Genomic DNA, 115,343 nt, shown 5'->3' on the forward strand with positions numbered 1-115,343 from the left:
TGGTCTCATACCTGCTCCAACTACTTCCAAAATTTGATGAACCTAAGGCACTATTGGGCGTGTTGTTTTGTACAATTTCTACTCGGGCATTACCCGTGCCATCATTACCATCTATGCCTATGAACAAATCATCCCCAGCACTTATGCCATGGTCGGCTAATACTATAGGTAAACGATAACGTGACCATGGTTGACCGGTGTCAGTGTTCGTTACCGCTACTCCACAATAACTACCATTGGTCTCTTCATTGGTACCCGCTACCACATCCATGCCTGCTACTAATTGGCCCTCTGGTAATACTATAATTGGGTCATCATTTTCTAAATAATCTGGACAAGAAATAGGGGTCCCTTGTTCTAGGATGGTAATTTGAACGGTGTTGCTTGAGGTATTTTCAGCACCTTCATTATCTATAACTTTTAAAGAAAAGTTATGAATACCCACATCCAATGACAATGTCAAATTAATTCCCGTTCCAACCAAATTATCATTTTGATACCATTCGTAGGTAGTTATGGTTCCATCACTATCAAAACTTGAACTACCACTTAGCGTAACTTCTTCATCTCCAGAACCATCATTGTCAACTAACGTTTGGTCCTGGCCTGGGTTTGCAACTGGATTCTGATTTCCAATAGGTTCATTAACAATCAAATTTAAATATGCAGTACATCCTTGATTGGTATTAAACGTATAGGTTCCTGAGTCACTAACCTCAACATTACCTAGATTATAATCATTACTAACTATTGAACCGTCTGGTAATTGAATCGTAAAATTAATATTGTTAGGTATAAAACTTAATAAAACTTCAGTCCCTGAGGCAACAGTTAATTCATTCTCTCCACTATCCCAAACACCATTTATTCTATATTCTGGAATTAAATCGATATTACAATCAGAAATCTCACCTACTTGAACGTCTATAACTGTTGAACAACCTTGTAAAGTGGTTAGTGCGTATTGACCCACATTATATTGGTCAAAAACCCCATTATTTCTAGAAGAATCGCCATAGTTATAAATGTAGGTATCTATTTGATATGCACCTTCATTAGTTAATCTATCTGTATTATTTGCAGAACTTATAGTTGGACCATCATAGGCCGGGGTGGTAATAATATATTCCCCATTATAATTTTTAGCCCGTATAAATATCTGACTACCATAAGGTGCAGTTACTAGATTACCTGTTGTCCAATTTCCATTAGGTCCAATTTTAAACTCTGGAACAATTTGTGAAACTGTACAGTCTGGAATACCAGGTGTACCTGTATTCAATCCTTCTTGATATAAACCAGAAATCTCGGAACTCGTTAAAGCTCTGCGGTATATTTTAAAATCGTCTAATCTTCCATCTAATTCATCTGTAATGGCACTACGATTTCCAGACGGAATTACAGGTAGATTTGTTCTGTGCTCATAAAACCCTGAAGCGGTAAATCTACTATTTGGTGTAGAATCGTTTCTTAAACTTATCGTTCCTGTTAGTGGTTTATTACAGATTTCAACACCGTTAGAATATAATCTAGCTGTTTGACCATCATATGTAACGGCAACATGGGTCCATTGGTTTAAAGGGGCATGACCAGCATAACAATCTACAAATCCGTTAGTTGTACCAAAAGACCATTTTATCAACCAATTATGAAAACCAGCAAACATTGCAGGATAATCATGTGCAAAAACAGCCACATTTGCAGGCAGTCCACCTCTATACTCAGGTACAATGCTTTCTGCATCTCTCCAAACCCATGCCGATACAGTTATTTCATTAGCAACATCATCAAGTATTCCGTTTAAGGGAACTTCTAAAATTGAATTACTATTATGGTACCTTCCGTCAAACTCAATCGCATTTCCAAATACACCTGAAGCATTCCAAGTATGGTCGTTTGCTGTTACAGCATTACCATTATCATCTCTCTCTACAATTGTAAAATCATTATTATAACCAGAATCATCACTTGCTTGATTTCCGTTCGATTCTTCAAAATTTAAGGAAACAATTAAATCTGGGTCTGAGGGGTCTGGTTCATCTACAACTACATTTTGGCCAATCTGAATAGTTTCCGCAATAGACGGTACTCCATTATCATCTAAAGCAAAAAGCATATAATAACCTGGTGGGAGTAAATTTTGATTGGGAATATTTACATTATAGCTACCTCCGTTATTAGAAAATTGTACGGGTATTCTTCTTTGCTCATTGTTTGTGCTGTGAGTAGCTGCAGAAAATCTAATTAATGAAAATTCTTGTATACCATTTGAGCCACTTACTTGTATTGTTGAATTGTAATTCGCAGCTTCTGGCGCTGTAATTGTTGGTCTTGTTGCTAAATTTCCTGAACCGTTAAACAAATAGGGTGGACTATAAATTTCTGCATCAAAATGATTTACGCAACCAGGAGTAGTGTTACATAAACCACCTCCTCCGACAAAAACTCTGCCATCTACCATCAAAATAGCTACGCTATGATATGTTCGAGGAACCTGCATACCTGCAACTGTTCTCCAAGAATTTGTGCTAGGATCATAAATTTCTGCGCTTAATCTCGCACCAGAATCAGTAAATAAAAGAGATTCACTTAAACCTCCTGTGACCAATACCTCTCCATTTGGAAGAACAGTACTGTTGTGCATTGTTCTTGGGTATTGTAAATCGTTATTGGTTTTGGTGACTGTTGGATTACTACCATAGCCTCCATTGATATCAATTACATAACTATTTTCATTTGCTACATCACCATCATCATAAGATTCTGCACCGCCAACTTTTAGTATTTTACCAACATCAAACATTACCGTGGTTCCTTTCATTGAAAATCCGTCAGAGTTTCTCGTACCGGCAGAAATCATTGTTCCATTTCCTGAGGTATTTATCCAGTGCATTAATTCACTGGGTCCTGCATGAAACAAGGAACCATCTGGGGCTGGCCATAACCAAATATGATTATCGGCTCGATAAAGCGTTGATTGCGAATCGCCTAGTAAATCATTTGAAGTATAAAAATCATCTCCTTTGATGTTATTCATCAACCTCCAACCAGCGGCTTCTGTCCATACTTCTGCATCCCTATTGGTCCAAGCTCCACCACTCCATGAACCCCCAACGGTAAAAACAGAACCATCAGCAAGGGTAACATTACCTTGATATCCTCTTGGAATATTCATAGTATCAGCAACTTCCCACAATCCAGTTCTCCAATCAAATATGCTTGTTTTTTCGCTACTTGTTCCACCAGCTGAAAGTATGCGGCCATCTGCTAGGTTATTTATGCCCGGGCAGAACATATCATGATTAGTATTGATTGTGAATTCTGGTCCGTCAATAGCTCCTGTTCCATTAATACCACCAAAGGGATCGAAATATTGAGAATAGGTAAATCCATTACCAGAAGTAGTAAACGTATTTCGAAACTGTGATGACCATGTTAATAATCGGCCATCTGGTAAATTAGCTACAGCTACAGGAACAATGCCAAAGGTGATAGGGTTACCCCAAGAGCCGTCTTGAGCTTGGTTTTGAGAATAGGATAGTGAACTAAACAATAGCATTACCCCTAAAGCAGCTACATGAAAAATATGTGCAATTTTCATAGCTTAATTGATTGATTGGTTAAAAATAGTTAAGGGGGAACTTACTTCTACAAAGAAAGGGTATTTACATCAACCAAAGTTGTCTTAATTTAGGGATATCGACAACCTATGCAATAAAATCGATAAAAGAAATTAATAAGGAGTAGTACCTATGATTTAGGAAATAATCTTTCTACAAGATTTGGTTTTTCACCATACCCATAACCATATTTACCACCATAGCCTAAATCAATTTTCTTAACGGAATTAACTACAAACGATAAATTAGGCAGTTTACCTTCTTCAAGTTGATTAATAGGATATTCTAATATTTTTTTGTCTGTAGAACCGGCACGTACCACATAAATAATTTGGTGAGCATATTGAGCTATAAGCATAGTATCAGTAACTGGCACTATCGGTGCTGTGTCAACGATAACATAATCGTATTTCTTAGAAGCTTCAGAGAATAAACTATTTAATCGCTCACTCATTAACAATTCAGTAGGATTTGGTGGAATATCACCAGAATGAATCGTGTCAATTGTAAAGCCGTTTATATTTTGAGGCGTTATTAAATCTGTAAACTTTAAAGTGTCATCGAACAAAAATTGAGACAATCCGTTTTTAACTTTTACCTCTTTATCATCTGTAACCAAATCATCAGAAATGTTGAAAAAAGAAGTCAACTTTGGGTTTCTAATATCTGCTCCAATCAACAAAACCCTTTTATTGCTACCAGATAGCACTAAAGCCAAGTTTGATGATAATAATGTTTTTCCTTCAGAAGCAACGCTAGAAGTAACGAAAATAACATTCTGCTTTTCAGAATTATCTTTTTGTTTGGTTTTAAGAATGTAGTCCAAATTAGTTCTGAGAATTCTGAGTGATTCTGCTAAAACAGACCTATCATTTTTAGTTAATATTTTATCTTCCTTTACTCCTAATCTTGGTAATTCAGCCAAAACTGGAACATTTTTGATTAGTTTTTCTAAATCAACCTTGCTATGTACTTTATTATCTAGCAAATTTTTACCGTAGATAAGACCAACTGGCACTAAAAATCCTAAGAGTATTGAACCCAGCAAAACAATTGGTGTTTTTGGAGTAACAGGTTCTTTTAAAATACTATAAGCACTATCTACAATTTTTGATTTTGGTTTTGCAGAAGCAAATGTAATTTGCGACTCTTCACGTTTTTGTAATAGGTATAAATAAAGTGATTCTTTGGTTTGTTGTTGCCTAGTAATTTCTCTTAACGCTCTTTCATTCTTAGGAGCGTTGTATATTTTTGAGTTTATTCTAGATACTTGGTTTTTCAAGTTCTTCTCCTGAATACTCAGATTATTAGACATACCTATTAAGCTAGAGGTTAAGGAGTTTTTTAAACCCTCTAATTGCTTATCTAAGTTTACAATAGTTGGGTTTTGTTCATTCGAGCTTTCTAACAACCGTTTTCTTTCTAGAGCTAATCTGTTATACTTTTCTGTAGTAGAAGCTATAGCATTATCTTGTAAGCCAATGTTTGCTGGTAAAACATCAAAACCTTTCTGAGTGGTTACAAAATCTTTCATACTATTTGCAATGTTTAATTGCGTTGAAACATTTTGTAAAATTCTTCTGTTTTCTTCTCCAGATGCTATATTAATATTGGCTTGAGATTGTAAATCTGTTAAACCACGAGAGGACTTAAAATCTTCCGCTGTCTCTTCAACATCGGATAGATTAGAATAAATCTCTGCAATACGTTCATCTATAAATTGTTCTGTTTTATCTGCAATGGCCTTTTTATCATTAACTGCATTTTGGTTGTACCTTTCTATAAGTCCGTTCAGAATATCACGACCTCTACTTGGAATTGCATCGTTCAATACAAGATTTAAAATTCCTGATTGTTCTGCAAGTTTGACAATAATGGTATACTTTTTATAATAATCTACCACATGCTCTAGAGGGGTAACTTCAATTCTAAATTCTTTATTAACCAAATCATGCAGTTTGGTGGTATTGGGTGTAATTATTAAACCACCTAGAGAAGTTTCAACCTCATTACCAAATGCATATTCACCAGAAAAATCTTCTTTTTTTTGTTTGAATTTAAATTCATTCTCAGAAATAACATCAACTAAAAATGTGGTTTTACTTCTATATATGATAGAATCTGGTGCTATGAAATTTAACCGAATCGGAAGATTACTATACAATTCGTTATCTCTAATCTTACCTTCAACAAATACTTTAATATTTAGGTTTAATTTTTTTGCTACTTCTTGAAAATTAGTCCTTGAATTTAGGATTTGTATTTCATCGTCTACTAAAGTATTATTGGCACCCATTAAAAAATCTAAATCTTGGAAAAGATTAAGTTCTGGGTTAGCTCTAGCTTCTTCTAATAGTTGAATTTTAGCAAAAGAGGCATATTTTGGAACTGTATATCGTAAATAAATTAATGCAATAATAAACGCGGCTATTGTAGATATTAAAATAGCTTTCCAATGTCTTGTATATGTGCTAATAATTTGACCAATATCAAAGGTGCTATCAGAAAGCCCTTGTATAATAGGTTTTTTATTCATTCCGCGTTAATTTTTTTTGAGATGTCTTATCTACTTAGTTCGTCTGAGTAATTAATAAAACGGTAGAGGTAATTAATACAGAAGCAATGGAAACTGCTATAGTTGCTCTATTATCTAAGGCTGAAGAAGTTATTGCAGATTTATTAGGCTCTACATAAACAACATCATTCTGGGTTAAATAATATACTGGAGATTTTGTTGCATTTTTGCTAGTTAAATCAATACGATAATAGACTTTAGTACCATCAAAATCTCTTATTACAAGTACATTTCGGCGCATACCTTTAATAGTCATATCACCTGCAAGCCCTAAAGCTTCCATTATTGTTATTTCTTCTCCGTTAATTAAATAAGTACCAGGTCTATTTACTTCTCCTAATACAGATACCGTGAAATTTACTAACCTAATATTGATTATTGGATTCTTAAGATATTCTGCTAACTCTTCTCTTAACATTACTCGTAACTCTTCTGGAGAAAGACCTACAATTTTGATTTTACCAATTACTGGAAAATCAATTTCACCACCTTGGTCAACTAAATAATTAACTTGTTCTAAACGATAACCAGATTCTTGACCACCAGTTTTATATAAATTAAAAGGAGCACTTGCCTCAGGATTTAAAGTAGAAATATGGATACTAACTAAATCATCTACTTTAAATTTTGGAACAAAAGAATCATCATCTACAATAGTTTCAAAACCACCAACATCTTGAAAATAAACAACATCCTTTTTAGATGCACAAGAAGAAATTACAACACTTAAAATTAAAATTGCAAAAAAAGCGTTGTTTTTAATGGTAGTAATAAGTCTGTTCATGGTAAAGGTTTTTAGTTAATCAGTGATTAGTTTTGCGAATGTAAAACTTTACCACCTGATTTAGATGATTTTGATTTCTCTTTTTTATCTAACGAACAGAATTTAGAATTATTTGAAATGAATTCTGGAACAATTTCCTTCATCATTTTTATAGTGTTTTCTTTTAAAAACATGTTAGAGATACAAAGTTCATCTATCTGAGAACGTGTATTAGAATAATTTAAATCTCGGACTTTACTAATCATAATTTTTTTATGATAAGTAGGTAACGTATTTTCACCGTTAGCCAAAAGTTCTTCATACAATTTCTCACCTGGCCTCAGACCAGTAATTTCTATATCTATTTCTTCTGGATATTTTAAACCTGAAAGTTTAATCATATTTTTTGCGAGGTCGAATATTTTTACAGATTCACCCATATCAAAAATAAAAATCTCACCACCTTGCCCCATGGCTCCCGCTTCCAATACTAATTGTGATGCTTCCGGAATAGTCATAAAGTACCTTGTAATATCCTTATGAGTTACTGTTAAAGGACCACCTTTATCAATTTGTTTTCTAAATAATGGAATTACAGAGCCGTTAGAACCTAATACATTACCAAATCTTGTAGTAATAAACTTAGTCTTATTTTCTTGTTGAAGACAACTAATATACATTTCAGCAATGCGTTTACTAGCTCCCATTATATTTGTTGGATTAACCGCCTTATCTGTAGAAACAAAAACAAACTTATCAACTTTATGCTGAATTGCTAAATCAGCTAAATTCTTTGTGCCTGCTACATTTATTTTGATAGCCTCGTAATGATTTTCCTCCATTAGAGGTACATGTTTATAAGCTGCTGCATGAAAAATCACATCAGGCTTAAATTCCTGAAAAAAGGTATGCATTCGATTTTTATCTCGAATGTCAGATACAATAGCCACAAAATTATGGTAACCTTCTTGCTTTAATTCTTGTTGCAAATCGTATAAAGCAGATTCGGCTTGGTCAATAATTATTAAAGAACGATAGTCATACTTAATAATTTGTCTTACCAATTCGCTTCCAATTGATCCAGCCCCGCCAGAAACTAGCACGGTTTTATTCTTTAACTCACTTTCAATTTTAGAATTCTTTATACTTATAGGAACTCTATTTAATAAGTCTTCAATTTGTACTTGTTTTATTTGAGAAGCGCTTAACTCTCCATTAATCCATTTTTCTACAGGTGGAATAAGTTTTACTTGTACAGGTAAATCCACTAAACTTTGAACTAGCTTTCTTAGTTTAATGTTATCAATCTTATGAATTGAAATTACTATCTCTGATATGTCATTAGAACGTAAAAACGGTTTAGAGACTTTTTTCCTACTTAAGACTGGAACACCATTAATATTCTTACCTATTTTCTTTTCATCATCATCTATATAGGCTATTACTTTAGTTGTACTACCTGCATGATTAGTTAGTGCGTTATAGGTTAAAATACCAGACTCACCAGCACCATAAATAAGTACGTTTTTTACCGATTGATAGTTCTTTATTATACCATAATATAGTGTCTTAAATAGATATCTTGTAGCAACGAGTATTACAAAACTCAAAAGGCTATTTATGATAATTATGGAAAGTGGTATGGTAAACTCTTCTAAAAAGAAAAATTGTCTATTTAGCAGAATAAAGAAAATAGTGATTATACTAGACAAGCAAATGGCATTAAAAATACTGTAAACATCTTTTACACCAGTATGTCTAACAACTCCCTTATATGAGCCAGTTATAAGAAATGCTATTACCGCGAAAAATAAAACTAAGGGTAATTGCAATAATAATTGTTCAACTTCAAAACCAAGTGTTAAGTTGAATCTAACAATGTAAGAAAGAACAAAAGATACCGAAATAGTGAGTAAGTCTATTCCAAGAACAAGCCACTGAGAAGCGTATCTATGAGCATTATTAACAACGTATTTTTTTAACATGGCTTAAATGGTTTTTTTAATAAGATTTACAATATTCACCAGTTGTTCTTCTTCTAAACTAGAACCACTAGGCAAACACAAACCTCTGTTAAACAAGTCTTCACTTACACCATTTACATATTTCTGATTTTTAGAAAAAACAGGCTGCATATGCATAGGTTTCCATAGTGGTCTAGATTCAATTCCTTTATTCAATAGATTGGTTCTAATCTTTTCACGAGTTTCAAAAGAATCTGTTAATAAACACGTTAACCATCTATTTGAAAAATAACCCTCAGGTTCATCAACGAATGAAATTGAAGAAATACTTTTTAAAGCATCTTTGTAGAACTCAAAATTTCTTCTTCTAGCATGAACACGTTTTTCTAAAACTTCCATTTGACCAGCTCCAATACCCGCAAGAACGTTACTCATACGATAATTATGTCCAATTTCTGAATGTTGATAATGGGGAGCTTGATCTCTTGCTTGTGTTGCTAAGTGTATAGCTTTCTGTACAAGATTTTTGTCTTTGGCCAATAAAGCACCACCGCCAGAAGTGGTGATGATTTTATTTCCATTAAAAGATAGTATACCAATTTCACCAAAGGAACCACACTTGGTATTTTTAAAGTGACTACCTAAAGCTTCTGCACTATCTTCAATTAAAGGTATGTTATATTTTTGAGAAATTGCGGTAATCTCTTCAACTTTAAAAGGCATACCATATAAATCAACTGCAACTATAGCTTTAGCCTTTTTACCTTTTTTAATACCGTCTTCTATAGCATCTTCTAATAACTCAGGGGAAATATTCCAAGTTTCTTCTTCACTATCAATAAAAATTGGATTGGCTCCTAAATATGTTATTGGATTGGCAGATGCTGCGAAAGTGAAACTTTGGCATAACACATCATCACCATGTGTAACGCCAAGCAATTTTAGAGCCAAATGTATTGCTGCAGTGCCTGAACTTAATACTGCACAATGCAATTTGTTATTGTAAAAATCACCAATTTTATCTTCAAATAAATTTACATTGGGACCAAGTGGAGCTATCCAGTTGGTTTCAAACGCTTGTAGAACATAACGTTCTTCATTTGAACCTAAATGGGGAGGAGACAAATAGATTTTGATAGGTATACTCAACGGTTAGTTTATTTAATCCGTACAAAAGTATACATAGAAAGGTTTGAAAATAAATAAGAAAGAATTAATTCGTTAGGTGTATTAAAAACATCGGTTATCTGTTAACCTTTATTTAAGAAAAAGAAGAACTCTTCTAAATCTGTATACCCATTTTCATCAAAATCAGTGGTTTCGTTTTGACTTAGATCACCAAATTTTTGAACCTCATAATTATCATCCATTCCATCTAAATCTGAATCAAGATAAGGCTCTCCTTGTGTTAAGGTTGGGTAGTTATAAGGTTCAGTATCATAATTACTATCTACTTTGTTCACAATATCTGAAAGTAAAGAAGCATCATAACTGTTTAAACCAGATGAAGAAAAATGTCGACTACCCACATTTTCAACAATATAAGCTCTTACCTGAGTTGATGGTATTGGATTAATATCTGAAGGTAAAATTCTATTTGTAGAAATACTTTTATTTAATTCGGTATCAATATCAACCTCTTTTTTACCATCATATAAATTATCAAAAATAAAGGCTGTTTCATCTTTTAATTCTCCACCTTCACTTAACATGTCAATTATAAATTTTTGTTTTGAATTGGTCTCATTTTCCCAAATGTTACCAATCATATCAAATTGACAACCATCACTTAATTGAGCTGGGGTTACAAAACCGTAAAACATGTTATTAATATATTCTACTTTGCCATATTGCTGTAATCTTGGGTTTCTTTCATCATTCCAAATTTGTAAATTTTGAACAAATGAAATATTGTATGTGGTATAATCAGCACCAACAATTGAACCACCATTTCCTTTATGATTTGATATGATAGTATTAGAAATTGTAACGTTTTTAGCTGCAGACACCCCCAAATTCTCATCAGTACCATGAGACAGACTACAATGGTCAACAATAACATTCTCTGCAAATTCAAATTCTCCACCAAATATTTGAAGTGCGTCAGCATTATTTGGTGCATTTTCACCAACCATAATAGCTAAATTTCTAATAATATGGTTTGAACTGTGAATACCAATTTGAGCTCCTCTAACAACAATACCATCGCCTGGAGCAGTATTACCTTCGAAAGTCATATTTGGATATCTAATACTTATAGGACTTTTTAGGTCTATAAACCCGGCCACTTTTACCACTACATTTCTGGTACCCATAGCTTCAAAAGCAGCACGTAGGCTACCTGGTCCAGAATCATTTAAGTTTTCAACGATTAGAACTTTACCCCCACGCCCACCTGTGGCATATCTACCGTGACCAATAGCATCAGGAAAAGCTTTTATTTCAGAAGAATCATATTCAGATGAATCTGAGGAATTAACCGAATCACTTTCTTGATTACGCAAATTCTCTTCAATATTTTCTTGAATGGTAGTATTAAATTCCTGACTATCCTTAGAACAGCCTTTAGAAGCTAAACTCAATAGCACTAAGATGCCAAAATAAAATGTAGTTTTTACAGACATTACAATAAGCAGGTTTAAACTATTAGTTATAAGCATTATTCGGGGACTATAAAATTAGTTTTTAATTTACAAAATATCGACAAATTGGTCGTTTAATTCGATGAACTACCGCAAAATATGAAAATTCTTACAGGACATAACTCTTAATATGTAAAATTACCATTTAGCCATTAAAATTTGGAAGTTTGCAGTTTAGACGGTTTTTTTGGTAAACACAACTAGAAAAACTTATAAATAGCTTCAGTTTCAATTGCCTTTTGAGATATTTGCATCAAACTCTAATCAATGAAAATTCTTGTAACTGGTGCTGCCGGTTTTATTGGATATCATCTCTGTAAAAAACTTGCCGAAAATAGTCACTCCGTTATTGGTATTGATAACATCAATGATTATTACAGTCCGCAATTAAAGGTCGATAGACTTAAGGACTTGGGTTTTATTTCAAAGGAAGTTATTTCAAGTGATTTTAAAGCTAAAAGCAGTAAATATAATGACCTATTTTTTAAAAAAATAGCACTTGAAAATGAGAATGCTTTAGAAGAACTTTTTAAGTCTGAGAAATTTGATGTTGTAGTCAATCTAGCTGCACAGGCTGGCGTTAGGTACAGCTTAGAAAATCCGAAAGCATATATCCAAAGTAATATTGTTGGATTTTGTAACATTCTAGAATGCTGCAGACATCATAATATAAAACATTTGGTATATGCTAGTAGCTCCAGTGTTTATGGCAATAATAAAGAAACTCCATTTAAAACAACAGATAGGGTTGACACTCCAATCAGTTTATACGCGGCAACTAAAAAGAGTAATGAATTAATGGCGCATACCTATAGCCATTTATATAATTTACCAACAACTGGATTACGTTTTTTTACCGTATATGGGCCATGGGGTAGACCAGACATGGCTATGTTTTTATTTGTGGATGCCATTCTTAATGGAAAGGAAATAAAAGTTTTTAACCATGGTAAGATGGAAAGAGATTTCACCTTTGTTGATGATATCGTAGAAGGAATTTTTAAGATTGTAGAAAATAAAAATAGTGCCCGAGATTTAAGCGTAAACCCATATAAAGTTTATAATATTGGTAATAATTCATCTGTGAAACTTTTAGATTTTATTGAAGCAATTGAAAGTGAATTGAATATTAAAGCTGAAAAAAATATGATGCCCATTCAACCTGGTGATGTAGAAAAAACCTGGGCAGATGTTAATGCATTAATTAACGATTATAACTACAAACCAAATACTTCAATTCATGATGGAGTAAAAAGATTCATTTCTTGGTACAGAAACTACTACAACAAATAATTCAACAAATCAAAACAAGATTTTTTAACATTTGACGTTTTACAGTCAGCAATAACTTAAACGTTTATCATCTCCTAAAAATTTTATGGATATCTCCTATTTAAAATTAGATAAAGAAAAAACAATTTTAGTTACCGGAGGTGCTGGATTCATTGGCTCAAACCTTTGCGAAGCTCTCTTAAATAATGGAAATAATGTTGTATGCTTGGATAACTTTGCAACAGGTAAAAAAGAAAATATTTCACCTTTTCTAGAATACAAAAATTTTAAGTTTATTGAAGGTGATATTAGAAATTTAAAGGATTGTATAAGAGCTTGTACAAATATTGATTTTGTGCTTCACCAAGCAGCACTTGGCTCAGTTCCACGTTCGCTGAACGATCCTATAACCAGTAATGAGGTAAATGTTTCAGGATTCTTGAATATGTTGGTAGCTGCCAGAGATAATAAGGTTGAAAGATTTATCTATGCTGCAAGTTCATCAACTTATGGCGACTCTAAGTCATTACCAAAAATTGAAGATGAAATAGGAAAACCATTATCACCATATGCTATTACTAAGTATGTAAATGAATTGTACGCTGAAATATTTGGTAATGCCTACGGGTTAAAAACTGTTGGATTACGGTACTTTAATGTTTTTGGTAGAAAACAAGACCCAAACGGGGCCTATGCGGCAGTTATACCTAAGTTTGTAATTCAATTGCTAAATCATGAAAGCCCAACAATAAACGGTGATGGAAGTTTCTCTAGAGATTTCACTTATATAGATAATGTTATTGAGGCAAATATTAGATGTTTAACTGCTCCTGAATCTGCAGTAAATACAGTTTACAACGTAGCTTATGGAGAAAGAACCTCGTTGCTTGAGTTAATTACGTTATTAAAGAACTATCTATCAGAATATGATCAAGATATTTCTAAGATTGAAATTTTACATGGGCCAGAGCGTAAAGGCGACGTGCCACACTCCTTGGCTTCCATTGAAAAAGCTAAACAAAATATAGGATATTCTCCAAAATTTGATATTAAAACTGGCCTAAAAGAGGCTGTAAAATGGTATTACAAAAATTTAAAATAAAATCATGAAAATAACTGTTGTAGGTACTGGATATGTAGGCTTAGTTTCTGGAACTTGTTTTGCAGAAATGGGTAACAAAGTTACTTGTATAGACATTGATGAAAAGAAAATTGAAAATCTTGAAAAGGGTATTATCCCTATATATGAACCCGGTTTAGAACCAATGGTACTTAGAAATGTAGAGAATAATACTTTATTTTTTAGTACTAAATTATCAGAAAATCTAGACCAGTGTGACATCGCTTTTATAGCGGTAGGAACTCCTATGGGTGAAGATGGTTCTGCTGATTTACAATATGTTTTAAAAGTTGCTGAACAAATCGGACAACACATGTCACATCCACTAGTAGTTGTAGATAAATCTACTGTTCCAGTAGGAACCGCAGATAAAGTTAAAGCTACTATCGATGCTGAGTTAAAAAAACGTGGTGTAGAAATTGAATTTAGTGTTGTTTCTAATCCAGAATTCTTAAAAGAAGGAGATGCCATTAACGATTTTATGAAACCTGATCGTGTTGTTGTTGGTACAGATGATGAGTTTGCAGCGCAAAAAATGAGAAAACTATATTCTCCTTTCTTTAGAAGCAGTATGGACCGTTTTATAGCCATGGATGTCAGAAGTGCCGAAATGACCAAATATGTTGCCAATGCTATGCTAGCAACAAAAATTTCATTTATGAATGAAATTGCAAACATTTGTGAACTTGTTGGGGCCGATGTTAATAAAGTTCGTATTGGTATTGGCTCAGATAGCCGAATAGGTTATAGTTTTATCTATCCTGGTAGTGGTTACGGGGGTTCATGTTTTCCAAAAGATGTTAAGGCCTTAAAGAAAATGGCACATCAAAACGGATACAACGCGCAACTAATAGAAGCTGTAGAAGACGTTAATGACAGGCAAAAGTTTGTTGTAGCTAATAAAGTTATCGAACGTTTTGGAGAAGATTTAAAAGGTAAGACTTTTGCAATATGGGGGCTAGCTTTTAAACCTGGAACAGATGATATGAGAGAAGCCCCAGCTATTTATATTATTAATGAGTTAACAAAAAGAGGAGCAAAAATTAAGGCCTACGATCCCAAAGCAGTTGAAGAAGCCAAACATTTTTACTTGAAAGACAATACTGATGTAGCCTATTTTGAATCTAAATATGAAACTTTAAAAGATTCAGATGCTATGTTGTTATTAACAGAATGGAAAGAATTTAGAGCTCCGGATTTTAATGAAATAAAAAAAGAGCTTAATACCCCTATAATATTTGATGGTAGAAATCAATATGATTTTGAAACGTTAAAAGATATGGGCTTTGAGTATTACCAAATTGGTAAGACCAATTAATTAAATAAACTTGATGAACACTAAAATTTCTATTATTGGTCTGGGCTATGTGGGCTTACCACTAGCCCGACTTTTTGCAACTAAATATCCTGTTGTTGGATTTGACATTAACAAAGAAAGAGTTACTGAAATTCAAAACGGACATGACAGTACTCTGGAAGTTGAAGATGAAATTCTTCAAGCAGTAATAAAACAAAATAATGATGATTCAAACGGCCTATTTTGTTCTTTTGAAAATTCAGATTTAAAAGACTGCAATATTCATATCGTAACTGTTCCTACTCCTGTTGATTCTACAAACAGACCAATTCTTACACCCTTATATAAGGCGAGTGAATCTGTAGGTAGCATTTTAAAAAAGGGAGACATTGTAATCTATGAATCTACTGTATATCCTGGGGTTACAGAGGATGAATGTATTCCAATATTAGAAAAAGTTAGTGGGTTAAAGTTCAATGTAGATTTTTACGCTGGTTATTCCCCTGAGCGAATAAATCCTGGTGATAAATTGCATACCGTTGAAAAAATATTGAAAGTTACTTCGGGTTCAACGCCTGAAATTGGTAAAAAAGTAGATGATTTATATTCATCTGTAATTACTGCCGGCACCCATCTTGCACCTACTATTAAGGTTGCTGAAGCTGCAAAGGTTATTGAAAACTCACAAAGAGATATCAATATTGCATTTGTTAATGAGCTTGCAAAAATTTTCAATTTGATGGAGATTGATACGCATGATGTACTTAAAGCTGCAGGAACTAAATGGAATTTCTTACCATTTAAACCTGGATTAGTTGGTGGACATTGTATTGGTGTAGACCCTTATTATTTAGCTCAAAAGGCCCAAGAATTTGGTTATCATCCAGAAATTATTTTGGCTGGTAGAAGATTAAATGACGGAATGGGTAAATATGTAGCTTCTGAAGTTGTAAAACTAATGGTACAACGAGATATTAAGGTTAAACAAAGTTCGATTTTGGTATTGGGAATTACGTTTAAAGAAAACTGTCCTGATGTTAGAAATACTAAAGCCGTTGATGTTATTAAAAATCTAAAAAGCTATGGTATTAATGTTGATGTTTATGACCCTTGGGCTTCAGCAACAGAGGTAAAACATGAATATGATTTAGAACTTGTTAGTGATTTACCAAATAAGCAATATGAAGCTATTGTACTATGTGTTGCTCATGAAGAATTTTTGACAATTGATTTAAATAAATTAAAAAGTGAAAATTCAATTATTTATGACGTAAAAGGGGTTTTACCCTTAGCAGACAGTCGTTTATAATTTAGTGTGACTTTTTATTTAAAAAGCCAATAGCGTGGAGGATTCCTCTGAATCAAATAAAACATCGACTTCAAAAAAAGGAATGCTTGGCGTACTGTGGACCAGTTCAGGTTCTATAGTTTACATGCTGCTTCAATTTGTTGTTTTAGGAATTTTGGCAAGAATACTCTCCCCTGAGGAGTTTGGTATTGTTGCTTTAGTTCTGGTACTTGTAAACTTTACTCAATTGTTTATAGATATGGGTATTGCAAGTGCTATTGTTCAGATGCAAAACATAACAAAAGAACATATTAGCCAAGGTTACGCTTTGTCTATTTTAATTGGAGTACTATTAGGTATCATATTTTATTTTTCTGGACCATGGCTAGGGCAGTTTTTTAATATCTCTGACTTAGATGAACCCATAAGGTTCTTTGCACTATTCCTGCCATTTAATTCAATTAACGCAATGTCTCATGCAATGCTTTATCGAAAATTGAATTATTCTGTTATTGTTAAATGTGATGTGTTATCATATTTATTTGGAATGGGACTAACATCAATCATTCTTGCTTATTTAGGTTTTGGGTACTGGTCACTAATCTATGGCCATTTCGCCACTACAATAATCCTCACTATTTCAATGCTTATCATTGAAAAACCCTATTTTTCATTTCGTTTTAGCAAAGTAGTAAGCAAAGACCTATTGTTTTTTGGTTCTGGTCATACATTGAGTACCACTTTCAATTATTTTGCAGAAAACATGGATAATCTAGTGGTGGGTAAATATTTATCGCAAACAGCACTTGGTATATATTCAAAAGCCTTTCAATTGTTTGCTACTCCTGCTAGTTTTTTTGGAGGGGTTTATGACAAAGTTTTATTTCCTATACTTTCTAAAAAAAATAACGACAAGGCCTTGCTAGGTAAATTTTATATTTTTAGCAATTCTGTTTGTTTTGGTGTTTTAATTCCCATGTCTTTCGCAATATATGTGAATGCTGAACTAATTATTAGAACAATTCTTGGTGACCAATGGGATGAAGCTATTTTAATATTACAAATTTTAGTTCTTGGTTTAGCATTCAGATTTGGAACACGAATAAACAAATCTTACCTAAAGTCAATGGGTTTAGTTTATACAGGTGCAAGCTTTCAATTTATTTTTGCAATTATGATGTTAATCTCAACTTACATTGGAAGTAAAATTAACGGTCTTATAGGGGTTGCAGTGGGTGTTTTTATAACTACCATCATAAATTATCTAATTGTAGTTTTTAAACTATATAGCGTTATAAAATTTGATATAAAACAATTTAGTGGAACCATTTTAAAAAGTTTATTGGTTTTTATTCCCTTATTTCTTTTAGCTTATTTTTCATTTGAATTTCTAGATTCAATGTACTTACAGCTTTTAATATCCGTTATTGTTTATGCACCTATTGCGTTGTATTTTCTTTTCAGTAAAAAAGGAGTGCTATTTAATTCGCATAATAATGAAATGCTATACATAGTTTTAAACGCTTTACCAACAGGTAGTATTCAAAAACTTACTGCAATAAAATCTGTTAAAAGTTACTTTGAAGAATTAAACTTAATTGAAAAATAGATGAGAGTTCTCTACTTTCTTATTGCTATTCTTTTAGGAGTAAACTATGTCTTCGTTAATTTTAGAATTGGCCCACTAACTTTTGACCGTTTATTAGAGTTTGCTATATTTTTCTTTCTTTTTAAAGATTTTTTAAAAGATTACAACACCAATAAATTTCTAAAAGGCTGGGTAAACTTTATACTGGCTTTTGCTTTTTTACAAGTTCTAGTAAATATTGGTCTCGTTATTAGGGGAACACTACCGCTAATGGATGTAATAGCTTATTTTATTAAAGCACTTTCATTTTTAGCATTCTCATATTTGTTTTATTATATCTTAAAACAAGGAAAAATTTATGTTGACACCCTGCTTGGTGTCCACTTTTTAATTGTAGTTTTTGCAATTCTTCTACATCCCCTATCCCCAATTGCACTAGACTTATTTGAGATAAAAGCAAAGTTATTTCCTGTTTTAGATAAAGAACTTGCATTAAGACTCGGCGGTGAAAAAGAATATATCACTGGTGGGTATGCACGTAGATTTAGAGTCTCAGGCCCGTTCCCAACCGCAATTCTTTTTAGCTATTTTGCTATTAGCAATTTTCTATTGAATTTTTATATGTATGTAAAACATAAAGGAAAATTCTATTTAATAAATCTAGTTATTATTATAATTGCTTCAATACTAACACAGACCCGTTCTTTGGTCTTAGGTGAATTTTTAGCAATAGGCGCTTATTTATTTTTCTTTCCTGGTTCTAAAAGAAAAATCATTCATTTTAAAGGGGCCATAGCGCTCTTTCTAGGTGTACTTTTAGTAATTGGATATAAGGCTTCAAAGTTTGATTATGACCCTACAGGTAATTCTAGTGGTTCTAGATTAACTTCGGTAAGCAGTGGAGGAGAAAGTGATAGTAGACCGTTACTGTGGTATACAGGTTTATACACGGCTGTTACACATCCGTTAGGAATATCATCTCAAGATTATTGGGATGTTAAATGGGATTTTTACTATGAATATGGTCATTATCACATTCTATTTTATCCTTCTCACAACGGTTTAATAAATATTGCTTTTCAATATTCGTTTTTTGGCTATATACTTTTTGCTTTTTTTGTCTGGTTTCTAATTAGATACATTAAACAGCTTGACCAGAAATACCAGATATTTTATCTAATTTCTTTTTTAGGATACGCTTTTCATATTTTCTTTCACAACGATTTTATTTTGGATGACGATTATTTGTTCCTTCTTGTATTAATTTCAATTGGTTATGAATGGGAAAGAAAACAAAAAGAAAATTTAGAAATCGAAGTAAATGATGAAAACTTGACTTTAGAAAATGCATAAAAAAAGAATCAAAGTTGGCTTTTTTGTACCTAGCTTAACATCGGGTGGAGCTGAGCGTATAATGGCATTTATTAGTCAAGCAATAGCTAAAGAAAAATTTGAGACTGTCTTGGTTTCTGTAGGCCATGAAAAAGATACTAAATATGATGTTTCTAATACAAAGGTCATTTATTTAAACCAAGATAGAGTTTTAACAGCACTACCTGCATTGTATAAGATTCTTAAAACAGAGAATTTTGATGTAACCATGAGTGCTATTAGACATATGAACGCTTTAATGGGGTTTCTCTCTTTGTTTTTTAAAAAGACAAAATTTATTGGGAGAGAAGCAAATGTAATGAGTGTCTTAGATAATTTTAAAGAACCTAATGATAGAGATTACCCTAATTGGGTATACAAATTTGCTTACAGGCAATTGGATGCAATCGTATGCCAATCTAATGATATGCTTAATGATTTGTCTAAAGAATTTCCGCAGTTTAAATCAAAATACGAGCTAATTAATAATCCTATTACTGATGGATTTAAACCTAAGGAAAAAACAACGTTAGCCTCTGAACCACTGCAATTTATCACTGTAGCAAGTCTCGAACCTCGTAAGGGGCATTTAAGGGTTTTAGAAGGGCTGGCTCGTTTAGATGTGGATTTCAAGTATTATATGATAGGAAAAGGCTCCTTAGAAGATGAAATTTTCACGAATGCCGAACGTCTTGGAATTAGAGAAAAAGTAAAACATATACCCTTCACCAAAGAAATAAAAAAACATTTAGCTGATAGTAATGTTTTTATTCAAGGTTCTTATGTGGAAGGTTTTCCCAATGCGCTTTTAGAAAGTTGCGCAGTAGGTACTCCGGTTATTGCGTTCAATGCTCCAGGAGGTATTAATGAAATAATTCAAAACGGAGAAAACGGATTTATTATAGAAACTCCTTCAGAACTTAAAGAATCCATTCATAAAATACTTAATACAGACAACTTTTCACCTGAGAAAGTGAGTAAATCTGTCTTTGAAAAATACCATTCAACAGTAATTATTAAGCGTTACGAGCAACTGTTTGAAAAATTAAACACAAACCTAACCATATAAACAATTCCTATGTGTGGAATTTATGGAACTACCATTAATTACAATCAGCAGCAATTAAAAGAAAAATTACTGCGAACCAGTTATCGTGGCCCTGACAGATTGGGGCTTAAAGTTTATAACCATAATAACAAAAAGGTAAGTTTTGGGCATAACCGTTTGTCTATAATTGATTTAGATTCACGTTCTGACCAACCTTTTAACTATCAAGATAAAATTGAAATTGTTTTTAACGGAGAAATTTTCAATTTTAAGGAAATCCGTAGTCGATTGCAAGCCGAGGGTTTTCAATTTAAAACTACGAGTGATACAGAGGTAGTCTGTGCCGCTTACCTAAAATATGGTGATAAATGTGTTGACTATTTCAACGGTATGTTTGCTTTTGTTATCTATGATATTAGCAATAATTCCTTTTTTGGAGCAAGAGACAGATTAGGTCAGAAACCTTTTTATTATTACCAAGAGAATGGAGAGTTTGAATTTTCTAGTCAAATTTCTTCCATTCAATTACATCATAAAAATTTATCTATTTCTTCTCATGCAATTCTAGAGTATTTACGCTGGGGAGCAATACCCGAACCCCACTCTATTTTTAATGAAATTAAAAAGTTAAAACCGGGGTATTGTTTTAGATACGCTTTAGATACACACACCTTTAAAGAATGGCAGTATTGGGATTTGCCCAAAGCCAATGAACAGTTTAATGGAAGTTATGATGAGGCAGTTGAAGAATTAGAAAATATGCTAAGCAATGCAGTTGATATTAGAATGTATGCAGATGTACCATTAGGTGTATTTTTATCTGGAGGTATAGATTCTTCACTCATTGCAGCAATGGCCGCAAAAGGCTCAGAAAATAAGGTAAACACCTTTTCTGTAAAATTCAACGAAAAAGGTTTTGATGAAAGTATTTATGCGCAAAAGGTAGCAGACCATCTAAAAACCAACCACCATGTAATTGAATGCAATTATGATGAAGGTCTAGACTTAATAACAAATTTTTATCAATTTTATGACGAGCCATTTGCAGATGCTTCTGCCATACCCTCAATGCTATTAGCTAAACATACCAAGAAACATGTTACGGTTGCGTTATCTGGTGATGCTGGTGATGAGAGCTTTTTGGGCTACCACAGGTATAAATGGATGAAGCAAGTTCAACCATTGTTTAACATGCCTTCTGTTTTTAGAAAAACGCTAGCTGCAAGCTGCGGAATTATTCCAAATTATAGAATAAAAACCATAGGAAAAGGCTTAAAAGCTTCTACAATTGAAGACCTCTACCCTACCACCATAACCTCCATGGATTTAGAATGGATAGCTAAAAAATGGAAGGATAAAGAATTTGAAGAAAAAGCTTATTTATTAAGTAATAAATCTTTTCTTGAACGTGTTTCAGACTTTGATTTAAAAGCCTATCTAAACTGGCATATTAATACAAAGGTAGACCGCGCAACTATGGCGTTTTCCCTTGAAGCTCGCAGCCCGTTAATGGATTATCGTATAGTTGAATTTGGTAGAAAACTACCCACTTCCTTCAAATATGATGGAGACAATCAGAAGCGAATTTTGAAAGATATTTTGTACAAACATGTTCCCCAAAATTTCTTCGACAGACCAAAAGCAGGATTTACCATGCCCTTTGAAAACTGGTTTAGAGGAGAATTAAAAGACTTAGTACTTTCTGAATTAAGTGAATCTGAACTAAAAACTATTCCAGGTATTAATCAGCCGTTAGTAAGTAAAATGATTAACCAACATATGGATGGCAGCTGGAACAGGTATCCAGTAATTTGGAAAATTTTGGTTTTAAAACAGTGGTTAAATCAAAACAAAACTGGTTTAAGTATTCGCTAATATGAAAAGTTCAAAACCCAACGTAAGTATTCTTATCACCAGTTTTACTAGTGGAGGAGCCGAAAAAGTTATTAGTTTACTATTAAAACCAATGTTGAATGATTTTAATGTAACATTGGTTTTATTTTATAATGAGAAACATTTTAATATTCCTAAAGGAGTTGATTTAGTATTACTTTCAGAGGAGGAGCCAAGTCAAGGAATAATTTCAAAATTTAAAGATTTAGCCAAATTTAAAAAGGCGTATCAAGAATTATTAATAGCTAAACAAATAGATTATTCTATTTCATTTTTAGCTTTTCCTAATTTAATTAACGGACTACTTTCTACAAAGAACAGAAAATTCAAAACTTTATTAAGTGAAAGAGGTTTTCCTAGTGATAATACAACTAGTAAAATATCTAAATTAATTTCAAAAATTGGGTACCCCATTTTATATAATAAATGCGACCGCTTATTTTCGAATTCTATATTCATTAATGAAGATTTAGCAGAAAATTTTGGTGTTAAAATTCCAATGGAAGTTATATACAACCCAATTGAAATACCTGAAAACACTATTGTACCCAGCAGTCTTAATAAAGAACTTATTCCATTAAAATTAATAACCGTAGGTTCTGTTGACAAGCGAAAAAATCAAATAATGGTCATAAGAGCATTAAAAGAATTAGATGATAAAGCTATAGAGTTTTCAATATTTGGAGCGGGCCCTTTAGAGAATTATGTAGCTGAAGAGATTAATCAATTAGAATTAGCAACACATGTTTTCTTAAAAGGTAGAACTAAAGAAGTTAATACAGAACTAAGCAAATCACATCTATTCATATTGAGTTCCTTTACAGAAGGTTTTCCTAATGCGCTGATGGAAGGTATGGCGGCTGGTTTACCGTGTATCTCAACCAACTGCTTATCTGGACCCTTAGAAATGTTGAACCAGAACCAAGAGGTAAATATTAAAAATGGTGAATTTGTGCTGGCTAAATATGGGATTTTAGTGAATACTGATGACCATGTGGGACTTGCTAAAGCAATTAAATTCTTTAAAGAAAATCCTGACGAACGTCAAAAATATAGTAAGCTTAGTTTAGAACGTGCCAAAGACTACGACTTAAATAGCATCTATTCAGAGTTTAAAAATTTTATTGAAAAGAATTAATCTATGTGCGGAATCAATGGTTTAATAAGTAGTGCTGCTATAAGCAAAGAAACTATAAGTAACCACTTAGAAAAAATGAATAATGCTATTATTCATCGTGGACCTGATGATGATGGTGTATATGTAGATAGTTTTAAAGGCAACACTTTTGCTATGGGTATGAGGCGACTTTCGATAATCGACCTCTCAACAGGAAAACAACCCATTTCAAATGATGACGGTAGTATTACCATAGTTTTTAATGGTGAAATATATAACTATAAAAGTCTAAAAAAAGAACTTCAAGACTTAGGTGTCACATTTAAAACCAACAGTGACACTGAGGTTATTCTACGACAATATGAGGCATTTGGAACAGCATCTTTTTCCAAATTAGATGGTATGTTTGGTTTTAGCATTTTTGATAAAAATCTAGGAAAAATCTTTATTGCTAGAGACTTTTTTGGAGAAAAACCACTTTACTATACCACTCATAAGAATCAGTTTATTTGGGCTTCTGAATTAAAATCTATCGTTAAAATACTAGATAAGAAACCAGAGGTTTCAAAGATTGGGTTAAACTTATTTTTTCGACTTACCTATGTACCCGCACCGCATACAATTTTTGAAGATATTTACAAATTACCGGCAAATTCATTCATAAGCTATGACTTAGCCACTAACACCTTTGAAACCGCTCAAATTGAACCAGAATTCAATAAATCATCCGTAGAAACCAATTTTGAAAGTGCTAAAAATAAAGTAAGAGAATTGGTAACAGAATCTGTTGTAAGTAGGTCTGTTGCAGATGTACCTTTGGGTACCTTTTTATCTGGTGGTGTTGATTCCTCTATCATTTCACTCTGTTTATCAAAACATAAAAATGAAAAGATAAACACCTTTTCAATTGGCTTTGAGAAAAAAGAATTTGATGAGACAGATAAATCAAGAGTGGTTGCTGATTTAATTAATAGTAATCATCATGAGTTTATAGTTAAAGAAGATGATTTTAAAACAGATTTACATGAAATTCTATTAAACTTCGATGAGCCGTTTTCTGATACCGCCTCTTTACCCACATATTTAGTTGCCAAAAAAACAAGAGCACATGTAAAAGTAGCGCTAACTGGTGATGGTGGTGATGAAGTTTTTGGAGGTTACAACAAGTACTATGTGGGTAAAATCAACAATAAGTACATTTCAGTTGTTCCAAAAGGTATTCATAATATTATTATGAAAACCGTTTATCCGCTACTCTACACCAAAGATGATAGAAGAGATAAACGTTTTGCTGCACGCAAAATGCTAAATACGATAAACTATAATGGCAATTATTTCTGGGATATTATTTCGCTTGCAAATACTGAAAATCAATTACAACAACTCCTAAAAACAAATCAAGTAATACCTAATGTTTTTTCTGAATATCAAGAGAAATTAGGTTTTGAAAGTCCAAAAACCTTGACAGACTTTAGGTTTGTTGATAAAATAATAAGTCTAGAAGGCGGCATGCTTCCAAAAGTTGACCGCACTAGTATGCTAACATCCTTAGAGTGTAGAGCACCGTTATTAAATAAAAAACTTTGGCGCTATGCAAATGGTTTACCAGAAGATTTTTTAATGAAAGGTTGGAACAAAAAGTACATCTTAAAAGAAGCTTTTAAGCAAGATTTCCCAGAAGGGTTTTTAGAAAAAAGTAAACAAGGTTTTGAAACCCCTGTTGGCGATTGGTTGCGCAAAAGTCTCAGAAAAGAAATGGAATCATATATAGCTCCTTCACTTTTAGAAAAACAAGGCTTTTTTAATGAGAATTACATTACCAATTTGGTTAATGACCATCTAAACGGTAAAAGAGACAATAGTTACATGGTTTGGGCATTCTATTGTTTTCAAAAATGGTATTGTAATACTTATGATTTAAGTGCCTGAAGTTTTCTCTCTATTTCAACCATTGTAGCGGCTTTAAAATTGTATTTGGTATTTAAATACTTATAATGCTTCAGAATTTCTTCAAGTATTTCAAAATTCTCATTCATATTTGCTCCGAAGTTGTGCGGATGCCACCAGAGATGAAATAATTCTTTCTTTTTAGCGGCATGCGTCATGCTTTTTTTAATACGTCTAACTTGAAGTGGTTTTAAAAAAGAGATACGTTTTTGAAATGGTCGTAAAAATCTACTAGAAGGAATATTAAATGGAAGTTCATTAGTTGCCAAATCAGGTAAACTGTAAGTATGATGACCAGAAAGATTAATATAACAATTTGCAGTTCTAAAAATTTTTTTAAGTAATGAAGTATCCTCTTCATTCTGGTAGCTCTGAAACCAAACCTCTTCATTACCCCGATAAGATTTTATACCGTATTTCAAGAGTATATTCTTATATGCATCGTTAAACTGGTTTCTAGGAAAAACAATAGATTCTATCACAATTTCTTCTTTAGAAGCTATAGCTATCGCTGCTTTAATATCAGCCTCAAAGTCTTGTTTAGTCTGTCCTTTCTCTAAACAATAATAATGAGAAAACGTATGTGTGCTAATTTCGTGTTGTGGATGAGTCTTTATTAACTTTATTAGATTTAACGCATAATGATAAGGGTCATCTTTTGAGCTTTCCTTAACTAGATTAAAGTCATCAGCATAAGGTGACAAATTTTCATCAATGTAATTGGGTTTCTGCCGCGGACAATAACTCAAAAGTTCCTCTTTAGAATTGGAAAATAAAAAACCTACCGTTGCAAATGTGGCTTTGGCATTATATAAATCGAAGAAATTTAATAACTTAGGAATAACTTTTTGAACATTAGCAATAGATTCCCCGTAAGATGCTAGAGTTCGTTTGTCTCTTACCCCCCAAAAAAGTTCAAAATCTAAAGAAATTACAAAATGACCAGTATCATTCATTTAAAACCAGTTTAACATAAATATTAATCATCCTAACGAAAAAGAATCAATTAAATTTAATTTAATGGCTAATTTCGGCAATCAAAACCATTAACTAATACTCAAGGTAAATTAATGCCTGATTTTTAACCAATGAAACTACTTTTTGTTGCAAACGTAGATTGGTATGTTATTTCCCATCGTATCAAAATTATAGAAGCTGCTGTAAACGCAGGATGGGATGTTACTGTTGCCTGTGAAGATTCTGGTCGTAAAAATGAAATTGAAGCTACAGGAGCAAAATTCATTAATTTTCCTTTTGAACGTTCGGGAACCAATCCCTTAAAAGAACTAAAGCTTATAAAAAATTTCTATTTTTTATATAAAGATTTTCCAGCTGACGTTATTCACCATGTTTCTTTAAAGCCTGTAATATATGGCTCATTAATGGCTAAGCTTTTAAAAAAACCTACCGTTTTAAATGCTGTAAGTGGTTTAGGTTATGTATTCACTGGTCAAAATTTAAAGAGTGCTTTAGTTCAAAGAGCGATGTTGTCGTTTATGAAATATGGTTTTAAGCGAGAAAACTTGGCGTTTATTTTTCAAAATAAAGATGACCATAATGAGCTTGCGAGCTTAGGATCAGTTTATCCTCAAAATAGGGTTTACTTTATCAAAGGTTCTGGTGTTGATTTAAAAGAATATCAACCCTTAGAAAGAGAAGAAAGTGATAGAGTTAAAATTCTCTTTCCTGCCAGAATGTTGTATGATAAAGGAATACGGGAACTAAAAATAGCCTCAGAAATTTTAAAAAAGCAATATCAGCATAAAGTGCAGTTTGTATTAGCTGGTATGGCAGACTTAGATAATAGAGCTGGTGTTTCTGAAGATTTCTTAAATGAATGGTCAGACCAAAGTGATTATGTAAATTGGATAGGCTTTTCAAAGAATATGATTCAAACCTTCGCTGAAAGTGATATTGTAGCCTTACCATCTTACAGAGAAGGTTTACCAAAGGCATTAATTGAGGCTTCTGCTATGGGTAAACCAATTGTTACTTGCGATACCGTTGGCTGTAGAGAATGTGTTGAAGATGGCGTTAACGGTTTTCTAGTTCCTGTTAAATCTGGTGAACATCTAGCTGAGGCTTTAGCAAAACTTATAGACAACCCAGAATTACGTAAAGAAATGGGTAAAGCGTCTCGTCTAAAAGCAGAACAAGAATTTGATGTAAATCAGGTTATCCAAAAACATTTAAATATTTACCAAGACCTGTTACTTTTGCTCAATAAAAATCAAAGAGCAATTGTTGACCAATAATCTATTTACCTATCCTTTAGTTTTTCTTCTTCTAATACTTTTTTCAAGAATCTATATTGTTTTAGCAAAAAAGTATAACATAGTAGACATTCCGAATGAAAGAAGTTCACACACCACAATAATTACAAGGGGCGGTGGAATTTTATTTATTTTGGGGTTGTTACTCTATTTTGGGATTTCGTTTTTCAACTATCCATATTTTATATCAAGTGCTTTTTTTTTAGCCATTATTAGTTTTATTGATGACTTAAAAAGTTTATCTGTAAAACAACGATTACCTATTCAATTTATAGCTATTTTTTTTACATTATTTGAGATAAATAATACCGTCTCAATTCCAATAGTAGTAATTATAGCCTTAGTATTTGTTGGTGTTGTAGCTATTAATTTTTTCAACTTTATTGATGGTATTAATGGTATGTTAGGTCTTTACAGCTTATCTGTCATAAGCTTAATTCAGATACTAAACAGCGTAGAAAAAATTATTGATGAAACGCTTATTTACACCCTAATTTTAAGTTTAATTGTTTTTGGTTATTACAATTTTAGAAAAAGGGCTTTGTTTTTTTCTGGAGATGTAGGGAGTATGGTAATGGGTTTAACTATTTTCTTTTTAATTAGCTATTTAATTATAGCCTTAGAAGCACCAGTACTTATATTATTTGTAATAGTGTATTTAACAGATACTGGTGGCACCGTAATTAAAAGACTCCTAGAGAAAAAGAATATTCTTAAACCACATAGAGAGCATATTTATGAACAATTAGCTAATGAGGTTGAAATTCCGCATTTAAAGATTTCAATAATTTATGCGCTACTACAATTTGCTTTTGGAGTAGTAGCATTAGCACTCTACAACAAAGAGTTAAGTGTACAGTTACTTGTTGTTTTTATAATGATTTTGATTATGGGTATTGTCTACCTGGTGTTAATCAACTATTTTAAAAAATATTTAGAACAGTAAAACACAATTATCCAAACACTTGATACCACTTTTTAGGTTTAGCACCGTAACCGTAACCATATTTACCTGCATAACCAAGATTAGAGTTTTTAACATCGTTAACTACAAATGCTAAGCCATTAATCTTACCTTCTCTTTGTAGTCGTATTGGATAATCTACAACGCTAGTTTCAGAAACACCTGCTCTTGTTACATAAATGGTATGATTTACATAAGGTGAAATTAATAACGTATCCGTAACTAGCATCAACGGTGCTGTATCTAATAATACGTAATCATATAAATCTGAAACTTGAGAAAGTAGAGCACGTAACCTATCTCGCATTAAAAGCTCAGAAGGGTTAGGTAAGATTTTTCCAGAATAAATCACATCTAATTTTGCTTCATCAATGTTTATTTTATTGACTAAATCACTCAATTCTAAAGACGTGTCTTGAAGATATTCTGACAAACCGTATTCATAATCCTTTGATTTTGACGAACTTTTTTTACTAGACGAACTTTCGTTAAAATATTGATACATTTTAGGGTTTCTAATGTCAGCACCAACTAAAAGAACACGTTTACCAGCCGTTGCAAGAATTTTAGCTAAGTTGGTAGATAAAAAAGTCTTACCTTCTCCTGAAACACTAGATGTAATCAATACAACATTATTGTGTTTTCCAGTCTTAGATTTAATTAGATAATCAAGATTGGTTCTCAATATCCTGAGTGATTCACCAAGTACAGACCTATCATCTTGACCCACAATTTTTCTAGATTTACCATTTAACTTGGGCAGCTCGGCCAGTATAGGGTAATCTGTTACTCTTTGTTCTAAAGTAGATTTATTATGAATTTTGTTATCTAAATTGTGTTGTAGGTATAAAACACTAAATGGTAATAAAAACCCAACAATACAACTAGCCAGATAAATTTTTAATCTGTTAGGTGATATGGGATCTTTGCTTTCTAAATAAGCAGCATCAATTACCTTTGATTTAGGTGAAGCAGAAGCTAAGGCAACCTGAGATTCTTCCCGTTTTTGTAATAAATACAAGTATAGTGACTCTGTTGTTTCCTGCTTTCTAGTTATATCTCTTAACGCTCTTTGATTTGTTGGAGCTGAATAGATTCGAGACTGTATACTAGATTGTCTACTACCTAAATTATTAACCTGTAGGGTTAAATTATTCTCTATATTATTTAAACTAGACTGTAAGCTTCTTTTTAAACCGCTAAGTTGTTCATCAATATTGACAATCATTGGGTTCTTTTCGTTCGAGCTTTTTAACAATCTATTACGTTCCTGAACTAATTGATTGTATTTTGAAGTTGTATTTGCAATAGAAGCATCATTTAAACCAATATTTGATGGCAAAACATCATACCCACCTTGGTTATCAACCATATTTTTCATAGATGAAGCTACCGCCAATTGTGTTTGTGCATTTTGCAGTTCTTGTTGCGTAGCTGCTCCTAAATTGATATTTACATCTGCCTGAGAGGCAATATTAGTAATACCTCTTCTCGTCATAAATTCTTGAGCACTTTGGTCTACATTAGAAAGATTAGAGGCAATATCATTTATTCTATCATTAATAAAGGTGAACGTTTTGTCTGCAATTTCTTTTTTATCATTTATTGCATTTGCGTTGTAGACCCTAATTAATTCATTTAAAATGTTAATTGCCTTTTGAGGAACTGCTTCTTCTAAAACTAGATTTATTACTTTAGAATCTTCTTCTATTGTGCCAATTTTTACTGCTTCTTTATAATATTGTGCAACCTTAGCTAAAGGAAGTATAGATACTTTTATTACTTGATTTTTATATTCGTTAAAATAGTCTAGATTAGGAGTTACAATTATTTCACCAATTTTTGTCTTAATTGTTTTCCCAAATGCCATTTTAGTAAAGTCATTATTCTCATCTTCACTGTAACCAAAACTATTATCAGAATTTAAGTTTACGTAAAAAGAAAACTCAGAATCATAAATAATTGAATCTGCTTCTAATAAATTTACACTGATAGGAGTATCAACATAAACTTCACTTTCTTTAACATCTCCAATTACTTTAAAATTAACATTTAGTTTTAAATTTTTTGCTACTTCTAAAAAATTAGATCTACTAGATAGAACTGAAATTTCATCCTCAACTGCATTTTGTTTTCCTCCTAAAAAATCTAATTCTGTAAAAACTGCCAATTCAGGAGAAGCTCCTTTTTCTTCGAGTATTTGAATTTGTCCTTTAATTGAATATTTTGGGGTGGCATACCTATTGTAAATCTTAGCAAGTGCTAGGAAAACAAATAGTGATAGCGCAAACCAATACCACTTTTTTAAAAGTAATTTTACTATACCATTTAAATCAAGATCAATGTTTTTATTATCTGACATTTGAGATGATGTGTTTTTTATTTTGAAGTATGAATATCTCGAAAGAGTAAGGTAATTATCTAAGTGGAATAATTCCTCCTTGGTTTACATTTTTAGTTCGCAAGTTATAAAGATTCTGCCATTGTCCAGGTTTAAATTCCTGTATCAATTTAAAAATTTCATTATAACTCTCTGTATTTAGTACTATATTTAAACATAAACTCTCAATTATTTGCTGAATTTCTTCAGGAGATTTAGTATTTGAAATTACCACTTTTTCAATTGGAGGCTTTTGAAATACTTTATTTTCAAGTGAGCTTGAATAATTTTCATTCATGAACTGTGCTTTCTTCTTTTTGGATTTAAAATTAAACTGATTGTATTCTTCACCAGAATAGATTTTGATTAGGTTAATCAATAATTCTGTGTTAATCTCCATTCCCAAATTGGAATTTACAATGCCACCTAAATTCTTAGCACTAGAAGCACAATAAATCAACGTGTTTGCAACGTCTTGTCTATTAGTAAAAATTTTAGACAGTTCGTAACTACTTAAATCTATACTCCTCCCCGACTCTAACTGCCATTTTATATAACTAACAAATGAATTTTCAGAATCAAATACCTTATTAAAACGTATAGAAGTAAAAATGTTCTTTTTTGAAAGTTCATTTAAAGTATCTAAATATATTTCTGATAAGCGTTTACTAACTTCAATTGTTGTACCGGGTAATTCGGCTGAAATACTAGAACAAAACAAAAAGCTATCAACATTGTTGTCAAGTGCTAAATCAGCCAATTGTTTAGTTGCAAACACATTTTCTTTTAAAACATTAATAATATTGTTATCAAGAACATCAGGATTGTTATTACCTGCCGTGTGTAAAACAATATCAGGTTTGTAACTTTTAAAAATTCCTTTGAGCAATTTAGAGTCCTTGACGTCTCCGAGTTTAGATACAAATTCAAACTTCGAAATTCCTTCACAATATGTTGTAATATGATTTAATGCTGACTCAGAATTATCTAAAAGCAACAAATTACTCTCTATTCCTAAATTAGCAAGATTTTGAATAAACTGTGTCGCAATAGAACCACCTGCGCCCGTAACTAAAATTTTCTTAGCACTAAGACCTTTTTTAATACTATTTGTAGAGTTTTCAATATTTAATTGTGGTGCTAAAATAGTTTCCAGCTTTATTTCTTCTAAATAAACTTGCTTTCCAGACTTACCTTCTTTTTTACCAACTAAAAAAACTGGTTTTGATAATTTTGAAATTTGTTCGAGACTAGAAAAAAACTGTTTTTGATTATCAAAAGAAACTTGAATAAGTATATCATCAATTACATTGTCTTCCAAGAAAGAAGGAGTTACTAATTTTTTTAAATCTTCGGATAAGGAAATTGAATCAATAACATTTTTATTAGCTTCTTTAAGTGAGTTTACAACTTTTTGAAACTCTGAAGAATTGCTATCCAAATCGTGCAATAGTAGTGAATTTGAAGAAACAACAAACCAATCTTTTACACCTATTAATACGCTTTTATAGAGCTGTCGGGCTAGTAACAAAGCTCCAAAACTAACCACTGAATGAACTAATATAATGGAAAGAGGAATTGAAAAATTTTCTTCAAAATTTAGCTTAGCATTTACAACCGCGAAAATTATAGTAAGAATGTTTGCAAGACAAATAGCATTAAAAATGCTGTAAACCTCCTTTAACTTATCAAAACGTACTAATCCTCTATAAATTCCAATAAGTAAGAATATTAACGAACTTATTGCAATTACGATAGGTAATTGAATAATTAAGTTATGTTCATTTATTTCTGGAAAAATTTTTGCGCAAATCCAATAAGACAAAGCAAAGGATATACCAGTTAATACAATATCAATAATAAAAATTAAACCGATTGGGAAAAGCCGTTCTGGTATAATTCGTTTTTTAGTAGGTTGAGACATTTTCAGAACTTTGAAAACAAAATTAAATTAGTCAACACTATAACGCACTTATTTCTATATAATTTTCGTTGAACAAAATAAAATATCAGTTCTTTGAAGAAGAATTCAAAATATCACCTAGAAATTTTAAACTATCATAATCTTTAAACAGACAAAATAGATAGGCGAATTACACGTTTCTACATTTGAAATAATTAAATAATGCCAAAAAAATCCATTTTAAGCACTTTAGAAAGAAAGTCAATTTTAATACTTGGAGACTTCGTAATCGCAGGATTTTCTTTAAAGAACTTTGTTTACAATGCTATTGATTATCAAGGTAGAGGAAGTCAAGAGACGGAATTAACCATCTTTTTCTTAGGATTTTTGTCTTATGCTATGATGGGGTATGTTTTAGATCATTACAATATTGAAAAGATAACTGATTCTAAAATTGTACCAAGGGTTAGAAGTGCGAGCGTAACGTTTGGTTTTGCAATTCTACTGATAATTATTACCACCATTTTATTTGATTTTGCGTATTGGAGAATACATCTTTTAATATTTATGTTCTTTTTCCCACTCCAAATTTTAATCTGGAGAGAATTATTTAATTACATATTCAAATTTGTTCCTACGACAAAAAACGTTCTTTACCTGTATGACGAATCCACATCAGATAGTATACAAAACAATATTGAACTCATTAACGGAATAGATAAAAAAACCTACTATAATGTGGTTGAATATGTAATGAATCTTGATGAAATATCAAGCAATGGTAAAGATTTAAATGAACTGCATAACGTTGATTCTTGGATTATTAACACTAGAAATTATGATAATTTTTCAGAGAGCTTAGAAAGAAACTTGGTGAACACTATTTTATCTGGTAATGAGGTAATTACCTATACTTCTTTTTATGAAACTGTCTATGAAGCGCTTCCAATAACGTCTCATAACGACAGTATTTATGAAATACTACAATTAAAAAATACAAAGATTAGATATATACAAAGTATCGTAAGTTTTAATTTTAATCTTATCTTAAGTATTGTTACAGGAGCTATTTTTTTCTCGGTTGTTCCCTTTGTTTTTATTCTTAATTTATTCTTTAATCGTGGTCCATTATTTTATACTCAATTACGGGTTGGTAAATATGGTAAAGAATACAAGATTTTTAAGTTTAGGTCTATGGTTGTCGATGCCGAATCTAAAGGTGCACAAATGGCAAAGAAAAATGACGCTAGAATAACTGCTTTTGGCAAAATACTTCGAAAATTTAGAATTGATGAATTACCTCAAATATTATCAGTTATTAGAGGAGATATGGTATTCATAGGCCCTAGGCCAGAACGAAAAGTTTTTGTTGATAAACTAAATGAAGTCACTCCTTTCTATAACGTAAGACATCTCGTTAAGCCGGGTATAACTGGCTGGGCACAAGTAAAATACAAGTATGGAGAAAATCTTCAAGACTCTATTCGCAAATTGGAGTATGACTTGTATTACATTAAAAATAAATCGGTATCCTTAGACATTAGAATTATCTTTAAAACGATGACCACAATTCTCTTTTCTAGAGGAGTTTAGAAGATTCTAAAATTTTTAGGGTGTCATTCACCGACAATTTTTGTTAATTAAACGTTTTAAGGTTTCCAATAGTCGACATTAAATTACTTTTGCCTTTCATATAGCCCCCAATTAATAAATACGCTATGAGAACAAAAGGACTATACTACCTATTCCTACTATTTACATTTTTTAATCAAATTAATTTCACTTCTGCCCAAAGTAATGTAGAAGGCGAATGGAGTAATCCCATAAACATGGGTATCGTTCCTGTTGCAGTAGCCAACTTGCCAGACGGCAGACTATTATGTTGGTCATCGCAGTTTAGAAACACCTTCATAGAAGCAGGTGATGGAGCAACATTTTCACAATATTTTGATTACCGTTTAAACAATGGTTTAGGTGGTGTTGATGGTGCTGAATTTACCATGAATACCGATCATGACATGTTTTGTCCAGGTATCAATAATCTACCAGACGGTAGGTTACTTTCTGCGGGTGGTACTAGCAGTTCAAAAACAAGCATTTTTGATCCTTCTACCGGTTACTGGTCAGTAGCATCAGAGATGAATATACCAAGAGGTTATCAAGGTAACGTAACCATGAGTGATGGTAATGTATTTACTGTTGGTGGATCATGGAGTCAAGGTGCTTCAAACAACGGTGGAAAAGATGCAGAAATTTGGTCACCAACAACGGGTTGGATTACACTCCCTGAAATTCAAGGTGATGATATTTATACTGGTAATGATTTAGCAACTGAAGAACAAGGGGTGTATCGTTCAGATAATCATGTTTGGTTATGGCCTGCTCCAGATGCTCCTAACAAAATTTTTCATGCTGGTCCGAGTGAAGAAATGCATTGGATAGACCCGTTTGCTACTGACGCAAGTGGGAATTTGGTTGGTGAAATGTTAAATGCAGGTTTTAGACAAGACGCTGGAGAAACAGACGGTTATTCTATGAAAGGGAACACCGTAATGTATGATACTGGAAAAATTTTAAAAATTGGTGGTGCTACGCAATATGGTGTAGATTTTAACACAACTACCCTTGCTCGTTCAAATTCTTTTGAAATTGATTTAAATGGAGTTGTTTATGGTCAAAATCCAAATGTAACTTTTACTGGAAATATGGCTTATGAACGTATCTATCATAATAGTACGGTTTTACCAGACGGTAAAGTATTGGTTACAGGCGGTAGTACCGTTGCTGCTTTATTTAGCGATACTTATGCAGTTTTAGAAGCAGAATTGTTCGATCCAGAAGCTCCTGCTGGTAACAAATGGAGTACTGTTGGTGCTATGCAAGAAGCGCGCACCTATCATAGTGTAGCTATTTTGATGCCAGATGCTAGAGTATTTGTTGGTGGTGGAGGTCTTTGTGATGGTAGTAATCCTAATTGTGAAAACCATTTTAATGCTGAAATATATAGCCCGCCCTATTTATTTGATACTAATGGCGATTTAGCTACAAGACCCGAAATAACTAATTTTACGGGAGGCAATTCAGTAGGAACTTATGGTGAAATAGTAGTTGATTACAATACAACACTTTCGCTAAGCACAGACGTTAATATATCAGAGTTTAGCTTAATCCGCTTTTCAGCAGCAACACATTCAACTAATAATGAGCAAAGAAGAATTTCTTTAACAGGCTCTGGTAATACATCTCACTCACTTTCGATTCCAGATAGAAATATTTTACCTCCTGGTTTTTATATGCTTTTCGCGATAGACAACAACGGGGTACCAAGTATTGCAGAAACTTTAAAAATTGGTGATGCGCTGCCTTTACCAATTGCGAACAATCCAAATCTTGTTTTAGAACTAAATTTTGATGAAACAAGTGGTATCAATGTCGCAGATTCTTCTGGAAACAATAATAATGGTACAATAGTACAAAGAGACGATAATGGTAATCCTGTTGCTGCTGTAGACCATCAATTTGTTTCGGGTTTATTTGGTAACGCAATTGAATTTGATGGTAAAGAATTTCAAAGTAATTCTATTATTGAAATGGATAATAGCAGCTCATTTCAAACTTTACAAGATAAGGTTACTATGAGTGCATGGGTTTATAGAGACATTGATGCTATTGTACCAGAAGACAATAATAAAATTGCCAATGTTGCCGTATTTGCACATGACTATCCAACCAATTTCTTTGGTTTCCACAACTCACTTTACAAATGGTCTTTTCAAACTACTAACGGTTTTGTAAATGTATACTCAGGATATGCACCACTTGCCGGTTGGAATCATATAGCAGGCGTTTACAATGGTGAAACTTTAAAACTATATGCCAATGGGGTACAAATAGGCCAAGGCAGTATCACAGGTAATTTAACTGGTCTTGCCGATGGTAGTGATTTTAGTAAAATGACAGTTTCTGGTTTTTACGATGGTAATATTGATAATAATAGGATTTTACCAATCAAAGAATGGGGAAATGAAAGCGGAATCACAGATGAAGTTGATGGTCGAATAGATGATTTTAAAATTTATAATGTAGCCCTAGGAGCTGAAGAAATCGCTAATATATTTAAAGAGGGCTTAGCCACTAACAATAGTGAGGTCCCTAATTGTGAAGGAAATTACCTAACAGTTGAATATAAAATTGGCACTGGAAATTGGCAAACAAGTACAACAAATAGAATTGTAGCTAATGAAGGTGATGAAATTTTTATAAGAGCTAAAGATTTTAATGGTGAATATTTTATAACAACTTCTCAATATGACGGTCCAACTTTTAATACCGTAAACGACACAGATAAGTTAACAACTGAAGGTGCTTATCAAATTGATACGTTTGTAAATGTTTCTTTAGCACCTTGGAATAATGCAGACCGTGGTAATGGTTTATTAGATTCTTCTAACAACGGATTTTTTGTATTAACAACACCAGAAGGTTGTCCAACGGCCATTGAGTTAGAAGTTTTAGGAAGCTGTGACCCAGGTGATACCGAGATATTTGCTGAGTTTCAAATAAATGGGGTTTGGTGTGATAATCCTAATTCAGCATTCCCATGTGGTTCAGAAACCATTACAATTGATGAAGGCACAAAGCTGATAATAAGTGCAACTCCGAATAGCAATACTAATCCAGAAGTCTATCCATTAACTATCAAATTACCTAATGGAATATCAACTGGCGATAATTATACAATAGAAAGTGTAGATAGCCTAAATGATTCTGGAATTTATACGATTATTTCAGCTGAAGGTTGTTCAAAAACCTTAGAAGTTATTATAAATGAAATAGACTGCGCTACCTACCCCTTGCAATCTGAATACCAGATAAATGGAGGCACATATGTTCCTGGCCAATCATCTGTTGATGTAAATGTGGGTGACCGTCTTATATTAAGCGTAACACCTAATAATGTTCCATTTAGTATAGTATCCAACTCCACCAACAACAATAATAAAGTTAACGGCACTGCAGACTTGGTTATAGAGTCTATAGATTTAAATGATGCGGGAACCTATATTTTTACTACTTCTAGTGGTTGTTCAACAGAACTAACCGTTAATGTTGGTGATCCGGATTGCACCTCCTTGGATTTAGAAACACAATATCAAATTAACAGTTTTGGTCCATACATATCTGGTGCCACTCAGGTTACCTTAGATGAAGGCAATAATATTACCTTGAGTATTCTGCCGGACCAAATACCATTTAGTATTAATAGCACATCAGTTAATGGAAATCAAAAAGATTTTAATACTTCTGACCTAGATTTATCCAACGTTACAACTAATGATGCTGGTCTGTACACGTTTACCACTGGTGCAGGTTGTGTAGTAGAACTCGAAGTTATAGTAAATACTGTAGATTGCACAGCCCTTGATTTACAAACCGAATACGAAATTAATGATTCGGGAAATTTCGTGGTTGGAGAAAACGAAGTTAGAACCGCAATAGGTGATGATATTTTATTAAGTGTTTTTCCTAACCAAAATAATGGTACAGATATTTCATTTGAAGTAAGAAATCCTGGAGGTATAATTGTAAAACCTTTAAACCCAGGTGACTTTATTCTTGGTGATATACAAGAATCTGATGAAGGAATCTATACCATGACAAGCAGTAGTGGCTGTGAAATAACTATAATTGTTCTAGTTGGCTTAAATGATAGTCCTGCCGCAAATATTATTGCTACCCCACTATCTGGCACTGCTCCTTTAGAAGTTAATTTTGATGCATCAGGAACAACAGACGATGGGCTTATTGCATCGTATAGTTGGGACTTTGGTGACGGAAATACAGCAACAGGTGAAACAGCCACCAATACGTTCACCAATGAAGGTATTTTTACGGTCACCTTGACCGTAGAAGATACTGAAGGTGCACAAAATTCTACCACCGTTGAAATTAATGTAAGTGCGGCAAATGAAGCTCCTGTTGCTGATGCCACAGCAACTCCTCTAAATGGTCAAGCCCCTTTAGAAGTAAGTTTTAGTGCAGCCAATTCAACTGATGACAATGGAATCGTTAGTTACGCTTGGGATTTTGGTGATGGAATCGGTACTTCTACTGAAGAAAATCCGGTGTATACGTATGCAACTGATGGCATATTTACTGCCATACTTACAGTTACTGATGCTGAAGGCCTAGAAGACACTGCAAATATAGAAATTACTGTTACCCCTGCTAATGAAGCTCCAATAGCGGTTGCAGAAGCAACACCAGTATCTGGTATTGTGCCTTTAGAAGTTAATTTCAATGCTGCAAATTCAACTGATGATGCTGGTATAGTATCGTATGCTTGGGACTTCGGTGATGGTTCATCGGTAGTTACTATAGAAAACCCAACACATACCTACACTGCTTCTGGTAATTTTACAGCTACCTTAACGGTAACAGATGCTCAAGGTTTAGAAAATAGTGATACTGTTGCTATTACTGTAGAAACACCAGATAATCAAGCACCTACTGCTGTAGTTGATGCCACACCAACAACGGGTACTACACCTTTAGAAGTGGTATTTAGTTCAGATGGTTCAACCGATGATAAAAGTATTGTTTCTTTTGCCTGGGATTTTGGTGATGGTACCGGAAATTCCACTGAAGAAAATCCAACATACACCTATACCACATCAGGTGATTTTACAGCTACCTTAACAGTAACTGATGCCGAAGGACTTCAAAATACAGCATCTATTTTAATTACAGTAGATGCACCAAATGAAGCTCCAGTTGCAGATGCTTCTGCAACACCACTATCAGGTAATGCGCCTTTAGAAGTAAGCTTTAGTTCAGATGGTTCTACAGATGATACAGCCATTGTTTCCTACACTTGGGACTTTGGTGATGGCTCAGGAACCTCAACCGAAGAAAACCCAACCTATACCTATACTACAATAGGTAATTACACGGCTACCTTAACCGTAACAGACGCAGAAGGTTTAGAAGACACCGCAACAGTTGAAATCTCAGTTACAGAAAATACTGGAGGCAATCAAGCACCTTCGGCAATTGCTTCTGCAACACCACTAACAGGTAATGCTCCTTTAGAAGTAAGCTTTAGTTCAGATGGCTCATCAGATGATACAGCCATTGTTTCCTACACTTGGGACTTTGGTGATGGCTCAGGAACTTCAACCGAAGAAAATCCAACCTATACCTATACAACAATAGGGAATTACACGGCTACCTTAACCGTAACAGACGCAGAAGGTTTAGCAGATACCGCAACAGTTGAAATCTCAGTTACAGAAAATACTGGAGGTAATCAAGCACCTTCGGCAATTGCTTCTGCAACACCACTAACAGGTAATGCTCCTTTAGAAGTAAGCTTTAGTTCCGATGGTTCTACAGATGATACGGCCATTGTTTCTTACACTTGGGACTTTGGTGATGGCTCAGGAACCTCAACGGAGGAAAACCCAGCCTATACTTATACAACAGTTGGCGTATTCACCGCCACCCTTACAGTTACCGATGCCGAAGGATTAGAAGATTCCGCAACGGTAACCATTACTGTTGAGCAAGAAACAATGAATCAAGCACCAGAAGCAGTGGCTACGGCTACACCAATCTCTGGAGAAGCTCCTTTAGAGGTAGCATTTAGTTCTGTAGGTTCTTCTGATGACGATGCAATTGCTAGTTATAGCTGGGATTTTGGAACTGGAGACACTTCAAATGACGAAAATCCAATTTATGTATTCCAAAACGAAGGGGAATATACCGTTACCCTAACAGTAACAGATACAGAAGGGTTAACAAACACGGCTGAGTTAGAGATTATCGTAATTGAAAATGACCCAACGGCTATTGAACAAAATGTGACCATTGCACCAAACCCTGCGACTACTACAGCAAATATTTTTGTAGAAAATCCTGAAGGTATTTTAACCACCAAAATTGGTTTGTATGACGCAGCTGGTAAATTAATCTACACTTTTGTTCCGAGTGATGTTTACAATAATGCAACAGATTCTTACGAGTTACCCATAACAATTTTAACCAATGGCTTATACATGGTTAAAATTGAATTTAATCAAGGTGACCCAGAATCGATTAAACTGTTAGTAAGAAAATAGATTAACTTACTGGCAAACTAAAAAGGCTGTTCCAATATCTACTAGATATAAGAACAGCCTTTTTTTTAGTAGTTTACCGAAATTCAGAACCCTATTTTTGGTGATTACATTATTTTTGTGTTATCAAGACCCCTAAATACTACCTAAACCTAGAATGCTATGAAAATAAAGGTGCTTCTTACTTTTGCCTTTTTTTGTTTTCTATCCTCAACCACTATTCTTGCCCAAGATTCTGACGGGGACGGCGTTGATGATATTGTAGATATAGACGATGACAATGATGGTATCGTAGATGGCTTAGAATGTGAAGTACCAGTAGCTAACTTTAGTTTTGAAACACCCGCTTTTTACGCCGCTGCTGATAATTGGATTCCTACCACGGGTAATTCGGGATGGGGAACGCATAATGTAGATGCCAATAATTATTTAGCGACCGGTGGAGTTCCTGATGGAGTACAATTTTTATTTTTAACTTCCAATTCAACAACTGTACCCTCTTCAGTTGTATTGAACACATTTTCTAAAACTTTTGAAATAGGAACTTACACGTTAACGGTGTCAGTAGGAGACGGAATTGCTGATAGACCCGCAGATAATGATGGCCAATCAATAATAGAAATTGGATATGGTACTGATGCCTTAAATTTTACCCCATTGGCGCAAACAGTTATAGATGGAAACACCACTATACCAGGTACTTGGACAGATTTTAATGTGTCTTACAATGTGGCCGCAGGCGATGCTGCTCTTGGTTCAGGAGTTTTAGTTAGAATTTCACATACGGGAACTAGTGCCCCCTTAACCGGTAATTTAGCAAATTCTGGAAGAGGTCATTACGACAATATCAGAATCACAAAAGATACCGATAGTGATGGCCTTCCTGATTGTATTGATCCAGATTCTGATAATGATGGTTGCCCAGATGTTGATGAAGCTGGGTTTACCAATTCTGGCACAGATACATTAAGCGGTGTAGGATTTGATGCTAACGGTCAAGTAACCGGAAACGCAGATGGTTATACCATAACGAGCGGGTATGTTACGGATTTTATCAATCATTGCATAGATAATGAAGATTATGATAACGATGGCATTGCCAATGTTCAAGATATTGATGATGATAATGATGGTATTTACGATAGTTTAGAATGTGATATTCCCATAACAGAGTCAAATTTTGAAAACTCCGTCAATCTATTAGCTGGATGGGACCCTGGCATATCTACTGGTGTGCGGGGTATAGAAACTATTTTTGACGGAACTAATTATAACAATTCGCCTCAAGGTGCTGGATATCTATTTCTAAATGGCGATATACAAATAACACAAATAACACCAGGTGCTGCGTTTGAACCAGCAGACTATATAGTAAGTCTTCTTGTTGGTGACGGATTAGTTTATGATAATTTATTCCGTAATGATGGTCAATCAATAATTGAAATAGGATTTGATAATGGTACTGGTTTTCAACAGCTTGCTAATAATGGGTCTTTAACCATAGAACCTTATGATACTCCTAACGGTTCATGGACCAAATTTACCTTTACAGCAACTGTTAACGCTGGTGACCCATCCCTTGGTTTTGGCATTTTAATGCGTATAACGCATAGTAGTAATGCAGCACTGTTGCAATCACAAGGAAATTATGACCAAATACGAGTAACAAAAGATAGCAATAGGGATGGCATACCAGACTGTTTCTCTTTAGATTTTGATGGTGATGGTTGTCCAGATGTTGAAGAAGCTGGTTATACAAATTCTGGTTCAGATACATTATCAGGTAGTGGTATTGACCCAATTACCGGAGAAGTAATTGGAAATACGGATGGGTATACTGGAACCACCCAGGCAGTATTAAGCAATACAATTAATTCTTGTACAGTTGATTTAGATTTTGATAATGATAGCTATAATGATGATACTGATTTAGATGACGATAATGATGGTATTTTAGATATTTATGAATGTGAAATTCCTATTGCTAATTTTGGATTTGAGAATGATGATTTACCCACTAATCCAGTTGCTGATTGGCGTTACACGCCTGGAACTAACTCTGATACTTATGGAATTGAAAACCCAGCTGCGATTGATGGTTCAAATTATAATGCCGCATCAGAAGGAAATACGTATTTATTATTAAATGGAGATGGGTCATTAACCTTAAACACTGTTTATGCTACTTATGAAGTTGGGCATTATGATTTATCTATAAGAGTTGGTGATGGTTTGGATTTTGGAAATCCCTACAGAAATGATGGTAGAAGCATTATTGAATTAGGGTATCATGATGGGGATTACAATAATTTTCAACCAATTACCAACGGAGTACTTACAATTGAAAATTTTGAAACAACACCTGGACTCTGGTCTGAGTTTAGTATTAATGGAGAAGTTGCAACAGGAGATGCTGCACTCGGTCAAGCAATTTCAATTAGAATTACTCATGAGGGTAATGTTGCAGCTAACCAACTTCAAGGAAATTATGATTGGATTGTAATTACCAAAGATTCTGATGGTGATGGTGATGCTGACTGTGTTGATAGAGATTCAGATAATGATGGCTGTTCCGACACTATTGAAAGTCGTCATTTAGAAAATGGCTTTGGCATTTTAGATGGAACAGGAGTTAATACAGACGGCACAGTCATAGGTTTCGCAACGGGTTATTTAGGTAATGATAATGCAGTTTTAGATGCTAATATAAATCAATGTAATGTAATCGATACTGATACAGATGGGATTGAAGATGGTAACTACTTTTATCTAGATGCAGGTAACATTCTTCAGTTTGATATTGATTTAGATAATGATAATGATGGAATATCTGATGATGATGAGGGTTGCAATTTAACTGATGGCCCCGATAGAGGATTTTACAATTTCGAATTTCCTGGTAACGACTTTGCAACAAGTGGCTTCACAGTACCCAATACATCATATGCAGATTTTTGGAATGCTCCTTTAGGTGTTGGTGGTGGTGTACACATGGTCTCCGCAGAAACCTATGGTGCTTTTGATGTAAACTTTGATAGAGATGGTACGCGTTTAATAGACCTTCCAGAACCAAATCAAGATAACGATAGTTATTTATATTTAAATGAAACTACCTCAATTACTCAAAATACCTCTGCTATTGTCATTGACGAAGGTTCATACCTTATTACAATTGCTATTGGAGATGAATTAGATGTAGAAAACAGATTTAGAAATGACAATTTAAGTGTTATAGAAGCAGGTTATGACAACGGTGGTGGATTTACCGCTCTAGGCAATTTAACTGTTCAGGGGCACGAAACTCCTAATGGTACTTGGAAAGATTTTTCGTTTACCGCTACATCTACACCTGCCTCAGTGGGCGAAGATTTATTAATTCGTATAAGTCATACAAACAATTCTGCCTTAAATCAGAGCCGAGGTAGTTATGACCATATTAGAATAAAACTAGATTCAGATGCAGATGGTATTCCCGATTGTGAAGATTTAGACTCAGATAATGATGGTTGTCTAGATGTTACCGAAGCTGGCTTTGATCAAGACTTAGATGGCATATTTGATGGTGGAGTTACTGTAAATGCAAATGGTGAAATCAATGGACATTCTTATGTAGTTGACCCAATTAACTTGCAAAATACAAGAACTTTTTCAACACCTGCTATTATCAATAATCCATTAGTAAATCAAACTGCTTGTGAAGGAGACAATGCAGCCTTTTTTATTGATGCGTCAAGAGCGGGAACCAACCCAACCATAGCGTATGAATGGACAATTAGTACTGATGGTGGCACAACGTTTACTCCTATTACTGAAACATCCAACACCTTAACCCTTACTGGAGTTGTTGCTACAGATGATGGCAACATTTACAGAGTCCGTGTAATGGGTGATGATAATTTATGTTATGAAGAATCGCAAGCAACACTTACCATAACTCCAGGCCCTACTACACCTTCGGTAACCCCAGTAATCGCAGCAATTTGTGAAGGTGCCAATGCAGAATTTACCATTACAGGTGATGCTGGAGCAACTATTGAATACACTATTAATGGGGGTGCTATACAAACCGCAACTTTAGATGGTTCAGGTTCATTTACTGTTACTGAAAATGCGGTTACGGTAGATACTGTAATTGAATTGACCTCTATTAATAATGGTAGTTGTACGCTAGCCTTAGCTCCTACTCTTACTGAAACGGTAACGGTAAGTGCAATTCCTTCCATTACCAACGCACCAACTACCTGTTCTGCAGATTTAAGTACCTACGATGTAGATATTTCAGTTAGTGCTGGAACCCTTGCTAACCCTAGTGCTGGCACATTAGTTGGTAACGTAGTTAGTGGTATACCAGCTGGGACAGATATTACTATAGAAGTAAATAATAATGGCTGTTTCGTAGTTCTTCCAATCACAGCACCAAATTGTAGTTGCCCAACGGTAAATCAACCCATTAATCCAGTGAATGCTGGATCATGCGAGGGTACACCCAACAATCCAATAAGTGTAGAATTGGACCCCTTGGGAGCGGGTGATACTATTAATTGGTATGATGCACCAACTGGAGGTACTTTATTGGGCACAGGACTTTCATTTACTTCTACAGAGACATTACCTGGCATTTACACCTATTATGCCGAGGCGGAAGAAGCAGTTTCAGGTTGTGTTAGCAGCACAAGAGTACAAGTAGTGTACTCGATAAATTCAAATGTTATAGCAGATGTAATAGCCTCTCCTATTGAAGAATGTGATGCGTATATTTTACCACCATTAAGTGCGGGCAATAACTATTTCACAGGTCCTGGAGCAACAGGATTATTACTGAATGCCGGGGATGCTATTACAACATCTCAAACCATATACATATATGCAGAATCTGGCACAACACCTAATTGTACTGATGAATCTAGTTTCGATGTTACCATTTATCAATCCCCAACATTACAATTTCAATCTTTAATTTGTTCTGCAGATTTAGCAACCTATACAGTCACTTTACAACCTTATACGGGTACAATATCTTCAGTAACAGCAGGTACAATTGTTGATAATCTAACAGTCACAAATATCCCTGCTGGAACTGGCATTGAGATTTTTGTAGAAAATGGAATATGCACACCTTCCATTTTTGTTCAAGCACCTAACTGTACTTGTCCTGTTTTAGATGCTCCCGTTAACCCGCAAAACGGTTCCAATTGTGAAGGGGAACCTACCGCAACTATTGCTGTAGATATACCCACCACTGGTGACAGTATTGATTGGTATGATGCACCAACTGGCGGAAATCTTCTTGTAACCGGTGCTTCTTCATTTACACCTACAGAAACCTTACCCGGCACTTATACCTATTATGCAGAAACTGTAGAAAGTATTTCTGGTTGCACAAGTGATACGCGGACCGAAGTTACCTTAACTATTGCCACACAGCCAACAGCTGACGTTTTTGCTGACCAATTGGTTTGTGAGCGTTACACACTACCAAATTTAAGCGCCAACAATACGTTTAGAACAGAAACTAATGGTAATGGTACACAATTAAATCCTGGTGATGTGATTACAACTTCGCAGACTATTTACGTATATGCAGCAAACGCGGTAAATGCTAATTGTTTTGATGAATCTAGTTTTCAGGTAACAGTTACCCCTAGTTCGGAAGCACCAATAAACCCAACAAACGGTTTTAATTGTGAAGGGCAGCCTACAGCTGCACTCTCCGTAGAATTTCCACCATCCAATGGAGATACCATTAATTGGTATGATGCAGAAGTTGGTGGAAACCTTGTAGCTACAGGAACTGCCTTCATTCCAACTGATAATTTGGCAGGTACTTACACGTACTACGCTGAAAATAGTGATTCTACTAACCCTAGCTGTGTAAGTTCGAGAACTGCAGTATCCCTCACCATAACAGCGACTCCGATAGTAGACTCGAGCAATGATATAGAAGCTTGTGAATTTTATGAGTTGCCAAATCTTAGTGCTAACAACCGGTATTTCTCTGGCCCTAATGGTACCGGAACACAACTATTTGCTGGAGAACAATTGATTGCTGATCAATTAATTTACATAAGAGCAGAAAGTTCTCAAAACCCAGATTGTAGTGCAGAGTCAAGTTTTAGTGTTGTTATTTTAAATGAACCCATACTAATGTTCCCTGAAATACTTCCACTATGTGCAGATGATTTAGGAACTGTTGACGCCATAGAATTGGGAATGGATTTAGGACCAGGATACCGCTACGACTGGACACCAAATAATGATCAAAATGGCGATGGTGTAGAAGAAGCTGTATTTGTGGTTACGCAACCAGGAACCTATAGTTTGCGAGTTTACCAAGTTGGAACTAATGGTGAATGCGGAGGTACCGTTACTTATACAACTGAAGTGGTAGAAACCCTACGCCCATTAACCGTAGCTGTTGATGTTACCGCAGAAGGTTATGAACTAAATGCGAATAATAGAGTTCGCGTTATTGTCAACGACGATAATTTGTTGTATGACCAATTTGAATATAGCTTAGATGATCCTGATGGTCCTTTCCAACTACAAAACTATTTTGAAAATGTAGTAGGTGGTTTACATCGTGTATATGTAAGAGGATTACAAGATTGTGGCGGTACAATTTCGAGTGATGTATTTTTGATTGTAAATCATCCTACCTATTTTACTCCTAACGGTGATGGTATAAATGATACTTGGAATATTTTGGGCACTGAAAATCCAAATATTACCGATAATGTAGTAATACAAATATTTGACCGTCATGGAAAATTAATGGACCAAATAAGTCCGTTTGGTGAAGGTTGGGATGGTACTTATAACGGTACTCCCATGCCAGCATCAGACTATTGGTTTACCGTAAGCTACACTGATTTATTATCTGGTGAAAATGTAGAATTTAATGGGCACTTTAGCTTAAAGCGTTAATTCATTAAAACCTTACGATACGAACTTTATAAGTAGTCTTGACTATTTCTAAGACGGGTTAATAAAAATCAGGAATAAAGTTATCTTCATATGTTGAAGATTTCACACTTTTTGTCATAAAATAAAGAATGTGATTGAAATTCCATGCTGCAATTATTTGATCACGTCGAATAAATAATTTGTCTCTTTCCAATGTTTTACCAAAAGTCATATGGCTACCCCTAACAGCGGTTGAACAAGATTCGTAACCCATTTCAAAAACAGCTTCAAATGCTTCCTTAGAAAAACATTCAAATTTCCCATAAGGGAAAGCAAAATGTTTAATTTCTCCGCAATGAGTTTCTAAAATATCTTTACTTTCTTTTAAATCTTTTTTAAAATTTGGGATAGACATTTTAGAGACCATATCATGAAACAGGGTATGTGAGCCAATTTCATGTCCCTCATCAATCAAATCATTACAATCTTTCCAAGTCATAAATTCAATTGGAGGCATTTCAAGTTTTACCTTACAAAACTCTTTAATCATATCATAATCGGTTAAACCAATGCTGTGTGGATTTACAAAAAAACAACAAGATGCTCCATACTTGGTTAAGATTTCACCAGCATCTAAATTATTTTTAAATCCATCATCTGAGCTCCAAGTTATATAAGGCTTATCAACGGTATTGTTGGTAAGACGATGTATTGCTTCACTGTGAGATATAAAGGTGTGTGTCTTAGATAAGGTTGCAACTAATCTTTCAAAATTTAATTTTTCATCCTCAAAGACATGATGAAAGTATAAAAAATGAATCCTAGGCTGTATTAAATACGTATCCCTAACAAGGCTATTTGCAATGGAGAGTGTATCTAATGCGATGTTTCTGAGATAAAATCGAAAATTTTTACCCCAATACTTTTGAACCTCATTAAAAGTAGTACAATACTTCATCTAAACTTTTATAAGAGTAAACGTTTGTTTTTGGGTTCTATTTTCTTTCAAAAAAATTTCACTTAAAAACGATTCCAGGACTAAATATGTGCTAAAATGTTAAAAAAACAAACCGTTTATCGATTTTTTAGGTCATTCGAAAACCATTCGTAGATCCTTGAGCGTAAACGAATTGTTAAAAAATGCATTTCATCGAAAAAATAAATTATTTCATCGACCATTTAAAATTAATTAGCAAATTCGTAAACCAAATCAGGCAGCCAATTAATTGTAAAGGTCCAAATTAAAATCCTACTTTGTTATGAAACCCCACATTAAAAGAATTTATCCTGTGTTTCTCATTTTACTATTTGCGCTGTTTACTTCCAATTGCGCTAAAGATTCCGATTTATATTTTGAATTAGCTAAATATGAAGAACCTGTACCAGAAGAGGAAAATGCTGAAGAAACAGAAGAAGACGAAACTGCTGCAGAAGAAAACTATGAAGAACCAGAAGAAACAACAGAAGAAACAACAAGTACTATTGCGAACCATCCGGTTGACGGTGCCTATTATGTGACCGTAGATGGTTCTTCTGATAATGACGGTAAATCAGAGTTTAGTTCTTGGAGCTTATCTCACGCTGTCTCCAATGCAAAAGCTGGAGATGTGGTTTATGTAAAAGCAGGTAGTTACGATAACCTACGTTTAACATTTTCTAATTCTGGAACTGCTGATAATCCAATACGGTTTATGGGTTACAAATCTACCCCAGGTGATATTGATGCCGCTATCCAAAATCTGAAAAGTTCGGAGACTAGAGGTAGAAGAGGTACAACAGTCTTAGCCAACGGTGAAGAATTTAATTACAAAAGTAATCCTTCTCCAAACGAAATGCCTTTTATTAATAAACCTTACGTTAGAGATGAAACAGCTTTGACAGTTGATGGAGATTTTATAGAAATTGAAAATTTTATCATAAGTGGATATTCAACGGCTATATTGGTAAATGATAGTAGCGAATCTTCAAAAATTTGGAATTGTATATTTCATGAACAAGGGAATTTAGATGTTGGTATTAGAGATACTTCGCATCCTGATCGGTATAAAGGAACAGGATTGTTTAATCGAGGCGCAACAAATCTGAACGTTCAATTCTGTAGTTTTTTAAATGTTGAGCAAAATGCACTGGAATTTGATGGAGCAAATTCAGGTACCATGTCCAATAATGTAGTGTATTCATACAATACTATAAATGGAACAGATTATATGTTTCTCATTACTCGAAAACAAAGTACTTATTCATCCAATTTAGTATTTGAATTTAATCTTTGTGAAAGAGAGTCAGGTGTTTCTCATGGTGGTCATGGATTTGTGATAAAAAATGGTGGCTTTTCTAACACAATTAGAAATTTTGAAGTTATAAATACTAGTGTTGAGTTAAATTTCGCTAATGTCTATGACAATGTTATAGAAAATGGGACAGTACAAGGTAAATATTATGAGGAAGGAGACCCATTATCATCATTGTACTTTGGAAATGGGGCACACCACAATACTTTTAGAAATATAATTGTAGACGGTACATGGGGTGCAATAGCATGTTCCTCATATGCCGATGGAGCATCAAATGATAGTTCCATCAATACAAATTATCCAGGTAATGATAATGTATTCATTAATATCGTTGGAAAAAACTCACAATATGCTTTTATAATGAGTGAATTTGGAGCTTCTGGAAGCAGTGCTGCCCTTAACAATAGTTTCGTTAACTGTACTTTTTACAATGTTGAATATGGTATAAGAGCCAATAGACCTAATGATGGAAACTATTTTATAAATTCTAGCTTTAATACTACGCGAGGATTTGTTGTAGAATCTAATGGGTTTAATCTAAACAACAATACTGTTTTTGAAAATTGTCATTTTGATGGTTCCGTTTCATTGAACACAATTTCCAAATATAATTCTATTAATAATATTGAAGGCTCCCCATTATTTGTAAGTCCAGAATCCATTGTTTCAAATAATTTTAATGTTAGCGGATTAGAGCTACTTCCGGTAAGTCCATTAATTAATGCAGGTATAGATCCAATAAAATTAACAGACAAGGCTTCAAAAGATTTTAACGGTAAAACAAGAACTAATTACAATATTGGTGCTTTTTAGAACATAAAAGAATACTTGAATATTAAAAGTCCTCAATTGAGGGCTTTTTTTTATGCTTGCAAAATTTTTCTTAAAAGCATTCGTTTAATAAGCGAGAAAAGTAAACCTATTAATTACAACTACACATGAAAAAAGTCGCGTTGATTACCGGAGTTACCGGTCAAGACGGAGCTTACCTTAGTGAATTCCTATTAAAAAAAGGGTACGAAGTACACGGATTAAAAAGACGTTCATCCCTTTTTAACACCGATAGAATAGACCATTTGTATCAAGACCCACATGAGCAAAATAGAAACTTTATTTTGCATTATGGAGACATGACAGATAGTACAAATCTTATTCGTCTAATTCAAGAAATACAGCCAGATGAAATCTACAATCTGGCAGCGATGAGTCATGTTCATGTTTCTTTTGAAACTCCTGAATACACGGGTAATGCTGACGGTTTAGGAACCTTAAGAATATTAGATGCTGTTCGATTATTAGGTTTAGGTGAAAAGACAAGAATTTACCAAGCTTCTACTTCAGAATTGTATGGTAAGGTACAAGAAGTGCCTCAAAGTGAGACAACACCCTTTTATCCTAGAAGTCCGTATGCTGTAGCTAAAATGTACGCCTATTGGATTACGGTAAATTATCGTGAAGCTTATAATATGTATGCCTGTAATGGTATTTTATTCAATCACGAATCACCTATTAGAGGAGAAACTTTTGTAACTAGAAAAATTACGCGTGCCACCTCTAGAATTGCTTTAGGACTACAAGATAAATTTTTCTTGGGAAATTTAGACGCACAACGTGACTGGGGCCATGCCAAAGATTATGTTCGCATGATGTGGATGATTCTTCAAGCAGATGAGGCTGAAGACTGGGTAATTGCAACTGGTAAAACTACCCCAGTAAGAGACTTTGTTCGAATGTGTTTTGAACAGGTAGGCATAGAATTAGAATTTAAAGGTTCTGGTGTTGACGAAAAGGCATATGTAAAAGCATGTAACAACCCAGAATACCAGTTAGAGATAGGCAAAGAAGTACTTGCTGTTGATCCTAAGTATTTTAGACCTACAGAAGTAGACTTGTTAATTGGAGACCCTACAAAGGCAAAAACCAAACTTGGTTGGGTTCCAGAATATGATTTACAAGGTTTAATTGAAGATATGATGCAAAGTGACTTAACTTTGATGAAAAAAGAATCTTACCTAAGAGAGGGTGGATACCGAATTCTAAATTACTTTGAATAATACATGGAGTTTCATTCCAAAATATACGTTGCCGGTCACCGTGGGTTGGTCGGCAGCGCTTTAGTTAAAGCCCTTCAACAAAAAGGGTATACCAACATTATATACAGAACCCATGCAGAGTTAGATTTGACAGATAAAATTGCTGTGGAATCTTTTTTTAAGGCTGAAAAGCCCGACTATGTTTTTTTAGCAGCTGCCAAAGTAGGCGGTATTGTAGCCAACAATACTTACCGTGCAGAGTTTATTTATGATAATTTAATGATTCAAAATAATGTGGTTCATCAGAGTTATCAGCATGGGGTAAAAAAATTATTGTTTTTGGGAAGTACCTGCATCTATCCGAAAGCGTGCCCACAACCCATGAAAGAAGAGTATTTACTTACGGATGTGTTGGAGTATACCAACGAGCCTTATGCCATTGCAAAAATTGCGGGAATAAAGTTGTGCGAGAGCTATAATCTGCAATACGGCACCAATTACATTTCTGTAATGCCCACAAATCTATATGGCCCCAATGATAATTTTGACTTGGAAAAATCTCATGTACTACCCGCGTTAATACGCAAAATTCATTTAGGGAAAGCCCTAATGGAGAAGGATTGGAGGACCATTGATAAAGACTTAGATAAACTTCCAATAGAAGGAGTGAATGCTAAACATTCAGAACATGAAAAAGTTGCCATCCTTAATAAATATGGGATTATCCAAGATGCTAGCGGCAAAGTTAATGTTGAAATATGGGGCAGTGGAAAACCAATGCGTGAGTTCTTATGGTCAGAAGATATGGCTGATGCCTGTGTTTTTATAATGGAAAATAGAGATTTTAAAGACACTTATCCTTCGGATAAACAAGAGATTAGGAACACCCATATTAATATCGGAACCGGTATTGATATTAGCATAAAAGAATTAGCCTTACTCATTCAAAAGCAAATTGGTTTTAAGGGTTCCTTTGTGTTTAATACAAACAAACCTGACGGTACTATGAAAAAACTAACTGATGTTACTAAACTAAATGCATTAGGTTGGAAACACAAGGTTAACTTAGAAGATGGAATAGATTTCATTTACAAATGGTACTGCTCAAATTAGTATTTTCTCTAATTTAAGATGAATGTCTACAAAACTATTAAGCTATTTATGGAATTCAATTGAAAAATTTGGAATTCAAGTTGTTAGGTTTGTTATAGGAATAATTTTAGCAAGAATTTTAAGTCCAACAGATTATGGACTAATCGGTTTATTAATTGTATTTACTGCTTTAGCACAAATTTTTGTTGATAGTGGATTTAGTAGAGCATTAATGCAAAGGAATGATAAAGACATTTCAGATGTTAATACTTCATTTACTTTTAATATTTTCGTTTCTTTTTTTTTCTACACACTTCTTTTTTTATTCGCTCCACTAATAGCTGACTTTTATGATGAATCTATCTTAACAGATTTACTTAGGGTGTTAGCACTAACATTGATAATAAATTCGTTTTATGCAATACATAATACAATTTTAGCAATTGATTTAAACTTTAAAAAGATTGCAATTATAAATTTTTCTTCAATCCTTATAAGTGGTTTAATTGCAATTCTCCTCGCTTATAAAGGATTTGGTGTGTGGTCATTAGTATATCAATATATTATTAAATCAACCCTGAGTGTTATTCTTTTTTGGAGTACTAAATGTTGGAGCCCCAAACTATATTTTTCAAAATCTTCTTTTAAAAGACTTTATAAATTTGGTTACAATGTCACAATCTCGTCTTTATTAAATCAAATTGTTGACAAATTTTCATGGTTATTTATTGGAAAAACTTTTAGTACCGCAGATTTAGGTTATTACAATCGTGGAATCCAATTTCCAGATGCAGGTATTGGAACCGTGGGTAGTGTATTAGATAGTGTCCTCCTACCTAATTTGGCAAAAAACAAGAATCAATCAATGTTAATTTTGGAAGCCTCCAAAATATTGAAGTTTTTAACATTATTCACAATCCCATTAGCAGTAATTCTTGGTGTTCTTGGAGAACCGATTGTTTTATTATTATTAACTGAAAAATGGATAGCAGCTGTTCCAATTTTACAGATTTTTTGTGCGTGTAGATTAATTACAAATATATCTACGATTAATACTAATTTATTGTATGTTATTAACAAGGCTAATCTAGTACTTAGACAACAGTATATTAAAATATTAGTGAGAATAGTGTTTATTATTATTGCTTTAAAATATGGTATAATTTATGTTGCTCTTGCAGAATTAATCTCAGTGATAATTCACTTTTTCATTGGAAGTTATTTTCCTGGGAAAATTATGAAATTTGGAGCATTTAAACAGCTAAAAATTATATCTCCTTTTTTAATTCTTGGAATTTTTGAAACGGTTATTCTTTATTTTATTTCAAATTTTATTGAAGGAGATTTTTTAAAGATTCTTGTAATTTCCTTTTTGGGGATAACAATTCATGTCTTGATTATTTATACATTCTTTAAAGAAGAATATTTTACCTTAAAAAAAATTATCAGAAGAAAATGATGAATTCAAATACTATATATAATTTATCTCTATTAGCCAGGAAAATTTTTCAGTTTATAAAATTAGACTTAAATAAAAAACCTAATTTTTCAAGTGAAGGTCAAAATGCAAGCAATGAAATAAAAGCCAAAATTTTATCTAACGAGCCTGTATTAATAGCTAGGTTAGGTGCCACTGAATTCAAGTGTATATCAGGCTATATAAATCAAAAAAGAGGTGTTAGAAAATATGCGGATTTTATTCTAAATAAAACAGACACTCTAAAAATAGATAATTCGGTAATCGAACAAGCCAAATTATGGTCTGGTATTTTCCCTGGAAACACAAATACTATTAATAAATTCGTAGAAAAATCAATTGAAGATTTAAAGGAGGTAGATATTCTTGGTATATGGCTTAAAGAAAACTATCTATTAAGGCAAAATATTGAAAAAAAATATCAAATACCACTAAAAGATATTGAACCTTATTACCATCAAAATCCTTGGAGTAAAGCTCTTGAAAACAAAAAGGTTTTGATAATTCATCCATTTACAGAAACTATAAAAAATCAATATTTAAAAAGATCTTTATTATTTAAAAACCAAGATGTTCTACCAAATTTTGATTTAAAAGTAATTAAATCTGTACAATCCATAGCCGGTCAAGCTGTTGGATTTAAAGATTGGTTTTCTGCTCTAGATCACATGAAAAATCAGATGGATAATACAGATTACGATATAGCAATAATTGGATGCGGTGCGTATGGAATGTCTCTAGGAGCCCATGCAAAAAGAAAAGGAAAGCAAGCCATTCATTTAGGGGGTGCCACGCAAATTATGTTTGGCATAAAAGGTTCTCGTTGGGATAATCATCCTACTATATCAAAGTTTTACAATAATGAATGGGTTAGACCATCGGAAAGTGAAGCGCCGAGAAACAAAGAAGTTGTAGAAGAAGCTTGTTACTGGTAAAATTATTGAAATGAAGTTTTTAATAAACATCTACATTAAAATCATTGGATTAAAAAATCTTATATTAAACAAACTCTTGTTTTTAAGAAAAAACATTATTTACAATCAATTTCCAAGTATTAATGGCATTTTATTAATAACAGGTAATGGAGAATTGACTATTGGAGAAAATGTTAAGTTCAATTCTTCGAGAAGATCAAATCCTATTGGTGGTGATTCAAAACTAATTATAGATTTAGGTAAAAACGGTAGATTAAATATTGGTGACAATACAGGAATTTCAAATGCGGCTATAATAGCCCATGATAATATTCAAATTGGTTCTAACGTTAAGATAGGAGGAAGCGTCAAAATTTATGATACAGACTTTCATAGTCTAGACCCAGAAATCCGTAAAATAAGTTCTAAAGATATTCCAATGACAAAGATGATAACGATAGAAGACAATGTATTTATTGGAGCTCATTCTATAATTTTGAAAGGTACTTTTATCGGAGAGAATTCTATTGTAGGTGCGGGTTCAGTGGTAACTAAACGTATTCCACCCAATCAAATTTGGGGAGGTAATCCAGCAAAATTTATTAAAGAAATTGGAACGAATTAAGAAAATTATAGCTCTTATTTACAAAAGACTGCTAAAACTAAAACTTTCTAATAGTAAAAAAATAGAATTTGGACCTTATTCATCTTTTTCTAAGAATACTAAGTTTGGCGGTTACAACTTTTTATCTACCAAGTCTAAACTAATTAATAGTGAGATAGGCTTTGCCTCTTATTTGGGCATTGAGACAGAAATAAAAAACTGTAAAATTGGAAAATTTAGTTCAATTGGTCCATATGTCAAATGTATTTTAGGAAACCACCCAACTGACACTTTTGTTAGTACACATCCTAGTTTTTTTTCTACTCGAAAACAAAGTGGTTTTAGCTTTGTTAAAGAACAGTTATTCGAAGAATTTGCAAAACCTATTGAAAAAGGAAGCGGTTATACTATTGAAATTGGTAATGATGTTTGGATTGGAGCACGAGTTACCATTTTAGATGGAGTAAGAATTGGAGATGGAAGTATTATAGCCTCTGGGGCTTTAATAAATAAGAATATTCCTCCATATTCTATAGTTGGAGGTGTTCCTGCAAAAATAATCAAAATGCGTTTTGATGAAGAAACTATAAATTATTTATTAAAACTGAAATGGTGGGATAAGGATTATTCTTGGATTGAAAAAAACTCTTATTTGTTTTCCGATATTAAAAAATTGAAAAAAGCAATTACAAATGAATAATCCCCAAACTCCAATTGTTGTCGTCGCCTTCAATAGACCCAACTCTTTATCAAGACTTTTAACTTCTCTATCAAATGCCTATTATCCAAATAATGATATCCCTCTAATTATTAGTATTGATTTCTCCTCCAATAACAAGAGTGTTATTGATATTGCTGAAAATTTTAACTGGAATAATGGAGAAAAAATTGTCATTAGTCATCAAAAAAACCTTGGCCTTCGCAATCATATTCTTGCATGTGGAGACCTTTCAATAAAATATGGAAGTGTTTTAATCTTAGAAGACGATCTTTTTGTTTCTCCTAATTTTTATAATTACACCCAAGCTGCTCTTAAGTTTTCAGAGGACAAAACTTATTTGTCTGGTATTTCCTTGTATAATCACAAAATTAATGTACATACCGGAGAATATTTTTCGGCCTTAGAAGATGGTTTTGATAATTGGTATTTTCAATTTGCATCCTCTTGGGGGCAGGCTTGGAATAAAAAACAATGGACAGAATTTAAAAATTGGTACAACAATAACTTAGATTTAGTTCCTAGTAAAAATATTCCAACAAACGTAACTAATTGGTCTGATAAATCTTGGCTCAAATTTTTTATTGCATATCTCGTCGAAACAGATAAATATTTTTTCTATCCTAAAGTTTCTTTGAGTACTAATTTTAATGATCCTGGAACTCATGTAGCCTCTGACAGTACGGCATATCAGGTCGAATTATTTCATGGTAAAAAAACTCAATTTAATTTTTCTCATATTTCTGAATCAAAATCAAGATATGATTCATTTTTTGAAAACAACAAATTAGTTGAAATTGAGAATCTTAAAAATAAAAATATTGAAATTGATTTATATGGTTATAAAACAAGTTTAGATAAAGACTATTTATTATCTTCCAAAAGATTGAATTTTAAAATAATAAGTTCTTATTCAAGAAGTCTAAAACCAGTTGAAGCAAATATAATTTACAATATTCCAGGAAATGAATTATTCCTATATGACTTGAAAGTTAAAGAGACTAACGATTTTATAAATATTGATAGCGTAAAACTTCGAAGAATAATTTATTCAAGTAAAATAATCTCACATAACACTGCAACATTTCTATTTTACAAACTTTCTAAATCTCGATTTATGGAGCTTAGTAAACGAATTTTGAAATTAGGATAATGATTAAACAAAACGCATCATTTTTACTCTTAACGTTATTATATGCTGTAGATCCATTTAATATTGGATTTGTTTTTGGTTATTTACTTTTAGTTTTGATTATTCTCGATTTCAAAAATTCAAAAAAATATCTTGACAATTTTTCATTGTTATTATTAGTTTTTTCTGCGATTTATTCAGTGTTTTATGCATTTAACCCAGGTTTGGGTTCACAATTCATATTGATTTATTTATTAATACCAATCACGTTTTATATAGTAGGTAAAAGGCTTTATAATGACTCTTCGAAATCTATTCAAAAATTTAAAATTCTTTTTTTAATTGGTATTTTCCTATCAATCCCTAGTATAACTTCTGTTTGGATTGATATTTTTAAAGTTGGTTACGTTACATTAAACAGAAATGTCCCCAATATATGGACTAACCGAATTGAAAATGCTACCAATATGGCAGGACCAATGGTTATGAATATGGGAATTTTGGGTATCCTTTTGATTGGCTACAAAAAGATTTCCAAAAAATTTCTTTTGTTAGGAATGTTTGTTCTTTTCTTTTTATCACTAGCCTGTATTATTCGGCTAGGTAGCCGAACACATATTGCTCTAGCTTTATTTGCAATAGTGGTAGGAGTGTTATATCGCTTTAAAAAGCAGAATTTTAAACAAAACATTGGCATGTTTATTTTGCTTTTTATATTGATAAATTTAGGATTTAGCTATGTTAGTCTAAGCTCTGATTCAGATATCTTATCATCATATGCTGGTAGGATGGAAAGTAAAACCCACGGCGCAAATACGGCTGGTGGAAGAACAGAACGCTGGGTAAAATCTTTGGAATACATGTTTAAAGAACCATTAGGATGGGACTTAAACGAATTTGGCTTTGCCCATAACTTATGGTTTGACACTCTAAGGGTAGGAGGCTTATTGGCTTTTATTTTTTTATTAATTCTTACAATTAGAATACTGTCAAAAATGTACACTTTATATCAAATTGACAAAAAAATCAATATAGTAAGCGGACAGCTATTGATATATATAGTTTGCTTTCTCTTGTTATTTTTTGTTGAACCAATTTTAGAAGGGTACTTTACAACATTTACTATATTTTGTTTGATTCTTGGTTATATGAACAAACATCTTGAATTTTTAAAAAATAGTTCAAAAACTACACAAGAAAATACTGGAATTTAAGTTAACTATATAAATCATAATAGTTGAAAACATTAGCAGTTTTACTTACTTGTTTTAATAGAAAAGAAAAGACCCTTAGTGCGTTATCAAAGGTATACAAGGCCTCAGCAAAAGTTGAATCTGAGCTTACGATAAGTGTTTATTTAACAGATGACGGATCTACAGATGGCACTGCTGACGCTGTAAGAAAGACTTTTCCTAAAGTTATAATATTAAAAGGTACTGGAGATTTATTTTGGGCTGGAGGAATGAAAATGTCTTGGCGGGCTGCAAAAAAACAAAATTTTGATGCCTATCTTCTTTTAAATGATGACACAGATATTGTTGAAGAACTTTTTAAAGAATATTTAAAAGCTGATGAGTATTGTCAAACAACCTATACTACAGGTGGGGTTTATTTGGGAGCAACTCAGGATCCAGACACAAAAAAATTAACATACGGAGGCGCTAAGCTAACCAACAAATGGACGTTTAAATATAATTTATTAGAACCTAATAACTCTTATCAAAATTGTGAATTGGGTAATGCCAATATTATGTTTGTGTCTAATGAAGTTGTTGAACAAATTGGTATACTCTCAGAAGGGTATAAGCATGGTGTTGCCGATTATGATTATACACTGAAAGCAGTAAAAAAGAAAATTCCTGTTTTGTTAATGCCTACCTATTTGGGTTTTTGTAAAAATGATCATAGTAATATCTACGATAAATTCACCAACTCGAGTTTTAAACAACGCTTGGCGATATTAAAAAATCCTTTAGGTTTAGATTTTTCGTCTAACCTAAATCTAATGAAAAGACATTTTCCTTTACGAGTACCCATGGTTGTCTTTTCTTCTTTACTAAAATTAATCTTCCCCCAGTTATATATTAACCTATCAAAAAATCGTTAAACTTAATGTCTAATTTATCTAAAAAATATATTGGTACCTGGATTTATCTAGATACTCCTGAGGAAGAATCAAAATTTCCAAATAATAAAGGAAAATCATCAACACCAGAATTCCAAGCAGTATATTGGAGATGTGTTATTGTCTTTTTTGAATCGTCAATAAGATGCCATGGGGGTTTGAACGATGTGCAGCATATTTTATTTACAAATACAGCAAACTTACCAATCATAGATGGATTGGATTTAGATATTTACTTTAAAGACAACAATATTAAAGTTGTACAATTAGAGAATAAATATCCTTTACCTAAAAACTATTTTACCAGTTTTAGAAACCAATTTTTTGAGTTTTCTATTATTGATAAAATGGCCACCATTATGGATGATAATGACTGTTTTTTACTTCTAGATTCTGATTGTATTTTTTCAAAATCAATTTACAATCAATTTGATGTTTTAGAAACTACTCCTGCACAGACGCTTACCATGTCTTATGGAGACAATTATGTAATTCATGGTATAACAAGAATTCAAATGCAAAAGTTGTTCCATGAACTAGGATTAGCTATTAAAGAAGTACCGCTATATTGTGGTGGAGAGTTATTATTAACAACTGGTGCTTTTATAAAAGAAGTAGCAAAAGATTTCCCTAAAATGTTTGCCTTTTTATTAGATAAAAATGACAAAGGTCTTCCGAAATTTAATGAAGAGGCCCATGTTCTATCGTTTTACTACTATAAGCATGGCGCTTTGATAGGTAACATGAATAAAATGGCAAAACGTATGTGGACTAACCGTAACGTTTATAGAAATATTAAAAAGGGGGATGAAGAACTATACATTTGGCATATGCCAAATGAAAAACCTGTTGGCTTTGCAAATTCTTATAAATTCCTTGCCAAAGGAAATCGTTTTAACGATTTATCAGACGATGAGTATACAGAATTTATTAGAAAAACCTTTTTAAAAGCTAGTAATCATAAAATAGATATTCCAAGATATGCTAGAGCACAATTTAAAAAAATACTAGCCTCCTAAATGAGTAAACCAAAGGTTTTACATATTACCAACATTGCTTCGTTATATAGAAAAAGACAATGGCAACTTTTATTAGAGCACCCAAATTTGGATTACCATTTTTATTATGGTGACAACCCCTATCTTGGTATAAAGGCAATTGACACCTCTACCATTCCATTTACTAAATATTCAGAAAAACTCCACTTTATCAAAAACTGGTGGGTTAACAAGAAATATTTAATCTGGCAATCGAATGTTATTTTGAAATGTTTAACTACAAAAGCAAGTCTGGTAATTTTATTAGGTGAGTTTAATGTAATTTCAAATTGGTTGGCTACAATAATTTGTAGAATACGAAAAATTAACGTTGCACATAGAGGCCATGGTCTTTATGGTAATGAAAAAGGATTAAAACGTTTTCTGAGGTTAAATTACTACCGCTTAGCGTCAACTCAATTGGTGTATGAAAGAAGAGGAAAAAGAATTTTCATAGAAAATGGCTTTAAGCCAGACAAAATTCATGTAATTTTTAATTCTCTTGACTACGATAAGCAAAAAAAAGCGCGAACTCGATTAGCAAATCATACAAAACAAGAAAACTATACCTTTTTTTCTAATCCAAATTTACCCACCTTAATTTTCGTAGGTCGATTAACTGAAATTAAAAAACTTCACCTTCTTTTAGAGGCTAAAAGTAAATTAGATACGCAAAATTTTAAAACAAATTTACTCCTTGTAGGTGATGGTACAGAACGAACTTCATTAGAAAAGTTTGCAAAAGAGAATTTAATTGAGGGTACTTTTCACTTTTACGGAGCAAGTTACGATGATGAAGTAAATGAAAAACTTATTTCATGCGCTGATATTTGTATTTCTCCTGGCAATGTGGGTTTAACTGCAATTCATAGTTTAAGTTATGGCACTCCAGTAATCACACACGGTAATTTTTATAATCAAATGCCAGAAGTTGAGGCAATAACTGAAAATAAAACTGGACTATTTTTTGAAGAAAATAATTCTGAAAACCTGGCTCTTAAAATAAAGCAATGGTTGACAAGTGAAAATAGAGATAGAGAAGACTTGCGACAAGACTGTTTTGAAGTAATAGACCAATATTATAATCCATATTACCAAGTTAAGGTCTTAGAAAATTTAGCATTAAATAAACCTGCGCTTTTATAATGCCAAAATTAGTTCAAATCAATGTAGTAGCAAGTTTTGGTTCAACAGGAAAAATAGTTTCTAATATTGGACAAAAAGCTATTTCCAACGATTGGAAATCAATTATAGGTTATGGTCAAAAACAAAATAATTCCACATCTGATGCCTTATTAGTTGGTAGTAAGATTGACTTCTACAATCACATAATACAAACCCGACTATTCGACCGGCACGGACTAGCTTCTAAAAAAGCTACAAGAAATTTTATACATAGCCTTAAAAAAATTAATCCCGATATTATACACCTGCATAATATTCATGGATACTTTCTAAACTACCCTACCCTCTTCAACTATCTTTCAGAATTCAATAAGCCTATTGTTTGGACACTTCACGATTGTTGGGCGTTCACGGGACATTGTACGCATTATGAAAATATTGGCTGTTACAAATGGAAAACACAATGTGAAAAATGTCCACAATTAGAAACATATCCAGCTTCCTCATGGTTAGATAACTCTAAAAACAATTTTCAACTAAAGAAGAAGTACTTTACTATGCCTAAAAACATGCATATTATCACAGTTTCTAATTGGTTGAAAAAAGAAGTAAAGCAATCCTTTTTGTCCAATTATGAAATAGAGACCATATACAATGGTCTAGATACGCAATTGTTTAAACCAACAGAAAATAATGAGCTAAGAGTAAAGTTCAATCTATCAAATTCAAAAATAATCTTAGGTGTTGCAAGTGTATGGAGCAAAAACAAAGGACTTTTAGATTTTATTAATCTAAGTCATGAATTAAATGAAGACGAAAAAATTGTTTTAATTGGTTTGAACAAAACACAGATTCAGAATTTACCTTCAAATATTATTGGATTAGAACGTACTCAAAATGTTGATGAACTAATTAATTGGTATAGTACTGCTGACGTTTACGTCAATACTTCTGTTGAAGAATCTTTTGGATTCACAACTGTTGAGGCATTAGCATGCAATACCCCAGTAATTGTTTACAATTCCACTGCTAATCCAGAAATTATTAATGATGACGTTGGATTATGTATAGACAAAAACAACATACTACAATTAAGAGAAAGTATTAGTAAAATACTAAATACGCCTAAAGAAAGTTATAAAAGGGTATGTAGAAGTCATGTCTTGAGAAATTTTGACAATAAAGACAAAATCCAAGAATATATGAACCTTTATGAAAGTTTAATTTAATCCCAAAATTAAATACTTAACCTGTTAACTTAATAGTATTTATGCAACAATTAGACACCTATAGTTTTCCTAAAGAATTGTATGGAAAAAGTAAGTTATTTGTTCAATTATGGTGGGTTGTTCAAACTGTTTTTTGTAATCCATCACCACAATTTATGTATGGATGGAGAAGATTTTGGTGGAGGTTATTTGGTGCAAAAGTTGGTAAAAAAGTAATTATTAGACCCTCTGTTAAATGCACATATCCTTGGAAAGTCAAAATTGGTGACTATTCTTGGATTGGGGATCAAGTGGTATTATATTCAGTTGATAGTATTACCATAGAAAAAAATACAGTGGTAAGTCAAAAGTCATATTTATGCACCGCATCTCATGATTATAAATTATCTAATTTCCCAACTATAACATCTCCAATTTATATCAAAGAAGGTTGCTGGTTGGCATCAGATGTATATGTTGCACCTGGTGTTACCATTGGTCAAGAAACATTAGTCGGGGCACGTAGTTCTGTATTTTCATCATTACCAGACAAAAAAATTTGTGTAGGGTCACCTGCAAAACCAATTAAAGATAGAAGCTATTCTTAAAATTCTTTACTAATGCATAATCAACCACAAGTTACAATCGTAACGGGAACGTTTAATAGTGAAAAATATATTGCCGACTGTGTAACATCTATTTCAAATCAAGATTACCAGAACATAGAGCACATTATAATTGATGGTGCTTCTAAGGACAAAACAATTGAAACCATTAATAATACTAGAAATAAGGTTGTAAAAATTGTTTCTGAGCCCGATAATGGAATTTACGATGCAATGAATAAAGGTTTAAAATTGGCTAAGGGTGAAATACTTGGTATTTTAAATTCTGATGACTTCTATAATTCCGATGATGTTATTACGAAAGTCGTTAATGCATTTGTCGAAAATGATGTTGATTGTGTTTATGGTGACTTATATTATGTAGATGCCGAAAACACTGATAAAGTAGTTCGTAACTGGGTAACCGGACCATATTTTAACAATGGGTTTAGAAAAGGGTGGCATCCAGCTCATCCAAGTTTTTTTGTTAAAAGAAGTGTTTATGAAAAATATGGCTATTTCGATGAAGAATTATCACTCGCTGCTGATTTTGAACTAATGCTTCGTTTAATTGAAAAAGAAAAATTAAAAACCTATTATTTACCATTTCCTATGGTAAGAATGCGTTTGGGAGGAGCCACTAGTAAAAGCCTGAAAAATATAATAGAAGGTAATAAACAATGCATCAAAGCTTTCAAAAAAAATAATTTGAAGGTACCTTTTATGTACTCCGTTACAAGATTGAGTAAAAAACTCAAACAGCTGTTTTAATTTTTAGTATTCCCGTTTTTTTTTGGTTATTTTAACGATTATTTGAAAATCATAGCGAGAAATAATGATATAATCATTTCTATTGTATAATTTTCACCATATCAATAATTAACCAAATGATTATATTAGGTTTAAACACCCACCACGCCGATTCATCAGCAGCAATTTTTGTTGATGGAAAATTAATTGCTGCGACCGAGGAGGAACGATTTACCAGAATTAAACATTGGGCTGGTTTTCCAAAATTGGCAATAGAATTCTGTTTGCAAGAAGCAAATTTATCGCTAGATGATGTAGACTTTATTACAATCGGTAGAGATGCAAAGGCTAAGCTTAGTAAAAAAATCTTGTTTGCTTTAAAAGATTTAAAAACGGGTACCTCTCTAATTAAAAATAGAATTAAAAACAGAAAAGATATTTCTTCATTAGGAGAACAATTTAACGAAGCATTTGGTTGTTCCATTGAAATGATTGATAAAAAATTAGTTTATGTAGAACACCATAGAGCCCATTTGGGTTCAACCTTTTTTGCAAGTCCTTTTGAGGAGGCTGCAATTTTATCAATTGATGGTTCAGGAGATTTTACAACCTGTATGTTTGCCCATGGAAAGGGAAATAAGATTGAGGTTTTAGGTAGTATTGATTATCCCGTTTCTCTTGGTTTTGTTTATACCGCATTTACACATTATTTGGGTTTTCCACATTATGGTGATGAATATAAAGTCATGGGTTTGGCTCCTTATGGAAAACCAACACAGGTGGATAAAGTTCGAAAGCTAATCAAATTTAAACCTGATGGAAAATGGTCATGGGATCAATCTTATTTCGGAGAAGTAAAAGTAGTTTATAAAGACAATTGTCCAATTGTTGACTCGTTTTATACCGAAAAATTTGTAGAATTATTTGGACCTGCACGTAAAAAAGGTGATGAATTAACGCAGTTCCATAAAGACCTAGCAAAATCTGTACAAACTGTTACTGAGGAGGTTATATTTCATATGGCAGCTGATTTACAGAAAAAAACAGGTTCTAAAAACCTTTGTATTGCGGGTGGAGTGGCTCAAAACTCTGTAGCCAACGGTAAAATTCTTGCCAATACAGATTTTGATAGATTATATATTCCATCTGCTGGTCATGATGCGGGAATCTCAATGGGTTCTGCCCTATTCCATTTGCATCAAAATTTAGATAAGCCTAGAGAAGAAGCCATTGTTTCTGCAAGCACTGGTTCTAAATTTACTAATGACGAAATTGAATCCTTCTTAAAATCTAAAAATGTTAGTTACAAAAAGCTAACAGATGAAGAACTATATCCATATTTGGTAGAGAAATTAACTGAACCTGCTGTTGTAGGTTGGTTCCAAGGTAGAGCTGAGTTTGGCCCAAGAGCTCTTGGTAATCGTTCTATCATTGCTGACCCAAGAAATGAACAAGCTAAAGAGTTGCTAAATCTAAAAATTAAAAGAAGAGAAAGCTTTAGACCTTTTGCTCCTTCAATTTTAGAGGATTATGTAGAAGAGTTTTTTGAGTATACTGAAGAAGTTCCCTTTATGGAAAAAGTATATCCCATAAAACCAGAAAAACATAAGTTAATTCCGGCAGTAACCCATGTTGATGGCACAGGAAGACTTCAAAGTGTAAAGAAATCCACAAATCCTAGATACTACAAATTAATTGATGCGTTTAGAGAAAAGACTGGTGTTCCCATATTACTAAATACATCGTTTAACGAAAATGAACCCATTGTAAATACTCCTGCCGAAGCTTATGATTGTTTTGCAAGAACAAAAATGGATGTTTTAGTAATGGAAAATATAGTGGTAGAACGCTAGTAAACTTTCAATTAATTGGTTTTAAGCATTTAATATGCCTTCTTAAAATCTAAGTAGGACTAATCTGTCGTATATAATTGCGAAACGTTATGTAACTTTACGCCAGATTAAACACACCATGATTTTAAAACTTGGTTACCCCCACAGCCTAGTAATACTCATAATTTGCGCTTTTTTTTACTCAAGTATGAATGCGCAAATTAATTACGAAGAAGCTTTCCCAAATATTTCATTTAACTACCCGGTTGAAATTCAATCCTCAAATGATGGTAGTAATCGACTTTTTGTGGTTGAACAGCCTGGTGTAATCAAAGTTTTTCAAAACACCACTTCGGTGCAGTCCAACGAAGTTTCTACATTTTTAGATATCACTTCAAAAGTATCATTTTCAAGTGGACAAGAGATTGGCCTTTTAGGGTTAGCTTTTCATCCAAATTATGAAAATAATGGTCACGTCTATGTTTATTACACTGACCAACCTGGTAATTATAGAATGAATGTGGTTCGCTATACTGTGAGTTCGTCTAATGGCAATCAGTTAGACACTTCTACAGAGACATTAATTTTTAGCTTTACCAAAAATCAGGGAAATTCTAATCACAATGGTGGTAAAATTGCATTTGGCCCTGATGGTTATCTATATGCATCTATCGGAGATGGGGGCGGTGGTGGTGACCCCCAGGGTAACGCTCAAGATTTAAATAATGCGTTTGGGAGTATTCTAAGAATTGATGTTGATTTGGATGGGAATAATACAAGAGCTCCAAACGGTAATTATGAAATTCCATCTACAAACCCAAGAGTTGGAAATTCTGGATTAGATGAACTTTATGCTTGGGGTATTCGAAATACTTGGAAATTTTCTTTTGACAGTAATACGCTATGGGCAGCAGATGTAGGCCAAGCCGAAATTGAAGAGATTAACATAATCAATCGAGGTGGCAATTACGGATGGAATCGTTTTGAAGGCAATCAAGATTATCAGGGCTCAACTTCTTTGGTTACTTCCCCTGATACTAAGCCAATTTACACTTACAACCATAACCAAGGAGACCTTTCTATAACCGGCGGTTATGTTTACAGAGGTTCCATTTCTAATTCAGACATTCAGGGTAAATATGTTTACGGCGATTATTTATCTGGTCGTGTATGGGCCTTAGCTTACGACCCCATTACTGGCAGTACTTCTAATACATTTTTATTTAAAACTAATGGCGAATTCATTTCAAGTTTTGGATTAGATGAATCTGGTGAAATTTACTTCTCTGATTATGGAACTAATGCTAAACTTTACAAGATAACAGATGAAAGTGTAACCCAGCCCCAAACCGTAAATGTTAATGGAATTGGCAATTGGATTAATATGGGTGTACCTGGTGTAAATGGTATTGTGGAAGCCATCGCTAATGACGGTTCAGACAACTATTATATTGGAGGGGAGTTTACTTCGGCGTCTTCCATAGCTGCGAACAATGTTGCAAAATATTCAAAACAAAACGGATGGGAAAATCTTGGTGCCGGCACCAACGGTCCGGTATATACTGTGGCAGTAGATAGCAATGGTTTAGTATATATTGGAGGGAGCTTTACACAAGTTGACGGTGTTGCAGCCAACAATATTGCTGTCTATGATGGTACTTCTTGGTCTGCACTAGGAAGTGGAGCATCAGACAACGTTCAAGTAATTACCATTGATGAGAATAATAATGTTTATGCTGGTGGAAATTTTGAAACAATAGGTGGTATAAATGTAAGCTACGTAGCGTTATGGAATGGTACATGGAATGCTTTTACTGATACCAATTCAGGGATTAGTGGTACAAATAATGAAGTTCGTTCAATTGCCCTAGATACAAACGGAGATGTAATTATTGGAGGTAATTTTGATAGTGCTGGTGGTAATTCGGCTCCGAGAATCGCTAGATGGAACGGCACAAATTGGTCAACATTTGGTGAAGGAACCAGTGGATTTGTTCAAGCATTGGTACCCACAACAAATTACATTTATGCTGGTGGAAATTTTGTTGATGCCGGTGGTAATACTGTTAATAGAATTGCTAGATGGAACAGAAATTCGAATTCTTGGGAAACGCTTGGTTTTGGTTTGAGTGGCAATGTAAATACCATGACTCAGCAAGGTAACTACATTTATGTTGGTGGTGTATTTGAAACAGCCTCAGATGAGGAAAACATCAATAAAGTAATGAATTATATTTCTAGATTCAGTGATGCTAGTGGTTGGGAAGCTTTAGGACCAAACACAGATGTTGGCGTAGAAATTTTAGTTAAAGACTTTGTTTTTAATACACAAAATACAGAATTAGCGGTAGTTGGTAATTTTTCAAATGCAGGAAACATTACTGCTAGTAACGTAGCATTTTGGGGAGCTAACTCCAATTGTTCATCCGTTACAATTACACCAGAATATACTATCAATGGCACTTTAGAAACTGGCTCTGAAGCAATTACCGTTGCTGAAAATGCAAATTTAATTCTAGATTTAGTTCAGGATATTTACTTTACAATAGAACTTCCAAACGGTAATACAACTGTAGGCTCTTATAATTTAAGTGCAGTCACATTTAACGATGTGGGCACATATACTTTTACCTCCACAGAAGGTTGTACTACATCATTAGAAATTACCGTAGTTCAAGACCCTAATGGAGATGCAGATGGTGATGGAGTAATTAATGCAAACGACCAATGCGAAAATACACCAACAGGAGAATCTGTGGACACAAATGGTTGTGGAGAATCTCAAAAAGATGATGACAATGATGGGGTATTTAATAATCTTGATTTATGCCCAAATACACCTAGTGGTGAAAATGTGGATACTAATGGTTGTGGAGAGTCTCAAAAAGATGATGATAATGATGGTATATTTAACAATGTAGATATCTGTCCTAATACACCCTCAAATGAAACAGCTGATAGCCAAGGCTGTGGACCTTCTCAACAAGATATTGATAACGATGGAGTTTCAAATACAGATGACTTATGTAACGCTACTCCAGCAGGTGAAACCGTAGATGCAAACGGATGTTCAGAATCACAAAAAGATGATGATAACGATGGCATTGCTAATACAAATGATAATTGCCCAAATACTCCTACAGGACAAAGTGTAGATTCCAATGGTTGTTCACAGTCTCAATTAGACGACGACAATGACGGTGTTTTCAACACAAATGATAATTGCCCAAATACACCAAATGGAGAATCTGTAAACGCAGAAGGCTGTAGCGCTTCTCAACTAGATGATGATAATGACGGCATCTCAAACGCAGAGGACCTTTGTTCAAATACACCACAAGGTGAAACTATAGATTTAAATGGTTGCAGTCCTAGCCAGTTAGACTCTGACAATGATGGTGTTTCAGATGCTGAAGATGCATGCCCCAATACAACTGACGGGGCAACAGTTGATGAATTTGGTTGTTCTAATAATCAACAAGATATTGATAATGATGGTGTTCCAAATGCTGATGACCTGTGTCCAAATACGCCTCCTGGAGAAACTGTTAACTTCAACGGTTGTGCTGAATCACAATTAGATGATGATAATGATGGTGTTACTAATGGTAATGATTTATGCCCCAATACACCACCTGGTACCGTCGTAGATTTTCAAGGTTGTGAACTATCAAACAATGATAATGACCAAGATGGAGTTGAAAATGATGATGATATATGTCCGAATACACCATCTGGAGTGTTAGTTGATGAAAGCGGTTGTGAAATTTTCACCCTACCATCAACCAATTATACCATTTCAACCCTTAGTAATAGTTGTATTGGAGTCTTTGATGGTGAATTAGCTATACAAACTGAACGAAGTCTTGATTATATTGCAAGTTTACGTGGTAATTCTTATGCAAGTACTGCAAACTTTACAAGTGATTATACCTTTAGAAATTTACCTGCAGATACGTATGAGCTTTGCCTAACAATAAGAAATATAGATAACTATCAAAAATGTTTTACAGTTATTATAGACGCTCCTGAACAACTAAGTGTGTCTAGTGCCATAAATGATGACAATAGCTTAATTACACTAACAATGAGTGGTGCTCCAGAGTATTTTATAACGTTAAATGAAATCAGTTTTAAAACCTCTGATAATTCGGTTACGCTTCCTCTTGCAGAAAAAGATAATTATCTTAAAGTAACAACAGAAAAAGAATGTCAGGGTGTTTTCGAAGACAGCTATTTAATTTCTGCAAATGCCACCTTATTTCCTAATCCGTTTACAGGGGTTTTGAATATTGCATTAAATTCAACTTCTTCATCAGAAACTGAAATGCGATTATACGATTTATCGGCTAAATTAATAGACACTAAATCGATACCTGCAAATACAGCTACTTGGGAATATTATACGGCAGCACTACCGGCTGGCATATATATGCTAGAATTAAATATAGATGGAAATTATTCGCAATACAAAGTAATAAAAAGATGAAGCAGACACTAACACTTTTAGCCATTCTATTTTTAGCTTTTTCTTGCGGAAAAGACACTGACTTTTCTGATAAAGTGCAAAGCACAATACCCGAACAGGTTCAATTAGTATTTCCAGAAGAAAATGAGGTGTGTACTACTGGTATAATTATAAGTGATACAGAAAGTGAGGTAGCGTTTGATTGGACTGATGCTACTAATACGAGTATTTATAGAGTTACACTTACTAATTTAAACAGTAGCCAACAAGACACTTTTGAAGCTACTGAAAGTAATCTCCCCATTAGATTATTAAGAGGAACTCCTTATAGCTGGAAGGTTACAACCATATTAGAAAATTCAGAAGAAACTACAGATAGCGATACCGAATTCTTTTATAACGCTGGTGATGGTGTAACAAATTACATTCCGTTTCCCGCTAGTGAACCTTCTCCAGAAAATGGAGCTAGCTATTCTTCTGCTGTAACTGCAGTTAATTTTTCATGGGTAGGCAGCGACTTAGATAACGATATCATTAGCTACGATTTTTACTTTGGTTTAACTATGGAACCAGAATTATTAGAAGCGGACCTTGAAAGTAACATTTTAAATAATGTAGTAGTAAATTCTGGAAACCGATATTATTGGCAAGTGGTTACCAAAGATGAATTAGGAAACCAATCAACATCTGACCTCTTTTATTTTGATGTTAATTAATCTTTTCTTGAACTGTACCGCACATTAACATTTTATCACCAAAATACGGATTTCGTATTTCTTCACTTAAACTCAACCAAGTAGCACCTTTATTACCATCTGCCATTGGACAGAACTGAACGTAAATAACTTCATTAAATCCTGAACTGTTCTTTACTACTTCAATAAAATTTTGTGAAAGTGGTTTAAACTCAGCTCGTAAAGCCTCCATAGATTTAAAGGAATTTAAATTCATTATTGAAGTATTGAGCTTTTCAAATGCCAAACTTTTTGTATCAAAAGCGTTTTTATTGTTTTTAAATTCTTCCTGTAGTTTTAAAACCGCAGAAATAGATTTCTTTAAATCTGTTGCAACAAGCGCATTCTTCACTGCTAAATAAGCCTCTACAACATTCACAATTTTTTCATTAGTTGGCTCTTCTATTGATTTGTGATCACCCAAATCTTTTATGTGTTTGTGATGATTATGCTTTATTTTATCCTCTGAAAAATCAATAGACATCATTGACTTTTTACCATTTAACTGTGCGGCAGCATCTACTGTAAATGCACCTTCGAGAACTATTTCATCTCCTAATTGCAAACCAGACAAAACTTCATAAGAATTTTCAAAGGTGTTTCCTAAATCCACCTCTACGAGTTCAAAAATAGCCTGGTCTTTATAAGGCTTTTTATAGACTACAGAGCGTTTACCTGTCCACAAAACCGAAGATTTGGGTACCGTTAAATTAGCAGTTTCAGTAGTTTCTTTTTGTACAAATCCATCAACAAACATACCTGGTTTAAGCTCACTGTTTCTATTAGTAAGAACAACTCGTAAAGACACTACCCGTTTTTCATCTTTAAAAATAGGCTCGATAAAATCTATTTTGGCATCGAACTTTTTATTTCCTAAAGCTGGAATTTCTACAGTAATTTTTTCACCTACTTTCAAACTATTTAATTGTGATTCGTACACATCAAAAACTGCCCAAACAGTTCGTAAATCAGATGTTTTTAAAATAGGTGTTCCCAGTTCATAATAATTTCCTTCTGCCGCTAAAACTTCGGTCACTGTACCAGTAACATCGGCATAGATAGGGAAATTAAAAATTGGTTCTTTAATTTTTAAAATAGAATCTATTTGCTCATCTGTAAGCTTCCACATACCTAAAGAGTTACGAGCAGACTCATATAACCTAGGAGGCACTTTGCTGTTTAAAGCTGTGGTTAAAAATCGGTCTTGAGCTAAATACAATTCAGGAGAGTAAATGAGTCCTATTTTTTGACCTTTTCGAATGCGTTTACCAATTGCATCTGCATAAAATTTATCAATTCTACCTTCAAAAAGCGTAGTTTGAATACCATCTGTTTCTTTGTTGGTGGTAATTTCTCCAGATAATTTTATAGTATTTGAATTCTGAAGGGAACTACCAACGGTAATGGTTTCAATATTAGCAAGCGCTAACGCATCTTCACCCATTTTAAATTGGTTGGCGTTCAAAGTAGATTCCATATTCATGTAGACCAAATCCATTCCGCAAAGTGGACAGGTACCTCCTTCTTGTCCGTCAACCTGAGGGTGCATGGAGCAAGTCCATTTACCTGATGTATTTGACACTTCATGATTGTGATGCGATTCTGAATCTGAACCACCAAATATGAGATAACCCAGCAACAAACCCAAAATGCCAACAATTAACGGTATTCCAATTTTTTTTAGCATAAGCCTAAGCTTGTTTTGAATTTTTTAAAGTTACTTCTTTCCACCAACAGTATATTAACGGTACAACAAACAAGGTTATTAGCGCCATTAGCATTCCTCCTAAAATAGGTATTGCCATGGGTAACATTATTTCTGCTCCCCTACCTCTAGAAATTAAAATAGGAAACAATGCCAATATGGTTGTTGCTGTTGTAATTAGACAAGGTCTAATTCGCTTTTTACCAGCTTCAATAACCGCTTTTCGTATGTGTTCAGAGGTTGAAGTCTTATTTTTAGCAAAAGACTGATTTAAATAGGTAGCCATAACCACGCCATCATCTGTTGCAATACCAAACAAGGCAATAAACCCTACCCATACAGCTACACTTAAATTAATAGTCTTTATTTGAAATAGATTTCTAAGGTTAATTTCACCCAAATTAATATTCATGAACCAATCCTGGTTGTAAAACCAGAGTAAAATAAATGCTCCGGAAAATGCGACAGCAACACCTGAAAAAACAATGAAAGTTACCGCCACAGAACGAAACTGAAGAAAAAGAATTACTACGATTACCAATAAAACTAGAGGTATAACTAAGAGCATAGTTTTTTGCGCTCTCAAATGATTTTCATAATTACCTGCAAATTCATAAGTAATTCCATTTGGAATTTGAAACTCTCCAGATTTAAGTCTTTTAGTCAATCTACTTTTTATTTTTTCAACCACCTTAACTTCAGCAACGGTACCCTTTTTATCAAATGTTAGATAGTTAACCAAAAAACCATCTTCACTTTTTATACTTTGAGGTCCTCTTTGATATTCTATTTCGACAAATTCAATTAACGGAATTGAAATTCCTTCTTGAGTATCAATATAAACGGACTTTAACTCTTCGGGAGAATTTCTTAGCTCTCTTGGGTATCTTACTCTTATGGCATAGCGTTCTCTACCCTCAATAGTTTCATCAATTATTTTTCCACCAACAGCTACTTCTAAAGTTTCTTGAACCTCGGCTATAGTAAGGCCATACCTTGCTATTTTATCTCTACTAATGTTAAAAAGTAAATAAGGCTTACCTGTTATACGTTCAGCAAAAACTGAAGCAGGATTAATCTCATCAATCTCTTTTAAGATTTTTTCTAGCTCCAAAGAAAAATCTTGTATTTTTTCTAAATCTTGCCCCTTTACCTTGATACCTAAGCTAGAACGCATACCCGTTTGTAGCATTACCAATCGGGTTTCAATGGGTTGTAACTTAGGAGAAGCTGTTACGCCAGGCAATTGAGTAACCTTACTAATTTCACTCCAGATATCGTCCTCTGTTTTAACATGAGGCCTCCAATTTCTATAATAAGCTCCTTTTTTATCTTTTATTAAAATTGAACTTTTAACTCCACTACCTGCAATAACAGTGTCTCCATTCTTAGTAATAAACCTATTAGAATCAACAGATTTAAATTTTATGGGAGTCCCATTTACATCTTCAATGTACTCTGATTTAAAAGATATAAGATTTTCGTACATGGTTAAGGGAGCTGGATCTAGTGCTGAATTAACCCTCCCTGCTTTACCAACAACATAATCTATTTCTGGTAAAGACGCTACAGCCATGTCTAATTTTTTTAGAACTTGGTTAGTCTCTTCGATACCGGCATGGGGTAATGAAGTTGGCATGAGTAGATAATCACCTTCTTTTAATTTGGGCATAAATTCTTTATCTGTATTCCAAAAAATTAGGAATCCAACAAAAACTAGTAGTACGGGTATACTTAAGCTTATACTTTTATGAGCTAATACCCAAGAAAGGTTTTTTTCATAATTACGTTTAAAAAAGTAAATGGGAACTAATACAAGCGCAATTAGAAGTACTACAACTAAAAAATTAAAAAAGAAATTTGAGGTGATACCCAAAGGCCGCCAATACAAACTTAAAAGCGAAACTGTAACTAATACAGTACCATAAATGGTAATAGTCTGCTTCTGATGTGAATCTATTCTTTTAAGTAGAAATAAGATTGATGCTAAAGCTGAAGGAATTAAAGCAAGACATATTAGTGAAAACCAACTACCAATAATTCCTAAAATAAATAAGCAGCCAAAAACAAACAGTCTGATATTAGTTGTAAATGGCTTTTTAAAATGTTTAAAAACTAATGCTGCTATTGGAGGCAGTATAAACAGCGTTACAAATAATGACGCTGCTAAAGCAAAAGTTTTAGTTATTGCCAATGGAGCAAATAACTTACCCTCTGCCCCACTTAACATAAAAACCGGAATAAAACTTACAATAGTAGTAAGACCAGCAGTTAAAATAGCTCCCGAAACTTCATTTACTGCTACTTTAATGGTTTTCAAATAGGCTACCTCTAAAGAATCTTCTAAATTTCGAATAATATTCTCCGTAAGAATTATACCCATATCAACAATAGTTCCAATAGCTATGGCTATACCTGCTAGAGAAACAATATTAGCATCAACATTGAATAGCTTCATGCCAATGAAAACAAGTAAAACAGATAAAGGCATTAAACTAGAGACTAATAAACTTGTTTTTAGATTTCTTAATAAGAGTAATATGACGATTATGCCAATTAATATTTCTAGCCAAAGTGCTTTTTTAAGTGTCCCTAAAGTTTCCTCTATAAGCTCTCCCCTGTCATAGAACGGTACAATAGTTAATTGGGTTTCTGTACCATCTGCCAAAATCTTTTTTGGCATGCCAAGTTGAATCTCTTTAATTTTTTTATGAATACCCGCAACAACATTCATGGGGTTTTCACCATACCTTGCGGTGACCACCCCCCCGGTGACTTCTGCACCACCTTTATCTAAAATACCTCTACGTTCCGCTGGTCCTAGGCTAACTTGAGCTACATCTTTTATTCTTATGGGTGTATAGTCTTCAGCGTAAATAGCAGCGTTTTCTATATCTGCTATAGATTTAACATACCCCAAACCACGAACAAAATATTCAGCTCTATTGATTTCAATAGTTTGGGCTCCAATTTCTTTATTAGAAGATTTTACGGCTCTAATAACTTGTGATAAACTCACTTTATATTGACGCATCTTTTCAGGGTCAACGTCTATTTGATATTCTTTTACATGACCGCCAACTGATGCAACTTCTGCAACTCCGTCAGCAGCAGCTAAAGCATTCTTTACAAAAAAATCTTGGATGCTTCTGGTCTCTTGTAAACTCCACCCCCCGGTAATCTTTCCATTCTTATCTCTGCCTTCTAGAGTGTACCAAAATAGTTGACCTAAAGATGTAGCATCAGGACCTAATTTGGGTTGCACACCTGCTGGTAATAAATCTTTAGGCAAAGCACTTAACTTTTCTAAAATTCGGGTTCTACTCCAGTAATAATCTACGTCATCATCGAATATGACATAAACGCTTGAAACGCCAAACATAGAATTACTTCGTACAGACTTAACACCCGTAATACCTAATAAATTTGTAGTTAAAGGATAGGTGATTTGGTCTTCTATCTCTTGTGGAGACTGCCCATTCCATTCTGTATAAATAATTTGTTGGTTTTCTCCAATGTCAGGAATAGCATCTACGCTAATGGCATTTTTGGGTAAAAATTTAAATCCAAAGTCAAAGGGTGAGGTAAGTAATCCAAAAAGTAGTATTACAATAATGGTTATGTAAACCAAAATTCTATAGTGTACCAAAAAATGTATTGCCCGGTTAAGCATAGTTATTATACTACTTTACGTTACCTATAACTTTTTTATGGGGGTTTAATTGTAAGCTTGTTTTCAAATATATTAAACACAAAAGCCATAGCAAGAACTATGGCTTTTGATTTATATAAAAGTTAGTTGGTTAATATTGTAAAACTTTGAATTCTGAACGCCTGTTTTCTCGATGTTTTTCTTCTGGACATGGAACGTAATCTACACATTCATTGGTAAGATTTTCTTCACCAAAAGCCTCCGCTTTTATCCTTGATTCATCAATACCTTTATCCAACAAATATTGCTTTGTTCTTTCTACTCTGCGTTGAGATAACCAAAGGTTATATTTATTAGAACCTCTTGCATCTGTATACGCACTTACTTCGATTACAACTGTTTCATTATCGTTTAGAATTTCTGTCATATTATCCAATAAACCCTTGGCTTCATTAGATAAATAAGATGAATTTAAATCAAAATATACTTTTCCAAGACCATTAATAGCATCATCTATTTTCTGCTTTCTAATAGCTTCTGTATCTACTTTACTCTTTTCTAAAGCTAACCTTTCAGCTTCTTTTTTACGTAATTCTTCTGCCAATCTTCGCGCTTCTTCTTCGGCGGCTCTGTTAGCAGCATCAATACTATCTTGTTCTCTTTTACGTTGTTCTTCTAACTCTTGCAATGTGCGTAGCTTTTCTTTACCGCGTTTATTCAATCCTTTCTCAATACCAAATCTATAAACTATACCTGCCGCGTGTTGAATATGATTACTTGAGTTGTCTTTATTCATTGTCCATTTTCCAGTAGAATTTAAGTCAATTCCAAAATTCTCTGTAAACCATGCTCGTACGCCTACTGTAGCATTATACGTTCCTCGACCTTGATTATTGGCATCTGTATAACCTACACCACCACCAGCATAAGGGCTAAATACTCCCGTTCTGCCAACTAATCTATTTAAGTCATAGGTTAATCTTAAATCACCACTGTAGTAATTAATATCTTCTACAATAGTTGCTTGATCAATAACTTTACCTTGCTTGTACTTGTTATAAGCACCTATAATTTCTAAACCAAGACCACTTTTGAAATATCTTCCTACACTTATTCTAGAAGGAAAAGGAACCATATTCCAGTTATCTGTGCTATTAAAAAGTTCATTAAACTCATCACCTGCATCATCCACTGCATTGATTCCAACACCTACAATCCAAGAGCTTACGATTATACTGTCTTTAGAAGTTAAATTGAGTTCGCTACTGGTATCTTGACCTATAATTACGTAAGAATATAGCATACCTAACAGGAACAAACTGATAGCTTTTTTGTTCATAGTAGTAGTAATTTGGGGATTACTGAGACAAAATTAATAGAAACAAGCTAGATAGAATAATTAAAAATGATAAAGCAAGTTGACTTGCATATATCATCGTTCAAAAGAACCTTATTTGAAAATAACTTCAATTTTTTTTGAAGTTTTTCCTATTTTACATATTGAAAAAGGATAATGAATTGTTGTAGAAAATTCACTTTCATTAGCAGTTTTTAAATCGGCAGTTAAGTATAATTTATCATTGGTTTCTTCTGTTAACACCAAGTCTACAATTTCGTAACCAACTTGTTTACCCATAGCAACAAATACTACCGTTTGCTTCTTAAAATCGATATTTGGAAACTGAATTCCTGGTTTTCTAGTACTATTAATTTGGTTGATTAATTGGCTTAACTCTTTGTTTGAATTTATCACCTGAACCTTTTGCTTATCTGTTGGAAACCATGAGTCTTGAACAATAACAACAAAACCAATATTCATTTCTGAATTAGTGTTCTTATCTTTTTGACCGTTTACAGCAAATGGCATTAGACAACAAAAAACAAAAAGTATTTTAATACGAATTTTTAAATCTTGAAGCATAGGCTTGTTCATATACCTTTTCATAAAGCGGTAAGACGGCTTCTAGTTCAAAGGTTTTTGCAACGTTTAAAGCATTTTGCTTAAACTCTTCTAATCTATCCTCTTGTTGTAATATATGAATAGCATTGGCTGCCATTTCATCTACATTACCAACATCACTTAAAAATCCAGTAACTCCATGAATATTCACTTCTGGAATACCACCTGTATTACTAGAAATAACTGCAACTTTATTGGCCATTGCTTCTAAAGCTGCTAATCCAAAACTTTCGGTTTCTGATGGCAAAAGAAATACATCAGAAAAACATAAAATACGGTCTATCTCATTACTATTACCTAAGAAGAGTACTTTTTCAGCAATACCTAATTCTTCACACTGTGCCTCTGCGAATTCTTTCTCAGGGCCTTCCCCTACCATTATTAATTTTGAAGGAATTTCTTTTTGAATTTTATAAAAGATATTAATAACATCAGGAATACGCTTAACTTTTCTAAAGTTACTAATGTGAGTGATAATTTTTTCATCCTCATCGGCCATCATGGTACGCTGACAATCAGTAAATTTTTGACTGTATTTTGTAGTTTCAATAAAATTCGGAATAACTTGAATATCATTATCAACATCAAAAATTTCTAAGGTTTGGTCTTTAAGACTTTTTGATACTGATGTTACCACATCTGATTTATTGATACTAAAAGTTACCGCTGTTTTATAAAAAGGATGATTACCAACTAGCGTAATATCTGTTCCATGCAAGGTGGTAATCATTGGCAAATAAATACCATCTTCTTTCAACATTTTCTTTGCCATATAACCCGCATAAGCATGAGGAATAGCATAATGTACATGTAAAAGTTCTATACCATATTGCCTAACAGTATCAACTATTTTACTTGATAAAGCAAGTTCATAAGGTTGGTATCTGAACAAAGGATATTCAGGAACAAAAACCTCATGAAAATGAATATTCTTATTAATTAATCCTAAACGTACTGGTTGTTGATAGGTAACAAAATGAATTTCATGACCTCTCTGCGCTAAAGCTATTCCCAGTTCAGTAGCTACCACACCACTACCACCAAAGGTTGGGTAACAAACTATAGCAATTTTCATCTGATGCTTTTTTTAAACTGTTTGAAGTTGAAAATAATCGGACTATAAACCAATATCAAATTAACTATTCAAACTTTTTTAATATTACAAATCTAGACTTTTAAACACTAGCTAATTAATAATAGAATCATAAATAGCTTCTTGTATTCTTGTTCTGAGCCCACTTTTTACCAGTAATCTATTAGTTGCTGACGGATAGGTTCTATTGGAAAGAAAAACATAAACAATTTCTTCTTCTGGGTCTGCCCAAGTATAAGTTCCAGTAAATCCGCTGTGTCCAAAACTTTGCCTTGAAACACATCCACAGGTTGGCCCTGATTCTTTTAATTGTGGTTTATCAAAACCAACTCCTCTTCTTACATCTTCATTACAGAAGTAGCACGTATTAAATTTTTTAACTGTTCTTGCACTCAAAAATCTATCACCCCCATAAAAACCACCTTGAAGATACATTTGCATAATTTTTGCGACGTCTAAAGCATTACCAAATAAACCAGCATGACCGCCAACTCCACCTTGCATGGCTGCACCCATATCATGCACATGACCTTGAATAGTTTGGTATCTAAAGTAGTCGTCTTCTTCTGAAGGAATAATTTGATTTCGATTAAATTTTTCAAGGGGTTTATACCCCATATGATTTGCGCCCAAGGGTTTAAGCAAATATTCATCTATAAGAACGTCTAAACCTTTACCGTAATAATTTTCAATATATTTTTTAAAGACATAATAGCCAATATCACTATATCTATATCGCTTAGATTTTAAGCTTTGTCTTCCAATTCTGTTGTATATAGAATCTTTATATGCCTGAGTAATAAATAATCTATCAGCTACTTGAACGGTATAATCACCAACCGGCTCTCTTCTATAAAATAAATCTGAAGGTTTTTTATTATCATCTAAAGTACTTAAATAGAATGCAATCCAAGCTGGTAGTCTTCCATAGTGAGAAAGTGACCTTAGTACAGTAACATCTTTTAGTTCTGTATCTTCAAATTCTGGTAATAGTTCTTTAAAAGTGTTGTTTAATTGAATACTGCCCTGTTCTTCCATTTGCATTAAAATAGGCAACGTAGAAAGTATTTTTGTTAATGAGGCTAAATCATAAATATGGTCGGCAGTAACACTATCTTTTGAAGTAAAGGTAGGTTTACCAAAACTTTTATCGTAAACCACCTTACCCTTTCTAGAAACAATTACTTGTGCCCCAGGAAACATAAGTGAGTCTAACCCTTGTTTAACTAATCTGTCTACCTGAGCCAACCCGTTAGAACTTAACCCTACTCGCTCTGGCAAACTATAGCCCAATCTACCAATAGCTTCTGTTTCAATTGAAGTATTCACTGGAAATATAGTTCTAATAGATGCAGGTAACTTGCCTTTTGCTCCTAAAGCTCCATATAACAATTCAGCAGCTTTAACTTGAGCAATCTCACTATTTTGATAAGCTAAGAGTATGGCATCTATTGAAGAATAGTCAAAAATGTCGTTAAGTGCATATGGGTTAGTAAAAGAAGTGAGTATAGTATTACTTGTTCTAAACTTTGAGATTTCTTGAATCCAAAACTTTTCGTTCGCTGTTAGTTTATGACTTTTCCATGGACTTTGATTACTCTTGTGTACCCCAATAATTACTAAATTAAAATTGCGAAGTTTTTCTCTGTATCCAGCCAAATCATTGGCTAATACCTCTGTTACCTCACCATATTTTTTTAGCGTATCTATAAAAGTAGAACCATCATCATCACCAAACTTTACATAAGCCACCTTTTTCTTTTCTAAAACTTTTATGGGTACAAGAGAGAACCTATTTTTAACTAATGTCAAGGCATTTTCTATGGCTTCTTCATATACTAAGTCGTTCTCTATAGTATTTAAATCTTGATATAAATTCTCAACAGCTACAGGCTTGTACTTATGTAAACCCGCTTGATATTTAGCTTGTAAAACCTTTTTTACAGAAGCTGCCAATCTTTTTTCGGTAATTCTTCCTTCTTGGTATGCCTTTATCAAACTTTGTTTAGCGGCAATAGCATCTTCCGGAATCAATAAAACATCATTACCCGCCAAAAATGCTGATAAACCTACTTCTCCAGGTGGTGCAAACTTAGATACAGCATGCATATTTAATGCATCTGTAAACACTAGACCTTTATACTTTAATTCATCCTTCAATAAACCCGAAATAATTCTTTTTGAAAGTGAAGAAGGTAAACCTTCAACAGTTTCATAGGCTGGTATGTTTAAGTGTGCAACCATAACACTACTTAAACTTGAGTTTATAAGTTTCTTGTACGGATAAAGTTCAATAGAATCTAATCGCTCTTTGGTAAAATCTAAAAATGGTAACGCTTTATGTGAGTCGGTTGCAGTATCTCCATGTCCAGGAAAATGTTTAGCAGATGATAAAATACCTTCACTGCTCATACCTCTTAAAAAAGCAGCAGCAGCAGTAGCTACATTTTCTCGGTTTTCACCAAAAGACCTATTACCAATTATAGGATTGTCAGGGTTAATATTAATATCTAAAACCGGAGCAAAATTTATATGAACGCCTAATCTTTTACAATGCTTACCAATTTGCTTTCCTACTTTTTCTATAACTAACGTATCTTTAATAGCACCTAAGGTCATATTCCAAGGAAAGGCATAAGTACTATCTAACCGCATGGCCAAACCCCATTCAGCATCCATTGCTACTAAAAGAGGTACTTTGGCAACTTTTTGAAAATCGTTTGTTAATCTTGCCTGCCTTACCGGTCCTCCTTTTGAGAAGATAACACCACCAATATCTCCTCTAGAGACCATGCTTTTAATATTGTTAGTAGTGTTTTTATCATGGCTAGAAAAAACCATAACCATAATTAGCTGACCAACCTTTTCTTCTAATGAAAGATTATCATAGGTTTTATCTACCCATGATTGTTGCGCTAAAGAATCTAATGTTACGAGAGGATTTTTTTGAGCAATGGTTGAAGTAAAGAAAACCATGGCTAGTATAAACAGCGTTTTATTCATTGGCATGAATATCAATTTCAGGATTAAAGGGTAATCAAAAATAAAAATTAAGATGACAATTGGCTCAAAAATGAGCTATACCGTATTAATTTTAAGATAATCTTACATAAAACGGGCATGCCAACTTTCTGCGGCTGGAACTTCCCAATGCTCAAGAAACTCGCCTTTAGTAGTCACTAAATTGTTAAAAACAATGGTATTTAAAGAAACAGCCTTATCCTTAGCCATTTTTCTAAAATCTTTAAGTGGTTTATAAGCTACATACTCACCTTGCTTATAGCTTACGTTCATTTTATCTAACAACACCACATTAAAGCGTTCTTCCACACTTTGTATAAAATGAACAGAGGCATCTATAGAACAACCTGAAGCACTCGCTAAAGATTGGTCTAAGCCTAACACTATAAAACGATTATATGGTAACACATAACCCGCTTTTAAGTCTGAACCATGGGCTGTCCATTGGTCCAAAAATTTTGATAAAGCTGGTTCTAGTTCATTTACCTCATCTTCAGAAAAAGTACGATTGCATTGATAAATCCATATTCGAGATTCATCTGGGAGTGTATTAAAGTCTACCAACATATTAAAGCGAATTTGCTAAAAGTTCAGCCACATCTAATACCGTTACGGTATCTTCTTTTTCGTGAGCTTTAATACCGTCTGTCATCATGGTGTTACAATATGGGCAACCAGTAGCAATTATATTAGGCTTGGTCTCTAATGCATCTTTGGTGCGTAGTATATTAATATCCATATCTCCTTTCTCTGGTTCCTTAAACATTTGAGCTCCGCCTGCACCGCAACAAAGGGCAGTTTGCTTATGACGCTTCATTTCAACCAAATCCGCGTTAGTTTTTTTCAATACCTCACGGGGTGCTTCATAAACATTATTTGCTCTACCTAAATAGCAAGGGTCGTGAAAGGTTATTCGCTTTCCTTTGTATTCACTTCCTTCAACAACCAATCTACCACTGTCTAGTAATTCTTTAAGATATTGGGTGTGGTGAATTACGTCATACTTACCACCTAAACCAGGATACTCATTTTTTAGGGTGTTAAAAGAATGTGGGTCACAGGTTACAATTCTTTTTATTTCATAACCATTTAGCAATTCAATATTCATCATTGCTTGCATTTGAAATAAAAACTCGTTTCCTGCTCTCTTAGCAACATCACCAGTAGAACTTTCTTCTGGTCCTAATACTGCAAAGTCTACGTTAGCTTTGTTTAATAATTTTACAAATGCACGCGATATTTTTTTTGCTCTATCATCATAACTACCGGCTGAACCAACCCAGAACAATATTTCTGGTTGTTTACCTTCTGCCATGAATTGCTCCATGGTCTTAACCTTTAGCTGCTCACTCATAGCTTTTATATTATTCGTTTACCCAATTTAATCTGTCCATTTGATTGTACGGCCAGGGGGCACCGTTGTTCTCAATATTAGACATCATATTATTCAATTCCATTGGGGCTGCAGATTGTTCCATTACTAAATAACGTCTCATTTCTACAATTATACTTAAAGGGTCTATACTTACCGGACATGCCTGAACACAAGCATTACAAGTGGTACAAGCCCATAACTCCTCTTTAGTTATGTAATCATCTAAAAGCTGTTTACCGTCTGGTACAAATTCACCATTATTAGCATCTATATTAGCACCAACTTCTTCTAAACGGTCTCTGGTATCCATCATAATTTTACGAGGAGACAATTTTTTACCAGTTTGATTTGCTGGACACTCACTGGTACATCTACCACACTCTGTACAGGTATATGCATTTAATAATTGTACCCAATTTAAATCCATAACATCAGAAGCGCCAAACTTTTCTGGTTCTCCTTCTGGTTCTTCAGTTGTCGCAGCAAAAGGGTCTGCAGATGGGTCCATCATTAACTTTACCTCTTTAGTCACAGCATCTAAATTTGAAAACTCTCCTTGAGGATTAACCCTACCATAATAGGTGTTCGGAAAAGCTAATAGAATATGTAAATGCTTTGAATAGTAGAGATAGTTTAAAAAGAATAGAATACCTAAAATATGCAACCACCAAGCTGTACGTTCAAAGATTACCAATGTTGACTCACCAACACTATCAAACAATGGGGCAATAAATTGGCTAATTGGATAAGCTCCTGCCTTTACATAATGCGCTGCTCCTAATTCTTGAAGTTGTAAATCAACCGCATTCATTGTTAAGAATAAAAACATTAAAACAAGTTCAATGTAAAGAATTAAGTTACCATCCTTTTTTGGCCAACCTTTCATTTCTGGTTTTAAAAATCGTTGAATACGAATTACGTTTCTTCGCAACCAAAAAATTACTACAGCTACAATAACCAAGAATGCTAAAATCTCGAAAGAACCAATTAAAAAGTCATAGAAGCCTCCCATAAAGGCAAATATTCTATGGGTGCCAAATAAACCATCAATTATGATTTCTAAAACTTCAATATTGATGATGATAAAACCTACATAAACAATTACATGTAGAAAACCTGCAACTGGTCTAACCACCATTTTACTTTGGCCTAAAGCTATTCTGGTCATATTTTTAAGCCGAGTAGATTTATCGTTAGAAACATCTACAGCTTTGCCAAGCTTAATATTTCTTGTCAACTTTTTAATATTTCTTACAAAAAAGCCAACACCAACTACTAGTGCAAGCGCAAAAATTATATTAGGTAAGTAATGCATTGTTAGTTATTAATTTCTTCAGCAGGGTCGTTTTCTGGTAAAGTATATTCTTTCTGTTTTTTACCAAAAACCGATACGTTTACATAACGCTTTGGATTTAGTCTAAAATCTTGTAGTAAGAGGTCTAATTCTTTACTAGCACTAGACAAATTATTATAAAGTTCTTCATTATTGGCCATTTTACCGAGTGTACCCTGACCTTGTTCTATTTTACCTAAAAGTAAATTTAAATTTTCTACAGACTTAGAAAAATCTTGCATTGTATTTTCTAAGTCAGCTTCTTTAAGTTGATTAGAAATGGTAGCAAAGTTGCTAGTAATAGCATTTACATTCTTTAGCGAGCTATCTAATTCTGTTTTATTATCATCCATTAACGCATTTAAGGCATTGGCACTTTTTTGAAAACTCTGTACCAAGTTGTTTAAACCCGCAATACTTTGCCTTAATTCTAATTTAGTTTTATCATCTAAAACCTCATTAACGTTTACCAATAGTGAATCTGCATTAGAGACCGCATCTTCAACCTTTAATTGCAAAGGAGTTAGTTTTTCTTGAACTAATTCTGTTAAACCAGGTTTAATCACAGCTTTTAATGTGTCTCCAGATTGTACTACAGCACTACCATCAAAAACAGGATTTATTTGAATTCCTTTACCACCAATAATACCAGTATCAAAAAGTTCTGCCGTACTATTTTTAGAAAACTCAAATTTGTTATTAATGATTAGGGTAACCAAAAGTTTACCACTTTTATCTTTGAATTTGATATCACTTACATTACCTACATTAAAACCATTAATGGTCACAACAGTACCTGTTTGTAAACCTCCAACATGATTGTAAACTGCATAGAGCTTTTTACTCTCATCAAAGATTGAATTGGATTTTAAATAACTGAAACCCAAAATAAATAAGGCAATTCCAGCAAGAACAATAATTCCGGTTTTAACTTCTCGGGATAATTTCAAGCGATTCTTTTTTTGGTTACCAACAAAATTAGCGAATAATTTGGAGTAAGATTATTGTTTTTTAGCTAATTTCTGGGCCTGATACAACGGTATACGTTCTCCATTTTTATATCCTACTACATAACAATCTGAATATCCTTTACTTTTTGCAGTAGCTTTTAGAGCTTCGGCTTCGGCCATTGTAGCTGCGTTACCATAGGTATAACGGTACAAGTTTTTATAGGGTTCTTTAGATATTTGGTCTAAACCGTTAAAATATTTTGGTTCTAAAGGATATACTTCAGCAGAAGCTTTTAATTGTACTCTGAAAGTAATTTCACCAGAAGGCTTTGAAACTATAGGTGTTTTATCTTGAACAACCTTATTTTCTGGTTTCTGAACTTGGGTTGTAGTAACTTCTTTTTTTTCTGGTATTGGTTTTGTTTCGGTTTTTGTTACCACAGGTTTTTTAGGTGTATTCTCTGGAGGCATTCTATTTTCGAGGGTAATATCTTCTTTTTTGTCTACCTCTAAAGTTGGAGTTAAATCAATTGAACTTGCTTCCATACCGTTCTTAAAGTTAACAACAGCATCTGCTATTGCCTTACCCATTTCTTGTTTTCCTTGTTGAGAATTTAAATAAGCACCCTCGTTTCTATTGGTTAAAAAACCAACTTCGACTAAAACGCTTGGCATAAAAGTTTGATGCAAAACAATAAAACCTGCTTGCTTAACTTTTCTATTTTTTCGATTTAATTTATTGGTAAAATTATCTTGAATTAGTTTGGCAACTTGTACACTTTGTTCTAAAAATTCTTCTTGCATTATAGTAAGACCTATTACTGATTCTGGCGCGTTAATGTCATACTCACCATACTTAACCTCATAATTGTCTTCTAGATAAATAACAGAATTTTCCTTTTTAGCTACATCAAAGTTTTGCTTATTGGCATGCAAACCAAGCACAAATGTTTCTGCACCAGAAGCGTCAGAACTGTGAGAATTACAATGAACAGATACAAATAAATCGGCATTTGACTCATTTGCGATAGCACCTCTTTTCTCTAGACCTATAAACGTATCATCTTTTCTAGTGTATACAACTTTAATGTTTTTTTGTTTTCCTAATAATTTGCCTGCTTCTATAACAATAGCTAAGGCAATATCTTTTTCTAAGTAGCCATTACCTAAATTACCGGGATCATGACCTCCATGGCCGGCATCAAGTACAACAACAAATTCATCAATGGGATTTGGTGCGGTATCATTTTTGTGGAAAGCAGATAACGACAAAAACAATCCAACTACGAGAATGATTATAAAACCCTTTTTATACATAAGAACGATTAACTTTTAGAATTCCCTCTTGGTTAAAATAATGGTAAACTCCTTAAAGGGGAATTAAAAATATATGTAAGTTTGGCAATCAAAAAGCGAGCCAAGCTTCTACAAAAATAGAAACAATCAACTTGGGAACAAATTATAAGTTTTTTCTTTTAGCTTTGGCGAGTTTTTTCGCGCTTACATTTTCGTACGCCCAAGAAGACCAACTTAAGCCGCTACCTATAAAGCCTGTGGGTGACACCCTTGTTGCACCTTTGTTACCTAGAAACATTCTAAACGACTCTATACCAGCAGATTCAGTTGCAACTGATTCTACAAAAAATGGTGGTGGATTTTTATTAGGCAAGATAAAATACAAGGCTAAAGACTATGTTCGAATAAATCAGAAAGAGCAAAAGATATATTTATATGATGAGGCCGAAGTTTATTACCAAGATACTGAACTTAAGGCCGGAGTCATAGTTTTAGACTATGTAAAAAATGAGGTCTATGCAGGTAGATTAAAAGATACCACCACCAATACCTACACTCAGTTACCGTATTTTAAACAAGGTACTAACGTAGTTATACCAGATTCTATTCGATTTAATTTTGATACCCAAAAAGCGTTAATTTGGAACTCAAGAACCGAACAAAGTGCTGGTTTAGGTTCTTTTGGCAGTGATGCCATGAAAGTACTAGCCGAGGTAACAAAAAAAGAAAATGATTCTGTTTATTTCTTAAAAAATGGTAAGCTAACTACCTCTAAAGATACACTAGACCCAGATTATTATATAAAAATTAGAAAAGCCAAATTTGTTCCTGGAAAGAAAATAATTGCGGGTTTTAGTAATATGTATTTGGTTGATGTACCCACACCTATTGCTTTACCATTTGCTTATTTTCCACTAACTACCGGTAGAACTGGCGGATTACAATTTCCAACATTTGGTAATGACCCACAAAGAGGCTATTTTTTAAATAATTTTGGATACTATTTTCCGGTTAGTGATTATTTAGATTTATTTGTTTCTGGTGATTTCTATACCAACGGTAGTTATGGATTTAGAACCCAATCTGTGTATACCAAACGCTATAAGTACCGGGGCAACATCAATTTTAGATTTGAGAATTTGGTAAATAGTCAAATTGGTTTTGATGATTATTCGCGTAGCGCCATTTATAATTTACAAATAAGTCATTCACAAGATGCTAAAGCTAATCCTAATTCAAGGTTTGCGGCATCTGTAAATTTAGGAAGCAGTAATTATTATGCTCAATCAGCTAACCAAATTAATTTAGCCAATACCCAAACTAACAATTTATCTTCATCTATCTCATATTCCAAAACATTTCCAGAATATCCTTCTGTTAACTTGAGTGTATCTGCTACGCATAACCAGAATACGAACACAGAAGTAGTAAATCTGACCTTACCAACTTTACAAGGAAGTATGGAACGTATTTTTCCATTTTCAAAAAGAGAAGGAACTAAAAAAGGGGCTATTCAGAATTTAAATTTTCAGTATAGTTTAAATGCTAGAAACCAAATTACAACTACTGATTCTTTATTTCTAAAACCAGGCATGTTTGATAATGCAAGGTTTGGAGCTACACATAGGGTACCGTTGAGCACTAACTTTAAGGTTGCTAAATATTTTAGTGTAACTATGGGCGGCAGCTATGAAGATATTTGGACGCTTCAGACATTTGAACGAGGGGTCGAAGCCGATGATGAAAATAACCGTGAAGTGGTTTTAGATACCATAAGTGGTTTTGATAGATTTAATAGGTATAGTTTAAATGCTAGTGTAGGAACTACCTTATATGGAACATTTAATTTTGGAGAAGACAAAAAAATTCAGTCTATAAGACACGTTATTAGACCTTCTATTGGATGGGGTTACACTCCATCTTTTGAACAGTTTTACACCACCTATACAGATAATGACGGTGAAGAGGTTTTATATAGTAGATTTGAAGGCACTTTAAACGGTACTCCTAGTTTAAACAAATCTAATTCTGTTTCGTTCTCTGTTCAAAACACACTCGAAGCAAAAGTTAGAGATAAAGATTCCACAGCGTTTGAGCCGAAGAAAATTTCTATTTTAAACAACTTAAATTTTTCAGCTAACTACAATTTTGAAGCAGATTCTTTAAAACTTTCTCCTGTTAATTTTAATGGTGCCACCGCGCTATTTGATAAAAAATTATCCATAAATTTCTCTGGAAGTATGGATCCCTATGCTATTGATAATAATGGAACCAGAATAAATACTTTGAATATTAAAAATGGTGGTAGTCTTTTTCGCTTAACTAGAGCAAGTATCAACTTAGGGTATTCCATTGATAGTGATTTTTTTAAACGCGATAAAGAAAAAACAGATTACGAAGAACAGGACCAAGATGAACTTTACAGAGCTCAAAGTGGTGGTAGAACTGATGATTTATTTGGTTTTGCAATGGATACAGGGCCAGCTCAACGAGATGGTAAAGATGGAGATGTTGAAAACCCTGTTTACGGCACAAAAATACCTTGGGATATACGCATAGCATTTAATAGCAGCTACAACAATAGTAATAGACAAAGTGAATTCACGACAGCCTCACTTATGTTCTCTGGCAATGTAGAACTTTCACCACGTTGGGGCGTGCGTTACTCTTCTGGTTATGACTTTAAAAATAAAGGTTTTACCCTAACCCAACTCGGGTTCACAAGAAACTTAAAAAGTTTTGATTTACGCTTTAATTGGGTACCTTTTGGAAGAAATCAACGTTGGGATTTTTACATAGGTATAAGTAGTTCTTTGTTGAGCGATTTAAAGTGGGAAAGTCGCAGTCAACGTAGATTAGGTAATAGATAGCATTATTGAAATGAAAAAAATAATAAATACTGATAAGGCGCCTGCTCCAATAGGTCCTTATAATCAAGCTGTTTTAATTAAAGATACGTTATATATTTCTGGACAAATACCAATTGATCCTGCCACCAGAAAGTTGATTGAAGGTGATATTAAAGCTGAAACCAAGCAATGTCTAGAAAACCTCAAAGCTATATTAGAAGCAGCTGATTTAAACTTTGAGCATGTTGTAAAATCGAGCATTTTTGTAAAAGACATGCATCAATTCGCGCTTATAAATGAAGTGTATGGTTCTTATTTTAATGCTGACACTGCTCCAGCTCGTGAAACTGTAGAGGTTGCGAACTTACCAAAATTTGTGAACGTAGAAATAGCTATGATTGCCGTAAAATAACGCAAACAAAAACAGCAAAGGAAGACCTTTTATTAAAGGTTTTCTTTATGAAATTCAACTAAACCTTCTATTGGTCTTTGTCGAATTACACCTAGTACTAAGTCGTTATTTTCAATAACTGTAGTTAACTCTTCTCTTAAGTAATGAGCTATACTACCCACAAAATGAACTGGTACTTTAGTAGCCAACTCAAATTGCATAATGTAATTATTAACAAACTGTTGAAATCCTTTTTGGATAACCCCCTTGCAATAAGGATGCTCTTTGTTTTCAATCATAAAACGAGCAAAAGTTGCTAGGTAAGTGTTTGGATTAGGTTGCTTATATAAATGCTCTTTAATGTTGTCAGCTTCAAGATTGTATTCTTTACTAAATTTAATTCCTAAATCTTGAGGCATTTTATGAAAGTAATAATCGCGTAGTAATTTTCTTCCAAAGAAATTACCACTTCCATCATCCATTAAAATATAACCTAGTGAAGTTACTTTCTGAAAAAGCTGGTGCCCATCATAATAGCTACAGTTAGAACCTGTACCTAAAATACAAACAATACCTTGCTTGCCAATAGTTGTAGTTGAATAAATGGCAGCATAAGTATCTTCTCTAACATCAACTTTTGCGTTCGGAAAAAATTCTTTAAAAATCTCTCCTAAAAATCGTTTCATACGGTCAGTACCACAACCTGCTCCATAGAAAAAAAGCTGTTTTACTTCTTCTTTTCGTTTAGAAATATCAAAGTTATTTGCCAAACGGTCTTCAATAACTTCTCTGGTTAATACTTCTGGACTTAACCCAAGAGTTTGGGTATTAAATAATTTTTCTCCGTTGTCATCTAAAGCAATCCAATCTGCTTTAGTGGCACCACTATCAACGATTAATATCATACTTAAAAATAAATATTCCTGAAATTAAGGAATAATAACCTTAGTTTCAGGAATATATTGTACTTGAATTTATAAGCTACTTACGTGAGCCATTAGGTCACACATTTTGTTTGAGAAACCAGCTTCGTTATCGTACCAAGAAATCAATTTAAAGAATCTTGAGTTTAACTCAATACCTGCACCAGCATCAAAAGTACTTGTGTGAATATCAGAAACAAAATCTTGAGAAACCACATCTTCTTCTGTGTACCCCAACACGCCTTTTAGTTCGCCTTCAGCTGCAGCTTTAAATGCTTTTTTAATTTCTTCGTAAGAAGTTTCTTTTTCTGTTCTAACCGTTAAATCTACCACAGAAACATCAGCTGTAGGAACTCTAAATGCCATACCTGTAAGCTTACCATTTAATTCTGGAATTACCTTACCAACAGCTTTAGCCGCACCTGTTGATGCTGGAATAATGTTTAACATTGCACTACGACCGCCTCTATAGTCTTTTTTAGACGGACCATCAACTGTTAATTGGGTAGCAGTAGTTGCGTGCACAGTGGTCATTAATGCCTCTTCAATACCAAAATTGTCATTAACAACTTTAGCTAAAGGAGCTAAGCAGTTAGTAGTACATGAAGCATTAGAAACAATGGTGTCTGATGCTTTAACATCTTTATGGTTAACACCCATTACAAACATAGGTGCATCTTTAGAAGGCGCAGAAATAACCACTTTTTTGGCACCACCATCAATATGGTATTGAGCAGTTTCTAAAGTAGTAAAGATACCTGTACATTCTGCAACAATTGTTGCATCTACTTCATCCCACTTTAAGTTCTTTGGATCACGTTCAGCAGTAATTCTAATGGTGTTACCATTAACCACAAGGTTACCGTTTTTAACTTCTACTTCACCATCAAATTTACCGTGAACAGAATCGTATTTTAATAAGTACGCTAAATGTTCAACATCTAAAAGGTCATTAATTGCAACTACCTGTAAATCATCTCTTTTTACGGAAGCTCTAAAGACTAAACGTCCTATTCTACCAAATCCGTTTATACCTATTTTAGTGTGTGCCATATTTATTTTGGTTTAATTTTTAAATTGTCATTATATCAGAAACTTTAAGCAGCTCCATATCAATTTCTGTATGAGCTTTAATAGCTTCTGCTAATGGAGTTAATATTAGTTTATTGTCTTTAACACCAACCATGCAGTTAGATTTACCTTCTAGCAGAGAATCTACAGCTTTTACACCCATTCTACTTGCCAAAACTCTATCAAAACATGTTGGATTTCCGCCACGTTGCATGTGACCTAAAACTGATACTCTTACATCATAAATAGGTAAATGTTCTTCTACGTATTCTTTTAATTCAAATACATTCTTACCTGTTTTATCACCTTCAGCAACTATTACAATACTTGAAGATTTACCAGATTTTTTACTTCTTTTTAAGGAATCTAAAAGCCGTTCAAGACCTAAATTTTGTTCTGGTATTAAAATTTCTTCCGCACCAGCGCCAACACCCGCATTTAAAGCAATATGCCCAACATCTCTACCCATAACCTCAACAAAAAATAAACGGTTATGAGAACTAGCGGTATCTCTAATTTTATCAATAGCATCTACTACAGTATTAATTGCAGTATCAAAACCAATAGTATAGGATGTTCCTAAAATGTCATTATCAATAGTACCTGGAATACCAATTACTGGGAAATTAAATTCTTCAGTGAATTTTACTGCCCCGGTAAAACTACCATTACCACCAATTACCACAAAAGCATCAACTCCTTCTTTTTTTAATTGTTCGTAAGCTCTTTTTCTACCTTCTGGTTCTCTAAATTCTTCGCAACGTGCTGATTTTAAAATAGTACCACCTTTATTAATGATATTATTTACGCTCCTTGCATTCATTTGTTTGAAGTCACCTTCAATCATTCCTTGGTAGCCACGATAAATGGCCACACAATCAATTTTATTAAAGGCAGATGCACGAACAACAGAACGTATAGCAGCATTCATTCCTGGAGAATCTCCACCTGATGTAAAAACTGCAATTTTTTTGATTTGTTGGGTCATATGTTGAAAAAACGAAAAGCGAATGTACCAAATGTAACTACAAAATAAAAGTCTTAAACCATTGGTTAAAAATCTACAACGATTTCGAAAGAATTTTTTAATGATTTGTTAGGATTAAAATCAAATTATTGCTGACTGCTTGAGGTTTTGCTGTAAAATTGAATTAGGCTGTCTTTGCCCATAACTGCATTAGCTTTCAGCTCTTCTTCTCTTACCTCTTTTTGTTTGTTTTTTTTGCCAAATAGTTGCTGCAACAAACCTCTAAAACTATTAAAATCTACTTGGTACGATAAACCAACACCTTGAGTATATCCTTGTCTTTCACTCAAAAACTGTCGTATTTGATTTTGTCTATTAAATATTTTGGCACTTAAAGTACCTTCATCATTAAGAATAACTTGTACCTCAACATCACCTGCCACAACGGTTTCAGAAACGCCACCTACTGGAACACCTACTTTACCATTCACAAGAACCCTGTCAGATAATTGGGTAGACACGGTTACTCCCAATCTATTTTCTGTTGATAAATCGGTAGCTAAATCTGTATAGCCTTGCTCATAAGACAAGCCAAAATTTAGCTTGTCGTTTTCTCCTGTAAGTACAGAATTTAAAAGTCCGGAAGCTGTCTGTATCAAATTACCCGTAACCGCTTGCTGATTTAATCCTGAAGATTCATCAACAAAAGTACCTTGAGCTAAAAGGTAAAATGCATTATTACTTTTAATTGTAGGGTCTTGTAAACGATATTCCAATTCGGATTTTACAACAGAACTTGTGCCAGGGAAATCAATATCAAATTCAATATTAGGACTTTCTAATTCACCATCTAACCGCACAACAACTTCGGTAGGTATTCTACTTTGATACCCCGGATTATCTAACAAAGGAGCCGGATTAGCATTGAGTGCATATACCGCTTCTAGGTTGAGTTGTGCATCTAAGGGTTCTCCATCCCAAATAATTTCACCTCCAGGTCTAACGGTAAAGGTTTTATCTATTACACCAGCACGTTTAAAATTGTATTGCCCAGTAACAACAACAAACTGACCGTACATATTAAATTTTCCATTGGTATTAATTTCCATAAGAAGCAAGCCTTCACCTGTACCTTTTAAAGAACTGCCAGACTGCTGGTCAATTACAATTTGAACTTCTGCTTCTGGGGTTACATCCAAATCAAAAAACAATTCTAATCCTTCATAATTGTCTAAAACACGCTCTTCTTCAAAAGATTCAACCTCATTTTTATTTATAAAATTTATAAACGAATAATCACCAACACTGGTTAAATCGCTCAACGGAATTTTTAGAGAAGTACCCTCTGCTGTAGCACCCTCAAAATCGATGTTTAAGGCATTAACCGTTCCATAAATTGCTCCTTTTCCAGATACATATCCCGTACCATAATACAGTACTTCTTCTTCAAACTCTGTATCTAAGATTAAGAATCTACCTTGATTAGCATCAACATTTAAATCAAAGGTCCAATCATCAAACTCAGTATGCGAGATTGAGCCGTCTAAAACCGCCGTAGTTTGGCTTTTAGTATCTGTTAACCCTATTTGTTCAAACAAGAATGTTTGCCCAAAAAGACGAATTCTAGACAAAGGCGAAAAATCATAATCTACATTCAAATAAGGTATACCCAAACCTCCATTGTTCATTGTTAAAGAACCATTTATTTCAGGATTTCGAGCATTACCCGTTATTCTAGCACTTCCGCTAAGTAAGCCTCGAATATTAGATATGATTTCTTCTCCAAGCGGTGCTAATGGTTCTAACGAAAAATCTTCAAAAGTTGCTAATAAATCAAGGGTTGTTTCTGTGTCAGAATCAAATATTTTACCAGACATACCAAAGCGTTCTTGACCTTGATAGTTTAACCACATATTGGCATTATATTCGGTTAAATCATCATTACCAAAAATCATCATTTCAACATCACCTAGAATTAAATTATTAACTGAAAAGTTGGTAATTTCTAGACTAGAAGATGGTAAATATTGCCCGTCTTTTTGTAATACATTTAAAATACCATCAACCTTACCATCTAACTTAAGACTATCAATTTCTGGTGTTACTTTATTTAACGATACTAAATCAAACTCTAACTTTAAATCTTTGTAAGTAGAATCAACAATATCTCCACTTAGTTTAATACGCTCGTTATTGAGATTATCCATAACAACCTCTTTGATTGAAAGACTGTCAAAGCTTGGATTAATAATTAGTTTATTCTGTTGGTTGTTAGATTGGTTTAATAACCACGTATTGCCTTTAAAACTAACATCAGAAGGTTTTAATCCAATAACCGAGTTTCTTTTTTCATCAAATGTGTGGTAAAAATTTAAATTGTATTCATCATTATATTTACTTCCACCCTTGAACTCGGTTCTAAAAAAGAGGGTATCCTTTATTGTGGTATTAATGAGATTAAAATCTTTGACATCATAATACACAGTCTTCATATCTTCTACAGATAAAAAAGTATTAAAGAGCGGGTTTTTATTGTCAATTTGAAGCTCAACTCCTTTTAAATTATTCTCTAAGGCATCTATTTCTGGTGATTGAAAAGTAAGTTTAAAATCTTGTTCATCTGAAACTATTTTTCCTCTGATAAAAGTCTCTGGACCAAAACTTACCTCAGGAAAAAATATACCTACAATTTTATTGTAAATCTTAAAATTAAACGAAATGTTTTGCCCAGATGAAATCTCAAAAGGTTGGTAATTGGTGTATATACTACCCACAGAATTTTGTACTAATTTGTCTAGCTCACCAATTTTAAATCTACCTCTCATATAACCGGTTATAATATCTGGAGAGTTTATAGTAACATCTCTAATAGAATCACCTTGAAAAGAAGAAGTAATTTTAAAATCTTCAAAAAAGTAAACATCATTTTTATTTTGATAAGCGGTATCTGTAAAGTCTATTTCACCACTTATATTGTCAAGGCTATTGCCCGTAATATCCATTTTAACATTACCTCTAAAAATAGAAATGCTGTCATTAATAAAATTCATTTTTTTAAAGTCTGCGTAGTCTACATCGGCAATAAAATTGAATTCGTTATTAGTTTCGCTAAAATTAGCTAAGCCCCTAAAATCTAAACGTAAATTTCTATCGTTAACTAAAAGATTACCATCAAACAATTGATTTTGTAAAATACCAGAAACTTTAATGTTAGTGTACTCATAACCGTTAAACTCAAGATAAGAAATATCACCAATTGCTTGCGTATTTAAATACTCTGCTAAAAAGCCCCTACCTTCAACATTGAGGTTTAACGATGTTTTTCCAAATTTTGGATTTTCAACAAACGTTCCTAAATCAAATTCATCTAGTGTTATTTGACCTATGTATGAAGCATCTTCTAGAACGTTCATATTAGTCATTTGTAAATCTGTAAAACCGTCTCCAAGAGCAGTAGCTATATTTATTTGGGCATCTAAAGAAGTTTCTGTTACCTCAGCATTACCACGTATAGAAAACTGACCCAATTTTTTTAAAGATGCTGGTATGCGTTCTCCTAAAATATTGGGCATTAAGGAACGCAATTCGTAATAGCTAGAAGTTACTTTTTGCATGTCACCATTCATTATAAATGGTGCTTCTTCAGAGAACATATTAGAAAAGGTAAAGGTGCCTTTTACTTTTGTAATCTCAGAATCTAGGTCAAGATTAGTGGCTTTTAAATTGTTTAAATAACCAGAAAGCTCTCCTTTAAAACTAACATTTTTATCAGCCCCAAATTGGTTATAAAACAGATTAATATCATTAAAAGATATGGTTGATTCTGAAAAATTACCTCTAATTTCAACGGCATTCAAAAAATCTTTAAAATCTTCTCTGTTATATCTAAATGCTAATTTTCCATTTAAATTGGAATTTGGCGTTTCAATAATCAAATTATTAAAACGCATTAATTTTTTAGTATAGGTAAAACTCGTTGAGAGGTGATTTAACTGTAATCCTCGAAAATTGTCAAAATTTAAATCGGTAATGTTCAATTTAACCTGACTACCAAAAATTATAAAGTTATCTGCATTAATATTCAGTTTAGGAAAATCTAATATACTTGGTTCAGCTAAGTTTTCATCTATCAACTGAAATCTAGAATCAATGATTTCAATTTGAGAAGATGACATATAGAAAGGCGGTTTTAAAGGGTCTCGCTGTTGACCATCATCTAACTTTTCAATAAAAACGTCTAGATTGGTTAACTGCGCTCCTTCATAGGTTTTCATATTCATTTGAAGACCATACAATTCAAACGCTCCAAACTCTAAATGACTACCGTCTATCATGTTTCTAAGGTTTAAAACAGATGTATTTACTTTTTCTACGAATAGCAACGTGTCTGCTTTATAATCCTCAACATAAAGGTCTTTTATCGATGTATTGAAATTAAATGGCGAAAATTGAATTCTACCAATATTGATATTAGTGCCAAACTGTTCGTTAATAGAATTTGTGGCGTACCTTGCCATTTTAGTTTGTACCGCAGGAAGAGAAAATAGCAAAGTAATCAAGACGAAAATCAGAATGATTAACATCAAAACACGAATTACTATTTTACGGAGTTTTTTGATAGGAAGCTAACTTTTATTTTTGTGGGACAATTTTTGTTCCAAACTCAATGCAAAATTCGACAAAATATATTTTGGCCATAGAATCTTCTTGTGATGATACCTCTGCAGCTGTTTTAGCCAATGAAAAGGTACTTAGTAATGTGGTTGCTAACCAAGAAATTCATCAAAAATATGGTGGCGTTGTACCAGAATTAGCTTCTAGGGCACATCAACAAAATATCGTTCCCGTGGTTGACCAAGCATTAAAGCAAGCAAATATCAACAAAAACCAATTAAGTGCCATTGCATTTACAAGAGGGCCTGGCCTTATGGGTTCACTATTGGTTGGAACTTCTTTTGCAAAATCTTTAGCCTTAGGTCTTGCTATACCTTTGATTGAGGTTAATCATATGCAAGCACATATATTAGCCCATTTTATTGAAGATAAAACACAGAAAACACCAAAATTTCCGTTTTTAGCTATGACCATAAGTGGAGGTCATACACAAATTGTTTTGGTTAAAAGCTATTTTGAAATGGAGGTATTAGGGCAAACTTTAGATGATGCCGTTGGAGAAGCTTTTGACAAATCTGCCAAAATATTAGGTCTACCCTATCCAGGTGGTCCATTGATTGACAACTACGCTAAAGAAGGTAACCCTTTGGCATATCCTTTTCCTAAACCAAAAGTAGACGGGCTTAATTTTAGCTTTAGTGGATTAAAAACTAGTATACTTTATTTTTTACAGCGCGAAACTCAAAAAAATCCACAATTTAAGTCAGAGAACATAGCAGATATTTGTGCTTCTATACAATATACCATTCTTGAAATTTTGATGGATAAATTAACTATAGCCGTAGCACAAACTGAGGTTAAACGCGTGGCAATTGGTGGTGGAGTTGCAGCAAACTCTGGCATAAGACAACGCCTAAGAGAAGCTGAAAATAAAATGGGTTGGGAAACTTACATTCCAAAATTTGAATATTGTACAGATAATGCTGCCATGATAGGTATAGTAGGGTATTTAAAATACCTAAACAAAGATTTTGTGAATCAAAGTGTTGTAGCAAAAGCTAGATATGTAATCTAATTTTTAGCCCATGGCATTTAATGAAGAACTTGCTAAAGACCTTAAGCAAACTTTTGAACTCCGAGGAATAACCGTTACTTCAAAAAAAATGTTTGGTGGCATTGCATTTCTTTATCAAGGTAAAATGACTGTTGGCATTATCAACGATGATTTAATGGTACGCGTTATATCAGAAAAAATGGAGAAGGTTTTAGCAAAAGATGGTGTAAGACCTATGGATTTTACAGGTAAGGCAATGAAAGAATTTGTTTTTGTAGTATCAGAATTCTATAAGACACATAAACAACTAGACTTTTGGATAACACTAGGTTTAGAACACGCAAAAAATAAATTAAAAAACTAATCTTAACACTTTTACCATGCAACTATTTTATAACTCTAGACTCGATAATAGTGCACAACAATTTGTTTTTCCGGCAGATGAAAGCAAACACATTGTAAAAGTATTGCGTAAAAAAGAAGGAGATATTTTACATATCACTAATGGCAAAGGTTCTTTGTTCAAAGCAGAAATCTTAGTAGCAGACCCTAAAAAATGTAAAGTACAGTTAGTTTCAACAGAAAAATCTATTCCAAAACTGTATCATTTACATATAGCAGTAGCCCCCACCAAAATGAATGACCGTTTTGAGTGGTTTTTAGAGAAAGCAACTGAAATTGGTATAGACGAAATTACACCCCTACTTTGTGATAATTCTGAACGAAAAGTAATAAAACAAGAACGTTATGAACGTGTTCTACAGTCAGCTATGAAACAATCTTTGCAAACCAAATTGCCAAAATTAAATCCGTTAACCAGTTACAGCCAGTTCATAGAAAACGCGGGGGCACAACAAAAATTTATAGCACATTGTGAAGATGCCGATAAAGCAGAGTTTAAAAGATGTTTGCATGCAGATAAAGATGTAATTGTTTTGATTGGCCCAGAAGGCGATTTTTCACCTGCTGAGATTAACTTGGCTTTAGAAAACAAGTATAAACCTATTTCTTTGGGTAGAAATAGACTTCGGACAGAAACAGCAGCTATAGTAGCTTGCTGTACAGTTAATATGATAAATAACTAAAAGAATAAGTGTACTTTTAGTCGTATGAATAAACATCAAGTTTTACTATTTACATTTATTCTTTTAAGCACAAGTATTTTTGCTCAAGAAATTGCTGTTTTAAAATATGGTGGAGGTGGAGATTGGTATGCAAACCCTACAGCTTTACCCAATTTAATTACTTTTTGCAACCAAAACATTAATACCAAAATAAATCCAGAGCCAGAAACTGTGGAGCCTAGCAGTACTGGTTTATATCAATATCCATTTTTATACATGACAGGTCACGGCAATGTTTTCTTCTCAGAAGAAGAGGCAGAAAATCTACGTAACTATTTACTTTCTGGTGGCTTTATACATGTTGATGATAATTATGGTATGCGAGAGTATTTTGAAAAAGAACTCAAAAAAATATTCCCAGAAAAAGAATTTATTGAGTTAGGGAAAGAACATCCTATTTTCGACCAGAACTATAAATTCCCAAACGGTTTACCTAAAATTCATGAACATGATGGAAAAAGACCACAAGCCTTGGGTATTTTTCATGAAAATAGATTGGTTTTGTTATTTACTTTTGAAAGTGACTTAGGTGATGGTTGGGAAGACCCTTCTGTACATAAAGACCCTGAAGAAGTTAGAACTAAAGCCTTACAAATGGGCGCTAACATTGTTGAATACGTATTTAAATCATGACCTCTAAAACCATTTCAACCGGTATTTTACGGGCAGTTGGCATCATAGCTGGTATAGTATTACTAGGTTACTTTTTATATGCTATACGCTCTGTAATTGCTTATTTGGTAATTGCAGCCGTACTAGCGTTGTTGGGTAGACCAATTGTTAATTTTTTAATACGTAAACTCAAATTTCCTGAGACTCTAGCTGTTATTGTAACCATGCTATTAATACTTAGCGTGTTCATGGGAATACTGTCGTTATTTATTCCCTTAATAAATGAGCAGAGTAAAAACCTATCTCTACTTAATGTTGATGAGCTACAAAAAAATTTAAATGAACTTTATGTTCAAGTAATGGATTATTTTGGAACCTCTAAAGCAGATGTTGATGATCTAATAAAAGATTCTGAATTAGAAAAAAACTTCTTATCTGGTATCGACTTAAATTTTATTCCAAATATTCTAAATGCTACCGTAAATGTAGTAAGTGAGTTTAGTGTAGGTTTATTTTCTGTGTTATTTATTTCGTTCTTTTTTCTAAAGGATAGCAAACTCATGCAAACAGGTTTAATGACCTTTATACCAGACGAAAAAGAGGATAAAACTTCACAATCTATCAATAAAATTAACAACCTATTATCACGCTATTTTGGGGGTATTCTATTACAACTGTTTATCCTCTTTGTTATTTATACCATTACCCTTTTTATCGTAGGCGTTGAAAATGCTTTGGTAATTGCTTTTTTATGCGCACTCTTTAATATAATACCCTACATAGGGCCGTTAATTGGCGGTGCAATAATGATTGCACTTACCATGACAAGCCATTTAGGAATGGATTTTAGTAGCGTTATCTTACCCAAAGCTGGGTACGTTCTTATTGGTATTTTAATAGGCCAGTTAATAGATAATTTCTTTTCACAACCTTTTATATTTTCTAATTCTGTGAAATCTCATCCGTTAGAAATATTCTTGATTATCATAATTGCCGGTTTGTTATTTGGTATAACGGGTATGGTAATTGCGGTTCCAGGATATACGGCAATAAAAGTGGTTTTGAAGCAATTTTTGTCAGACAATCCGTTTGTGCAAAAATTTACCAAAAATCTATAAAGTTTGAATTTTGACATTCTAAAGCCAGCTGTACAAGATTTTATCACTAAAAATCTAAACACAGATGTGGTAAAACTGTTATTGTCTAAACCGCAGTTCAAAGGAGTTACTCAAAAAGAATTAGCAGAACAAATACAGTGCAAGAAAAAAAGTCAAACTAAATTACCTACATGGTTTAATACCATTGGCATTTATTATCCTAAAAAAATAAATATTGAGCAAACCTCTTCAGAGATAACTGCGGCTTATAAAGCTAATTTGGTTTCTGGAGAATCGCTAATAGACCTAACCGGTGGGTTTGGCGTTGATAGTTATTATTTCGCAAAGCGAATAAAAAAAGTAACACATTGCGAGGTTGATGAGAAACTATCTAAAATTGTAGCTCAAAATTATCTACAACTTAATGTCAAAAACATTGATACCATTGCTAAAAACGGATTGGAAGTTCTAAAACAATCTCCCTACCAATTCGATTATATTTATATTGACCCATCTCGTAGAGATTCTGTAAAAGGAAAAGTATTTAAACTTACCGATTATCACCCCAATGTTCCTGAACACCTAAATGAATTATTTGCAAAAACTAATACTGTTCTAATTAAAACTGCTCCTCTGTTAGATATTAGTCTAGGCATTTCTGAATTGATATGGGTTGCTGAAATTCATATAGTCGCGGTAAAAAATGAAGTAAAGGAATTGTTATTCTTACTTAAAAAACACAATCAAGAAAAACCCATTATTAAAACGGTAAATATTGTTGGAGAACATACCAATGAGTTTTCATTTTACTTAAATGATGAAAAAAATGCTAAGGTTTCTTACGCAATGCCTAAAAAATATCTGTTTGAACCCAACGCAGCTATACTAAAATCGGGCGGTTTTAAGACTATTTCTGAGAAATTTAAGTTAGATAAACTAGCGGAGCACTCGCATCTATACACTGCCAACAGTGTCCAAAATTTTCCAGGAAGAGTTTTTGAGGTTGTAGACACCATTCCATTTCAAAAGAAAAATTTAAAAAAATTGGGGTTTAAAAAGGCCAATATTACCACACGGAATTTTCCGTTAAGTGTGGCTGAAATCCGAAAAATATCTAAAATAAAAGATGGTGGTATAGACTATTTATTTTTCACCACTATTGAAGATAAACTCTACTGTATAAGCACTAAAAAGGTTGTTTAGTTACCTTGGGTCTAACCAGATAATTTCAATATTCTTTAGTTTAAGTAGCATTAAATCTGGACAGTTATTAAGTGATGCAAAGCCGCCAACTTCACATAAATACTCGCATTTATCATTAAGAACTATCGAAAACTCTCTACCGTCTCGCTGTTCTTTATAAACGTATATTTTCTCGCCATTATAAGTGCCCTGATGTATCTCTGCTCTTGGTGTTTTTGGCGGTATAGCAAGTATCTTCTCAACCGTATCTTGCATACAGGTGGGCTCCAAGTCTTGAAACCTGCCAACTGTTTTACAAGAAACAATTAAAAGTATAGGCCAAAGTCTAAAATACCTCATTCACAATCCCATTTAAAATTTGCCACCTTGTCATTAGAACCAGCAGATAAATTATAATGCCACCATTCTGTTCTTATAGACCAAAAACCATGAGCCTCCATAGTTTCTTTTAGCAATTTACGATTATCAAGTATGTTTTGAGGTAAATCTGTATGGTCATGATGCGCCTTTTTACCAAAAAAATCAAAATCTGTTCCCATAGGTAATTCTTCGCCTTCTAAATTCACTAACGTAATATCAACAGCACCACCTTTATTGTGAATTGAACCCTTTACCGGATTTGCAACATATTGCGGATTTGGAACAATATCCCACATTTTATATTGAACCGAGTTAGGCCTATAACAATCATAAAACTTAATAGCATAGCCTTTTGACCTAAATTCTTGATTAGCTTTTAAAAGTGCTTTTGCAGTCTTTACTCGCATATAACATTCTGCACAATCATATACCTTAGCCTTTAAAAAGTTATTGGTAGTAGCATACCGCATATCATAAAAAAAATCGTTGCTATAATCTGCCAAACGTATAAATGTAGTGTCTGCTAATTCTTCTAACGGTGTAGTATTTTTTGTTTGAGGTACACTTGCTTCAGGCTTATCAACAATTTCTAAGGTTGTTTCTGTAAGCACCACAGTCTCTTTCTTTGCTGTATTATTGACCTTTGTATTTGCTTCTTTACAGGCTAATACCATACATACTACTATGAAGACTACAAACTTTTTCATTACAATCTTTTTTGAGAAGCTATCCATTCATAAAGTTCATCAGTTTCATAAGCTGGAACCCAAGACTCATGCCCCACCCCTTTGTATCTGGTGTAGGTTACGGTATAGCCCATTTCTTTGAGTTTTTTAACCATTATATCTGATTCTTGCACTGGTATTACTTCATCTTCATCTCCATGAAAAACCCAGATAGGCATTTTTTTATCTAACCAACTGGCGTATGGCGCGGGTGCCATTCCACAAACAACAGCTAAAGCAGCAAATTTTTCAGGGTATTGTACGGCCATATTCCAAGCGGCACTTCCTCCCCTACTTAACCCAGTTAAATAAATTCGATTACGGTCAACGTTATTTTCGGCAACTATTTTTTCTAAAAGCAAATTTAAAGCTTCTATATTCCACCATTTCTTTTTATGTGGATTTTGTGGTGCTAAAATCAAAAAAGGAAAATCCTTTTCACCTCTAAGCATTTTAGGGGGTCCAACTCGTTTTAATTCTTCCAAATCTCCACCTGCTTCACCACCGCCATGTAAGAATAAGAGTAAACCAAAGCCTTCCTCTTTATCCACTTCATAACCCTCTGGATAGTACAAATAATAGGCAAATTTTTCTTCAGTAACCGTTAATTCTTCGCCTGCCACTAGCTGACTCTGAGCCGCACAACTGGTTAATAATACTAAAAGAAAAAAACAACTTACAATTCTCATTTAGACGAGCATTTCAGCAATTTGAAGCCATGAAGATACGCGTTCAAAACGTTCTTCGCCAATATTATGAGGAGAAGTAAACAGGATAGCTCTGCCCTCAAACCTTTCTAGATTATACGCTCTATCATCAATTAAAACATCACCTTTAAGCATATGTTTGTCTCCACATAAAATACGATGCTGCCACTTGATAAAAGGAAAATGTTCATCTAACCAATCAGATTTTTCTTTTAAAGAATTTGGAAATTGCATAGCAGCTGAAGCTATATAAACTTCGTGCTTATGGTATAATTCTTTTAAAACTTCTTGACTATGGGGTATCACAGCTAAATTTCTAAAAAAACCTACCTGCCTAGCATGGTCTTTTACATTTTGCTGGTGTTCTGGGGGCACACACTTCCAAAAATCAGAGCATTTATTTTCCGCTTCAACTTTTGTAAAATTGGCATTAAATTCTTTATTGTAGATATTAATATGTTCTTGGTAGGTATCAGCAATTACCTCATCCATATCAACAAATATTCTCATAGCTATAATTTTTGAACGAAGAAACTGAAAAAAGTATACTTAACATGGCAATTAACCAAATGATAACTAAATTAACCTATTGCTTTACAAATGGTATCTACTAAAGTTTAGGTTGTAACCCTTAGTTAAATACATAACTTCTTTCTCAAAAGATTCAATTTAAAACAATTGTTAAGTCTGTGCGACAGAATTAGTTTTTTTATTTTACCCATAATTACCGCGATTCATTTTTATAAAGATTGCTGTTTTAAAAATTACTGTAATTATGTTAAGCCCAACTATATACAGTCTTCAATTACAGATGGTGTTGATATGCCCCTGAAAAAATAAAGTATGCATTTTTTTAAAGAAAAAAGCCCCTGAAAAATCAGAGGCTCTTTGTTTACTAGTGATCGCGGAAGGATTCGAACCTTCGACCGTCTGCTTAGAAGGCAGATGCTCTATCCAGCTGAGCTACGCGACCTTTTTGCGGGCGCAAATATATACATTTGATGGCTTTGAAAAAAGATAAAAATGAAAATGTTTAAAATATTCTCACCTAAAATCTTGAACCTTTAAACTTTTTTCTTTCCAATACCCATCGTCATGAAAACCAAATTGAGATGGATTATAATCACCAATTAACCCAACGTCAGGTGTTTGTACTATTTTTTCGTCTAATAAATAATAAGATGCATTAACTAAAAGTAGTCGCACTTCTAAGTCTAAAAAATCTGTTGCCGCTCCTATAGTAGAAGTCAAAGCTTTACCTTTTTTACCGTTCTCTAATTGATACGATTTTAGCCAAACAATTGGAGGCATATTTTCGTTAGGATTATATGTCTTGCCTTCTGCTCCTGCCAAAGTTGCTGCAACGGTATCAGACTCTTGCATACCGTAAAACCTATCCTTTTCATTAAATTCTCTCTTTCGCTCCACAGATTTTCCGTAAACTAATACTTGTGTATCAACTGAAATAGGAGTTCTGATACCATAAACATCTGTAGGCCCCCATATGGCACCGTTTTTTATACCCGTTAAAATAGGATGTGATTGCAGTTCATTATTAATTATACCCCTTGTACTCTGATGTTTATGATTTCCATGATGTGTATACCACGTTTCTCCTAAAACCTTTTTGCCAAACCCTAATTGCCAATCTTGATTCTCGCCCCTGTAATTCCACCCATAATGCACATAAGGATGTTCTTTGTTCTCAAAATTGAATGCATGAGTAGCTGTTCTAATACCGATTATGGGTTTTCCTTCTTTTAGATAAGCTTCAAAAAATTGCATTTGTTCAGTAGGTAGTGCTCTAAATCTAGTGAATAAAATCACTAAATCTGCTTGTTGTAAATGTTCTAACCCTGGAATATTAAAGCTGTAATTAGGATTTACAAACCCAGGTTGAGCAATATCTTGAGCAAATAAAACCGTACAATTAAAGCCATGTTTCTGACTTAAAATTTTAGCAAATTGCGGCAGCATTTCTTCTGAACGATACTCCTCATCACCCGAAATTAAAACAATATTCTTCTCTTTTTGAACGCTATCTTCCCCTTTAAATGAAAGCCACTCTACAACTTCATTTTTTGCTGTTTCATGCGTATTTACTTCTTTTTTTAGCTCTTTACAACTACATGCAACTACTATAACAAACATTAAAAAATATACTTTCTTCAGCATTATAATTTAGTTTACTAAGGCTTTACCAGTAATGATGTTATGTGGATGTGTTTTTAAAAGCTCTTCTGCAGTGTAAAACCCTTTTTTATCTCTTGTTTTTTCACGTACTTGTTTTACCATTTCAGCAGAAATGGGTTTAGCCCTATTACTAAAAGAGTTACGAGCATAAGTAAGTACTGCGGCTATTTCCTCATCATTCAACATACCTCCAAAAGGTGTCATGGGTACTTGCCCATCATATAACAAGTTTTGTACTTCTATGGGGCCCATAAGACCGTTTAACGTAAGTTTAATTAAGCGTTCTTCATCTTCTACCACCCATTTAGATTGTCGTAATGGTGGAAACCCTGATGCTGTTAATCCTTCACCATTTTTTTGATGACACGTAACACAATACCCCTCCCGCTCATAAATTTCTTTACCTAGAACAAACAAATCTCGTTCTTTACCCTCTAGGTGGGTAGAAATTTCCTTTTCTTGCACCTCTAAATTTTCACCCTTAAGATGCGCTATTGCGCGTTTATAAGGAACCTTTAGCCATTTATCAAAAGGTTGCTCTCCAATCTTTTCTAAAACTTTAAGCCCTTTCTCTTTTGAAAGCCAAGAAGCTGCGACTAAAACCTCCATTCGTACTCTGGCATTTTCATCTTTTGCCATTTGTAGTAATAAGTCGCTTTGATTTTGCACTTGATGTCCTACATACCCTAAGACTTGCGTAGCAGCTGCTCGTACTCGATAATCTTCTACTTTTAATAATTTTTCAAGTAAATTTTGATTAATCATATTGGCTCCCCAAGTAACCCAAAGCGCCTCTAATAAATGGTGATTATAATCACTGTCGGAAGTATCTAACCCAGCTACCCAATCTTGAATCGCAGCCGTAACCGCGTCTGCATTTCTTCCTCGCAGTTCACGTCGCGTACGATAACGGCTACGAAATTCAGGTAATTTTAAATTATCTAGTAGGGTTTCAATTGAAGTCCCATGTATTTGAGCCGGCTCAACTAATGGCCTAGAAGGATAGGTAATTCGGTACACTCTACCATGCACATGATCACGCAAGGGGTCTCTAGCATTATGCTGCATATGCCCAATTAGAACATTATGCCAATCTACCAAGTAAAGAGAACCGTCTGGAGCAAATTCCATGTCAACAGGTCTAAAATTCTTATCGGTTCCTTCAATTAAGTCTTGTCTTTTTTTCAATTGATAACCGCTACCTTCATCAATAACCTGGTGTTGACGCATGCCTAAAAATCCAATGGTGTTGTTGAGTAGCATATCGCCTTGAACTTCTTCTGGAAAATGACTACTAGAAACAAATTCTAAACCTGAGGTTGGACGAACTCTATCTTTATCAGGCACAAAAGTTGGCCCTAAATCATTAAACTGCCCATATCTATTTTTAATACTTCCGGGTCGCATCCAACGAATTTCAGTACCTGATGTTTCTAAGAAAAAAGGTTGTCCCCATTTATCAAAAGCGGTACCCCACGGATTAGGAATAGGTACTTGTGCTACGCGTTGTAATTTTTTTTGCTGAGGAGTATAACGATAAAACCCTCCATTTGTAGCTCTTACAGTGCCATAAGGTGTTTCAACATTAGTATGTAAAAACACGCCCTCACCCATATAAATTGCTCCAGAAGGGTCTGCACAAAAAGCACTGATAACGTGGTGTGTGTCATGGTCATCAAAACCACTTAAAATAATTTTTGTTTTATCGGCTTGGTCATCACCATCAACATCTATTAACAATTTTAAATTAGTGCCTTGAGAAACGTAAACGCCTTCTGGCGCAAGTTCAAACCCTGCAGGTATATGAAGCCCATCAGCAAAAATAGTTTGCTTATCGGCTTTATTATCTCCATTAGTATCTTCTAAAATTAATAACTTATCGTTAGGTTTAGCGTCTCCGGTACGGTAGTGTGGATAGGTTGGCATTACGGCCACCCATAGCCTACCTTTATTATCAAAAGACAATTGGCATGGATTCGCCAAATCAGGAAAATCTTCTTCTGAAGCAAACAACTCTATTTTATAACCAGGAGCTGTTTTTAGTGTGGCTAAGGCATCTTCACCATACAAATATTTAGCTTCCCCACGACCATAATCACCATTGGTGAAATTTGTCTCTACTTCTCGTAGTGGATGTGTTTTTGCGTCTGCAACGGTGAGATTCATTTTTTCTCCCTTTAAGGCTTTCCAAATAGCGGTATCGCGAATAGCAGTCATTTCACGCTTCTTCTTAATTTCGTCAGGGTAGTTTTCTGGACCAAACGGGTTGTAGCGTCTACCATACACATGTACCCCATTAGGGCTTTTGTAATCGTCTTGCCAAAACCAGTTTTTTTCTAACACCGCATTTTTAACTAACGCTGTAGTTGCCGTATCGCTATTATTTATTCCTCCAAAAATGCGGTCTACCAATAATTTAGAAAATCTTTGATAGCCATTATCATTCAATTGAAACCCGTCTATTGTTAGTACATCACCTGTTTCGAACCATGATTTGGTTTCGTGGAAAACATCAATAAAAAACACTTGATTTTCTTTTGCTACTTCTTCAATTATTTTAGTGTATAACTCTAGGTTTTTATTCTCCTTTGTACCATCTGGTAGGTCATAGGTATCTGATAAATCTTGAAAAGCTATGGGTGACACTAAAACTAATTTAGGTGCCTTTTCACCATTGTACGTTTGCCTTAAGGTGTGCTGCACAAAATCATTTAATTCATTTCTAAAGCTTTCAGCGCCTTTTTTGCCTTCAAAAGATTCATTATAACCAAAAAAAGCTAAAATAACATCGGCTTTTAATCGAGTGAGCCATTGGTCTGGAGTTTCAAAGTGGCCTTGACTATTAGAATAGTTAGCCAATTCATCTTGGTATTGTTCAGCGCCTGGAAATGCCCATGGTGTAAATCTACCAGAATGTGGTCGAAAACCTGGAGTATCCCCTCCGTCGCACATGTTTCTAATAAACAATTGCTTCTCAGGATTTCTTAGTTGCATTTCGGTTTCAAAATAGCCAAAATTCATCATACGCGAACAAAGGTTATTACCAATGAGCATAATACGTTCATCTTTTTTAAGCGATAGATTTAAACTGTAATCTTGATTCTTACATCCAAAAAAAAGGATGATAACAAGCAAGTAAAGTAGCGGCTTGTTTACTATCATGTTGGTTGTTTAGTTGTTTTATGCAGTGTTCTTAAAAATAGCAAAAAAAAATCCCGCCGTAGCGGGATTCAACATATTCTACTTGATATTGTTTAATCGAAACCGAATTTCTTTAATCCTTCTCTACTAATTTTAATTGCTTCTAAAGGCGATAAACCATCAAAGGTTTGGTCTTGCTCAACGCAGTAGAATTCCATTCCCGATTTCTCTTTTTGGGCTAAAATTTTACCAAAATCAATATTACCTTGGCCTACAGCTGCAAATCTACCTTGGTCATCCATATCTTTTACATGCCATCCTTTAAAACGCCCAGGATATTTATCAAAATAAGCTAAAGGATCAGCTTCAGCGGCAGTTACCCAATATAAATCCATTTGAAAGTTTACAAATTCAGGATTCACATTTTCCAACAAATAATCTATGGGTACTACCCCGTCTTCATTAGCTTTAAATTCAAAATCATGGTTATGATACAGTAATTGAAGGCCCGCAGCATTACATTTTTCACCAAGGGTGTTTAGAATAGCTGTCAATTCTTGTACAGTACCTTTCATACCCAAGGTTTTGGTCTCACGGTCAAAAGTGAACATACCCATTGGTGGTACAGGCACAACAAAATAGGTAAAACCAGCTGCCTTAACATCAGCTATCATCTCATCTGCATTATCGAGGGTTACACTACCTTGATGAGTACTTAAAGGTGTTAAACCCATGCCCTCTAATTTTGATTTAAAAGCCTCTGGTTCCATACCATAAAACTTACCATCATCATAACCTGCGGCTTCTACATAAGCATACCCGGCATCAACTACAGCTTCTAAAGTTGCATCAACATTGTTACCCATATCATCGCGCAGGGTATATAGCGCTAAGCCTCCAAATTTTTTAGCCATTACTTCTTTAGTTTCAGATTCAAGGGATTCTGCGGTTTCTTTTGCTTTTTCTTTACAGGAAAATACAATGATTAAAGCACATATTGTTAAAGATGTACGCATTAATTTATTGGTCTTCATATAATTAAATTTAGTTTTGCGTTAGTTTATTATTTTAACAAATCTAGCATTAATACTTAACTAGCATTTGTTACCACATAAAGCATTGTAATAAAAGTTAAATTTAGAAAACTATCATCCATTGCTATTGTCTCTATTTGAGACTTTAAAATTAAAGTAAGTTAAATTTATTCAACAAATTTTAATTTTTAAAGCCATTTACTGCGACAATGAAATTTTTTTAACCAAAAAAATAACATACTTTCATTACACCACATTAGGAGTATTTACAACCTTTATATTCTAATTAATTAGAAAAAACTGAATAACCAATGAAACTATTTCCAGTATACATTTTATTGGCTTTGCTGTTAGGATTTTGTAGTGAGTCAAAGAAAAAAGACTTAGAAAAGAAAAACGGCACCACTGAAAAGCCTAACATAGTTTTTATAATGTCTGATGACCATGCCTACCAAGCCATCTCTGCCTATAATAATAACTTAATAGAGACACCTAATATTGACCGTATTGCTAAAATGGGTATGCTATTTACCAATGCTAGTGTAACCAATTCAATTTGTGCGCCCTCTAGGGCAACTATACTTACAGGCAAACACTCTCATTTAAACGGTAAAATTGATAATGTCTCACCTTTTGATACTACCAATGTAACTTTTCCTCAATTACTACAGAAAGCGGGTTACCAAACAGCCATGTTTGGTAAACTACATTTTGGTAATAACCCAAAGGGTTTTGACCAATTTAAAATTCTACCGGGACAAGGTTCTTATTATAATCCCGACTTCATCACTAAAAATGAAGGAGAAATTCAAGTTCAGGGTTACGTAACTGATATTATTACAGACATGACGCTAGAGTGGTTGAAGAAAGAACGAGTTGAAGAAAAACCATTTATGTTAATGTATTTGCATAAAGCGCCTCACCGTTCTTGGTATATGGCAGAAAGGCATATGCAAGAATTTACAAATAAAACCTTTGAGGAACCAGAAACGTTGTTTGATGATTATGAAGGTATGCCCGCAGCCAAAGTTGCTGAAATGAGAATTAATGGTGATATGGGTTGGGCGGCAGACTCTAAATTGTATCCAGATGTAATGGATAAATTAGGTTTAAAAGAACAAATAGGATTTGACAAAAGAAGATTTAGCAATAGTTATGAAAGATTAGATTCCACGCAAAAAGCCAATTTTGATGCCGCATATAGACCTGTAGCAGAAAAGTTTATAAATGACTTTTCTAACATGACTGAAAAAGAAATTGCACAATGGCGATATCAACGATACATGCAAGATTATTTGGGTACCATAAAGTCTGTTGATGAAAATGTAGGTCGCGTATTGGATTATCTTGAGGCCAATAATCTTATAGAAAATACAATTATTGTGTATACATCTGACCAAGGTTTCTATTTGGGTGAACATGGTTGGTTTGACAAGCGCTTTGTATATGATGAAAGTTTTAAAACCCCCTTATTAGTTTCTTGGCCAAATAGAATTCAGCCAGGTAGTGTTTCTGATGAATTAGTTCAAAATTTAGATTTTGCGCAAACATTTCTTGAAGCTGCTAAAGTTGAACAACCAGAAGATATGCAAGGCAAAAGCATGCTACCAGTACTTACCAATGATTTGGAAAATTGGAATAGAGAAGCGGTATACTATCATTATTATGAGCATCCTTCAGAGCACAATGTAAATAGACATTATGCAGTGGTTACTAAAGACTACAAACTAATTCATTACTATTTTGATTTGGATTATTGGGAATTGATAGACCGAAAAAAAGACCCCTTAGAACAACATAATTATTACGATGACCCTGCCTATGCTACTGTAAAAGAAGCACTACATCAGAAACTAAACCAATTGCGCGAAGAATACGGAGATAGTAACGCCTTAAGTCAACAATATATAGATGATTTTATGCCATTAGCCAAAGAAGGTAAAGTATGGGGGGTAGAAGACCACATTTTAGAACCTATTGTTGAAAAATGGGAAAACATGAAACAAAAACAATAGAAAGTTATTTCTTTATACCCAAATTATTTACATGAGTAAATCACTTTGCTATTTACTAGCTATTTTTTTAGGCGTACTTATAGTATCCTGTAAAAACTCAACAGCTCAAAAAGAACAAACACAAAAATTAAAAAAGGAAAAAGTAGAACCTGTTTTAGAATTAAAAAGCAAACAACCAAAGGAAACTATTCCAGAAAACATGGTTTGGATACCCGGTGGAACTTTTATGCAAGGAGCTACTTCCACAGATAAAATGGCAATGGCCCATGAAAAACCGTCACATAAGGTGACTGTTGACGGTTTTTTTATGGACAAACATGAAGTTACCAATGCTCAGTTCTCAAAATTTATTGAAGCCACAGGTTATGTTACCGTAGCAGAACGCAAAATAGATTGGGAAGAAATGAAGAATCAGTTGCCAGCTGGTACACCAAAACCTCATGATAGCATTTTACAGCCTGGCTCATTGGTTTTCAAGAAAACAAAATCTAGCGTTCCAAATTTATATGATTACTCTCAATGGTGGGAATGGAAAATAGGCGCTAACTGGAAACATCCGAACGGACCCACTTCTAACATAGAAGGTAAAGAAAATTATCCTGTAGTTCATATTGCTTTTGAAGATGCAATGGCATATTGTAAATGGGCCAACAGAAGACTTCCAACTGAAGCCGAATGGGAATTT

75 protein-coding genes and 1 tRNA gene (1 of these 76 running past the window's edge) are annotated in these 115,343 nt (G+C 33.6%); 43 read left to right on the forward strand and 33 right to left on the reverse strand.

From position 1 onward, the window contains the following. The 6 genes from H5V42_RS12995 to H5V42_RS13020 all read right to left on the reverse strand — a co-directional run. On the reverse strand, positions 1-3,601 hold a 3,601-nt coding region (locus H5V42_RS12995; RefSeq protein ID WP_185783612.1), incomplete at its 3' end, for a galactose oxidase-like domain-containing protein. Positions 3,602-3,750: 149 nt separating this feature from the next. Beyond that, positions 3,751-6,156, reverse strand: a complete 2,406-nt coding sequence (locus H5V42_RS13000; protein WP_185783613.1) for a GumC family protein — start codon at positions 6,154-6,156, stop codon at positions 3,751-3,753. Between the two features lie 34 nt (positions 6,157-6,190). Beyond that, on the reverse strand, positions 6,191-6,979 hold the full coding sequence (locus tag H5V42_RS13005; protein ID WP_185783614.1) for a polysaccharide biosynthesis/export family protein: 789 nt from the start codon (positions 6,977-6,979) through the stop codon (positions 6,191-6,193). 26 nt (positions 6,980-7,005) lie between these two features. Next, positions 7,006-8,943 carry a polysaccharide biosynthesis protein gene (locus H5V42_RS13010; RefSeq protein ID WP_185783615.1) on the reverse strand — a complete coding sequence of 646 codons (1,938 nt, stop codon included), beginning with the start codon at positions 8,941-8,943 and terminating at the stop codon, positions 7,006-7,008. Between the two features lie 3 nt (positions 8,944-8,946). After that, on the reverse strand, positions 8,947-10,065 hold the full coding sequence (locus H5V42_RS13015) for an aminotransferase class I/II-fold pyridoxal phosphate-dependent enzyme (RefSeq protein ID WP_185783694.1): 1,119 nt from the start codon (positions 10,063-10,065) through the stop codon (positions 8,947-8,949). A gap of 107 nt (positions 10,066-10,172) precedes the next feature. Further along, positions 10,173-11,546 carry a pectate lyase family protein gene (locus H5V42_RS13020; protein ID WP_185783616.1) on the reverse strand — a complete coding sequence of 458 codons (1,374 nt, stop codon included), beginning with the start codon at positions 11,544-11,546 and terminating at the stop codon, positions 10,173-10,175. Positions 11,547-11,831: 285 nt separating this feature from the next. Here H5V42_RS13020 and H5V42_RS13025 point away from each other — a divergent pair, with 285 nt between their 5' ends. The 10 genes from H5V42_RS13025 (at position 11,832) to asnB (H5V42_RS13070) (ending at position 25,487) form a co-directional block, all read left to right on the forward strand. Continuing rightward, positions 11,832-12,857 (forward strand): NAD-dependent epimerase, encoded by a 1,026-nt coding sequence (locus H5V42_RS13025; protein ID WP_185783617.1) that lies wholly within the window; start codon positions 11,832-11,834, stop codon positions 12,855-12,857. 85 nt (positions 12,858-12,942) lie between these two features. Beyond that, positions 12,943-13,938 (forward strand): SDR family oxidoreductase, encoded by a 996-nt coding sequence (locus tag H5V42_RS13030; protein ID WP_185783618.1) that lies wholly within the window; start codon positions 12,943-12,945, stop codon positions 13,936-13,938. Positions 13,939-13,942: 4 nt separating this feature from the next. Then, positions 13,943-15,274: a UDP-glucose dehydrogenase family protein gene (locus H5V42_RS13035; protein ID WP_185783619.1), complete on the forward strand. Its 1,332-nt coding sequence runs from the start codon at positions 13,943-13,945 to the stop codon at positions 15,272-15,274. Positions 15,275-15,284: 10 nt separating this feature from the next. Then, positions 15,285-16,562 carry a nucleotide sugar dehydrogenase gene (locus tag H5V42_RS13040; RefSeq protein ID WP_313792154.1) on the forward strand — a complete coding sequence of 426 codons (1,278 nt, stop codon included), beginning with the start codon at positions 15,285-15,287 and terminating at the stop codon, positions 16,560-16,562. 82 nt (positions 16,563-16,644) lie between these two features. Further along, positions 16,645-18,150, forward strand: coding sequence for a lipopolysaccharide biosynthesis protein (locus tag H5V42_RS13045; RefSeq protein WP_185783621.1), 1,506 nt, complete (start codon positions 16,645-16,647; stop codon positions 18,148-18,150). Beyond that, positions 18,151-19,482 carry an O-antigen ligase family protein gene (locus H5V42_RS13050; protein ID WP_185783622.1) on the forward strand — a complete coding sequence of 444 codons (1,332 nt, stop codon included), beginning with the start codon at positions 18,151-18,153 and terminating at the stop codon, positions 19,480-19,482. Beyond that, positions 19,475-20,569 (forward strand): glycosyltransferase, encoded by a 1,095-nt coding sequence (locus H5V42_RS13055; protein ID WP_185783623.1) that lies wholly within the window; start codon positions 19,475-19,477, stop codon positions 20,567-20,569. The genes H5V42_RS13050 and H5V42_RS13055 overlap by 8 nt, the downstream gene beginning before the upstream one ends. A gap of 9 nt (positions 20,570-20,578) precedes the next feature. After that, positions 20,579-22,423: an asparagine synthase (glutamine-hydrolyzing) gene (gene asnB, locus H5V42_RS13060; RefSeq protein WP_185783624.1), complete on the forward strand. Its 1,845-nt coding sequence runs from the start codon at positions 20,579-20,581 to the stop codon at positions 22,421-22,423. 1 nt (position 22,424) lies between these two features. Further along, a complete protein-coding gene (locus H5V42_RS13065) occupies positions 22,425-23,579 on the forward strand; it encodes a glycosyltransferase (RefSeq protein ID WP_185783625.1) in 1,155 nt (384 codons plus the stop codon). A gap of 3 nt (positions 23,580-23,582) precedes the next feature. Continuing rightward, entirely contained in the window at positions 23,583-25,487 is a 1,905-nt protein-coding gene (gene asnB / locus H5V42_RS13070; RefSeq protein WP_185783626.1) for an asparagine synthase (glutamine-hydrolyzing), read from the forward strand. On the opposite strand, the gene H5V42_RS13075 is transcribed toward asnB (H5V42_RS13070), so the two are convergent. After that, positions 25,469-26,461, reverse strand: coding sequence for a polysaccharide deacetylase family protein (locus tag H5V42_RS13075; protein ID WP_185783627.1), 993 nt, complete (start codon positions 26,459-26,461; stop codon positions 25,469-25,471). The two genes, asnB (H5V42_RS13070) and H5V42_RS13075, sit on opposite strands and share 19 nt — an antisense overlap. 132 nt (positions 26,462-26,593) lie before the next feature. Between H5V42_RS13075 and H5V42_RS13080 the strand changes: the two genes are divergently transcribed. Together H5V42_RS13080 and H5V42_RS13085 are read left to right on the forward strand one after the other, a co-directional pair. Next, the gene (locus H5V42_RS13080) at positions 26,594-27,760 is read left to right on the forward strand and encodes a glycosyltransferase family 4 protein (RefSeq protein ID WP_185783628.1); all 1,167 of its coding nucleotides are present in this window, start codon (positions 26,594-26,596) and stop codon (positions 27,758-27,760) included. Then, positions 27,750-28,724: a UDP-GlcNAc--UDP-phosphate GlcNAc-1-phosphate transferase gene (locus H5V42_RS13085; RefSeq protein ID WP_185783629.1), complete on the forward strand. Its 975-nt coding sequence runs from the start codon at positions 27,750-27,752 to the stop codon at positions 28,722-28,724. Before H5V42_RS13080 ends, H5V42_RS13085 begins: the two co-directional genes overlap by 11 nt. Positions 28,725-28,731: 7 nt before the next feature. On the opposite strand, the gene H5V42_RS13090 is transcribed toward H5V42_RS13085, so the two are convergent. Further along, positions 28,732-31,104 carry a GumC family protein gene (locus H5V42_RS13090; RefSeq protein WP_185783630.1) on the reverse strand — a complete coding sequence of 791 codons (2,373 nt, stop codon included), beginning with the start codon at positions 31,102-31,104 and terminating at the stop codon, positions 28,732-28,734. 55 nt (positions 31,105-31,159) lie between these two features. Beyond that, entirely contained in the window at positions 31,160-33,046 is a 1,887-nt protein-coding gene (locus H5V42_RS13095; RefSeq protein ID WP_185783631.1) for a polysaccharide biosynthesis protein, read from the reverse strand. A gap of 201 nt (positions 33,047-33,247) precedes the next feature. Here H5V42_RS13095 and H5V42_RS13100 point away from each other — a divergent pair, with 201 nt between their 5' ends. The 3 genes from H5V42_RS13100 to H5V42_RS13110 all read left to right on the forward strand — a co-directional run bounded on the left by H5V42_RS13100 (position 33,248) and on the right by H5V42_RS13110 (position 48,066). Continuing rightward, positions 33,248-34,618 carry a sugar transferase gene (locus H5V42_RS13100; RefSeq protein ID WP_185783632.1) on the forward strand — a complete coding sequence of 457 codons (1,371 nt, stop codon included), beginning with the start codon at positions 33,248-33,250 and terminating at the stop codon, positions 34,616-34,618. Positions 34,619-34,743: 125 nt separating this feature from the next. Beyond that, positions 34,744-41,145, forward strand: coding sequence for a PKD domain-containing protein (locus tag H5V42_RS15360; protein WP_185783633.1), 6,402 nt, complete (start codon positions 34,744-34,746; stop codon positions 41,143-41,145). 159 nt (positions 41,146-41,304) lie between these two features. Next, positions 41,305-48,066: a T9SS type B sorting domain-containing protein gene (locus H5V42_RS13110; protein WP_185783634.1), complete on the forward strand. Its 6,762-nt coding sequence runs from the start codon at positions 41,305-41,307 to the stop codon at positions 48,064-48,066. A gap of 58 nt (positions 48,067-48,124) precedes the next feature. Here H5V42_RS13110 and H5V42_RS13115 read toward each other — a convergent pair whose 3' ends face one another. Beyond that, entirely contained in the window at positions 48,125-49,003 is an 879-nt protein-coding gene (locus H5V42_RS13115; protein WP_185783635.1) for a polysaccharide deacetylase family protein, read from the reverse strand. Between the two features lie 301 nt (positions 49,004-49,304). On the opposite strand from H5V42_RS13115, the gene H5V42_RS13120 reads away from it, so the two are divergent. From H5V42_RS13120 to H5V42_RS13205, 18 genes are all read left to right on the forward strand, one after another. After that, positions 49,305-51,152, forward strand: a complete 1,848-nt coding sequence (locus H5V42_RS13120) for a hypothetical protein (protein ID WP_185783636.1) — start codon at positions 49,305-49,307, stop codon at positions 51,150-51,152. Positions 51,153-51,277: 125 nt separating this feature from the next. After that, a complete protein-coding gene (gmd, locus tag H5V42_RS13125) occupies positions 51,278-52,393 on the forward strand; it encodes a GDP-mannose 4,6-dehydratase (protein ID WP_185783637.1) in 1,116 nt (371 codons plus the stop codon). A 3-nt stretch (positions 52,394-52,396) separates the two neighbouring features. Further along, complete coding sequence (locus tag H5V42_RS13130; RefSeq protein WP_185783638.1) at positions 52,397-53,485, forward strand: GDP-L-fucose synthase family protein; 1,089 nt, start codon at positions 52,397-52,399, stop codon at positions 53,483-53,485. Between the two features lie 22 nt (positions 53,486-53,507). Beyond that, on the forward strand, positions 53,508-54,923 hold the full coding sequence (locus H5V42_RS13135; protein ID WP_185783639.1) for a lipopolysaccharide biosynthesis protein: 1,416 nt from the start codon (positions 53,508-53,510) through the stop codon (positions 54,921-54,923). Beyond that, entirely contained in the window at positions 54,920-55,876 is a 957-nt protein-coding gene (locus tag H5V42_RS13140; protein ID WP_185783640.1) for a GT-D fold domain-containing protein, read from the forward strand. The genes H5V42_RS13135 and H5V42_RS13140 overlap by 4 nt, the downstream gene beginning before the upstream one ends. Positions 55,877-55,886: 10 nt before the next feature. Then, positions 55,887-56,480, forward strand: coding sequence for an acyltransferase (locus H5V42_RS15365; RefSeq protein WP_185783641.1), 594 nt, complete (start codon positions 55,887-55,889; stop codon positions 56,478-56,480). Continuing rightward, entirely contained in the window at positions 56,467-57,159 is a 693-nt protein-coding gene (locus tag H5V42_RS13150; RefSeq protein WP_229665632.1) for a CatB-related O-acetyltransferase, read from the forward strand. Before H5V42_RS15365 ends, H5V42_RS13150 begins: the two co-directional genes overlap by 14 nt. Next, the gene (locus tag H5V42_RS13155) at positions 57,152-58,330 is read left to right on the forward strand and encodes a glycosyltransferase family 2 protein (protein ID WP_185783642.1); all 1,179 of its coding nucleotides are present in this window, start codon (positions 57,152-57,154) and stop codon (positions 58,328-58,330) included. Before H5V42_RS13150 ends, H5V42_RS13155 begins: the two co-directional genes overlap by 8 nt. Beyond that, complete coding sequence (locus tag H5V42_RS13160; RefSeq protein WP_185783643.1) at positions 58,330-59,523, forward strand: O-antigen ligase family protein; 1,194 nt, start codon at positions 58,330-58,332, stop codon at positions 59,521-59,523. Before H5V42_RS13155 ends, H5V42_RS13160 begins: the two co-directional genes overlap by 1 nt. Before the next feature lie 23 nt (positions 59,524-59,546). Next, a complete protein-coding gene (locus H5V42_RS13165) occupies positions 59,547-60,416 on the forward strand; it encodes a glycosyltransferase family 2 protein (RefSeq protein WP_185783644.1) in 870 nt (289 codons plus the stop codon). Positions 60,417-60,421: 5 nt separating this feature from the next. Next, a complete protein-coding gene (locus H5V42_RS13170; protein WP_185783645.1) occupies positions 60,422-61,453 on the forward strand; it encodes a hypothetical protein in 1,032 nt (343 codons plus the stop codon). Next, the gene (locus tag H5V42_RS13175) at positions 61,454-62,617 is read left to right on the forward strand and encodes a glycosyltransferase (protein WP_185783646.1); all 1,164 of its coding nucleotides are present in this window, start codon (positions 61,454-61,456) and stop codon (positions 62,615-62,617) included. After that, a complete protein-coding gene (locus tag H5V42_RS13180) occupies positions 62,617-63,825 on the forward strand; it encodes a glycosyltransferase (RefSeq protein ID WP_185783647.1) in 1,209 nt (402 codons plus the stop codon). Before H5V42_RS13175 ends, H5V42_RS13180 begins: the two co-directional genes overlap by 1 nt. A gap of 41 nt (positions 63,826-63,866) precedes the next feature. Continuing rightward, a complete protein-coding gene (locus H5V42_RS13185; protein WP_185783648.1) occupies positions 63,867-64,412 on the forward strand; it encodes a WcaF family extracellular polysaccharide biosynthesis acetyltransferase in 546 nt (181 codons plus the stop codon). Between the two features lie 12 nt (positions 64,413-64,424). Further along, the gene (locus H5V42_RS13190; RefSeq protein WP_185783649.1) at positions 64,425-65,180 is read left to right on the forward strand and encodes a glycosyltransferase family 2 protein; all 756 of its coding nucleotides are present in this window, start codon (positions 64,425-64,427) and stop codon (positions 65,178-65,180) included. 116 nt (positions 65,181-65,296) lie between these two features. Then, a complete protein-coding gene (locus H5V42_RS13195; protein WP_185783650.1) occupies positions 65,297-67,012 on the forward strand; it encodes a carbamoyltransferase family protein in 1,716 nt (571 codons plus the stop codon). A 187-nt stretch (positions 67,013-67,199) separates the two neighbouring features. Then, positions 67,200-71,480, forward strand: coding sequence for a PQQ-dependent sugar dehydrogenase (locus H5V42_RS13200; protein WP_206682550.1), 4,281 nt, complete (start codon positions 67,200-67,202; stop codon positions 71,478-71,480). Beyond that, complete coding sequence (locus H5V42_RS13205) at positions 71,477-72,175, forward strand: hypothetical protein (protein WP_185783652.1); 699 nt, start codon at positions 71,477-71,479, stop codon at positions 72,173-72,175. The genes H5V42_RS13200 and H5V42_RS13205 overlap by 4 nt, the downstream gene beginning before the upstream one ends. Here H5V42_RS13205 and H5V42_RS13210 read toward each other — a convergent pair. From H5V42_RS13210 to H5V42_RS13260, 11 genes are all read right to left on the reverse strand, one after another. Beyond that, positions 72,168-73,880, reverse strand: coding sequence for an efflux RND transporter periplasmic adaptor subunit (locus H5V42_RS13210; protein WP_185783653.1), 1,713 nt, complete (start codon positions 73,878-73,880; stop codon positions 72,168-72,170). The genes H5V42_RS13205 and H5V42_RS13210 overlap by 8 nt on opposite strands. Positions 73,881-73,884: 4 nt before the next feature. Further along, positions 73,885-77,571, reverse strand: coding sequence for an efflux RND transporter permease subunit (locus H5V42_RS13215; protein WP_185783654.1), 3,687 nt, complete (start codon positions 77,569-77,571; stop codon positions 73,885-73,887). 130 nt (positions 77,572-77,701) lie between these two features. Further along, the gene (locus H5V42_RS13220) at positions 77,702-78,889 is read right to left on the reverse strand and encodes an OmpA family protein (RefSeq protein WP_185783655.1); all 1,188 of its coding nucleotides are present in this window, start codon (positions 78,887-78,889) and stop codon (positions 77,702-77,704) included. 111 nt (positions 78,890-79,000) lie between these two features. Continuing rightward, positions 79,001-79,471, reverse strand: a complete 471-nt coding sequence (locus tag H5V42_RS13225; RefSeq protein WP_206682553.1) for a hypothetical protein — start codon at positions 79,469-79,471, stop codon at positions 79,001-79,003. Then, on the reverse strand, positions 79,443-80,585 hold the full coding sequence (gene bshA / locus H5V42_RS13230; protein WP_185783657.1) for an N-acetyl-alpha-D-glucosaminyl L-malate synthase BshA: 1,143 nt from the start codon (positions 80,583-80,585) through the stop codon (positions 79,443-79,445). Before bshA ends, H5V42_RS13225 begins: the two co-directional genes overlap by 29 nt. A gap of 111 nt (positions 80,586-80,696) precedes the next feature. Continuing rightward, positions 80,697-83,612, reverse strand: a complete 2,916-nt coding sequence (locus H5V42_RS13235; RefSeq protein ID WP_185783658.1) for a glycoside hydrolase family 3 N-terminal domain-containing protein — start codon at positions 83,610-83,612, stop codon at positions 80,697-80,699. A 96-nt stretch (positions 83,613-83,708) separates the two neighbouring features. Then, entirely contained in the window at positions 83,709-84,191 is a 483-nt protein-coding gene (locus H5V42_RS13240; protein WP_185783659.1) for an ABC transporter ATPase, read from the reverse strand. Position 84,192: 1 nt separating this feature from the next. Beyond that, a complete protein-coding gene (locus tag H5V42_RS13245; RefSeq protein WP_185783660.1) occupies positions 84,193-84,978 on the reverse strand; it encodes a (Fe-S)-binding protein in 786 nt (261 codons plus the stop codon). 10 nt (positions 84,979-84,988) lie between these two features. After that, positions 84,989-86,314: a (Fe-S)-binding protein gene (locus tag H5V42_RS13250; protein WP_185783661.1), complete on the reverse strand. Its 1,326-nt coding sequence runs from the start codon at positions 86,312-86,314 to the stop codon at positions 84,989-84,991. Positions 86,315-86,316: 2 nt separating this feature from the next. Further along, positions 86,317-87,282 carry an MlaD family protein gene (locus H5V42_RS13255; protein ID WP_185783662.1) on the reverse strand — a complete coding sequence of 322 codons (966 nt, stop codon included), beginning with the start codon at positions 87,280-87,282 and terminating at the stop codon, positions 86,317-86,319. A gap of 51 nt (positions 87,283-87,333) precedes the next feature. Continuing rightward, a complete protein-coding gene (locus H5V42_RS13260; RefSeq protein WP_185783663.1) occupies positions 87,334-88,599 on the reverse strand; it encodes an N-acetylmuramoyl-L-alanine amidase family protein in 1,266 nt (421 codons plus the stop codon). A 131-nt stretch (positions 88,600-88,730) separates the two neighbouring features. On the opposite strand from H5V42_RS13260, the gene H5V42_RS13265 reads away from it, so the two are divergent. Beyond that, on the forward strand, positions 88,731-91,448 hold the full coding sequence (locus tag H5V42_RS13265; RefSeq protein WP_194336980.1) for a putative LPS assembly protein LptD: 2,718 nt from the start codon (positions 88,731-88,733) through the stop codon (positions 91,446-91,448). Positions 91,449-91,458: 10 nt separating this feature from the next. Next, the gene (locus tag H5V42_RS13270; protein ID WP_185783664.1) at positions 91,459-91,839 is read left to right on the forward strand and encodes a RidA family protein; all 381 of its coding nucleotides are present in this window, start codon (positions 91,459-91,461) and stop codon (positions 91,837-91,839) included. Positions 91,840-91,871: 32 nt separating this feature from the next. On the opposite strand, the gene H5V42_RS13275 is transcribed toward H5V42_RS13270, so the two are convergent. The 4 genes from H5V42_RS13275 to H5V42_RS13290 all read right to left on the reverse strand — a co-directional run bounded on the left by H5V42_RS13275 (position 91,872) and on the right by H5V42_RS13290 (position 99,296). Further along, a complete protein-coding gene (locus H5V42_RS13275; RefSeq protein WP_185783665.1) occupies positions 91,872-92,723 on the reverse strand; it encodes an N-acetylglucosamine kinase in 852 nt (283 codons plus the stop codon). Between the two features lie 69 nt (positions 92,724-92,792). Continuing rightward, entirely contained in the window at positions 92,793-93,794 is a 1,002-nt protein-coding gene (gap, locus tag H5V42_RS13280; protein WP_185783666.1) for a type I glyceraldehyde-3-phosphate dehydrogenase, read from the reverse strand. 19 nt (positions 93,795-93,813) lie between these two features. Then, on the reverse strand, positions 93,814-94,800 hold the full coding sequence (gene pfkA / locus H5V42_RS13285) for a 6-phosphofructokinase (RefSeq protein WP_185783667.1): 987 nt from the start codon (positions 94,798-94,800) through the stop codon (positions 93,814-93,816). A gap of 125 nt (positions 94,801-94,925) precedes the next feature. Beyond that, complete coding sequence (locus tag H5V42_RS13290) at positions 94,926-99,296, reverse strand: translocation/assembly module TamB (RefSeq protein ID WP_229665630.1); 4,371 nt, start codon at positions 99,294-99,296, stop codon at positions 94,926-94,928. A gap of 149 nt (positions 99,297-99,445) precedes the next feature. Between H5V42_RS13290 and tsaD the strand changes: the two genes are divergently transcribed. The 6 genes from tsaD to H5V42_RS13320 are packed head-to-tail and all read left to right on the forward strand — an operon-like array spanning position 99,446 to position 104,483. Next, positions 99,446-100,468, forward strand: coding sequence for a tRNA (adenosine(37)-N6)-threonylcarbamoyltransferase complex transferase subunit TsaD (tsaD, locus tag H5V42_RS13295; RefSeq protein WP_185783669.1), 1,023 nt, complete (start codon positions 99,446-99,448; stop codon positions 100,466-100,468). Positions 100,469-100,478: 10 nt separating this feature from the next. Further along, positions 100,479-100,811, forward strand: a complete 333-nt coding sequence (locus H5V42_RS13300; RefSeq protein ID WP_185783670.1) for a TfoX/Sxy family protein — start codon at positions 100,479-100,481, stop codon at positions 100,809-100,811. A gap of 16 nt (positions 100,812-100,827) precedes the next feature. Then, on the forward strand, positions 100,828-101,532 hold the full coding sequence (locus H5V42_RS13305) for a 16S rRNA (uracil(1498)-N(3))-methyltransferase (RefSeq protein WP_185783671.1): 705 nt from the start codon (positions 100,828-100,830) through the stop codon (positions 101,530-101,532). Between the two features lie 24 nt (positions 101,533-101,556). Continuing rightward, positions 101,557-102,204: a DUF4159 domain-containing protein gene (locus H5V42_RS13310; RefSeq protein WP_185783672.1), complete on the forward strand. Its 648-nt coding sequence runs from the start codon at positions 101,557-101,559 to the stop codon at positions 102,202-102,204. Further along, the gene (locus H5V42_RS13315) at positions 102,201-103,301 is read left to right on the forward strand and encodes an AI-2E family transporter (RefSeq protein ID WP_185783673.1); all 1,101 of its coding nucleotides are present in this window, start codon (positions 102,201-102,203) and stop codon (positions 103,299-103,301) included. Before H5V42_RS13310 ends, H5V42_RS13315 begins: the two co-directional genes overlap by 4 nt. A gap of 3 nt (positions 103,302-103,304) precedes the next feature. Next, positions 103,305-104,483 (forward strand): class I SAM-dependent methyltransferase, encoded by a 1,179-nt coding sequence (locus H5V42_RS13320; protein ID WP_185783674.1) that lies wholly within the window; start codon positions 103,305-103,307, stop codon positions 104,481-104,483. On the opposite strand, the gene H5V42_RS13325 is transcribed toward H5V42_RS13320, so the two are convergent. The 8 genes from H5V42_RS13325 to H5V42_RS13360 all read right to left on the reverse strand — a co-directional run bounded on the left by H5V42_RS13325 (position 104,484) and on the right by H5V42_RS13360 (position 112,643). Then, positions 104,484-104,822 carry a DUF6970 domain-containing protein gene (locus H5V42_RS13325; RefSeq protein WP_185783675.1) on the reverse strand — a complete coding sequence of 113 codons (339 nt, stop codon included), beginning with the start codon at positions 104,820-104,822 and terminating at the stop codon, positions 104,484-104,486. It lies immediately after the preceding gene. After that, positions 104,819-105,550, reverse strand: coding sequence for a M15 family metallopeptidase (locus tag H5V42_RS13330; protein ID WP_185783676.1), 732 nt, complete (start codon positions 105,548-105,550; stop codon positions 104,819-104,821). Before H5V42_RS13330 ends, H5V42_RS13325 begins: the two co-directional genes overlap by 4 nt. Then, the gene (locus H5V42_RS13335; RefSeq protein WP_185783677.1) at positions 105,550-106,257 is read right to left on the reverse strand and encodes a carboxylesterase family protein; all 708 of its coding nucleotides are present in this window, start codon (positions 106,255-106,257) and stop codon (positions 105,550-105,552) included. Before H5V42_RS13335 ends, H5V42_RS13330 begins: the two co-directional genes overlap by 1 nt. Then, complete coding sequence (locus H5V42_RS13340; protein WP_185783678.1) at positions 106,258-106,785, reverse strand: 5' nucleotidase, NT5C type; 528 nt, start codon at positions 106,783-106,785, stop codon at positions 106,258-106,260. 389 nt (positions 106,786-107,174) lie between these two features. Further along, positions 107,175-107,248, reverse strand: a tRNA-Arg gene (locus H5V42_RS13345). Between the two features lie 71 nt (positions 107,249-107,319). Next, positions 107,320-108,450, reverse strand: coding sequence for a ThuA domain-containing protein (locus H5V42_RS13350; RefSeq protein WP_229665629.1), 1,131 nt, complete (start codon positions 108,448-108,450; stop codon positions 107,320-107,322). Between the two features lie 6 nt (positions 108,451-108,456). Then, positions 108,457-111,630 (reverse strand): PVC-type heme-binding CxxCH protein, encoded by a 3,174-nt coding sequence (locus H5V42_RS13355; RefSeq protein WP_185783679.1) that lies wholly within the window; start codon positions 111,628-111,630, stop codon positions 108,457-108,459. 92 nt (positions 111,631-111,722) lie between these two features. After that, positions 111,723-112,643, reverse strand: a complete 921-nt coding sequence (locus tag H5V42_RS13360; protein ID WP_229665628.1) for a sugar phosphate isomerase/epimerase family protein — start codon at positions 112,641-112,643, stop codon at positions 111,723-111,725. Between the two features lie 311 nt (positions 112,644-112,954). Between H5V42_RS13360 and H5V42_RS13365 the strand changes: the two genes are divergently transcribed. Together H5V42_RS13365 and H5V42_RS13370 are read left to right on the forward strand one after the other, a co-directional pair. Further along, positions 112,955-114,658 carry a sulfatase family protein gene (locus H5V42_RS13365; protein WP_185783680.1) on the forward strand — a complete coding sequence of 568 codons (1,704 nt, stop codon included), beginning with the start codon at positions 112,955-112,957 and terminating at the stop codon, positions 114,656-114,658. A gap of 31 nt (positions 114,659-114,689) precedes the next feature. Then, positions 114,690-115,343: the 5' portion of a formylglycine-generating enzyme family protein gene (locus H5V42_RS13370; RefSeq protein ID WP_185783681.1), read on the forward strand. 462 nt of this gene lie beyond the right edge of the window; only the first 654 of its 1,116 coding nucleotides appear in the window; the start codon lies at positions 114,690-114,692; the stop codon falls past the right edge of the window.

The sequence above is a fragment of the Croceivirga lutea genome (assembly GCF_014235875.1).
GTDB classification, from domain to species: Bacteria; Bacteroidota; Bacteroidia; order Flavobacteriales; family Flavobacteriaceae; genus Croceivirga; species Croceivirga lutea.

Excerpts from the sequence above, each read along its gene's own strand:
- H5V42_RS13340 (WP_185783678.1), bottom strand. The coding sequence starts at position 106,785 with ATGAGAATATTTGTTGATATGGATGAGGTAATTGCTGATACCTACCAA.
- H5V42_RS13330 (WP_185783676.1), bottom strand. The coding sequence starts at position 105,550 with ATGAAAAAGTTTGTAGTCTTCATAGTAGTATGTATGGTATTAGCCTGT.
- H5V42_RS13205 (WP_185783652.1), top strand. The coding sequence starts at position 71,477 with ATGAAGCAGACACTAACACTTTTAGCCATTCTATTTTTAGCTTTTTCT.
- H5V42_RS13080 (WP_185783628.1), top strand. The coding sequence starts at position 26,594 with ATGAAACTACTTTTTGTTGCAAACGTAGATTGGTATGTTATTTCCCAT.
- H5V42_RS13220 (WP_185783655.1), bottom strand. The coding sequence starts at position 78,889 with ATGAACAAAAAAGCTATCAGTTTGTTCCTGTTAGGTATGCTATATTCT.
- H5V42_RS13100 (WP_185783632.1), top strand. The coding sequence starts at position 33,248 with ATGCCAAAAAAATCCATTTTAAGCACTTTAGAAAGAAAGTCAATTTTA.
- H5V42_RS13225 (WP_206682553.1), bottom strand. The coding sequence starts at position 79,471 with ATGCTTCAAGATTTAAAAATTCGTATTAAAATACTTTTTGTTTTTTGT.
- H5V42_RS13090 (WP_185783630.1), bottom strand. The coding sequence starts at position 31,104 with ATGTCAGATAATAAAAACATTGATCTTGATTTAAATGGTATAGTAAAA.
- H5V42_RS13195 (WP_185783650.1), top strand. The coding sequence starts at position 65,297 with ATGATTATATTAGGTTTAAACACCCACCACGCCGATTCATCAGCAGCA.
- H5V42_RS13310 (WP_185783672.1), top strand. The coding sequence starts at position 101,557 with ATGAATAAACATCAAGTTTTACTATTTACATTTATTCTTTTAAGCACA.
- H5V42_RS13170 (WP_185783645.1), top strand. The coding sequence starts at position 60,422 with ATGTCTAATTTATCTAAAAAATATATTGGTACCTGGATTTATCTAGAT.
- H5V42_RS13110 (WP_185783634.1), top strand. The coding sequence starts at position 41,305 with ATGAAAATAAAGGTGCTTCTTACTTTTGCCTTTTTTTGTTTTCTATCC.
- H5V42_RS13115 (WP_185783635.1), bottom strand. The coding sequence starts at position 49,003 with ATGAAGTATTGTACTACTTTTAATGAGGTTCAAAAGTATTGGGGTAAA.
- H5V42_RS13065 (WP_185783625.1), top strand. The coding sequence starts at position 22,425 with ATGAAAAGTTCAAAACCCAACGTAAGTATTCTTATCACCAGTTTTACT.
- H5V42_RS13020 (WP_185783616.1), bottom strand. The coding sequence starts at position 11,546 with ATGTCTGTAAAAACTACATTTTATTTTGGCATCTTAGTGCTATTGAGT.
- H5V42_RS13200 (WP_206682550.1), top strand. The coding sequence starts at position 67,200 with ATGAATGCGCAAATTAATTACGAAGAAGCTTTCCCAAATATTTCATTT.
- H5V42_RS13215 (WP_185783654.1), bottom strand. The coding sequence starts at position 77,571 with ATGCTTAACCGGGCAATACATTTTTTGGTACACTATAGAATTTTGGTT.
- gap (WP_185783666.1), bottom strand. The coding sequence starts at position 93,794 with ATGGCACACACTAAAATAGGTATAAACGGATTTGGTAGAATAGGACGT.
- gmd (WP_185783637.1), top strand. The coding sequence starts at position 51,278 with ATGAAAAAAGTCGCGTTGATTACCGGAGTTACCGGTCAAGACGGAGCT.
- H5V42_RS13045 (WP_185783621.1), top strand. The coding sequence starts at position 16,645 with ATGCTTGGCGTACTGTGGACCAGTTCAGGTTCTATAGTTTACATGCTG.
- H5V42_RS15360 (WP_185783633.1), top strand. The coding sequence starts at position 34,744 with ATGAGAACAAAAGGACTATACTACCTATTCCTACTATTTACATTTTTT.
- H5V42_RS13050 (WP_185783622.1), top strand. The coding sequence starts at position 18,151 with ATGAGAGTTCTCTACTTTCTTATTGCTATTCTTTTAGGAGTAAACTAT.
- H5V42_RS13315 (WP_185783673.1), top strand. The coding sequence starts at position 102,201 with ATGACCTCTAAAACCATTTCAACCGGTATTTTACGGGCAGTTGGCATC.
- H5V42_RS13025 (WP_185783617.1), top strand. The coding sequence starts at position 11,832 with ATGAAAATTCTTGTAACTGGTGCTGCCGGTTTTATTGGATATCATCTC.
- asnB (WP_185783624.1), top strand. The coding sequence starts at position 20,579 with ATGTGTGGAATTTATGGAACTACCATTAATTACAATCAGCAGCAATTA.
- H5V42_RS13245 (WP_185783660.1), bottom strand. The coding sequence starts at position 84,978 with ATGAGTGAGCAGCTAAAGGTTAAGACCATGGAGCAATTCATGGCAGAA.
- H5V42_RS13360 (WP_229665628.1), bottom strand. The coding sequence starts at position 112,643 with ATGAAGACCAATAAATTAATGCGTACATCTTTAACAATATGTGCTTTA.
- H5V42_RS13095 (WP_185783631.1), bottom strand. The coding sequence starts at position 33,046 with ATGTCTCAACCTACTAAAAAACGAATTATACCAGAACGGCTTTTCCCA.
- H5V42_RS13240 (WP_185783659.1), bottom strand. The coding sequence starts at position 84,191 with ATGTTGGTAGACTTTAATACACTCCCAGATGAATCTCGAATATGGATT.
- asnB (WP_185783626.1), top strand. The coding sequence starts at position 23,583 with ATGTGCGGAATCAATGGTTTAATAAGTAGTGCTGCTATAAGCAAAGAA.
- H5V42_RS13185 (WP_185783648.1), top strand. The coding sequence starts at position 63,867 with ATGCAACAATTAGACACCTATAGTTTTCCTAAAGAATTGTATGGAAAA.
- H5V42_RS13180 (WP_185783647.1), top strand. The coding sequence starts at position 62,617 with ATGCCAAAATTAGTTCAAATCAATGTAGTAGCAAGTTTTGGTTCAACA.
- H5V42_RS13305 (WP_185783671.1), top strand. The coding sequence starts at position 100,828 with ATGCAACTATTTTATAACTCTAGACTCGATAATAGTGCACAACAATTT.
- H5V42_RS13140 (WP_185783640.1), top strand. The coding sequence starts at position 54,920 with ATGATGAATTCAAATACTATATATAATTTATCTCTATTAGCCAGGAAA.
- H5V42_RS13250 (WP_185783661.1), bottom strand. The coding sequence starts at position 86,314 with ATGCATTACTTACCTAATATAATTTTTGCGCTTGCACTAGTAGTTGGT.
- H5V42_RS13270 (WP_185783664.1), top strand. The coding sequence starts at position 91,459 with ATGAAAAAAATAATAAATACTGATAAGGCGCCTGCTCCAATAGGTCCT.
- H5V42_RS13130 (WP_185783638.1), top strand. The coding sequence starts at position 52,397 with ATGGAGTTTCATTCCAAAATATACGTTGCCGGTCACCGTGGGTTGGTC.
- bshA (WP_185783657.1), bottom strand. The coding sequence starts at position 80,585 with ATGAAAATTGCTATAGTTTGTTACCCAACCTTTGGTGGTAGTGGTGTG.
- H5V42_RS13035 (WP_185783619.1), top strand. The coding sequence starts at position 13,943 with ATGAAAATAACTGTTGTAGGTACTGGATATGTAGGCTTAGTTTCTGGA.
- H5V42_RS13010 (WP_185783615.1), bottom strand. The coding sequence starts at position 8,943 with ATGTTAAAAAAATACGTTGTTAATAATGCTCATAGATACGCTTCTCAG.
- H5V42_RS13275 (WP_185783665.1), bottom strand. The coding sequence starts at position 92,723 with ATGATATTAATCGTTGATAGTGGTGCCACTAAAGCAGATTGGATTGCT.
- H5V42_RS13190 (WP_185783649.1), top strand. The coding sequence starts at position 64,425 with ATGCATAATCAACCACAAGTTACAATCGTAACGGGAACGTTTAATAGT.
- H5V42_RS13290 (WP_229665630.1), bottom strand. The coding sequence starts at position 99,296 with ATGGCAAGGTACGCCACAAATTCTATTAACGAACAGTTTGGCACTAAT.
- H5V42_RS13030 (WP_185783618.1), top strand. The coding sequence starts at position 12,943 with ATGGATATCTCCTATTTAAAATTAGATAAAGAAAAAACAATTTTAGTT.
- H5V42_RS13055 (WP_185783623.1), top strand. The coding sequence starts at position 19,475 with ATGCATAAAAAAAGAATCAAAGTTGGCTTTTTTGTACCTAGCTTAACA.
- pfkA (WP_185783667.1), bottom strand. The coding sequence starts at position 94,800 with ATGACCCAACAAATCAAAAAAATTGCAGTTTTTACATCAGGTGGAGAT.
- H5V42_RS13000 (WP_185783613.1), bottom strand. The coding sequence starts at position 6,156 with ATGAATAAAAAACCTATTATACAAGGGCTTTCTGATAGCACCTTTGAT.
- H5V42_RS13155 (WP_185783642.1), top strand. The coding sequence starts at position 57,152 with ATGAATAATCCCCAAACTCCAATTGTTGTCGTCGCCTTCAATAGACCC.
- H5V42_RS13005 (WP_185783614.1), bottom strand. The coding sequence starts at position 6,979 with ATGAACAGACTTATTACTACCATTAAAAACAACGCTTTTTTTGCAATT.
- H5V42_RS13210 (WP_185783653.1), bottom strand. The coding sequence starts at position 73,880 with ATGCTAAAAAAAATTGGAATACCGTTAATTGTTGGCATTTTGGGTTTG.
- H5V42_RS13175 (WP_185783646.1), top strand. The coding sequence starts at position 61,454 with ATGAGTAAACCAAAGGTTTTACATATTACCAACATTGCTTCGTTATAT.
- H5V42_RS13160 (WP_185783643.1), top strand. The coding sequence starts at position 58,330 with ATGATTAAACAAAACGCATCATTTTTACTCTTAACGTTATTATATGCT.
- H5V42_RS15365 (WP_185783641.1), top strand. The coding sequence starts at position 55,887 with ATGAAGTTTTTAATAAACATCTACATTAAAATCATTGGATTAAAAAAT.
- H5V42_RS13120 (WP_185783636.1), top strand. The coding sequence starts at position 49,305 with ATGAAACCCCACATTAAAAGAATTTATCCTGTGTTTCTCATTTTACTA.
- tsaD (WP_185783669.1), top strand. The coding sequence starts at position 99,446 with ATGCAAAATTCGACAAAATATATTTTGGCCATAGAATCTTCTTGTGAT.
- H5V42_RS13365 (WP_185783680.1), top strand. The coding sequence starts at position 112,955 with ATGAAACTATTTCCAGTATACATTTTATTGGCTTTGCTGTTAGGATTT.
- H5V42_RS13325 (WP_185783675.1), bottom strand. The coding sequence starts at position 104,822 with ATGAGGTATTTTAGACTTTGGCCTATACTTTTAATTGTTTCTTGTAAA.
- H5V42_RS13355 (WP_185783679.1), bottom strand. The coding sequence starts at position 111,630 with ATGATAGTAAACAAGCCGCTACTTTACTTGCTTGTTATCATCCTTTTT.
- H5V42_RS13335 (WP_185783677.1), bottom strand. The coding sequence starts at position 106,257 with ATGAGAATTGTAAGTTGTTTTTTTCTTTTAGTATTATTAACCAGTTGT.
- H5V42_RS13235 (WP_185783658.1), bottom strand. The coding sequence starts at position 83,612 with ATGCCAATGAATAAAACGCTGTTTATACTAGCCATGGTTTTCTTTACT.
- H5V42_RS13135 (WP_185783639.1), top strand. The coding sequence starts at position 53,508 with ATGTCTACAAAACTATTAAGCTATTTATGGAATTCAATTGAAAAATTT.
- H5V42_RS13260 (WP_185783663.1), bottom strand. The coding sequence starts at position 88,599 with ATGTATAAAAAGGGTTTTATAATCATTCTCGTAGTTGGATTGTTTTTG.
- H5V42_RS13075 (WP_185783627.1), bottom strand. The coding sequence starts at position 26,461 with ATGAATGATACTGGTCATTTTGTAATTTCTTTAGATTTTGAACTTTTT.
- H5V42_RS13300 (WP_185783670.1), top strand. The coding sequence starts at position 100,479 with ATGGCATTTAATGAAGAACTTGCTAAAGACCTTAAGCAAACTTTTGAA.
- H5V42_RS13350 (WP_229665629.1), bottom strand. The coding sequence starts at position 108,450 with ATGCTGAAGAAAGTATATTTTTTAATGTTTGTTATAGTAGTTGCATGT.